Consider the following 110,607-nt stretch of genomic DNA (forward strand, 5'->3'; position numbering starts at 1 on the left):
AGGCCAGAACCCGGAACGACCATCGCCCGCATTCCGTCTTTGACCTTTTTGCCTTTCAGGATTTCAGCAGCGGCACGCAGGTCTTCGATACGACCATTGGTGCAGGACCCGATAAAGACCGTGTCGATTTCGATGTCTGTCAGCTTTTGACCAGCGGTCAGGCCCATGTATTCGATGGAACGTGCAGCCGCGTCGACTTTGCCGCCCTTAAAGGATGCTGGGTCAGGCACGGTCGCGGTGATCGGTAGAACGTCCTCTGGGGATGTGCCCCATGTGACGGACGGCGCGATGTCTTCGCCTTTGATCGTAAGCTCAAGGTCCCAATGCGCGCCTTCATCGGAATAGAGCGTTTCCCACCATGCCTGCGCTTCGCCCCATTCAGCACCCGTTGGCGCATTTGGGCGGCCTTTGCAGTAGGCATAGGTTTTTTCGTCTGGCGCGATAAGGCCCGCACGTGCGCCGCCTTCGATCGCCATGTTGCAGACGGTCATGCGGCCTTCCATGGACAGATCGCGGATCGCTTCGCCACAATATTCGATGACGTAGCCAGTACCGCCAGCGGTGCCTGTTTCGCCGATGATGTGCATCGTGATGTCTTTGGCGGTGACGCCCGGATTCAGCTTGCCTGTGATCTCGACTTTGAAGTTCTTGGACTTCTTCTGGATCAGGGTTTGCGTGGCCAGAACGTGTTCAACTTCGGATGTGCCGATACCGTGGGCAAGTGCGCCGAATGCGCCGTGAGTTGCTGTGTGGCTGTCACCACAAACGACGGTCATACCCGGCAATGTCCAGCCCTGCTCGGGGCCAACGATGTGCACGATACCTTGGCGCACGTCGGACACCGGATAGTAGTGGATGCCGAATTCCTTGGCGTTCGTGTCGAGTGCTTCGACCTGAATGCGGGAATCCTCGGTCATGGTTTCGGCGTTCGCACGGTCCAGCGTTGTTGGAACGTTGTGGTCTGGTACGGCGATTGTCTTATCAGGCGCACGCACGGTACGGCCAGCCATACGCAGGCCTTCGAAGGCCTGCGGCGAAGTCACTTCGTGGACGAGGTGACGGTCAATATAAAGCAGGCAGGTGCCATCAGCGGATTCATCCGCTACGTGAGCATCCCAGATTTTATCATAAAGCGTTTTGGGGGACATGTGTCCTCTCCCGTTCTGTTTGTTGTGAGGAATGGTTCAGGCACGCCAACTTTCTATACCGCACCTTCGGTACGAGGCATGCGAATGATCATAGGTGAGCGAGTATAGTGCGTGTGGCACCATAAAAGCGCCAAGGCAGGCGCGCGCGGTCATCCATGTCAAAAACTTGGGTCATGGGGGTCAGATATACAGGCATAGTGTTTCTATCAAGGGTCATCCGCATCTGAACACCTTGTGAATGTCACCGCTTGAAGGTTCATAACACACCGTGGCACAGTCTCTATATGGCAGGACATGATACAGAAATACTCGACGACGCCGCTGAAAGCCCGAGCACCCAAGTTCCCGACGGAACGCTTGAACCTGCAACGGACCCTTCTGCTGCGCTGACTGAGATTAGCGAAGTCGGCCAGTCCTTGTTTTTACAGGCAGAAACCTTTGTTTCGTCACTATTTCGCACGTGGAACCTTTATCAAGTTCTGATCGCGCTTTGCTTATTGGTGCTGTCGCTTGTCCTTCGAAGGGTTTTGGCACCGCGCCTGCGTGAATGGATGCGTACGCGCGAAGGTTGGCCGAAGTGGCGGCTGCGCTGGCTACTTGTTATTCATAAACGGCTCGGCGGGATTATCTTCGTGGTGTTGATGTGGACTGTGGTCTTCCTGATGCGCGAATTTACTTGGTCCACGCCATATAGCTTTCATTGGCCATCACGATCTTATCTTTTGGGAATCATTGCGACGCTTGCGACCGCATGGCTTGTCGTGACCCTCGCAACGCGCCTGATCCATAACCCGTTAATGCGGCAAGTCGTGCGCTACGGGGCGTGGATATGGGTAACGATATCTATTCTTGGAATCACGGACGAAATCGAACGGTTGTTTGATTCAATGGCTGTTGAGCTGGGTGAAACGCGGCTGTCGGTTTGGCTGGTTCTACAGGCCGTATTCATTCTCGGGCTCTTTTTCTTCGTCGCGCGTTTCTTGTCACGGACGGCCTCTGCGCAAATTCGCAGGAATGATGACATTAGCCCGTCGATGCAGGTTCTTATGGTCAAGTTCCTGCAAGTCGTGCTGTTTGGTGCGGCGTTCTTTATGGGGCTTCGATCTGTCGGGTTTGACCTTACGGGTTTGGCGGTTCTGTCTGGTGCGATTGGTCTGGGCCTTGGTTTTGGTTTGCAAAAAGTCGTGTCCAACCTTGTGTCGGGCATTATCATTCTACTCGATAAGTCGATCAAACCGGGTGACGTTATTACCGTGGGTGAAACGTTCGGTTGGATCAACTCGCTGGGTGCGCGATACGTATCCATCACTACGCGCGATGGGCGTGAATACCTGATCCCGAACGAAGATTTGATCACGACCCAAGTGGTCAACTGGTCCCATTCAAACGATTTCGTGCGCTTGGACATCTATTTTGGTACCGCTTACGGTGACAACCCGCGTGAGGTGCGCAAGCTGGCGATTGAAGCGGCTGCAAGTGTGGACCGCGTGTTGGAATTCCGCCCCCCTGTTTGTCACATCGTGGGGTTTGGTGATTCATCGGTGGATTATATTCTGCGGTTCTGGATCAAAGACCCGACCGGCGGGCTGACCAACATCCGTGGCAACGTTTACTTGGCGTTGTGGGATGCATTTGCCGACAATGGCATCAGCATTCCGTTCCCGCAGCGCGAAGTGAAGATGATCGAAGGATCCGAGATCGCGCACAAGGCACTGGATTAAACTGCTTCGAGAATGTCAGCGGGCTGGCATTCAAGAACAGCGCAAAGCTTTGCCAGGGTTTCAAACCTGATTCCCTTCACCTTGCCCGACTTCAAAAGGCTAAGGTTTTGTTCGGTAATTCCAATTTTGGCCGCCAGATCGCGACCTTTTATCTTTCGCATGGCCATCATCACGTCGAGGCGCACAACTATTTCCATCATACGAACTCCCGATTTTCAGCTGCGATCTTTGAGGCCTCGTTCATGGACCAGCCGATCAGCATCATCAGCCCTGCAACCAAGATGAACCCTATATCACTCGATGAAATTTCCGCTGAAATCGATCGTTCCCCTGCTGGGTTCGACATCGACATCAGGCCCGTCTGGATCGGCGTTAGGACAACCCCGAGAACCGCTGCGACCAACAGGTTAAACCCAATCGCCTTGATTAAAGGCGCGGCCTTTGGGTCTAGTGGATCGCCTGAACGATAAAGCCCGAAGAGGCGCCTCATGGCGTTCAGCGCGAACATCGAAAAAACGAACGGAATGAGGCCGACAAAGAGCCCCAACCAAACGCTTACCGGCCACGCACCGTCTGAAAGGTCAGCATAACCGTTCACATTCACAGGCAGCGCAGTATTGGACCCTATACCGACAATTAGGAGGAGCGGGAGCATCACCAAAGACGCAACAGTTACACTGTGAAATATCCGCGCGATGCGAGGGAGACGTGTTTCCAACATTTCAAGATCCTTCTTGCTGTTTTGTATTTTTTATTGTTTTACATTGAATAATATATGTCAATGGAGAATCATCGTGCTTAACCCTTCTCGAACCGTCGCTCTGCTTTTTAGTGCCACAGCCGCTCTCGCACTTTCAGCCTGCTCCAACCTTGTCCCCTCCACATTGGCGCGGTTGAGCGTCCTCGACCCCCTTACGGCCGACCCTGCCGGTTTTGCGATCGGTGTTGAAACCACGCAAGGCGTCGACCTGAGAGAGAACACTGTGTTGCTTGTATTTACAGCGACCAAAGGCTCTAGCGGGCAGATACGGCGTGAGGCCTTTACACTTGCCGAAAATCGAACCGACAACATGCGAACCGTTTACACCATTTCGCCGGAGGGTGTGATCGAAATGCGCGCTTTGCAACGCGAGCTTTCAACATGGGACGATGGATCAGATGTCAGTAATTCGCTGGCCTTAGAGGTAACTGCAGACGGATGCCGCGTGGAAAGCACCACTCCACCGGACGACCCACGGGTGTCGATTTTCATGCAGCTCGCCGCGGATTCACCGATGCTACCATTATTGCGCAACGCCCCACTTAGCGAGATGTTCGATGTAAAGGATCTGGCAGAATTGCCGCAATGCAGCGGGTAACCTTTCTGCGCGTTGAAAAGCGGCTTGGTGGTTGTTACGTTGAGGTATGCCCCTGCGGGGTATTGACTGTGCACCCATTGACGGGCACTGCGCAGTTTCACACTTCCTAGGTAGGATCACCTGCCGCCGACGAGTTCAAAAAAGAATGACCATGCAAACGCCTACTTCAGACAGCACCTTGGCAGCAGTCCTGAAATCACTTGATGAAGATAAAGCCGAAGACGTGGTTCAGATTGATCTGCGCGGCAAGTCTGAGATGGGCGACCATATGGTCATCGCTTCGGGTCGCTCCTCGCGTCAGGTTGCATCAATTGCCGAAAAGCTGACCGAACGTTTGAAACAGAGCTTCGGCATCTTGTCCAAGGTCGAAGGCCGTGCCGCAGGCGATTGGGTTCTGATCGATACGGGTGATGTGATCGTTCATGTTTTCCGCCCTGAAGTGCGCGAGTTCTACCAGCTTGAAAAGATGTGGCAGACCCCCGGCGAGACCGTCGAGGCGCAATAATGCGTGTCACGATGTGCGTTGTTGGCCGTCTACGGGCTGGACCAGAACGCACATTGATTGACGACTACCTTCAAAGATTCGACCGAACTGGGCGTTCACTTGGCCTTGGGCCGATTGATGTGCGCGAGGTCGAGGACCGCAAGGGCGGTGGCATGACTGCGGAAGCTGTGTTGCTTGAAAAGGCGTTGCCTGCTGGCGCAGCTATTATAGCGCTAGATGAGCGCGGGAAGGTTAAGTCCTCGCCCGAATTCGCAAATGATCTGGCGCGGTTTCGCGACGATGGGCGAAGTGATCTCGCGTTCATCATTGGTGGTGCTGACGGGATCGACCCTAGCCTGCGTGCGAAATGCGATGCCTCGCTGAGCTTTGGAAAAATGGTTTGGCCGCATATGTTGGTGCGTGTGATGCTGGCCGAACAGCTCTATCGTGCTGCGTCAATTCTTGCTGGCGCACCGTATCATCGCGTTTAGGCGGTTTGCCCTGCCGCGCAGGTTCGCTAGAAGGTGGTGAGCCTTGGAGGGATTGAGAATGAGCGCACCGAAACCTGTTGTACTTTGCATTCTGGATGGTTGGGGTAATAGCGCCGCGACGGTTGGGAATGCACCTGCGCTGGCTGACACTCCAAACTATGATCGCATTATGTCAGGACCCACTGCGGAACTGATTACGCACGGGCCCGATGTTGGGCTTCCGCGCGGGCAAATGGGGAATTCCGAAGTTGGGCATACGAACATTGGCGCGGGCCGTGTTGTTGCGATGGACCTTGGGGCGATTGACCTCGCGATTGAGGATCAAACATTTGCGCAGGAACCTGCCCTGAAGGATTTTGTTACAACGGTAAAAGCAGCAGGTGGTCGGGCGCACATCGCAGGATTGATCTCGGATGGCGGCGTTCATTCCCATATCAACCACATGATCGCCGCGGCGCAGGCACTTTGTGATGCAGGCCTTGAGGTTGTGATCCATGCGATCACTGACGGGCGCGATGTAGCTCCGAAGTCCGCGCTTATCTATCTGAAAGAGCTGCGTGAACACCTTCCCGATCGCGCGTGGATCGGCAGTGTGATCGGGCGATATTATGCAATGGATCGCGATAACAGGTGGGAGCGCGTGCAAGACGCATTTTATGCGATGATGTATGGGGATGCGGGTGACCTTCGATTTGATACAGCCGAATCCGCGATTGAAGCCGCTTATGCCGATGATCTTACGGATGAGTTCATCAAACCGTCAGTGATTGGTGCGAACAGTGCGATCTATGATGACGACGGCTTGTTTTTCCTCAATTTCCGCGCGGATCGCGCTCGTGAAATCCTCAGCGCGTTGGCAGACCCTGACTTTGATGCATTCGACACGCATGGTGCGGATCATGACCGATCGGACCTCGCGGCGGTGTTGGGCATGGTTGATTATTCGGATCATCACACCACATTCATGACCACGGTTTTCCCGAAAAAGAAAATCAAAAATACGCTTGGCGCTTGGGTTGCGGCGAAAGGGCTGCGCCAGTTCCGTGTCGCTGAAACAGAAAAATACCCGCATGTGACGTTCTTTCTAAACGGCGGTATCGAGATGCCTGAGACAGGCGAAGACCGTTACATGGCCCCGTCCCCAAAGGTCGCGACCTATGACTTGCAACCGGAAATGTCGGCCGCTGAAGTGACGGATGCTTTTGTCGGTGCGATCAAGGATGGGTATGATCTGATCGTTTGCAACTACGCCAACCCTGACATGGTCGGGCATACCGGTGACATCAATGCCGCGGTGAAGGCGTGTGAAGCGGTTGATGCAGGTTTAGGCCGTGTTTTGGCCGCGTTAGAGACTGTAGGTGGCGCGATGATCGTCACGGCGGATCACGGCAATTGCGAGACGATGGTAGACCCTGAAACCGGTGGGCCGCACACGGCGCATACGACAAACCCTGTGCCTGTTGCGCTTGTTGGTGGACCTGAGGGTGCTGAATTGAACAATGGCCGTTTGGCAGATTTGGCGCCGACCCTATTGGATCTGATGGGGCTAGGTCTGCCGCCTGAAATGACGGGCGTGAGTTTGATTAAGTGAAAGCTCTCGCGTTCATAATTGCACTGGTTGCAGCCCCCGCTTTGGCACAGACGCCAAGTGAGGCAGCTCTCGCGGCATCTGAACGTTTGCAAGAGGCGCGTGGTATTTTGGAAGCGGCAGACGGGCGGTCTGATCGTGTTGCCGCATTGACCGAAACTGTGCGGGCCTATGAAGACGGGTTGGCGGCATTGCGTGACGGACTGCGCCGCGCGGCGATCCGACAGCGCACGCTAGAGACTGATCTTGCGGCGCGATCCGATGAGGTCGCGCGCCTGTTGGCTGTTTTGCAAACGATGGGCCGCGCACCCGCCCCGATCCTATTTCTGCACCCAAGTGGGCCGACCGGAACGGCGCGATCTGGCATGATGCTGGCCGAAGTGACCCCCGCATTGCAGGACGAAGTGACGGCATTGCGCAGCAAGTTGGAAGAAGTCGCGGTTCTGCGAAGCCTACAGACGGATGCATTGGCGGTTTTGGAGGACGGGTTGGACGGCGCACAAGAGGCGAGAGCGGCCCTAAGCGCGGCGATTTCGAACCGCACAGACTTGCCGCAACGGTTTTTGAATGATCCCGTTCAAACCGCGATTTTGCTCGCGAGTGCTGAGACACTGGATGCGTTTGCGACGGGTTTGACCGAGACACATGCGAACGCTGGGCCGGATGCCAGCACGGTTAAGGGGGCGATCCCATTGCCGGTCGCGGGTCAAGTCATTCGCCAGTTCAATGAGGCGGATGCCGCAGGGATCGAACGCCCTGGTATTCTGATTGCAACGCGGCCTAGGGCGTTGGTTGCGACGCCCGTTTCGGCGACCATTCGTTATGCGGGTCCATTGCTGGATTATGGAACGGTGGTGATTCTGGAACCTGCTGCCGACACGCTTTGGGTTATTGCGGGACTCGCTGAGGCATTTGGCGAAGTGGGGCAGATTGTCCCAGACGGCACCCCAATCGGTCTAATGGGAGGCGTTATCACGAATGCTCAAGCGATTTTGAACGAAAGCGCGCAGGGTTCCGCCGGTGAACGTACTGAAACGCTTTATCTTGAGGTCAGAGACGGGCAAAGTGCCGTAAATCCCGCAGAGTGGTTTGCGTTGCAGTAAACTTATGCCATGTCGGGCAAGAATGATTGGAATTGAGTAGATGAAAAAATTTGCAATGGCCGCTACGGGCGGGATCTTATTGGGCGCAGTCGCCACAACGCAGATCGCAGGCCCGCTTATCGCGCAGGAAGCGACCAACAACGCGTCCGTCTATGAGCAGCTCGACCTGTTTGGAGACATCTTTGAACGCATCCGTGCGCAATATGTCGAAGACGTGGACGATGCGGCGCTGATCGAGGCAGCGATTGACGGTATGCTGACGTCGCTTGATCCGCATTCCAGCTACCTGTCCCCAGAGGACGCCGCCGACATGCGCGAAGCGACGCGTGGCGAGTTCGGCGGACTTGGCATCGAGGTGACCCAAGAAGAAGGGTTCGTAAAGGTTGTTTCCCCGATTGATGGCACACCTGCGGCTGGGGCCGGAATCGAAGCTGGTGATTTCATTACCGGCGTTGATGGCGAAAACCTGTTTGGTCTGACGTTGGACGAAGCGGTCGAACTGATGCGCGGCCCTGTTGGATCCGAGATTATCATTACCGTGGCGCGTGAAGGCGTGGATCAGCCGTTTGACGTGTCCATTATCCGCGACACCATCAAACTGACAGCCGTTCGCAGCCGCGTTGAAGGTGAAACTGTTGTGCTTCGCGTCGTGACGTTTAGCGACCAGACGTACCCGAGCCTTGAAGAGCAATTGGCCGAACAAGTGTCTGAGGCTGGTGGCATTGAGAACGTCAATGGTTTCGTCATTGATCTGCGCAACAACCCAGGTGGTTTGTTGAACCAAGCGATTGCGGTGTCCGATGCGTTCTTGGATGCGGGTGAAATCACATCTACACGTGGGCGCAACCCGAACGATGGCCAACGCTGGAATGCCCGTGAAGGTGACTTGGCAGAAGGTCTGCCGATTGTTGTGTTGATCAACGGGGGCTCTGCGTCTGCATCCGAGATCGTTGCTGGTGCGTTGCAAGACCATCGCCGCGCGATTGTTATCGGGACCAACTCGTTTGGTAAGGGCTCTGTTCAGACAGTCATGCCACTGCGCGGTGACAGCGCGATGCGCCTGACAACAGCGCGGTACTACACCCCGTCTGGACGTTCGATCCAAGCGCTAGGCATTTCACCTGACATCATCGTCGAACAGCCACGCCGTGACCCTGAAGCGGAGGTCGAGGAGGAAGAAGATCGCGGTTTCCGTTCCGAGGCGGACCTGCGTGGCGCGTTGGATAATGACAGCCTGACCGAAGATGAGATCGAGCTGATCGAAGCGGATCGTCTGCGTGCGGAAGATGCAGCGGCCCTTCGCGAAGAGGATTACCAGCTGGCCTACGCCATCGACATTCTGAAAGGTTTGTCTGCGCTTGGGCCAAACGGCGAATAATTTTCCCAGTTGGGAAAGATGCGCCGCCGAGGTAAAACTCGGCGGCGTTTTCATGTGAAGGATACGACAATGGCCAAGACGATGACCCCTGACGAAATTGTAAAGCTTCCGTACCGTCCGTGCGTGGGACTGATGGTTGTAAACAAAGACGGCAATGTTTTCGTTGGCCAGCGTTTGGATCGTGATCAGGATGCTTGGCAAATGCCACAAGGGGGCATCGACAAGGGTGAGGGTGTGACAGAGGCCGCGCTGCGTGAGCTTGACGAGGAAACCGGCATCACCCCCGATTTGGTGACGATTGTCGCGGAAACCGAAGATTGGCTGCCCTACGATCTGCCCCACCATATTGTGCCAAAAATCTGGAAAGGCCGCTTTCGGGGGCAGGAACAGAAATGGGTGCTGATGCGGTTCAACGGCACCGATGATCAGGTAAACATCGTCCAACCACACCAAGAATTTTCCGAATGGATGTGGATTTCTCCCAAGGAACTGCTTGCGAATATCGTCCCATTTAAAAGGGACGTTTACGCGGCGGTGCTAGACGCTTTTGGAGGTGAAATATGAAACGATTTTTGTTGGCGGCCTTGATCGCTGTGACCGCAGGGCAAACGCAGGCATTGTCTTGCATGCCACCGGATATCGCCCGCACATTCAATTGGGCGAATGCCGCCGAAGAAAGCTATCTTGTTTTGAATGGCGCGTTTTCATTTGATGCGCCTGCCCGAACCAGAGGCGGGCAGCTTGACCCTGAAACAGTGTCTATGCGTGCGGGTTTTGAGGGAAGCTACCTTGGCGCGGCTGGATTCGTTCCAGCACCCACACTTGATGTGACGTTGACGTTTGTTTGCTTAGGGCCGTGGTGCGGTTCTATGGAAAGCGACGGCGAGGATGTTTTGGTGTTCGCACAGCAAACGCAGGACGGTTACGTTGTCGAAATTGATCCGTGTTTCAGCAAGCTTTTTGAACCCAGCCAAGACAACATTGATCGTGTTGAGTCCTGTATACGCGGCGAAAGCTGCGCAGAAATTCCTTTCTAGCGCAGTCGTTCTAACAACCGCACGGAGGCATAGCCATCCGGCGTTAGCCCATTGGCCAACTGATAGTTGCGGATCGCGTTGATCGTGAGCGGCCCGATGCGACCGTCGATTTTGGTTGTATCAAACCCTGCGGCGGTCAGGCGCTCCTGAAGTTCTCGGCGTTGTGGGCCGGATAATGCGCCATCGCTGCGAGGCCATGACGCCTGAATTGCGGGGCCGCCCGCGATGCGGTCAGACAAATGACCGACCCCGATCACATAGGCATCGGCTGTGTTGTAGCGTTCCAGAACTTCGAAATTCGGGAAGATCATAAAGGCCGCGCCCTCTGCGCCACCGGGGAGGAGGATGGACGCGCGTGCGTGATCAGGCACCGCGCGACCGTTTAGGTCGACAACACCCAAGGCCGCCCACGCGCTTGGCAGTTGCTCGTTTTCACGGCGGGCGGTTGCGTATTCAAATCCGTCGGGAAGCTGCACTTCGACACCCCAAGGCTGGCCAAGGGTCCAGCCGAAACTACGCAAGTAATTGGCCGTCGACGCCAGCGCATCTGTCGGATCATCCGACCAGATATCGCGCCGACCATCGCCATTTCCATCAACAGCATAATCAAGAAAGCTGGTCGGGATGAACTGTGTATGTCCCATCGCGCCCGCCCATGAACCTGTCATGTTTCGTGGCGCGGTGTCACCAGCTTCGAGAATTTGCAGCGCCGCCACAAGCTGTTCTTCAAAGAACTCACCGCGCCTTGCCTCATAGGCGAGGGTTGCCATCGCTTCGATCACATTGGTGCTGCCGCGCACGGCGCCATAGGCCGATTCAAGCCCCCAGATCGCGACGACCACTTCTTTATCGACACGGTAGGTCGCCTCGATCTGGTTCAGCAGCCTTGAGTTGTTTTCCAATGCGCGGCGTCCGTTGCGGATACGGGCGTCGGAAACGGCGGTATCAAGGTATTCCCAGAGCGCTTTGCTGAACTCGGATTGGTTGCGGTCGCGCTCAACAACGGTCGTGTTGTACTCGATGTTTGCGAAAGCCGTATCGAAGGTGGCGGCAGAAATACCTTGCCTTAAGGCGCGGCTGCGGAAGCCGGAGATCCAGCGGTTGAAACGCAAACTGGCCGTTTGCACCTGGATAAACGGGGATACGTTCTTGGGTGCCTCCTGTGGGACCGGTCCAGCCATTAAAGGGCCAGCACCAAGCACCCCAACCAATACCAAACCGCGCAAAAACATCATGCCATAACCCACCTGAAAGGACTCGTCCCTGACACGGTAGCGCGAATGTTTCCATTTCGGAACCAATCCATTGGGCGCTGGCAGTTTTTCGCCCGCTTATTTACGCGTACGCTTCACTTTACGCGCTGTTTTCGCGGCCTTTTTCTTGGCGCTACTCATTTTGCGACGCGGGGGTTTGCCGCGATGGGTTGAACGGCCCTTAGGCATCGCTTTGCCGTCAATTTCTAACAGATCAACAATGAGGCCGCCCGTCACAGGCGCGGCCTCAACCAGTTTAACCGTCACGCGCACGCCGAGCCCGATGACAACGCCCGTGTCAGCCCCCATTAAGGTCTGGCTGTCGGCATCATAGTGGAAATACTCCGCCCCCAAATTGCGGATCGGGATCATGCCGTCAGCGCCCGTTTCATCGAGCTTCACAAACACGCCAAACTTCGCAATTCCGCTGACACGGCCCCCCATCATAGCGCCAACACGGTCGTTCAGGAACGCTGCGAGGTAGCGGTCTGTGGTATCGCGCTCAGCCAGCATTGATCGGCGTTCCGTGTCGGAAATTGCGACTGCGGTCTCGGCCAGCATCGCTTCGTCTTCGGGTGTCAGCCCGTCCTTGCCCCAACCGTGCGCCGTGATCAGCGCGCGGTGAACAATCAGGTCAGAATAGCGGCGAATAGGCGATGTGAAATGCGCGTAAGCCAAGAGCGCGAGGCCAAAGTGCCCGAAGTTTTCAGGATTGTAATACGCTTGGGTCATCGAGCGCAGTGTTGAGATATTGATCAGTTCCGCGTCATCCGTTCCTGCCGCCTGAGACAGCAATCTGTTCAAGTGCCCCGTCTTAAGAACCTGCCCCTTCGCCAATTGCAGCCCAGCGGCTTGCGCTGTTTCACGCAACGCTTCGAGCTTTTCGGGCTTGGGTTCTTCGTGCACGCGGAACAACAGCGCAGTCTTTTTAGCAACCAAGGTTTCCGCCGCCGCGACGTTGGCAAGGACCATAAATTCTTCGATCAAGCGGTGCGCATCAAGGCGTTCCCTGAACGCTACATCTTCGACGACGCCATCATCATTCAGGACGATCTTTCGTTCGGGCAGATCAAGTTCAAGCGGCTGGCGCAAAGCCCGTGCCTTTTTTAGCGCGTCATAGCAGGCGTAAAGCGGGCGGATTACATCGTCGAGGAGCGGCGCGACCTTGTCGTTCACAACGCCGTCCATCGCGGCCTGTACTTCTTCGTAATTCAACGACGCGGGCGACTTCATAAGGCCACGCACAAAGCGATGAGATGTTTTGTTACCGTCGCGGTCGATCTGCATCTCAACGGCGATACAGGCCCGATCAACCCCTTCGTGCAACGAACAAAGATCACCAGACAACCGGTCCGGCAACATCGGAACAACGCGGTCGGGAAAGTAAGTGGAATTGCCACGCTTGCGCGCTTCGCGGTCCAGTTCAGACCCCGGAGTGACGTAATGCGCCACATCCGCAATCGCGACCCAAAGCGCGAAACCGTCGTCACCGTTTGGTATGGCACAACAGGCGTCATCGTGGTCGCGCGCATCCCACGGGTCGATTGTTATCAGCGGCAGATCGCGCAAGTCATCGCGTTTTCCGAGGCCTGCTGGTTTCGCGGAATCGGCTTCGGCGATGACACTGTCAGGGAAATGATCAGGGATGCCGTGTTGATGAATTGCAATCAGGCTGACGGCGCGTGGCTGTGTTGGGTCACCCAATCGCGCAACGATCCGCGCCTTAGGCAAACCCATTCGCCCTTTCGGGCCTGCTTGCTCGGCTTCAACAAGCTCGCCGTCTTTCGCATCACCCGTGGCCCCGGCCGCAACGACCCATTCCTTTTGGGACCCCTTGTCGACAGGAACGATCCGGCCGCCCTCAGATCCAGCGCGAAACACGCCTAAAATACGCAGCGGGTTGGTGCCAATGCGACGGATAAGACGTGCTGAATAGGAATAATCCTCGCCACGAACCTCTGTCAGACGGCCAAGAATCCGCTCGCCTGCGCCCAGCGCGGGCTCATCAGGTTTCATAACCATCAAGACTTGCGGCGCATCGCCCTCGCCTGCCCATTCTAAAGGCCGTGCAAACAGATCACCGTCACTGTCGGGGCCCACAATTTCCAACACGGAAACCGGCGGCAGCTTGTTGGCATCACGGTAGGACGACTTGCGCTTTTGAAGCTTCCCTTCGTCCTCCAACTCGCGCAGCACACGTTTGAGATCAATGCGCGCAGCGCCTTTGATACCGAACGCCTTCGCTATATCGCGCTTGGCAGCTTTGGTGGGATTTTCAGCGATCCATGTGAGGATCTCGGACTTCGAAGGGATACGTATCATAGCGCCTGCCTATCACGGGTTATGCGTAACGTCAGACCCTATCTTTCTTCTTCTTTTGTTCAAAAACCTCAGAGGGAGTCGCTTTTGCGACGGGGGACTGGTCCCCCTCCCCGCTCGCCGCAGGCGCAATCAGCTAAAGTAGTCGCGCAAGACACGCGTATAGATCGCCTTAAGCTGGGTGATTTGCTCGATAGGCACGCATTCATCAACCTGATGCATGGTTTTCCCGACAAGACCGACTTCCACGACAGGGCAATGGTTCTTCACAAAACGCGCATCCGACGTGCCGCCGGTTGTTGATAGCTCAGGCGTCACACCCGTTTCCATTTCCACCGCAGCACTTACGAGGTCGGACAATTCACCTGGAGGCGTCAGAAAGCTCTCGCCAGAAACCCGGGTATTCATATCTATTTGAACACCGAATTCCGCTGCAACAGCGTCCACTTCGCTTTGCATCCATGCGATGACATCTGCGCTGGTGTGCAGGTCGTTGAACCGTACGTTGGCGCTGGCTTTGCAGGCGGCTGGGATAACGTTTGTGGCAGGGTTTCCCGTGTCGATGGTGACGACTGCGAGGGTCGAGGCGTCAAAATGATCGGACCCCTGGTCCATCTCATGGCTCGCCAAACGGTCCACCAATCGCGCCATCGCTGGCAGCGGGTTATTGGCGCGGTGCGGGTAGGCGGAATGGCCTTGTTTGCCTGTCACCGTGAAGTGCGACGTTAGCGAGCCGCGGCGCCCGACCTTTATCATCTCGCCCATTTTGTTCGGGCAGGTGGGTTCTCCCACGATACAGGCGGTCATTGCTTCGTTGTTGGTTTGCATCCAGTCCAAAAGCGCGATGGTGCCGTCGGTTGATGGGCCTTCTTCGTCGCCTGTGATCGTCAGAATGATTGCGCCGTCTGGCGGCGTGTCTTTCACGAAATCAACCGCTGCAGCGGCGAACGCCGCGACGCCGGATTTCATGTCTGTGGCCCCGCGACCATACATAATACCGTCGCGGATTTTTGCGCCGAATGGGTCGACTGTCCATGCTGCTTCGTCGCCTACGGGGACAACGTCCGTATGACCGTTAAACCCGAACGATTTATTCGCTCCGCGCGCACCCCAACGGGCAAACAGGTTCGGCGTGCCGTTGCGGTCAACCCGCGTTGTTTCAAAACCGGCATCTGACAGCAGCTTATCCAGAAGCTGCAACGCGCCGCCCTCAACGGGGGTCACGCTAGGGCAGCGGATTAGATCGGCGGTTAAAGCAATCGGATCGACGGGCATGGAACTCTCCTTGTTGCCCCTGCGTTACCGAGGATTTGATGGTGATGCAAACCTTGGCCCCAAGTTTCAACGGGCGATGTGTCTGTGACCTTCGCGACACATATTTCGCGTTACGTGTGCGTAAGCGTCTAAAAAGCCACCAAAAAATCCACCCGTTAACATATGCTTAACACAATAATATTGACCCGAGGCAGGGCAGACATCGAGCGGACCCAACATGGTCCTTAGGTCGCAACGTCGACCACTAGATATAGGTATTTCACCGACAAGTTCGGGTGAATTCCGTCTGGCTTGTCTCACCTTGGAAAGAGGTGAGTAGAATGGTTGCAGGCGTAGAGTTAACTTATAACACCAATGCTACTGCGTTGCAGATGGCCAATTCTATCTTTGGCAGTGGCGTTACGGTCACTGGTGCCAGCTATTCCGGTTCCAGTTACTCATCCGGCATTTATTCAAACGGCGACGCTGTTGCGGGTAACGTAACGCCCGGCGACACCGGCGTAATCCTGTCCACCGGTCGTGCAAACCGTTTCACCAACGACAATCCGAGCCAATCGAACCAAAGCACGAATACGTCCACCAATACGGGCGGCGCCAACAACGACGCTGACTTCAACACAGTCGCGGGTACCAACACGTATGATGCGTCTTACATGGTTGTGGATTTCATCCCGACTGATGACGTGATGACGATGCAGTTTGTGTTCTCGTCTGAGGAGTACCCAGAATATACGAACTCTGTTTACAACGATGCTGTTGGAGTCTGGATCAACGGAACGCACGTTCCGCTTTCGATTGCGAGCAGCGGTACGACCATCAGCACGGTCAACCAGTCAAACAACATCAACTTGTACAACGACAACACGTCCGACCAGTTCAATACTGAGATGGATGGCTTTACCGTTACGATGACGCTGACGATCCCGGTGAATGTCGGCACAACAAACACAATTAAAATCGGCATCGCTGATGTCGCCGATAGCAGTTACGATTCCAATCTCTTGATCGCCGCAGATTCTGTGCAAACGGAGCTTGTCGCTTTGGACGACCAGGTGACAATGCAGGACAGTGTCACCAAGAACGTTGATGTTCTCGACAACGATGTCAACAACACCACCGGCTCGCTTACGATCACACATATTAACGGTAATCCTGTCGTCGCTGGGCAAACGATCACACTGCCGACGGGCCAAACGGTGAAGCTGCTTGCCGATGGGACCTTCGACATCACCACGGATAGTGATTTTGAGACGACCAACTTTACCTATGAGGTCGAAAGCACCGATGGCAGCGGGAACGTTTTGGAAACGGATGTTGGTTTCGTCACGGTTGAAACGATCCCCTGCTTTGTGGCTGGTACAATGATCGATACCGTTGATGGCCCCCGCGCGGTCGAAGGTCTGACAGCTGGTGACATGGTCATGACCCGTGATGATGGCCCGCAGCCGCTTCGCTGGATCGGACGTCGCGCTGTGCCTGCTATTGGAAAGATGGCCCCAATCCGTATTCGCGCGAATGCCTTGGGCGAGCATGGTGAGTTGATGGTTTCCCCACTGCACCGCGTCATGGTTAAGGACGCATTGGCAGAACTGATGTTCGGCAACACCGAAGTTCTTATTGCCGCCAAAGACTTGGTGAATGACCGCAGCATCCGCGCTGTCGAAGGTGGTGAAGTGGAATACGTCCATCTGATGTTCGACCAACATCAGGTTATCTATTCGGAAGGCCTCGCAACGGAAAGCTTTCTTCCGGGGCCACAAACAACCAAGTCTTTTGAGGCTGAAATCGTCGAAGAGATTTGCACGATTTTCCCGGAACTGGATTTGGCGACGGGTGAAGGCTACGGGCCTGCCGCGCGGCCAATGCTCAAACGCTATGAGGCGGAAGCCCTGAAACGACGCGTGGCTTAGCACCTTATGGCACTGAAATGGATCGGAACTCGGACGCAGGAACGTGGGGTCTTTAACCCCGCCGGACTAAGCCGTGAGCAGGGATCTGTTTCGGTTGGTTCTGACCTTCTGGCGCGTGGAAGTTTGATGCTGGAAGTCTCGGTGCGCCCGCAGATGCATCCTGTGAACTTGCTGCGTTTTGGTGCGCTTGACCCTTGGCCTTCTGGCCTGACCGTTTGTTTGGAACCTGATGGCACCGTTCGTTTGATGATGCGTCAAGGTACGCGGCATTTGGCGACGGCGCTAAAAACGACATTGGGCAGCGACGTCCAGACTGCGCACATAACGTACATCTGGGACGCACCTAAGCGACGTGGACGTCTTAGCGTGTATATCCCAGATCACGGCCGCCTTTGGCAAACAGAAGTGATATCCCCCTTCCCGCTATCCACGCGCGATGCTCAGAGAATCATCACCGACACTGACGGTTGTATGATCGATCCAAAGGTAGCATTCGTCGCAATTGCTGATGCGCCATGCCCGCTCGGCCCTATCCCCGGATTGTGTGGCTCTGCAGCGGTAGACACGCGAGATGGACCGAAAACACTGCGCGATATCGTCCCTGGCGACTTTGTGATTACCCAAGGCGGACGGTCCGTTCGCGTTCTTTGGTCCGGGAGTACAACCGTGCCAGCGCTGGGCCGTTTCGCACCGATGATACTACGCCGACCATATATGAGCCTATGGGATGACCTTGTGACGTCTCGTGACCAACGCGTCTGTTTGGCGGGTTCAGAAGTCGAGTATTTGTTTGGTGAAGAACGGGTTTCCACGGCGGTGCGCCACCTAGAAGTGCGAAATTGTGCCGGCCCTGCACGACCAACGCCACACGTTATGACCTATCACCAGATATTGCTCGAAACCCATGAGATCATGGTTGTGAACGGCGCGCTCGTCGAAAGTTTTGATGGGTCGGCGGTTTTAAACGCGCCAGCGATGACGAAATGGTCAGTTCTGGCTGACATCGCACCAGAGCTTCGCCCGCAGCGCGTTGGGTTGGCGGCACCCGTGTTGCAGGGGTACGAAGCCCTCACCCTTACAGGGGCGACAATCGGCTAGTGTTTGGTGGCATCGTCGCCTTCAAAGAACGGGGTCATCTGCGCGACGATAACGCTGTTTTCGTCCAACGCACGCTTCATCAATTCGCGTTCTTCATCGGGAATATCGTGGCCTTCGGCAAGGCGTTCATCAAGCGTGCCGTATCCCGACACATCAAGCGGCGCTGTATCAGCTTGCTTTAGGATCGCAACGGTTTCGCGTACGGCTTCTGCCTCATCAATTCCACTCGCGTAGATCATCAGCGCGGCACCGGTGCTGTCTTTGGGAAGCCCGTCACCGTCTTTACGGCCGATTTCGACTAGCAAGGTGTAGACCTGCTGGCGGGATGGTTTCTTTTGCTTTTTCTCGGTCATTCGGACGGTTCCTTATCGATCCAGCGGGATTTTGAGGCCCAGAGCGAAGAGAAGATTAAGACAGCTTGGATCGGGATAAACCCCAGCGCAAGCAGGGCCGTGACCGTGGCCCAAACGGGGAAATTCAACGTTTCCGTCAGCGACTGAAACGGGCGATACAAGATCACAAACGCGAGAACCAAACAGGCCGCGTCAAAGGCAACAGGCGCCCAAGCCGCGGCCCATGACGGACGCTCTCCGCGCGAAATGCGGGATTTGGCGAGCGTCCGAGACAGCAGCATTAGTCGCGCAACAGGTCGTTGATGCCTGTCTTAGAACGGGTCTTCTCATCAACCGTCTTCACGATGACCGCACAGTACAGGTTGATGTCGTTCTTGGACGGCATAGAGCCCGCAACGACAACTGAGTAAGGCGGCACTTCGCCGTAGAAGACTTCGCCAGTTTCGCGGTTCACGATCTTGGTGGACTGGCCAATGAAGACACCCATACCCAGCACGGATCCTTCGCGGATGATGCAGCCTTCAACAACTTCGGAGCGGGCTCCGATAAAGCAGTTGTCTTCGATAATTGTCGGGCCAGCCTGCATGGGTTCAAGAACGCCACCGATGCCGACGCCGCCGGACAGGTGCACGTTTTTGCCGATTTGCGCGCAGGACCCAACAGTCGCCCAGCCATCAACCATGGAACCTTCGTCGACGTATGCGCCGAGGTTCACAAAGGATGGCATCAACACAACGCCCGGTGCGATGTAGGCAGAACGGCGCACGATGGACCCCGGAACTGCGCGGAAACCTGCGGCTTTCCATTCGTTGTCGCCCCAGCCCTGCCATTTGGACGGCACTTTGTCCCACCAATGGCCGTCGCCGTTTGATCCTTCGATCATCGCCATGTCGTTCAGGCGGAATGACAAAAGAACGGCCTTCTTTGCCCATTGGTTCACGTGCCAATCGCCGTTTTCACGACGTTCGGCAACACGCAGCTTACCAGAATCGAGAGCGTTCATCGTGTCTTCGATGGCTTCGCGGGTCACGCCTTGGGTGTTTGTGTCGATGGTGTCGCGGGCGTCCCACGCGGCTTCGATTGCGGTTTCAAGTTGTGCGTTGGACATGGTGGCCCCCTATGTTTTCACTGCGCGTGTTTCGCGTTTGAACGCCACATACCGCGCAATGCGGGTTTGGGCAATCAAATCGGGATAGGCGCGGGGTTTGCGCCGCAAAGCAATATCGCGACCTTTTCGTTCTTGGACGGTTTGTAGGCACCGGATGTGATCGCGGCCAATGCTGCGGCACCTGCTGGTTCAACCAATTGACGCAGGTTTTGCCAAAGCAGTTTCTGCGCGTTGGCGATCGCATCATCAGGGAGCAGCAGCGTTTGCAGGTCGTTCTCTTTTGCTAGGTCATAGGCCATCCGCCCGATACGTTTCGCGCCCAGCGCGTTGGCGCAAATACCAGAAACCTCGATGTCCGTTTCAGGGCCATGCTGCAGGGCTGCATGCATTGAGTTGGTCGTGTCGGATTCGACGCCAATGATGTTACGATCCTTGAACCAGGTCATCGCTCCGCCGATTAGCCCGCCACCACCGATGGCGATGATGATCGTATCGGCGTCACACCCTTGGGCTTCCCACTCTTTGAAACAGGTTCCCTGCCCCGCAAGCGTCGCTGGCGCATCAAACGGGTGGATATCTATCGCACCTGTTTTTTCTTGGTGTGCTTTCGCGGCTGCGGCTGCATCTGCGTAGGCCCCTTCAACGATATGCAGGACGGCCCCAGTTTGCCGGATGACATCGATCTTGGCAGGGCCTGCGAATTTGGGCACGTAAATATGCGCTTTGTGGCCTAAAGTCGTCGCGGCATGGGCGACGGCGGCACCATGATTGCCACCAGAGGCCGCGACAATGCCAGCAGTGGGCACGTCAGCCGTCAGTATAGAATTGAACGCACCTCGAGCCTTGAACGAACCCGTCTTCTGCGTGTGTTCAAACTTAAACTGTAGCGGCACGCCGAACGTGTCAGAGCGCATGACGGGGGTGACGTGAACGTAATCAGCGATCCGCGCGGCAGCGGCATCAATATCGGCGTGTGTAACGGGCATTTACAGTTCCTGTCATTGGACAATCCACAGACAACCTGCCACTAAAATGCAAAGCCCAACAAGGAGCAGTTTGAGATGAAAGATCACACCCGCCGCCATCCGTTACGTGACAGCTCACAGGATCGCAAAGAAGCCGTCGAAGTCCCTGATACACCGCAGACGCGATCACCCGCCTATGCGCTGGCGTTTGCGGATCCGGATTTCTTGTGTCGTGATGAGTTGCGCCCCGTCCGGTTGCAGTTGGAGCTGCTGAAACCGGAACTCATGCTGGACGAACAAGGGATCGAGTCGACGATCGTTATGTTTGGCGGTGCGCGTATTCCGTCACCCGAAAACAAAGGCGCCGCCCGAACGAAGACCTTGGCGGACTTGTCGAAGTATTATGATGAAGCACGCAAGTTTGCGAAGCTCATGACCGAAACCGGTGAACCCCACGAGAACGTCATTGTGACGGGTGGTGGTCCGGGCGTTATGGAGGCCGGCAACCTCGGTGCGCTAGAGGCCGGCGGAAAGTCCATCGGGCTGAATATTGTATTGCCGCATGAGCAGGCGCCAAATGAGTATGTCACGCCTGAGCTGTGTTTCAACTTTCACTACTTCGCGATCCGCAAAATGCATTTCCTTATGCGCGCGAAAGCGATCACGGTGTTCCCAGGTGGTTTCGGTACGCTGGATGAAACGTTTGAGGCGCTGACGTTGATCCAGACTGGCCGTATGGAGCGCGTGCCGTTCTTGCTGTTTGGTCGTGCGTTCTGGGAAAGCATCATCAACTGGGACGCGCTTTCTGAGGCGGGTACGATTTCCGCTGATGACCTTGAGTTGTTCCGCTTTGTTGAAACGGCTGAAGAAGCTGTTGATGCATTAAACAACTGGGAAGGCGCAGGCGAAAAGCGCGGGGTTATTCCGGGGCGGTGAGGACGCGGTCGCGGAGTCTTCGGTGCGCATGGTTGGGAAATGGGGCGTTGAATCGTTTCATCAACTTTGAATAGCTGCAGCCAAGGTCGGAGCCCTTGCAGACTTTCGTGCCATCCAGACGGAACACCGCGATCCCGCCACCCGCTTCGTTGACTTTGTACCCTTTACGGTGAAGACGGGCAGCGAGATCTGCCCAGCCATTCGCGTAGGCAAAATCATCTGCAAGAAGCGCCCGTAAGGGGGCGACGAGGCGCTCATCCGGCATAAAGGCCGTCTTCGCTTTCTCGCGGCGGTAGAACTCTTTTTCAATGGAATTGCGGATCAATTGCCCGACACTGATGTCATCGCGTTGCGCAATTCGTGCCAGGGCCGCAATCATTTCAGGCGGGGCTTTCAGGGTTATCTCATCCATTTCGGAACCCTGCCGAATGATGGTTAAGAAACCTTAAAGCCCTGCGTCCGCTTCGATTTCCTTGCGGGATTTGCGTGCGCGTTCAGTTGCGGACTTTAGCTGTCCACAGGCGGCCATGATGTCTTCGCCGCGTGGTTTACGTACGGGCGACGCATAGCCAGCATTGTGAACGATATCTGCAAACGCCTTGATCCGAGCTTGCGTGGAGCGCTGGTAGGGTGCGCCGGGCCATTCGTTGAACGGAATTAGGTTGATCTTGGCAGGGATGCCGTCGATTAGCTTCATCAGGCGGTGGGCGTCTTCGTCGCTGTCGTTCACGTCTTTTAGCATCACATATTCAAACGTAATACGTTCCGAATTGGACACCTTGGGGTAGGCCGCAAGCGCCTTGAGCAGTTCTTCGATGTTCCAACGCTTATTGATCGGGACGAGCTTATTGCGCACCTCATCCGTCGTCGCATGGAATGATACAGCAAGTTGGCACCCGATTTCATCGGCTGTCCGCGCAATTTCGGGGACGACGCCGGAGGTCGACAGAGTAATACGACGACGAGATAGTTGAATACCCTCAGGGTCCATCGCGATCTTCATCGCGTCGCGGACGTTTTCGAAATTATAGAGCGGCTCGCCCATGCCCATCAGCACGATGTTCGACAGCAAACGTGGGCCCATATCCGCGTGGGATTGCCCCTGTTCAGGCCATTCGTTCAGATCATCTCGCGCAAGCATAACTTGGCCGATGATCTCGCCCGCTGTGAGATTGCGTACCAGTTTCTGGGTGCCAGTATGACAGAAACTACAGGTGAGGGTGCAGCCAACTTGGGACGAAATACAAAGCGTGCCGCGGTCAGTTTCGGGGATGTAGACAACCTCAACCTCATGGCCGCCTGCGATCCGCACAAGGTATTTACGTGTGCCGTCATTGGAGACTTCTTTAGTAACAACTTCTGGCAGTTCGATTTTGAAATGCTCGGCCAGTGTCGCGCGGAAGTCTTTGGACAGGTTCGTCATGACGTCGAAATCACGCACACCCCAATGGTACAGCCACTGCCAGATTTGGTTCACCCGCATCTTGGCCTGCTTTTCCTTCACACCCAGCCCGATCAGCTCATCGCGTAGCTGATCGCGGGTCAGGCCGACGATGTTTACGGGGCCGCCTTCGGGCAGCACGCGTTTGATGGTCATGACGTCTTGGGTGATGGGCGCTTGCGGTTCCATGAGAATCGTCCTCGGTTGGTTTCAGGCCCTATATAAGACGAAAGGCCGGTTTCCAAAGAAAACCGGCCCCCGTAATTTCGCATAGGTCGCGTTTTTAGCTGGAACAGCGGTTCGCAGCCTCTTCGACGCCAGCCGTAAAGCCAAGCAATGAGAACGTGTCGCGGGTAACTGTGCCACGGCCGGAACGCGCGCTAACAGTCGCGGAAGCGCCGCGCTTCATCGCTGCAACGATGCGCGCATCGTCTTCTGGTGTTGCTGGCCACGCCCACTCGCCTTCGGTGAACAGGTCAAACTTTGTGCCACCGATATCAAGCTCAGCGGTGGAGCCGCTGGCGAATGGGTAGCCGCCAGTGAACGTCACTTGGCCGTTTACACCTGCGCCAGGACGATAAAATACGAACAACAGGATTTCACCACGGCGCACAGATACAACCTGTCCATCGCGGGAATTCACTGTTTCCTTGGGCGCGGAGACGGCCCAGCATTCTGTTGGGTTGTCTTCAACAAAGACAGACCAGTCTGTGTTTGCCGCAACGCGATTGGAGCTTGCTTCTTGCGAGAACGCAGAAGTACCCAATGTCATAAGTGCGGCCACGCCCATTGCGTGTGTAAACTTTGAAATCATAATTACAGCCTCCAAGCTGTCCGTGCCTCTGGTTGCTCTATATAGCGCAATACCTCTGATGGGTATCTTTTCGGCTAGATTGAGCGGTTTCAACTCGATACCCATAGCAATAGCAAGATTTTGCCCAATTGGGAAAGCCCTTTGTCCCCAAATATTTGCGCGGATCACCGCCCATCCGGAGAGATTTATGTCTAATCCAGTCGAATTCGTTGAACTTTGGCGTGGTGGAATACTGGAAAGCGTCCATCAAGGTCACGCAGTTGTGGTCGATGAGGGGGGCGAAATTGTCCATTCTTGGGGCGATCCGCATGCTGTGACCTATCCGCGAAGCTCTGCCAAGATGCTGCAAGCGCTGCCTTTGGTGGAAAGCGGTGTCGCGGATCGGTTTGGCCTCACGACTGAACAATTGGCCTTATCCTGTGCGTCCCATTCAGGGGCGGCGATCCATACGGACCGCGTTCAAAGCTGGCTTAAAGACCTCGAATTGGATGACGATGCGTTCAATTGCGGGCCACAATGGCCATCCGATTTGCCTGCCCGCAATGGGTTAATTAAAGGTGACGCAACGCCTTGCCGGTATCACAATAACTGTTCCGGCAAGCATTGCGGCTTCCTGACGATGACCAAAGCAAACGGGTGGGGTCCTGGCTACGTCGCGATCGACCATCCGTTGCAAGTTGGCATCAAACAGGTGGTTGAGGAGCTGACACAAGAAACGTCGCCACGTTGGGGTATTGATGGATGTTCTGCCCCGAACCATGCATCGAGCATCCTAGGTATTGGCCGCGCTATGGCGACGTTTGCCAGTGCGGACGACAGCAGTACACGCGGCGCGGCAATGGTGCGTTTGCGCAATGCGATGATGGCGCACCCTGAATTGGTTGCAAATGAAGACCGCGCTTGCACGCATCTGATGCGGGCTGCGAAAGGTAAGGCGGCTGTGAAGACAGGGGCCGAAGGTTTCTTCATCGCGATCTTGCCAGAGTTGAAGCTTGGCGTTGCCTTGAAGGTAATGGACGGCACAACGCGGGCCTCTGAATGCGCGATGGCGGCGATCCTGTGTAAACTAGGTGTGCTTGATGCGAACGACCCAGCCGTTAAGGCCTACCGCAATCCAGACCTCAAGAACTTCGCAGGGCTGGTGACGGGTGATATGCGGCCCAGTATCGCACTTGCCTGATCTACAGAAATCCGTCAGACAGAAATAGTTCTCAGGGCGGGGCGAAATTCCCCACCGGCGGTTATAGCCCGCGAGCGCAAAGGGTTTCCCTTCGGGATTCCCCTTGGTCAGCAGATACTGGTGAAATTCCAGAGCCGACGGTCATAGTCCGGATGTGAGAGAGCTTCGGTGTGCTTGTGAACCCCACAGGCGCAGCGAGTCTTTGCCCCGAGGTGATGTGTCACCCACGCAATCGCGTGGCAATCGGGAAAGGAGACCCTAATGACAATCGCCCCACGCTACGCCTTTATTAAGGCAAATTGGCACGCCGATATTGTGGATCGTGCCTATGAAGGATTTTGCGAAACCATCCCCGCATCCCAAGTGGATGTTTTCGACGTTCCAGGCGCATTTGAGATGCCTTTGGTTGCAAAAGATCTGGCCGAGTCCGGTCAATATGCAGCAATCGCTTGTGCCGCATTCGTCGTTGATGGCGGCATTTACCGCCACGATTTTGTTGCGTCTGCGGTTGTTGATGGATTGATGCGTGTCGGCTTGGATACAGGCGTGCCGGTCTTGTCTGTTTCGCTGACACCACATCAGTACCAAGAGACCGAACACCACGACGCAATCTATCGCAGCCACTTTGTTGAAAAGGGTCGCGAAGCCGCGCGAGCTGCGCTCATGATTGGCAAAACACGCAAAGCACTTGCGGCCTAACCGTGCATCAAAGAAGCCCGGTTAGATCAGGTCCCAAAGCAGCTTCGCGGCGAGGACACTTGCCGAGACGACCAGCAATGGCTTGATGAGCCTTGAGCCGATCCGCATGGCCATCCGCGCGCCCACATAGGCACCCGCCATTTGCGCAAACCCCATCAGCAGGCCCGTGATCCACCACGGGCTTGCAACCAACGCGTAGATAAGTAGCCCGCCGAAGTTGGATGAAAAATTCAACAGTTTGGTGTGGGCTGTGGCCTTCAAGACGCCATACCCCGCGAGGGCAACGAAGCCGATCATATAGAACGCGCCTGCGCCGGGGCCGATTAAGCCGTCGTAGAAGCCGACCAATGGTACAATCGTAAGCGAAAATACCAACGGACCCATCCGCGCGGTACGGTCGATATCGTTCAGGCCGGGTTTGAGTGCAAAGAACAGCGCGGTCGCAATCAGAAGAACTGGCAAAGCAATGCGGATCAATTGGGTCGGCAATGTCGACGTAAGCAGCGCACCAGCCCCACCCGCGACAAGCGCGAGCAATGCCACCCAGAACTGGCGACGCAGATCAACGTGCCCCGCGCGACCGTAGCTGTAGGCCGCCATGCCTGCACCGAACACCGCTTGTACTTTGTTGGTTGCGATGGCGGTCAATGGGGGTGCGCCTGCGATGATCAGGACAGGAACCGTGATGAGGCCGCCACCACCAGAAATGGCATCAACAAAGCCTGCAAAAAACGCAACTGCAAGCAGGAGCGCGAGGACATCAAGCGTGACCTCGATCACGAAACAAATTCGTCTTTGGCGTAACCTTGAAGGTAAAGAAGTGCGGTCAGATCGCCGTGATTGATCCGCACATCGCACTTCTCTTGCAGGGCGGGTTTGCCATGCAGCGCGACGCCCGTTCCGGCGTTTGACAGCATCAACAGGTCGTTCATCCCGTCCCCAACTGCGAGAACATCTTGCTGGGAAATGCCCAAACGCGCCGTAATCTCACCCAATGCATCAAGCTTTGCCTGCTGGCCTAGGATGGGGCGAACAACGCGCCCTGACAGTTTGTCTTCCGCGATTTCCAGCGTATTGGCGCGGTTTTCGTCGAAGCCGAGTTCCGCCGCCACTTTGGCAGTGAATGCTGTAAAGCCGCCGGACACCAAAGCGCCGTAGCCGCTATTTGCCTTCATGGTTTGCACCAACGCGCGGCCGCCCGGCATGTAAGTGATCCGTGTTTTCAGGACGTGATCGATGATTGCAGCGTCGAGCCCTTTAAGCAGACCGACACGTTCATCAATAGCCGCCTCGAAGTCCAACTCGCCATTCATTGCGCGCGCTGTGATATCGGCAACATGCGCGCCAACGCCCGCTTCATCGGCGAGCTCGTCAATGCATTCCTGCTGGATCATAGTGCTGTCCATATCGGCAAGCAGCATCTTCTTGCGGCGACCTTCAAGCGGCTGGCAGACCAGATCAACGCCCATGTCTTGAACGTCATCCCAGACAGTCCAGAGGTTTTCGGGTTTGCTTTCAACGGCAAATTCAGCCGCTTCATCTGCAGCCAACCACTGTGCGGACTGGCCACCCCACGCGTTGCGCAACGATTCTACTAGCGCCGGGTTCAAGCCGCCTGCTTTCGCGATCAAGGTGATTACAAACATAACTGTCCTTTCGTTAACCGCCAAAAACCAAGCGAACCGGAAAAGAGCAACCCCCCAGCCACAACTTGTTAGATAAAGTCGCCTTTAGTTTTGACTTGGCAAAATGCGCCGATCCAACTGGCGTACTGCTAGGCGCATGCACGGCGTAAACTGTATGAGCAGACCCACAACAATGCCGCCCCTATTGCCGAAGAGGGCCTAAAGCAGATCGCAGCCTTTACCGGATTGAAGCACAGGCGCGTGGCACGTCTGCACAAGAACGCCTGGTAGTCCGTCAGCAGAAATCCAAACCCAAAATCAAGGCGTTCAAAATCTGGCTGGATCACGCCCGCACACAAGTGTCAGCCAAATCCCCGACAGGTCAGGCGCTCAAATATATTGTAAAATACTGGGATGGCCTGATTTTGTTTCTGACCGATGGGCGCGTCGAAATGGACAGCAATGCCGTGAAACGCACCATCCGCCCCATCGCCCTGCAAAGAAAGAACGCGCTCTTTGCCGGTCACGACGCCGGTGCTCAGAACTGGGCCATGCTTGCGTCACTCATCGAAACCTGCAAACTAAACCAAAGTGAGCCGCACAGTTATCTAACCAGCGTCATCACAGCCATCATCAATGGGCATAAGCAGAAGGGCATCGACCAACTGCTACCATGGAAATTCAAAGGCTGAAGCAACGCTTACGACGAACCTTATCGGAAAATACCCCGGTCAGCCCATCAATAGCCTGCCGTTTCCACGTCGTCACCTGCGTCGAATGAACCTTGTGCTTCGCTGCAATCTCTGGCGCTGTGCGATCTCCACGAAGCGCCTCAAGCGCCACCGTAGCTTTGAACTTATCTGAAAAACTGCGTCTCTTCGTCATTTGTGTATTCTGTCTTCAAGGTTGAATACATCTTAGCACGCGGTCCAGTTTTGCAGTGCCACCTCTGCCAATGACCTGTAAATTCATTAACTGTTCTCCACGATGCGCAACTGTGAACGCTCGGTCTAGTCCGGTCTTGAAAACAATCGCCAAAACTATCAAAATCGAGCTACCACCGAGTTACTTGGGAAATGTCAGCTGCTAAGGTTTTCCAAGAAAAGTACGCAGCTAACAAAAATGGATATTTGATTCGATGAAACGAGTAACCCTTGCCGCTTTAGTCCTTCTCGCCGGTATTGGCGGATGGATTGGATATTCCAAGATGAACAAAGCGCCCGTCGATATGGCCCTGAAAGCTGAAATCGAGGCGATACGCGATGCGTTTATCAGCGATGTCAGGAGTTTGGATTTTCCTGCATCTTCCCCACCGGAGGTCATCATCGAGTCGACCCCTGCAATGATGACCTATGGTGACGAAGGCCTAACGGCGCCGGATTGGGATACTTTGCCCGCTGAAGTGGTCACTCAAATGAACAACTGGGCAAACTCCGCTGACGGTACGTTTACCGGCCGGCAGTATTTTGAGAAAACCTTCAATTGGTTCTTGGTCGTGCACGAGCTTGGTCACTACGTTCAAGATGTCAACGGCACGGGGGACCAACTTTCACACTATGAGAGAGAGTTTCAGGCCAACCAGATCGCCGTTGCGTATTGGAAACGAAATCACCGCAGCGAGTTGGATGATTACATCGCTTGGGTGCGCGCCGTGTTGCCTGTTATTTCTGCGCCTGAAAGTACGACACCCGAATATTACAACGCCAACTTGTACAGCGGGACCAACGACAATGACTTCAATGGGTATTTCCAGTTCTATTTCATCCTCACGGCCTATGATCAGATCGACGATCTGAACTTGGCAGATCTTCTATAAGCAAGCTTTAAAATTGACGGATGTTTCGGAGGGTAGGTCAAGATGAAAGTTCTAACAGATTAGATCGAGAGACAGTGGCGCGGAGTGAACCGCCCAAAGTTTTTGGAGCGGATGTGAAGCAAAATGTCTTTCCCGACTGATAAGTGCTGACGCTAAACCGCTCTGAAACCTCCCGAACGGATAACTGCCCTGCGTAGGCAGTAAGGATCTCGTTGTAGAGATTTGTATTGTTCTTCTCCGTTAGAGTTACAACTAAGGCATACGGAACGGAATCTGGGCGAGATGCGCTTTGTCCGTGAGCGCGAGATATGGCTGCGTTCATCGTGATTGCGAACGGCGTGCATAAATCTAAGTAGATCTAAGCTGCCAGTTTTCGCTTTTCTGATCATTCCCCCAAAACAGGCGGCGGGGTTCTTTGGCAAGTGCTTTGCCTTCGGTGGCAGGCAAAGGTTTCGATGGATCAAGATCACGCAGAGAGCAGCGTGTTCTGGCCCTAAGGCAGCCGGATTACATGCCGCAATCCAGCTCCGTTCATCAATTCCTATTGCTCTTGCGACCTCATATGCCGTGTTGACCAAATCCCGCCAAGTGTAGTCGCCATACATCTCCAGATATTCTCAGAATGGTTCAGCAGCGATGGTATTAGCCTGTTCGAGCGTCACATGATCTGAAACTGCATCTGGCTCATACAGAAATTTAGATTGTTTGGTTTGTACTATAGGTACGTCATATTCTTCTGTCTGGTCGGAAAATTCTTCCGAACGAGGTCCGGTTTTGAAGGCATTTTCTAAAGCCAGGAGCCCGTCGCGGATTTCCTTCAATGCGGGCAAATCCTTGACGACAGCGCTGCGACCGTCCGGCAAGATATCCTGCGCCTCATTGATGGCATCAGCGCAGTTCAGACGGCGAATGTTCCGATTGATTTGGCGGATTTCGTTGCGGCATGATTCCATAGCATCCTCGTGCAGGCGGATAGCCTCTGCCTCAGCCAAAGGTTCTGATGCCTGTTCAATGATCGGAACCAAGTTGATACCAAACAGTTTGCGAAGGACGTTCTCTCCGTCGTTCTCGCGTAGACCGTCGCGCCTGCGTTAGCCTTTGGGTGCCGTGAGACCATTGTGGCATCCACCAGATCACATTCAATCGAATGCACGGTACGAACCGTGCAAGTCATCATGTCAGCCAGTCCGCTTACCTGATGCCAGAAACCGCAGATGCGGCCCGGCTCGTAATCCTGATCCCGCGCCCACTTATCGAAGGTCTTGGCGAGGTATTCAATTGCCGAGGTTTTCAGCCCACGCGCCTTCAATGCGGGCTTTACGAGATCAATGAACTGGGTCCGCTTGATCCCGAAGGGTAGGCCGCTATGCGATAAAGTTGCACTCATGACGCCACCTGCCTTGCCAGAGATGGGCCGTTTGCATATTGTTGGTTGTAAGAAGACTTTTGAAATTGGCCGTTAAGGTGAGTGCCAGCTCTCTCAACGGTTGTTCATTGTCCGATATCCTAGCATCGCTGATTTCGAAGAAGTGGAAAGCCCGATTCTTGGGTCAGCCGCTCCAGAACAAAGCGCGATCCGCTTGTGTCAGATTTGTGCCAATAGGAAACATGCGTTCCTGCATCGTTCTGCAAAGGTCTACATTTACCTGCATAGCAAGCGCCTTTGCCTATTGCTGTTTTTACTGGGGATATGTATGTCCGGCGGTGGGACACCCTTCCCCAACGAAGGGCATTTATCTGTAAGGATAGCAGAAATGACTATACAACAACCGGCTACGCGGCCGGCGAATCCGCGTTTTTCATCTGGCCCATGCGCCAAACCCCCCACATGGACACTCGACGCACTGAAAGACGCACCGCTTGGTCGTTCGCATCGTGCTGCTGTGGGCAAAGACAAGTTGAAAGCAGCGATTGAAGGCACGCGTGACGTGCTTGGTATCCCTGCGAATTACAAAATCGGCATCGTTCCCGCGTCTGACACTGGCGCGATGGAAATGGCGATGTGGTCCCTTCTTGGCGAACGTCCTGTGCAGATGGTTGCATGGGAAAGCTTTGGCGCTGGCTGGGTTAGCGACGTTGTTAAGCAGCTGAAAATCGAAGCGAGCGAGCATGTTGCGGACTACGGTCACATCATCGACATGACGACCTTGGATTACGACCAAGACGTCGTGTTCACATGGAACGGCACGACGTCCGGCGTTCGCGTTTCGGGTGATCCGATCCCAGCGAACCGCGCTGGTCTGACGATCTGTGACGCGACTTCGGCTGCTTTTGCGCAGGACCTTCCATGGGAAAAACTCGACGTGACGACGTTCTCTTGGCAGAAAGTTATGGGCGGTGAAGCCGCGCACGGGATGATTGTTTTGTCCCCGCGTGCAGTCGAACGCCTTGAAAGCTACACACCTGCTTGGCCCCTGCCGAAAATTTTTCGCATGACCAAAGGCGGCAAGCTGATCGACGGAATCTTCACAGGTGCGACGATCAACACGCCATCCATGCTTTGTGTTGAGGACTACCTGTTCGCGCTGAACTGGGCGAAGTCCATTGGTGGTCTTGATACTTTGCGCATGCGTGCAGATGCAAATGCCAACGCGATCTGGAACTTCTGCGCCACGCGCGACTGGATCGACAATCTGGCGGTCGACATGGCGACGCGTTCGAACACATCAGTTTGCCTGAAGTTCACAGACCCGCGCATCACAGACGGTGCTGCGTTTGCCAAAGCAATCGCCAAACGGCTTGAGGCCGAAGGCATTGCGCTGGACATCGGTGCGTACCGCGATGCGCCAGCTGGGCTTCGTATTTGGTGCGGTGCAACAATTGAGACATCCGACATCGAAGCGATGTTGCCGTGGCTCGATTGGGCGTTCCAAGCCGAAATCAACGCGTAACCAAATTTTCAATAAAATTTGGGCTCAAAATCTTTGAAAGATTTTGCCGCCCCAACCTAAAGGACCAATATCATGGCTCCCAAAGTACTCGTGTCTGATAAACTTTCCGAAACTGCCGTTCAGATCTTCCGTGATCGAGGCATTGATGTCGACTTCCAGCCGGACCTCGGCAAGGACAAAGACAAACTGGCTGAGGTAATCGGCCAATATGATGGTCTGGCAATTCGCTCTGCCACCAAGGTCACCGAAAAGATCCTAAACAACGCAACCAACCTTAAGGTAATCGCGCGTGCCGGTATCGGCACCGACAACATCGACAAAGAGGCCGCGTCTAAGAAAGGTGTGATCGTGATGAACACGCCGTTCGGCAACATGATCACCACGGCGGAACACGCTATTGCGATGATGTTCGCTGTGGCGCGTCAAATTCCTGAGGCGTCCGAGTCCACGCATGCCGGTAAATGGGAAAAGTCCAAGTTCATGGGTGTTGAACTGACTGGCAAGACACTCGGCGTTATCGGCGCGGGTAACATCGGTGGTATCGTTTGCGACCGTGCGCGTGGCCTGAAAATGAAGGTTGTCGCGTATGACCCCTATTTGGGCGAAGAAAAGGCCGACAAAATGGGCGTTGAGAAGGTCGAGCTTGAAGAGCTGTTCGCGCGCGCTGACTTTATCACAATGCACGTTCCATTCACCGATCAGACGGCCAACATCCTTAGCCGCGAAAACATCGCCAAGCTGAAGAGGGGTGTGCGGATTGTGAACTGTGCGCGTGGTGGTTTGGTTGATGAAGAGGCCCTCGCAGAGGCGTTGAAATCCGGCCACGTTGCAGGTGCTGCGTTTGATGTGTTCGCGGTTGAGCCTGCGACCGAGAGCCCACTTTTCAATCTGCCAAACGTTGTTGTGACGCCGCACCTTGGTGCGGCGACAACCGAAGCCCAAGAGAACGTGGCGCTTCAAGTTGCCGAACAGATGTCCGACTATTTGCTGACCGGTGCTGTCACCAACGCGTTGAACATGCCGTCTGTGACTGCGGAAGAAGCCAAGGTTATGGGGCCGTGGATCGATCTTGCGGGCCACCTTGGTAACTTCACAGGTCAAATGACAGATGAACCGATCCAAGCGATCAATATCTTGTTTGACGGTTCCGTTTCCGACATGAACCTCAACGCGCTGACGGCGGCGACAGTTGCTGGCATCATGAAAAAGGCGAATCCAGACACCAACATGGTTTCCGCCCCCGTGATCGCCAAAGAACGCGGTGTTAAGATCAGCACGACGAAGCAAGACAAGTCCGGTGCGTTCGATGGCTACGTTAAGGTGACTGTGGTTACCGCCAAGCGTGAGCGTTCGGTTGCAGGTACGGTGTTTAGCGATGGCAAGCCGCGCTTCATTCAGATCAAAGGCATCAACGTCGATGCCGAGATCGGTGCGCACATGGTTTACACAACCAACGAAGATGTGCCGGGTATCATCGGTACACTCGGTCAATCCATGGGCAAGCACAACGTCAACATCGCGAACTTCACTTTGGGTCGTTCCGAGGCAAAGGGCGAAGCGATTGCTTTGCTTTATGTTGACGAACCGGTTCCTGCCGAAGCGCTAAAAGACCTCGAAGCAACAGATATGTTCACGCAAGTGAAGCCGCTGGCCTTCGACATTAAATAAATCCAATTGCCCCCGCTCTCGTAATTCCGGCGTGTTTGGAAACTACGGGTGGGGGCAATTTCATTTCGGGTTCTATTCCCCGCTCCAATCGCTACGGGCGAAAAGGATGATAGATGTTGTATTGTGTCGGCGATGTTCACGGATTTACCGGTCAGCTTGACCGCGCATTGCAGTTGATCGAAGCAGATGGCGGCGTCGATTCTCCCATCGTTTTCTTGGGCGACTATGTTGACCGTGGTCCTGACGCAAAAGACACAATCCAGACATTGATAGACGGGCAGACTGCTGGTCGTCCGTGGACCTGTTTGATCGGCAATCATGACCTTATGTTTTGGCGGTTTGTGACCCGTGGCATCACGCAGGATGCGCATATCGCGTCTGGAAAAGGGTGGCTGCACCATCGTTTGGGCGGCAATACGACATTGGCGTCCTACATTGGCGCGGAAGATTTGCGGGCTGCGACTGGGCTCGATGGCTTCGCGATCGATGGTTTGGATCCGACACCTGCCGGTGCGTTGAATGCCCTACAAGAGCTGGCGCAAAAGGCGGTTCCGCAGAAACATCTTGATTGGATTGCTGAACAGCCGCGTTATTTCGAAACGCATGAGCATCTCTTTGTTCATGCTGGTCTGCGCGTCGGGGTTCCATTGGCTGAACAAACCGAGGATGATCTGACGTGGATCCGTGGCGGTTGGATCGACAGTGATGCGGATCACGGGACCATGGTCGTGCACGGCCATACGGCGCTTGAATTTCCGCAACATCATGGCAATCGCATCAACCTTGATGCTGGGGCTGGATATGGGCGCACTTTGGTGCCTGCGGTTCTTGATGCGGGGAAATGGTTTACGCTGGATGAGAAAGGGCGAACGGCCCTCACACCCAACGGTTAGATCACACTCATTCCGACAAGCGCCTTTCGGCTAAGTAGCCGCTGGGATAGACAGCGCAGTATGCGAACAGCGTTCTCCACCCTTGGCGAAATTCTAAACCACGGATTTGACACCGTGATTGATGTTCGCTCGCCTGCGGAATTCGCAGAAGACCATATTCCTGGCGCGATAAACCTGCCGTCACTAAGCAACGATGAACGCGCACGGGTCGGGACGATTTACGTGCAGGAAACGCCCTTTAAGGCCCGCAAGATTGGCGCGGCTTTGGTGGCACGGAATGTTGCGTCTTATCTGGATGGCCCTTTGAAGGATATGGATGGAGGTTGGCGACCACTGGTTTATTGCTGGCGGGGCGGGCAGCGGTCCGGATCATTTGCGTCCATTCTGACGCAGATCGGTTGGCGTGCCAAGGTGGTTGAAGGTGGATATCAGAGCTACCGTAACCTCGTTTATGGCGCTCTATATGAAGATGCGCTGCCGCATCGTTTGATCCTGCTTGATGGTAATACCGGCACCGCAAAGACCGACATTCTGCATCGTTTGAAAACACTCGGTGTTCAAGTCCTAGACCTTGAAGGTTTGGCGAACCATCGGGGGTCTTTGCTTGGGGGAATGGACGGCGGGCAACCTGCGCAAAAGGGGTTTGAGACCGCGTTGGCCTGTGCGTTGGCCCAGCTTGACCCTGCGCGCCCCGTCATCGTGGAAGCGGAAAGCAGCAAGGTCGGCGCACGCATTGTTCCGCCATCGCTTTGGACAGCGATGAAGGATGCTCCGCGTATCGAAATTGAAGCTCCACTGGATGCGCGGGCACAGTACTTGGCGAATGCCTACGCCGATGTGAGCGCAAATTCTGAGGCACTCGCAGGTAAGCTTGAATATCTGCGCCGCCATCGTGGAAGGCTTGTTGATGACTGGAAAGCGCTACTAGAAACGGGTGCGTTCAAAGACCTTGCGCGGGCGTTGATCGAAGAGCATTACGACCCGACATATCGGTCTGGTCGATCGCGCAACGGCGCAGAAGTTTTGCAACGGTTCGAAACGGGTGCACTGGACGAGCAGGCGCGCGTCCAGCTCGCCGAGCAAATTGCTGCTTGGGTGAAAAGCGTTAGCTGAACGTAACGCCACCGCCATCGGTGATTTCGCCAATGATCGCAAAGCCCGATGCGGCGTGCTTTTTGGCAATCGCTTCGGCTTCTTTGCGGGGGAGCGCGGCCAACAAGCCACCGGCAGTTTGCGGGTCAAACATCAAGTCGCCTCGGGCTGTATCGGGCGCGGTGATGCGCGTATCGTTGCGGTTGTCGGGAAACAACGACGAGCGAACGCCGGATTCAGCCAGCGCCAATGCGCCGTCAAGCAGCGGAACGTCATCCAACCGCACCGTCGCACCAACACCAGATGTATCGCAAATCCCAGCCAGATGCCCCGCCAGCCCAAAGCCTGTTACATCAGTCATAGCGTGTGCGTTCACTAACTTTCGTGCGATACCTTCGCTGCTTTGCGTCATCGATTGGTAGCAATTCAGCACGTGCGCCCCATACGCGAGGCGGCGCATTTCGGCGGCCAGTATCGTGCCTGATCCGATAGGTTTGGTGAGGACCAGAACATCGCCGACTTTCGCGCCAGCCAGTGTCACGGGGTCGTTTGTGCACAGGCCGGTGATGGAAAGGCCGATGGTCAAACCATCTCCCAGCGTGGTGTGGCCGCCAACAAGTGCTGCACCGGACAAGTTTTCGGAGATAGTCTGCGTGATCTCGGTGACCGTGCGTTCCTGTAGATCAGCCGACATGCGCGGCAGGGTTAGGGACAAAACCGCAGCTTGCGGATCAGCACCCATCGCCCAGATATCGCCCATTGCATGGATTGCTGTGATCTTTGCCATCAGCACGGGGTCGTCTGTTACGGCGCTTAGATGGTCCGTCGTTAAGACCTGCAAGGCACCCCCTGTTTTCAGCAAGGCCGCGTCGTCACCGGCGAGCGGGACAATGTCCGCGCGGTCCGTCTCTGGCAAACGCGTAAGCGCGTTTTGTAGTGCATTCCGCCCTACCTTCGCGCCGCATCCACCACACAACGGTGCGTCACCGAGCGCATCTTTCACGCCCGACGCGACACGCAGCGGCAATTCTGTTTCCATCTGAGGCAGCTTATCAAACTGGTTCATAAACGTGCGGTCGATGTGGTTTTTCCATTTCCACAAAAGCTTGCTACGCCGCGCTGTGCCCAGCTTTTCCGCAAGTGCCTCTTTCCCGCCAAGCGAGATAAGTTTGAGGTAGTCTTTCTGTGGGTGGTAGTTGCGCATTTTTCCGCCAGATAGGCGGGCACGCAGGTTGTCGAAAAGATAGGGCGCCTCGCGGACCGCAAAGACACCCGCTTTGGGGCGCGGATCATGGGAAAGATGTGCGCAGTCGCCGACGGCAAAAACATCCGGATTGGAGGTTTGCAACGTCGGTCCAACGATCAAGGATCCCTCATGCAGATCAAGGCCAATGTCGGCGACCCAATCATGGGGCCGCGCACCTGCGGCACCCGTTGTGAAGTCTGATGGAACCAGTGTGCCGTCGGTAAGTCGCACCGCATCTGGCAGAACTTCGGCGACGTCGGCGTGTTCCACCAAGGCAACGTTGAGTTCTTCTAGCGCAGCCAAAAGGCGGTTGCGCGTTGGTTCGTTAAAGCCGTCCAGCACTTCGCCGCGGTCAATCAAAGACACTTCGGAGGCACGGTCGCGCAGGGCGTATGCCATAGCCATCGCGAGTTCCGCACCCGCAACGCCACCACCAATTACTGCGACTTTTGGGGCCACCGCGTTCGCATGATAATCATCCCAACGAGACGCAAAAACACCAAGCGGCTTGGCGGGAATACCGTGTTCGGCAAATCCTGCGAGGGTCGGCATTTCAGAGGTGATGCCAACGTCAATCGCAGCGACGTCATAGGCGATGTTAGGGCGGTCAGATACGCTGATCGTTTTGGCGACAGGGTCAATCGCGACAGCCTTACCAGCGATCAGGCGTGCCCCCGCGAAACGGGCGAGTTTCACGAGGTCGATATCCAACTCGTCGCGGGTGTAGTGGCCCGCAACAAAACCAGGCAACATTCCGGAATAGGGCGCCGTGGGGCCAGGGTTGATGACGGTCAGGCGAACACCCGGCAGCGGGTTCATACCCCAACTGCGCAGCACCAGCGCGTGGGTGTGACCGCCGCCAACAAGAACAAGATCACGGGTTAAGGGAATTGTTTGTTTCATAAGAGCGTTCTAGCGCCTGATGTCGCCTTGAGCGAGAGGTACGTCTTCACAGCTCCGTCACTCGTAACCCGTCATTTCAAGATACCCGACACCAGCGTGTGACCCTTCAACGATGATCGGCCCTTCCCAATAGGGAACTGACGTCGCCATCCACGATTTCGGGTTGAGGGCGTAAACATCTACATCAACGCCCCGTGCATCTAGCGTGACATTCCATTGCGTTGGAATTTGGCGGCCACCTACATCGGAAAACGAAACGGGATCGGCTTGGAATGCGCCGTCAGGATAGGCCGTTGTTTCGCCGTCAGGCGTGATCCATGTCGCGGATGTGTAGTGGCTTCCGTTCTCTTGGCGCAGGCGAAAGCCCATCAGTTTTCCGTCGTCTAGTGACAGTGAAAACCAGTCCCAGCCGGTTTGATTTTCCGACAACGGTTGGGAGGACCATTCGCGATCCAGCCATGCATTTCCGGTAACATCGACTTCGCCGTCAGGCAGGGTCAACGTCCCGTCGATTTCGTAAAAGGGCTGCGAATAATAATAGGACGCCTGACCGTCAGCGGACTTCACGGAATAGCCTGCGTCGCCGTGAAAGATCAATGGCCCTTGCGCGGTGAGGTCCATGTCATATGCGAAATCTGGGCCGCTTGCCGTCATATTGAGGGTGTCGAAATCGGAACCGGCAAGCTGCCAATCGTCTATCCAAGCCTCAAAGGGTTGCGCCGTTACGCCCGCCTGCCCGATCCCGCCGCGTGCAAGGCGTTCGGTGACGTAATGATGGGTTGGCGTGGTGACGGCGGCGTGTCCCATCCAGATTTGCGGGGATGACCAGCCCTCACCTTCGTCGGGTGCCAATGCCGTGCGAAACAGTGTCCATTGCAGGCCGTAATGCGTTCCGTCGCCGTCTTGCAGGTTGGCTGTCAGGTACCACCATTCGATGCGGTAATCGGGATGCGGCCCGTGATCGGTTTCGAAGTCAAAGATCGCTGGACGTTCGGGTGTGGCGAAACCTTCAGAGGCGGTGCCGAGGCCCGCGAAGCCTTGGGCCGATGCTGCGCAAGGCAAAAGGAGGGGCAGGAGAATTCTAACGTTCATTTGAAAACACCTTAAGGAGGTCCGAAGGACGCGTCCGTGCAAGCTTTCGCGCTGGCCACAAGGCTGCAAGTACCGCCGCGCCAACTGCGAAAACCGCAAGACGCGCGTAGTCCAGCGGGAACAAGAACATTGGCAAACGCCAGCCGAACGCCTCGACATTCACAACGGCCAATAGCGTCCAAGCCAAGGCTAGGCCCAGCGGGAGGGCAAGCCCTGCGGTGAGGAGCGCCAGCAAGACGGCGCGGATAATTTCAATGCGGCCCAACCGTGCCCGCGTAAGCCCCTGCGCCCATACTGGGGCGAGTTGCGGTAAGCGCATCGTTGCAAGGGTCAGAAGGCTCATCAGGATTGCAAATCCAGCCACCGCGAGGGTCAGCACATTCAGCGCGCCAGTAACGGTAAACGTGCGATCGAACACGCTGAGAGAGAACGCCTTGATCCCCGCTTGGTTAACCATTTGTGCGTCCGCGAGGCTGAAATCTTTTCGCAGGGCTTCTGTCAGCACAGGCACATCGGCGGCGTCCATCCGCAGGCCAAAACGGTTAGGCCTGATATCGGGGAATAAGCGTTTGAACGTGGTTTCAGTGACAATGATTTGCCCGATTGGGTTGCCGTAGTCACCGTAGATCCCAAGAACTGGAAAGGCCTCGCCAGCCAAAGTGATGTCGTCCCCAATCGCAATTTCGGCACGCCGTGCGAGTTGTTCGTTAATGGCGGCACCCTCACCCGCCTCAATCCGTGCCCATGCGTCATCGGCAGATTGGAGGAACAGCCAGTTCTCGCGATAGGTGCTGTGCGCTGTCGGACCGTAGATTTCAGACGGAAGGCCGCGCACGTCTTGATTGGCGGATTGGATGGGTAAAACTTTGCCCACGCGTGGGGTTAGGTAAGTTTGCAGTTCCGCGGCTTGGTCAGCGTCGTCGGCATAGACGTAAAATTCAGAGGCTAGGCGTTGGTCCAAGAATCCCGTGAACGTCAGGCGGAAACTGCTGACCATTGTTGAGACACCGACGTTTGCAGCCATCGCCAATAACAGGGCCATCAACGCCAAAGACAGCCCCGGTAGTTGCTGGCGCGTGTCCGCCCAGAACCATTCAGCGGTGACCGATTTAGCGCGTGACGCCCCAAACGCAAGTACGCGATCAAGAACAACGGGAAGCGCCAATGCTGCGCCAATCAACAGCGCGGCGAGCATGCCAAAGCCTGCTGCAAGGCCGCTTCCGAAAATCCCCAACAGACCCGCGAGGACCAGAAGTCCGACCGCTAGGCCAGCTTGATACATGCGCCCTTTACCCGCCTGCATCGCCCACGCACGGGGTCGCGCCGATGCGAGCAATGGCATACGCGCGAGTTGAAACAAGGATGCCGCGGCCGCCATGCAGGTACCGCCTACTGCGATCATAAGGCCGGATAGCCACCATTCAGGGCGCAATTGCAGCGTGCCGGATACGGATTCGCCGTACAGGCCCGAAATCGTTGCGGCGACGTCAGGCAGTAGCGCCGCGGCGACAAGGTAACCAAGCCCGACACCAATCGCGCCTGCGATGAGGGACAAAACAAGTAGCTCAACCGCGATCAAGGCGATCAGTCGGCGTAGCGGAAAGCCCAGCGCACGCAGCGTACGAATGACCGGACGGCGTTGTTCAAACGCTAACCCAATAGCCCCATGCACAATGAAAATACCAACAGCAAACGCCAACAACCCGAACGCGGTGAGGTTGAGGTGAAAACTGTCTGTTAGCCGACCAACATCTGATCCGTCTTGCGGCGCACGCAGTGTCAGGTGGGGTGCGACCTCGGCCAGTGGTGTCTGTACGATCGGCTGAGTTGGAGAAACGAGGAGACGGCTAAGCGTGTTTTCCAACCCCAAAAGGCGTTGCGCGGTTCCAACGTCGGTAATGATAACGCCCGGTGCTGCGTCCGGCGTAACAACGCGGGTGATGTCGTAGGCCCCCAGCCTCTCAAATGTATCTTGCGTTGCAAATAAAACGCCACCCGCAAGAGCATCGATTGTCAGGTTGCCATCGTCCGCTCCCATTGTGGCCAGTCCGCTTGGGGAAGTCAGCGGGTCCAGCCCGATCAGGCGAACGCCGTCGAGGCGCCCTTCGACAACGGGGCTGATCAACCACCCTGCGCGGCGCAGGCGAATGTAGTCGGCTTGAGGAATTGCACCGTCATCAGAGGTGATCTGCGCGAAGCGGCCTTCGCCCAGTGTTTGCGCCGCCGCATCATAGCTTGCCCGCGCTTCCGCGTTCACGGCCTGAACGCCAGACCAAAGCGCCGTGGCGAGAGACAAGCCAACGATCAAAGTGAAAAGCTGCATCGGGTTGCGCAGCCAATGGGATAACAGTGCCTGTAATCCCACCTTGGTCATGCTAAGCGCCCTGCCCTTAGGTGTAGGCGCCGGCCCATTCGCCCAGCGAGGCGTTCAGAGTGCGTCACCATCAGCAGCGCGGCCTGCGTTTCCGCGGCCAATTCAAGCATGAGGTCCATGACGGAATCTGCGGTGGCCTCATCCAGATTGCCAGTGGGTTCGTCCGCAAGGATCAAGGCGGGACGTGCGGCTAAGGTACGTGCAATCGCGACCCGTTGCTGTTGCCCCCCTGACAGCTGCTCGGGGTATTTCGACATCTGATCGGATAGGCCCATGCGTGTCGCGAGGTCTTTGATCCATGCCTTATCTTCGCGCCCGCCAAGACGGGCTTGGAATGCAATGTTGGACGCGACCGTCAGGGAAGGAATGAGGTTAAATTGCTGAAAAATAACGCCAGCTTTGTCGCGCCGGATGGCAGCGCGTGCAGCGTCGTCCATGGCGCCAATGTCGGTTCCGTCAATCTCAACCCGCCCTGAATCAGGCTGATCCAGCCCACCAACCAAATGCAAAAGCGTGCTTTTTCCGGAGCCGGATTCGCCAGTCAATGCAAGGGTCGCACCTGTTTCCATCTCCATGCTAATCCCATTTAGGATCGGCAGAGGGCCATCTGGACCGGGGTAGGTTTTGACGAGATCAGTTACACGTAACAACATTGGCCCTCTATCCCAGCATGCCGTGCTGACGGCAAGTTACTGTCGCGAGGTTATATCAAATGCCAGCAATGAACATGGCCTGCGTTAGGTTTTTGGAAACATCTGTGCGTTCAATTCTCAAGCGTGGGGGCAATCAACGCGATTGCCGAGAGGGATTACTAATGGTCAAAGAAAACAACGCAGTGCCTGTAATGAAACTGAGCGAAACACATGCGGATGCAATCAATCAGGAAAGCGACGGCATGGCTGTATTTCGTATCTGGACGCTTCTGACAGGCGGGGAAACCATGCGGGACTTAACTGTTGCGAACCGAAGGTTGGGATAGCTGATAGAACCGCGCCGTGACGTCAGTCTTGGCACAACGGCGCGGGTTGTTAGGGTGGCTCCAACATTAAAGGGAGCCTATCATGTCCGACATCGTCATTCTTTCCGGAGCACGCACCGCCATCGGCGGCTTTGGTGGTAGTCTTGCGGGAATTACGCCCATTGATCTTGGGACGATTGTTGCAAAGGCCGCTATGGAGCGCGGTGGGGTCGCCCCCGATCAATTAAACCACGTGGCCTTCGGGCATGTCATCAATACCGAGCCACGCGATATGTACCTTAGTCGCGTCGCAGCAATGGGCGCCGGCATTCCAGAGACAGTTCCTGCGATGAACGTGAACCGCCTTTGCGGATCTGGCCTGCAAGCGATTGTATCTGTCATTCAGTCTCTCATGCTGGGAGACGCCGAATTCGCCCTCGCTGGCGGCGCTGAAAGCATGAGCCGGGCGCCCCACATTCTTCCAGATGCGCGGTGGGGTGCAAAAATGGGTGACGTCACGGGGCGTGACATGATGTTGGGCGCGTTGAATTGTCCGTTCGGGACGGGGCACATGGGCGTCACGGCTGAGAACGTGGCGGCTGAACATGACATCACGCGCAATGATCAGGATGCGTTCGCGCTGGCATCGCAAGAACGTGCTGCGAAGGCGATCGACGCTGGGTATTTCGACGATCAGATCGTTCCGGTTGAGGTCAAACAACGCCGCGAAATGGTTGAATTCAAGCGCGACGAACATCCGAAGGCGACAACAATAGAAGCGCTGGGCAGCCTCCGGACTGTCTTTCAGAAGGATGGCACGGTTACGGCAGGCAACGCGTCTGGTATTAATGACGGCGCAGCGGCGATTGTCTTGGCAACGGTCGACGCGGCCAACGCAGCAGGATTGACGCCGAAGTTCCGGGTATTGGGATATGCGCACGCCGGTGTCCGACCCGAAGTTATGGGGATCGGACCCGTACCCGCAGTAGAAAACCTGCTTGTCAAAACCGGTCTTTCCGTCGCTGATTTCGATGTCATTGAAAGTAACGAGGCCTTCGCGTCACAAGCCTTGGCGGTGACTAAGGGTTTGGGTCTTGATCCTGCGAAAGTGAACCCGAATGGGGGTGCGATTGCATTGGGGCATCCGGTCGGGGCGACTGGGGCAATCATTACCGTGAAGGCGATGTATGAGTTGGAACGCACCGCTGGAAAGCGCGCATTGATCACGATGTGTATCGGCGGCGGTCAAGGTATCGCACTGGCGATTGAACGGATCTAGCTCGTCTTTGGATCGGGGTAGTCACGTAGGAATACGGGTTTGCCTTCGCTTGAAAGGTCGGGATCAAACGCGTAACCACCTGATGTGAAATCCGTGACACCCTCAAATGTGGTGATGCGGTTTTCAATGATATGGCGCGCCATCGCCCCACGGGCGCGTTTTGCGAAAAAGCTCACAATCCGAGGGCGATCGTCTTTGATTTCCATGAAGACCGGCGTGATGACGTTTAACTTCAGTGCTTTAGTGTCTGCCGCACCGAAGTATTCCTGGCTGGCGCAGTTTACCAAGGTATCCGTACCGCGTTCTTCGCCGAGCACATTCAATGCCTTGGACAGGGTCGTGCCCCAATAGTCATACAAGGACTTACCACGCCGCGTTTTCAGGCGACTACCCATTTCCAATCGGTATGGTTGGATCGCATCAAGTGGGCGCAGCAGCCCGTAAAGACCAGACAGAATGCGCAAGTTGTCCTGCGCATAGGCCATGTCTTCATCACTTAACGTTTTCGCTTCTAGCCCTTGGTAGGTATCGCCATTGAACGCGAGTGCTGCGGGCTTGACGCGATCTGGTGACGGCGCTTCCTCAAAGGCTTTGAAGCGGTCGCGGTTCAGACGGGCAAGGTCATCCGAGATCGACATCAAGTCCTTTAGCGCGCCGAGTGTTAGGTTGCGCGATGTCTTGGCCAAACGAACGGCGTCTTCCTGAAAATCGGGTTCTGTCGGTTCGAATTCTACGGGATCCCAATCGAGGGATTTAGCGGGTGAGATGACGGTTAACATTGCAAATCAGTTCCTTTGGTTAGGCATCGCGCAGTACGGACAGAAACGCTGTCCCAAAACGGTCAGCGTGGCGTTCTCCAAGAAGGCGGGTGATTGCCTGTTCGTCGCTTGGTTTTTGGCTGGCGACCTTAGCAAGTTGCGATGCAGAACACGACATCGGTTTATCAGTACCTTCCGGCCCGCGCGACAGGTCTGCTTGCACTTCAAGGAGGCGATCATAAATCGTGCCCTCTGTCCGGCCCGCAAGTTTCTGGCGTTTTGGGTGGAGGGACTCTGCCTCACCGTTGATGACTTCTATGAAAGCAATTCCATAGCTATCGAGTTTCTTGGTGCCAACGCCACCAATACGAGCCATGTCATCCAGTGTCGCGGGGCGTTTTTCCGCCATCTCGATGAGGGTTTTGTCATTGAAAACGATATAGGCCGGGCCTCCGAGCTGTTCCGCGAACGCGCGGCGCTTGGCCTTTAGTGCAGACAGCAATGGCGCGTCTTCTTCAGACACCATTTGCTTAACTTTCGGACCTGACTTGGCGGATTTGATCGTGTCGCGGCGCAGGTCGATTGTAGCTTCATCGCGTAGGATCGGGCGAGCCTTTTGGGTCATCCGCAAAGCACCGTGGCGTTCCGCATCCGGTCGCATAAGGTCATGGCCCATCATTTGCCGAAAGATCGCCTGCCATTGAACGCGGCTGTATTCTTTGCCAACGCCAAACGTCGGCAGTTGGTCGTGACTACGCTGCGCGACTTTTTCGGTCATGTTACCCAGCAGAATGTCGATGAGGTGACCCGAGCCAAAGCGTTCATCTGTCCGCAATGCGGCTGACAGCGCCATGCGGACGGGTGTTGTTCCGTCAAATACATCAGCGGGTTTGTCGCACAGGTCGCAGTGGCCACAGGGCGCTGGGTCTTCACCGAAATAGGACAACAGGTTTTGGCGGCGACAATGCAATGCTTCGGCGAGGCCGAGGAGCGCGTTTAATCGCCCGTGATCTGCTTCGCGGCGTTCCGGTGGGGCAAGACCTTCGTCGATTTGTTGACGGCGGTAGCGGATGTCGTCGGGGCCAAACAGCGTCAGGGTTTCGGCTGGCGCACCGTCCCGCCCAGCGCGGCCAATTTCTTGGTAGTAGGATTCAATGGACTTTGGCAGATCAGCATGGGCGACCCAGCGGATATCCGGTTTGTCGATGCCCATACCAAACGCGATCGTCGCGCAAACGATCAACCCATCTTCTTGTTGGAAACGTCGTTCGACGTGGCGGCGGTCATCGGCCTCCATCCCGCCGTGATAATGGCAGGCGGTGTGGCCTGCATCGCGCAGCGCCTTCGCAAGCGTTTCGGTTTTCGCGCGGGTGCCGCAATAGACGATGCCGGCCTGTTCGCGGCGCACGTTCGCAAAGTTTAGTATCTGGGCGCGCGGCCCGTCTTTGGCAGCAAACGCGAGGTGGATGTTGGGGCGATCAAATCCGTGCAGAAAAATCTCTGGCGGGTGATCACCGAAAAGTTTCGCGACAATTTCATCGCGGGTTTCGGCATCCGCAGTGGCGGTAAACGCAGCGAGCGGCACATCAAGGTCACGACGCAGATCACCGATGCGGAGATAGTCGGGGCGGAAATCGTGCCCCCATTGGGACACACAATGCGCTTCATCCACCGCAATCATCGAAACACCAGCCTGCCGCAACATCCGCTGCGCGCCGTTTGAAGCGAGGCGTTCGGGGGCAATGTAGAGAAGCTTTAGCGTGCCGTTTTCGAGGTTACGCCAAACTTCGTCGGTTTCTTCTTCGGTGTTTCCAGATGTCAGCGCGCCCGCAACGACACCTGCCTCCCTTAGCCCTCGCACTTGGTCACGCATGAGGGCGATGAGCGGCGAGATTACAACAGTGACACCATCACGCACCAAAGCAGGAAGTTGGAAACAGAGGGATTTCCCGCCGCCCGTCGGCATTATCGCGAGGGTATTTTTGCCGTCGGTCACAGCCTCAACGATCTCTTGCTGGCCCGGACGGAAACCGTCAAAGCCGAAGACGTCGCGAAGAAGCGTGGCAGCGCTCATGTTGGACCCTGTGATTTGAGTGGCATGGTTGCGCGCAAAGAATCACAGGGGGACGCTCGGGGCAAGTGTTAGCCTATCGCGATCAGCTGTCTTTCTAACACAATGCGGATCGCTTCAAGGCCAAGAAGGGCAACCAGTGGTGAAAGGTCGATACCGCTCATCTGTGGGAGAATACGGCGTATGGGGCCGTAAATCGGTTCAAGCAAACGGGACAAGCTGTACCAAAGCTGGGCAACGAATTGCTGGCGTAGATTGAGAACTTCGAACTGGATCAGCCATGACATGATGAAGTGCGCAAAAATGAACAGGCGAGCGACGCCGATGATCATCAGTAAGATTTCAAGCAAAGATGCCATAGCGAGTCCTAAAGTTTGTTTTCAGAGAGGTAAGCATGGAGGGGTTAAAGGGCAATGACTTTCGCCGTAAACTTTCCGTTGCGTCACCACTTGACGTTAACGTCACTTAATCGTCTGTAGGTTGCATGTATCCATTTCTCCGCCTTGGCTGGACATTGATGTCAGCCCGCAAAATGCCCCTGATGAACCCGCTGGACATGCACGTGTCCCAGCACCGCTGTCGGCTGGTTGATTGCGATATCTTCGGCGAGATGAACAACGGCCGAATTCTGACACTTTATGAGATGGGGCGCTTTCAGGCGGCGGTTCGCATGGGGCTTTGGGCGCTGTTAAAGAAACGGCGTTGGGGGCTGACGGTTGCGGGAACGTCTATCAGGTATCGCAAGCGGATCACCCCGTTTGAAAAGTACGAAACACGCACGCGCATTGCCACGTGGGACGAGCGGTTCGTCTATATTGAGCAGGGTATGTTCAAGAAGAATGGCGAATGTGCGAGCAATGTGTTGTTCCGCACGGCAGTCGTATCAAAGGGCCGCGCGGTTCCTACGGATGAGTTGATCAAGGCGTTGAACATCACCGACCCACGCCCTGAGCCCGCGCCATGGGTCACGAACTGGATAGAAGCCGAGGCGACACGCGTTTGGCCACCTGAGCTGTAGGTCTCAGATACGCATAGCCGGGACATCGGCGGGATCGAGGCGAAGTTCAATCAAGATCGGACCTTTACGGTTTTCCAGAGCCTGCAGCGCTGTTTCAAGTTCATCGTTTGAGCGCACCTCATACCCTTCCCCACCGAGAGCATTCGCGATTTCAGCAAAGGACGGCCATGAGAACTCCGTCAAGCTTGGGTCCATTTTACGGTCAACAAACTGAATGTGTTCGGCCCCGTAGGCGGAATCGTTTGCGATGATCACAATCAAATCAAGCCCAAGGCGCACGGCTGTGTTGAACTCATTGATACCCCCCATCATGAAACCGCCATCACCGCTAAACAGAACGACGGGTTGATCCGGTGCTGCAACGGCAGCGCCAACTGCGACCTGCAACCCTAACCCGATTGCACCGAAATTAACGGTACCGACGAAACTATGTGGATTAGGGACGGAAATGCGACACCAAACCTCGGTCATAAAACGTCCGCCATCGGTGACCAATACACGGTCCTTGGGCAGTGCGACTTCGAGACGTTCAAGCGTGTCCACGTAGTTTACGAAACCCTCTGAAACTTTGCCGGATCCTGGCGTGTGCGCGGTGAGCGTCGCGGTATCCAGTTCACGGGTGAACCCGCTTGCTGGAACTTCGGCTTCGTTCAACCAATACAAAATGGTTTCAGCAGTCAGACCCGTGTCTGCGACTAGGGCCGCGTCAGGGTGCAAGCCACCGCCAATCGCAGTTGGATCAACGTCAATTTGAATGATCCGTTTGTCTTTCATCAGCTTGCCACGGTCAGTCGTGAAATCATGCAGCGCAGTGCCAAAGCAGATGATGCAATCGGATTGTGCGATCAGATCATAGGCGGCAGGTGTGGAAAGCGTACCAAAGATGTCGATGTTATAGGGGTGGTCATTGAACAGACCTTTGGCGCGCAATGTGGTCGCAAGGGGGGCTTCCAGCCGATCAGCCAATTGCACGAGTTCATCACGAGCATGAATTGCGCCGCCACCTGCCAAAATTAACGGGCGTCGCGCCGAAGCAATCATGCCAATTGCATTGTCGAGGGTATCCCCTTCGGCGACTCCGCCAGGTGTTGTAAAGACATCGAGGATTTTGATGGCATAGCCCGAGTCCTGCCACATGAAGTCTGCAGGCATATTCAAAACGATTGGGCGACGTTCGACTTGCGCACGGTAAAACGCCCGCGCCACATCTTCTGTCACAGTTGCTGGTGAGCGAAGCTGAATGAAACCGGCACCTGTGACTTTCACAAGTTCGCGTTGATCGATGCTTTGCAGGTGGCGTGGGTTATCAACTGGCGTATCGCCTGCCAGAATAACCATCGGTGTTTGCCCTCTGGCGGCTTCGGTCATCGCGGTCATACAGTTGGTAAGGGCAGGCCCATGGGTGACGGTTGCGACGCCGACCTTTCCCGAAACATGGGCGTAGGCCTCCGCCATCAAAATCGCGCTTCCCTCGTGGGCTACGGGGATAAATTTTCCGCCGCATTCCCGCACAAAGCTATCAACCATAAACAGATTCGCGTCCCCCATCAGGCCGAACATGTTCGTCGTACCGTGATCTTTGGTGGCGCGCGCGATGGATTGGTAGACGTAGGATTGAGGGTTCATCGAAGTGACCTTTTCTTCATGTTCGGAAGGGGTTTTGAAGATGATACCGTCTGGAATGTAGGATTGTGCTTCTAAATTGACCTGAAATTGGTAGATCTAGGTAAATTTGTGCTGAAATCGTCCAAAGCTAGGTAAATATATGCTCGATAATTACGAAAAGCTGATCCTGAAGGAACTTCAACGTGAAGGACGTGCCAGTACGCAGGCACTTTCGGATGCCGTGGGTCTGTCGGCGTCCCCATGTTGGCGACGTGTTAAACGCCTTGAAGAAGAAGGTTACATCACCCGTTACGCGGCAATTGTTGACGGAAATAGACTGGGGCTGCGAGCCCTTGCGCACATTCAGATTTCTCTCGTAGATTACGACGCTGCCACGATTGCTAAATTTCAGACCTTCATCGATACCAATGAACAAGTACTTGAATGTTCGTCAATCACTGGCGACTTCGACTACATCCTAAAGGTTGCGGCCACCGATCCTGAAAGCCTTGAGCAATTTATTATGCAGAGCCTCTTTAGGCTGAAGGTCGTAAAAACGACGGCAACCACCTTTATTCTGCGGCAATTGAAGGTCTCTGGTGCGTTGCCTGTAGATATTTAGACCCTGAAATTACTTGGTTCAAATCGCCCAGTAGGACCCGCTGCACGGCACCCCGCGCCCGTTAACCCATTGCCAGACCGCTGCTTTGCCTGTCTTATCCGGTTAAGGGAATGAGGGAGCACGAATGTCTACAGTATCCAAGAAACGTATTTGGGGCTGGATGGCCTTTGATTGGGCATCGCAACCATTTTACACGCTAGGTTTGACGTTCATTTTCGGCCCCTACTTCGCCGTCGCCGCTGCCGAGTATTTCCTGAACAGCGGATCGGATGCTGAAGTCGCGAAAGCGAATGCGCAAAGTCTTTGGTCGAGCGGGCAAACCGTTGCAGGCCTTTTGATTGCATTTACCGCGCCTTTCCTAGGGGCGTTTGCGGACAATTCTGGACGCAAGATGCCGTGGATCGCGTTCTTTTCCATTATCTATGTGATTGCCACTGCGATGCTGTGGGGGCTTACGCCAGATGGCGCGAATGTCATTTGGATATTGGTTCTGTTTTACGTTGGCTTCATCGCCGCAGAAAGTGCGTTGAATTTCACCAACGCGATTTTGCCAAGCCTTGGGACCAAAGATGAAATCGGGCGGATCAGCGGGTCCGGGGCGGCTTTCGGGTACTGGGGCGGTGTGACTGCGTTGTTCATCATGCTGTTGCTGTTCGCTGAGAATGAGCAAGGCGTAACCCTATTAGGGAATGCGCCACTGTTTGGTTTGGATCCTGAAATGCGTGAAGGCACGCGTTCGGTTGGACCATTCATCGCGTTTTGGTTCGCGCTGTTTATGATCCCGTTCTGGCTCTGGGTGCGGGACGACCCGAAACTTGGTGGCAAGCCAACCGATATCCGCGCCGTCGCCGGTGAGCTTTGGGAAACGTTGAAGTCGGTCAAAGACCGCAAAAGCCTGTTGAACTTTCTAGTCGGCTCTATGTTTTATCGGGATGCGCTGAACGCATTGTACGCTTTTGGCGGCGTCTATGCGGCGCTGGTTCTTGATTGGCAGACGATTGATATCGGTATCTTCGGCATCATCGCGGCAATTGCTGCGGCCATCACCACATGGCTGGCTGGTCTTGCCGACCAACGGATGGGCCCTAAGCCGGTCATCAAGATGTCTGTATGGGCGTTGATCGTGGTGTCCATTATAATTGTAGGCATGTCACGAGAGGCCATATTTGGTATTCCATTGGCAGAAGGATCATCCCTGCCCGATATCATCTTCTTCGTTTGCGGCGCGATTATTGGCGGCGCGGGCGGTGCGGTTTATGCCTCAAGCCGGTCAATGATGGTGCGCCATACGCACCCCGAACGCCCTGCCGAAGCCTTTGGTCTTTTTGCATTGTCAGGCAAAGCGACCGCGTTTCTAGCGCCTGCGTTCATCACCCTGTTCACGTATTTGACCAGTAACAACCAGCTTGGATTCCTTCCCGTGATCTTTCTTTTCCTCGTGGGGTTGTTCTTGCTAAGGTGGGTTAATCCACAAGGAGATCGGGACGAATGGGAAACCTGACGAGGAAGAACACGTTCAAACATGCCCTGATGATTGCCGCGCTCGTATTAACGGCGAGTTGCCGGAATTCCGAAGTGACGCGCAGTGATGTGCAGGGCAACACACGCGCGCCGGCCGCGGTGATGTCTACGCAAAATGCCAATGACAACCGTGTGGCAAAGGAAGTGTTCGGGCATATTCCGGCAGCGTCAAATCAACGATCTGAATCCTTTGGCGGGTACGCACGTGGCTGTCAGGCTGGAGCGGTTCAACTACCCGAAACGGGCCCGACATGGCAGGCCATGCGTTTGTCACGCAACCGCAATTGGGGCCAGCCTGTTCTGATTGACTACGTTCAGGACCTTAGCCGTTTCGCGGCAACGCTTGATGGTTGGGAAGGCCTGTATGTTGGCGACCTAAGCCAGCCGCGCGGTGGCCCGATGTTGACCGGTCACGCGTCACACCAGATCGGGTTGGACGCGGATATCTGGATGTTGCCTCCTGATCGTTTGAACCTGTCCCGACAGGAGCGCGAGAACCTGTCGTCGATCTCTATGCGCCGCGAACGTGGTGCGTTCACCAATTCCAGCTGGACGACCGAGCATATGCAAGTTCTGCGCGCCGCCGCGAGCGACCCGCGCACCGCACGGATTTTTGTCTTTCCCGGCGCAAAAGTTGCCATGTGCAATTGGGCGACGGGTGACCGGTCTTGGTTAAACAAAATCAGACCATGGTACGGGCACCACTATCATTTCCACGTTCGACTGACCTGCCCTGCTGGGGCCCGTGACTGCGAAAACCAAGCGCCACCTCCGGCAGGAGATGGCTGTGCGGATGCGCAAAACTGGGTGAACGACATTCTTAACCCGCCCCCACCGCAACCTGCCGATCCTAACGCGACCCCAAGAACACCACGCGGGCCGCTCACCATGGCGCGCCTGCCCGGGCAGTGTTTGGCAGTTGCGCAAAGCGAGTAACCTAAAGACCGTTTGACAAAGTGAACGCCGCCCCGCATTAGGGCGGCGTCCTTCATTCTGGAGGGCCAAGTGTCCGACTACCTTGTCAAAACGGATTGATAAAATGACCAAGCTTCTACCTGGCGTAATCGCCATGGCCATCGTTGTGGTGGCTTCTAACATCCTCGTACAGTTTCTGATCCTTGATGGATTGCTCACTTGGGGTGCATTCACCTACCCGCTCGCATTCCTTGTGACCGACGTGATGAACCGTGTTTATGGCGCAGGCCCTGCGCGGCGCGTTGTGTTCATTGGTTTTGTGGTGGGTATCATTTGCTCGCTTATCGGTAGCCAGATTATGATCCAAGGCGACGGGTATGAATTCCCTGCCGTTGCACTGCGTGTCGCGATTGGCTCGGCAACGGGTTTCGTTGTTGCACAACTGATCGACGTTTCGATCTTCCAGCGCCTACGGGACGGCGCGTGGTGGAAGGCGCCTTTGGCGTCTACTTTTATCGGCTCAACGATCGACACGGTGCTGTTTTTCACCATTGCGTTCAGTGGCTTGCTGTCTTTTGGCGCGAATGCGGATGCTGAGGTCTCTTGGGCGCTCGATAGCGTTCCGTTCCTCCTTACCGGACCTGAGGCCCCGCTTTGGGTGACACTGGCTGTTGCGGACTGGGGTGTGAAGATCGCTGTGGCCCTTATCGCCCTAATCCCGTTCCGCCTGATTGTGGGCCGATTGCAACGGAATATCTAACCCTCGTCATTTTTTGTTTGGTGATCCCAAGATGTTGTGGTTTGCTATCACCATCAGAAACAGAAAAGGAGGTGTACCAGTGTCTAGAAAGATAGTGGAAGCGTGTGTCGGGACAACTGTGGGGGGCCGTGTCTAGGGCAGCCCTTGGGCACGATTTACCGCAGGTGAGACGCCGTTGAAGGTCGCGCAATTTACTCCGAAAACCGCACAACACTTTTCGGATTGCGCTTCTCTAACCGGTCACACCTCCTGAACTTTCGAAGGGCCGCCTTACCTTGGGCGGCCCTTTTTCGTATGCAGATCGCGTACACAACCCGTACACAACCTGTACACATCCCGTATGTACATTTTTCGCACCACAGAACGGACGGACCCGCATGGGACTGAGAATTAACGACAATATCGAGATTAGCGATTGGGAGCTGGTGGAAAGTTTCGTGCGCGCCTCTGGCCCCGGTGGTCAGAACGTCAATAAGGTGAGCACCGCCGTGGAGCTGCGGTTCGAGGCGGCGCGATCCCCTGCGCTGACGGGTCCGGTGAAGGCGCGGCTAAAACGGATCGCGGGGCGCAAGTGGACGGGCGACGGCGCGGTGGTGATTTTCGTGCAAGACACACGATCCCAAGCCCGCAATCGGGAATTGGCACGGGAACGACTGGCCGAGATGATCCGCGCCGCACTGGTGGCCCCGAAACGACGGGTAAAGACTCGCGTGTCGCAAAACCAAAAACGCAAACGCGTGGAAGCGAAGAAGAAGCGTGGAGAGGTTAAGGCGTTGCGGGGGAAGGTTTGAGGAGTGATGACTACCTTAACCTAGAAACCCTGATTTCATAGTTCGCAATCTCTAAAACGGACATCTCAGTTTTTGACGCGGAGAAAACTTCGTGAACGATTAACATTACTGATCGATACGCGCGCGACTCTCTCTCTATCCTCGTTTCGTAGAACCAACGGGCAACGACGCCGGACGCGAAAACGAATCCCATAGCCAAAGGTACCGTAGTCAGGTTGAAACCTTGAACAGCGGTTAGACCATAGAAGTCGTTGGGAGACCTACCTACTAAAAACGGCGCAAAGGCGGCGATAGTGAACGACATCGAAACCGCAAGTACGGTAGTTAAGAACCTAGTTCTCTTCATCGCTTCTAGGTCTTTTTGAACGCTTTCAGCAAGTTCCACCAATTGACCAAACGATTTCATGTCACGCTCGTCGTTCAGGCGTAATTCGGATAGTTCTCTGTCTTCGTTCATCTGCAAAGTTCTCCCATTTTTTGAAGCATCTGGGCAAGATAATGATCCCGCTGAGCTTCATTCAAATTCGGAGAAATCCTTTGCCCCCCCCATTCGAAATCATCTAGCTGAGAACATACGGGTACGGAATCCCACTCGAAGTTATCGCTACCGAGCTGTGCTAAAAGTTCATTCAAGCGGGTCGGGAATGGCCCGGATCCTGATGGGGAATAGTAGTCTTTAACGAGCTCGATATTATGATAATCTAAGTCAATTTTCGTTGCTGCCACTAGTAGCCACTTCGGCTTTCTTGCTTTCATTTTCAAGGTTCGCAACAGTGTGCAGATTTGGCTTAACTCTTCCAACTCGGTCTGACGGTTGAGATCTCGCCACTTTTCAGTTGTGTTAATGCCCTTTTCAATCATTAGTCTCATTGCGCGCTCATCTCGAAGAGACACCAAGCCAGATGCTGCTACGAAAACAATGCCATCAACTGCTGTTTTTTCACCGAAAATGTTCTCATAACTATCAAGTTTAGGTCCCCCCTGACCTGGTGCGACGATGACCCCTAAGCGGTTCCCATTACTTTTAGCTCCGCCGAATTCCTCTTTCTTGGACATCGCTGGCGCTTTGTAATTTGGTTTACTAGCTTTGCCATTTAAATGATCCAATAGAACCGACTTTCCTATTCCACCGGGTCCGACAAATGCAATCCTATGCTTTGTACCAAAAACCTTAGACATAAGGGTATCAAAGCCGGTAAACGCTTTCTCGCGATGCTTGTACGCTTCCTTTGCGACCGGCAAGACCCATTCAATAGCCATTCAGAAACACCTCAATTTATCAACTTCTTCGTTATAATCTATCATACCACAACCTCCACCCGTTCCTGTTCCCCGACCCCAAACACCCGTTTGTAGCGTTCGATCTCCGCTTCTGGTCCCATCGCTTTGTTGGGGTTGTCGGAGAGTTTGACGGTGGGGTTGCCGTTGGCCGTGACGGCTTTGCAGACCAGCGAGAACGGGGCGAGGGTGTCGCCCGTCGTCAGGCCTTTGAAGTCGTTGGTGAGCATGGTGCCCCAGCCGAACGAGACTTTGCAGCGGCCCTGAAATTGTTTGTGCAGGGCGATGATTTTTTCAGCGTCCAGACCGTCGCTAAAGATCACCAGTTTTTCGCGGGGGTCCTCATTGCGTGATGTCCACCAGTCAATCGCGCGTTCGGCGCCTGTGGCGGGGTCGCCGGAATCCACGCGGATGCCTGTCCAGCCGGCCAGCCAATCGGGCGCATTATCAAGGAAGCCTTGGGTGCCGTAGGTGTCGGGCAGGATGATGCGCAGGTTGCCTTCGTGTTCGTCGTGCCAATCGCGCAGAACGTCATAGGGCGCTTGGAACAGGGCGTCGTCATCTTTGGCCAGCGCGGAGTAGACCATGGGGAGTTCGTGGGCGTTGGTGCCGATGGCCTCGACCTCGCGGTTTTTGGCGATCAGGCAGTTGGAGGTGCCGATGAAGCTGTCGCCCAAGCCTTCTTGCATGGCGCGCACGCACCAGTCTTGCCACAGGAAGGAATGGCGGCGGCGGGTGCCGAAGTCCGCGACTTTGAGGCCGTCGAGCGGGCGGAGTTTTTCGACCTTTTCCCAGAGTTTGGTCATGGCGCGGGCGTAGAGGACTTGCAGTTCAAAGCGGCCCATCGTGCCGAGGACCGCGCGGCCGCGCAGTTCCATCAGGATGGACAGGGCGGGGATTTCCCAGAGCATGACTTCGGGCCATGAGCCTTCGAATGTGAGTTCGTATTGGCCGTCTTTTTTCTCAAGGTGGTAGGGCGGTAGGCGGAGGTTTTCGAACCAGTCCATGAATTCCGAGCTGAACATCTGGCGTTTGCCGTAAAACGTATTGCCGCGCATCCATGTGGACTCGCCACGGGTGAGCGAGAGGGAGCGGACATGGTCAAGCTGTTCGCGCAATTCGCCTTCGTCCACGAGGTCCGCGAGGCGCACGTTTTTGGAGCGGTTGATCAGCGAGAACGTGACCTGCGTATCGGGCTTATTGCGGAACACCGATTGGCACATCAGCAGTTTATAAAAGTCGGTATCGATCAGGGAACGGACGATCGGGTCGATCTTCCATTTGTGGTTCCAGACGCGGGTTGCGATGTCGACCATGATGTTCTCCCTTAGACTTAGGGAGTTTTGCGGGTTTTAGGCGCAAGGGGCAAGCATTAAGGGCGCTGCATCAATGTGGTTAAGATATCGCGCAAAGCGTCTGTCTGGGCTTCACTGAGGAGAGAGATCAGATCTGCGTTCACTTCCGCGATGATGCTAAAGAGCGTTGGGGCGAGTTCTGTGGCGGCGGGCATGGCAATGGCGCAGATGGCTGTGCTTCCGGCGATTGTTTTTGGTGGATCAGGCGAAGCACTGCCTGAGAACTTCGACGACCTTGGGCCACGGGCGGCGCATGGTTTGATCGCGCTTCTATTGGGACTTCTTATCGTTGCGCATGTGGTTTGGCGACCGCAGCTAACGTCGGCCTGCGTAGGTATAAGACTGTCTAGCTTTCGGCGCGTGGGTTCAGTTCTTGTTGCCACGCGTCGATGGCCTCAATCGGGGCGACCAGCTGGATCGTTGAAAGCGTCAGATTATCGCGACCAAAGATGCCCGCGACAAGTTCGAGGCCAAGGACACCGAAAAGAACCGCGGGAATGCGCAGTGAATAAGCGGCGAAGAAACCGCCCATCATGAAGACGTAGTCAGCCACCGCGTTCAACACGCTGTCCCCGTGATAGCCGGCGTTGATCGTTGTCGCGCGGAAGGCATCCAGCACCCAGTTCGTGTGTTCGATCACTTCCCAACCGATGCCTGTCACGATGGCGGCGAGAAACGCGCCGTTGAACCCGAAACGCGGGAAGGCCAAGCGACCCAGCAGCGCAATCAGGACGCCGTGCAGAATGTGCGAAAGCGTGTACCAATCCGCGATATGTTGCGAGTTGCCGCTGTCAAAGATTGTCGGCACCCAGAGTTTGATGTCGCCACAGGTACAGATCAACGGCTGGCCCCATGCCCAAAGGGTTAGGCCAATGATAAAGAGGCCGCTGAAGGCGAAGATATTTAGGTTCGTGCGGGCCATTTTTGGCTCCTGTTAACTGCTCTTAGAGCAGGGTTAACGGAGGATTGGGGCAGGAATTTGGCGATGGAGTGAAAGTCCGCTTTGCGGGACAAAGTTGCCTTTGGTTTCTGGACATAGGTTTGAGTTTTTTTGGCCCTATAGAACTCATAGATCATGCCTATAGTTTTCAAAAATATGGGAGAGAAGCGGATGACACGTTGGGTAGTTATTTTTCGAGATACGCCACAAATGTTGGATATTAGAAAGAAAAAGGAACTGCGCGACGCACATGTTGCCTATGCGAAGGATCATCCAGAATTGTTGATTGGTGGTGGTTTGAAGCCCGAGACGGATGAAGAATTTTGTGGTGCGCTTTGGGTAGTTGAGGCAGAAAACAAACCGCAAGTTGAACATCTGGTTGCCAATGATCCATTCTATTTTCCAGAGTATCGAACCTTCGAGATTTTCACGTGGGGAAAACTACTCGAAGACCAAACCGCAGTGCTCTGACGAGCCAAGAGCTATGGTAACTCTGGGCTCAATGCGGTCATTCGCGGATATCAACACCCACAGCCTTCATCCCCTCAATCGCTGCCGCCAAACTGCCGTCAAAATCAATCGCGCGGCAGAGGTCTGTGCGGACGGTGACGGTGAGGCCGAGGTTTGCGGCGTCTACGGCGGAGTAATTCACACAGAAATCTGTGGCGAGGCCCACCATCGTGAGCGTGTCGATGCCCCGGGTTTGTAGGTAGCCGAACAGGCCTGTGGGCGTTGTGTGATCGTTTTCAAAGAACGCCGAGTAGCTGTCGATCAAAGGGTTGTAGCCCTTGCGGATGATCATGTCGGCGGCGTCGGTGTTCAGATCCATGTGAAACGCCGCGCCGTTTGTGCCGATGATGCAGTGATCGGGCCAGAGGACTTGGGGGCCGTAGGGCATTTCGGTCATGCTCATCGGGTCGGCGTTGTGGCTGCTGGCAAAGGACGAATGGCCCGCTGGGTGCCAATCTTGCGTCAGGATCACGGCATCGAAATCGGGCATAATCGCGTTGATGCCTGTCACGATTTCATCACCACCGGTTACGGCGAGCGCGCCGCCTGGGCAAAAGTCGTTTTGGACGTCGATGACGAGGAGCGCGTGGGTCATGAAATCACCTTTCTTACGTGTTGCCCTTTCTTACGGTCCTTGATGCATGGGGCCAAGGGGTGGGTTCATTGATCCGCATCAAGGCGCAAGAACGGAAGCCTTTGTACACTGCGCCGGTCTTATTCTTGTCGGTATCGCTTGGCGCTGGGGGACATGATGCCGAAGACTGGAGAGCGCTAGACGGGATTGCGGTGGATCTTCAGGACGCGACCGGTTGGACACCATCCACTGTTGAACACGTGGCGGGTGCTTATCTGCCGTCGAAGTATGACCTGTTAACGCGAGTCATCATGCGGCGGATCATTGCAGCGAAGGACCCGGAAGCGGATCTCGGCAAGGATAAGGAATACACGGATTGGGATGCGTTAGGATCGAAACTGGATACGTGGTTAGCACCCTAACGGTGCTTGCGCTTAAACAAAGCTGATCGTATTTGGAGGCCCATGTATACAGTCGCAGCATTATATCATTTCACCCCGTTCAGTGACCCCGCCGCCTTGAAAGGGCCGTTGGCTGCCGTTTGTGCCGCAGGCGATGTTATGGGAACGTTGCTTTTGGCGCCCGAAGGTATCAACGGGACGATCGCGGGACCGCGCACGGGTATTGATGCCGTGTTGGCGCATATCCGCGCCCTACCCGGTTGTGCAGATTTCGAGTGGAAAGAGAGCGAGGCCAGCGTGCCGCCGTTCAACCGCATGAAGGTGCGCATCAAGCGTGAAATCGTGACGATGGGACAGCCGGATGTGGACCCAACGGTAAACGTTGGCAACTACGTTTCGCCGCAAGATTGGAACGAATTGATCAAGTCGCCGGACGTGGCGGTGATTGACACACGCAATGACTATGAGGTCGCGATTGGGACGTTTGATGGTGCAATAGACCCTGAAACTAAAAGTTTCGGTGAGTTTCCTGCATGGTGGGACGCCAACAAAGGGCGCTTCCATAATAAGCGGATCGCGATGTTTTGCACCGGCGGTATTCGCTGTGAAAAGTCGACGAATTATTTGCTCGGGCAAGGAGTTGAGGACGTGTACCACCTGAAGGGTGGGATCCTGAAATACCTTGAAGAGGTGCCACAGGAAGAAAGCACGTGGGACGGGTCATGTTTCGTATTTGATGCCCGTGTGTCTGTTGGTCATGGGTTGGAAGAAGGGCCGCATGTTTTGTGTTTTGCCTGCCGTCGTCCGTTGATGCCTGAGGACAAGAACCGCACTGAGTACGAACACGGCGTTTCCTGTCACCAGTGCGCGGGTGAAACGAGCGAGGCAGATAAAGAGCGGTTCCGCGAACGCCAAAAGCAGATCGCGCTTGCCAAGGAACGTGGTGAAATCCATGTGGGGCCGGCTGCGGGCTAGTTCCGTCGGATTTGTGCGACTCACCCAGTTGGGTGTTTAATGGTGTCCTTCATGTTTGGGAGGACTTGAAATGCCTAAATTCTTATTCGTTTATCATGGCGGCGGAATGCCGGAGACACCCGAAGAGGGTGCGAAGGCAATGGCTGCGTGGGCCGCTTGGTATGAAACCATGGGGGCGGCAACGGTTGATGGCGGCGCACCTGTCGGGCAATCCCACACCGTAAGCGCGAACGGCCATGTCGAGAACGGCGGCGCCAATCCGGTTTCCGGTTACACAGTGATTGAGGCCGCTGATTACGAAGCGGCCTGTGCCCACGCCAAGAACAACCCGATGGTTGTCGATGGCAGCGGGACAGTCGAAGTGGCGCAGATGATTGATCTTTAGTCGCGATTTTGCTGGTTTTCGGTGGGTCGATACGTTGAATTCATTGCAGGGAGACTTGTGATGATAGATGACGAATTGCTGACTGAGATCCGTGGGAAATTTGCCCATGTCGACACCTGCCCGTTTCAGGGTCCGCGTGTGTTTTTCGAGAACGCGGGCGGGGCGCTGACGTTGAAGTCTGTCGTTGAAACCTCAGCGAAATTCACCGGAATTCCAGATAATCAGGGGCGGGACAATCCTGCGTCACGTGCGTTGGTCGACGTTATCGCCAAGAGCAAAGAGGCGGCGCTGGACTGGTTTGGTGCGTCTGATGGAACGGTGTTTGTTGGCGAAAGCGGGACCGAGCTGTTGTTTCGGCTTATTCGTACGGCCGTTGTCGGGACAAGCGGCGGGGTGTTGATCGGGTCGACGGTTGAACATCCCGCGTCGCAATCGGCAATGGCCCATTGGGCGCAAAAGATGGGGCGTGATTATCGATTGGTCAGCCACGACGACACATTGGGTCTGGTCACCGCAGAGGCCTACGCTGATGCGGTGACGCCGGATACCAAGGTCGCGACGATCTTGCATACCTCGCCGGTCACGGGGATGGGCATGGATGTGGTGGCGATATCCAAGGCCATTCGCGCGGTCGCGCCTGAGATCTTCATCATCGTTGACGGCATTCAGCACGCGTCCCATGGGCTGGTAGATTTGGTAGCTGCGGACGTGGATGGTTACGTTGTGTCGCCCTACAAGGTGTTTTCGCGGCACGGGTATGGCGTTGCTTGGGTGAGTGAACGTCTTACGGACTTGGGGCCAGAGAACCTTGATGGCGGACCAGAGCGAAACTGGGAGATGGGAACGCGGGATACGGGTGCCTATGCGACGTTTCATGATGTCGTTGATTACTTTGATTGGCTCGGGTCGCAAGTCGGTGGTGGTGACACGCGCCGCGAACGCATTGAGGCCGCTGGTGCAGCAGTCAAAGCGCATGAAAAAACGCTGACAGATGCGATGTTGCATGGCACTGGCAACCTGAAAGGGTTGGCCGAGATGGAGGGCGTTACGATCATCGGCGGGGTCGATAACCCCGCGCGTGAGGGGTTGGTGTGCTTCTGGGCAGACAGCGTTTCCGCGCCGGATATTGTTGCTGCCTTAAACGCCGAAGGTGTGCGAACCCATGTGCGTAAAGCGGATCACTACAGCGGGAACATCCTGACGCCTTTGGGCCAAGACGCCGCCGTTCGCGTGTCTATGTGTCACTATAATTCAATCGACGAAGTTGCGCGGTTCCTGAGCGTGATGGCGCAGGTGCTTGACGCATAATCGTTTGCTTTTGTTTCGCAAATATCCCCGCCGGAAGCTCCGACGGGGTCGATTTTTCTAGAAGTCGAGGTGTTCGACGTTCAGGGCGTTATCCTGAATGAATTCGCGGCGCGGCTCAACAACGTCGCCCATCAGCTTGGTGAACAGATCGTCGGCTTCGGCTACGTCTTCGACGCGAACCTGCAACAGTGTGCGTGCGTCGGGATCAAGCGTGGTTTCCCAAAGCTGGTCGGGGTTCATTTCGCCCAGACCCTTATAGCGCTGCAGCGACAACCCGCGCTCGCCCTCTTCCAGGATCGCCTTTAGAAGGTCGAGCGGCCCGTAGATATTTTGCACGCGGTCCTTGCGGATCAGGGTCGCGGGAGTGTTGTAGACCTCTTGCAGGTGCTGGGTGAAGGACCCTGTTTTGCGGGCTTCGCCGCCGCGCAACATTGGGCCGTCAAGCGTGCGGACTTCTTCAACGCCGCGCAGGATGCGGGTTAGGCGCACGCCTTTGTCTTGCGTGATGCGACCTTGCCAGCCGCGTTCCCATTCGTTTGCAATCAGGTCGAGACGGGCGGCGACGCGATCCGCAACGCCCTGTAGATCAGATTCAACCGCACCAGAAACGAACGCGCCCGCGATGGCGGCCTGTTCAAGGATGTGGCGTGGATAATGCGTCGGGAAGGCGTCAAGCACGCGCTTTAAGCGGCCCGCCTCATCGACAACACGACGCAGGTCGGCGCCGACGATTTCTTCGCCATTGCCCTGCCGCAGCATTGCACCTTCGACGCCCTGTTCAGTGAGGTAATCATCCATCGCAGCTTGGTCTTTAAGGTACACTTCGGACTTACCACGGCTGACTTTGTAAAGCGGCGGCTGTGCGATGTAGAGATTGCCGCGCTCGATCAATTCCGGCATTTGACGGAAGAAGAACGTGAGCAGCAGCGTACGAATGTGCGCCCCGTCAACGTCAGCATCGGTCATGATGACGACTTTGTGGTAGCGTAGTTTTTCGATATTGAATTCGTCACGCCCGATACCGGTGCCCAGCGCCATGACGAGGTTGCCGATTTCCTGGGAGCCCAGCATCCGGTCAAACCGTGCCCGCTCGACGTTCAGGATTTTACCTTTCAGCGGCAGGATGGCCTGCGTTTGACGGTCACGTCCCGTTTGAGCGGAACCACCAGCGGAGTCACCCTCCACCAAGAAGACTTCGGTTTTGGACGGGTCTTTTTCGGAGCAATCTTTGAGCTTCCCTGCGAGAAAGTTCACATCCATCGCGGTCTTGCGGCGCGTCAGGTCGCGGGCCTTTCGGGCGGCTTCACGGGCGTGGGCCGCTTCAAGGATTTTGCTGACGACGGTTTTGGCGATCGCGGGATTTTCCTCGAACCACTCGGCCAGCTTCTCGTTCATTAGGGATTCCACCGCGGGGCGAACCTCAGACGACACGAGCTTGTCTTTTGTTTGGGACGAGAATTTCGGGTCCGGTACTTTTACCGACAACACGCAGGTCAGGCCTTCGCGGGCATCATCACCAGTGAAGTTGATCTTTTCCTTTTTGGCGATGCCGCTGGAGGCCGCGTAGTTGTTGATGGTGCGGGTCAGCGCAGCGCGGAAACCGGCCATGTGCGTACCGCCATCGCGCTGTGGAATGTTGTTGGTAAACGGCAGCACCATTTCGTTGTAGCTGTCGTTCCACCACATCGCGACTTCGACGCCGATGTCGTCCTTTTCGCCGATCACATAGATTGGTTCTGGGAGGATCGAGGTTTTGGAGCGATCGATGTATTTGACGAATTCTTTGACGCCGCCTTCGTAGAAAAGTTCCGTGCGCAGGTGTTCGGCAGGACGCTCGTCTTCGACGATGATGCGCGCGCCAGAGTTCAGGAACGCCAGTTCGCGCAGGCGCTTTTCTAGCGTTTCAAACGAGTATTCGCGGCTGGAGAATGTTTCGAGAGACGCCATGAAGCGCACTTCGGTACCCGTGCGGTCACCGCATTCGCCGACGACTTCAAGAGACTTGGTGGTGAAGCCGCCTTCAAAGCGGGCTACGTGTTCTTTGCCGTCGCGCCAGATGCGCAACTCAAGCCAGTCAGACAGCGCATTCACAACGGACACGCCAACGCCGTGCAGGCCGCCGGAAACCTTGTACGAGTTGCTGTCGAATTTACCGCCAGCGTGGAGCTGGGTCATGATGACTTCGGCGGCAGAAACGCCTTCTTCTTCGTGGATGCCAACGGGAATACCGCGCCCGTTATCGGACACAGAAACAGAGCCGTCGTCGTGAATTTTGACGTTCACAGCGTCTGCGTGACCAGCCAAAGCTTCATCAATGCCGTTGTCGACGACTTCATAGACCATATGATGCAAACCAGAGCCATCATCGGTGTCACCGATGTACATGCCAGGGCGCTTGCGTACCGCCTCTAAGCCTTTGAGAACTTTGATGGAATCAGCGCCATATTCTTCCGGTGTATTCTGCTCGTCGGTCATTACGGACCCTTTTTGTTAAGTTCCCAAATATATAGCGATTTGGCGTGGCAATGTCACGCATTTGGGCCATATTTTGTGGGTGAAAGCGGGGCTTTGGTGCGGGTTAGAAATTCCACCCAAGAAGGTCAAGCGGGGCGGCCTCATCCCACGGCTGATCGGTAAGGGGTAGAACCATTAGCGCCTGTGTTTCGCGAGTGATAACTTGACCTGTTTTGGCATAGTCTAGCGATGTGTAGGTGATGACATTTCCAACGGTTATAAACCCATGGCCAGCGTAGATCGGGCGGTCCCCGAACAGCACGAAGAACTTCGCTTGTGTGGATTCTGCGAAGGTAATTGCCGCCTTCAGAAGCTGGGTAGCGACCCCCTTACCGCGCGTTTCAGGGGCGGTGACGACCTCGGCCAAGCCACAGATCGTTGTGAGGTTCTCCCCAAGGCAAACATCCCGATAGCAGATCGCCATGTGGCCGATCATGGCGCCGCCGTTGCGGGCAATGATGCGCATGTGGTGGCGTTGCTGGTGATAGCTGCGTCCGCCGAAATCCTCAGCAAAGCCGCGCAGCAATAGATCGGCGATGCTTTGGTCATCAGCCGCGGTTAAGGCGTATTCGGGGATGCATTCGATCTGCATGAGTTACTCCACCAATTGAGAATGTGAGACACCATCAGACTCGTTGACTTCGACGTATTGAGCCCTTGGGCCCAGGTCTTCGAACAGATTTCGTTCGGTTCCTGTCATGAAGGCCTGCGCGCCCAATGTCGTGATTTCTGAATAAAGGGCGGCGCGGCGGTCAGCATCGAGGTGTGCGGCGACCTCGTCTAGCAGCAGGATGGGGGGCGCTCCGAAATCATCCGCCAAAGCGCGAGCGTTGGCGAGAATAAGGGAAATGAGAAGCGCCTTCTGTTCGCCAGTCGAGCAATCCTTTGCGGGAACGTCTTTGGCGGCAAAAACTGCGCCGAGATCCGAGCGGTGCGGACCGATGAGGGTGCGGCCTGCGGCCATGTCGCGGGAACGGCTGCCAGCAAAGGTCGCAAGCAATGCTTCGGGGTCTTCAAGTGCGTCGCACGCGGGGTCAGAATGCGTGAGGGATAGTGTAGCTGTTGGGAAGGCCGTTTCAGCGGCGGCCTGCGCGGTGGACAGCAATTCAAGCGCATGCGTTCGGTTACGGTGGATCTGTGCGCCGGACTCAGCCATCTGACGTTCCAGTGCTGCGTACCAATGGGCGTCGCGCACCATGTCCTTGAGGAGGCGGTTACGTTCGCGCATGGCCTTTTCGTAGGTCAGGACCGCTTCGGCGTGGAGCGGATCAAAGGACAGCGTGGCGCGGTCTAGGAAACGGCGGCGGCCTTCGGCACCTTCAATCCAAAGGCGGTCCATCGCGGGAATGAGCCAAAGGACGCGCCCGATGCGGCCTAGTGCGACCTGCGCGGCGGCTTTACCATCGATCTTGGTTTGACGGGACGCGCCATTTTCGGACCACGCTTCGATTTCATGCTGTTGGCTTAATGACGTGAGGTCGGCGGTAACTTTCCAGCCGAGCGCCTCTGGGCGGCGGGTCATGTCATCGGAACTTGCACGCCGCAGGCCACGGCCTGGTGACAGGATTGAAACCGCTTCGAGGATGTTGGTTTTGCCTGCCCCGTTCGGCCCATAGATGGCGACCGGACGCCCGTCGAGGTCCAGACTGGCCCGCTTATGCGAGCGGAAATGCGAGAAAGTGAGCCGAGACAGAAAAAGGGCCGACATTATGCGCGGCCCCTTTTCAAATTCTCAATCGTGAAGCGCACCGTGCGCTTATACCCGCATTGGCATAACGACGTAGATCGCGCTGGTGTCATTGCCTTCGCGCATCAGGGTCGGGTCGCCGGATGAGTTGAACATGAACACGGCATTCTCGCGGTCAACTTGGGATGCGATTTCGAGGAGGTACTTGGCGTTGAAGCCGATCTCGAGGCGTTCGTCGCCGTAAGCCACGGCGAGTTCTTCTTCCGCAGCGCCCGAGTCCGGTGCGTTGACTGACAGGATCAGACGGTCTTCGTCCAGCTGTAGTTTCACAGCACGGGACCGTTCGGAAGAAACGGTTGCAACACGATCAACGGCCTTGGCGAATTCGGCAGCGTCGACTTCCATTTTGCGGGTGTTCCCTTGCGGGATCACGCGGGTGTAATCGGGGAAGGTGCCGTCGATAACTTTGGACGTCAGGGTGATGTCAGGTGTGGCGAAACGGATTTTTGTCTCAGACACGGACACGGCGATTTCCATGTCGTCGTCATCCAGAAGCTTGCGCAACTCACCCACAGTTTTGCGCGGCACGATAACGCCTGCCATACCGTCAGCGCCCTCGGGCAGGTCAGCGTCGATGCGGGCCAAGCGGTGACCGTCAGTCGCGACGCAGCGCAATACCTTGCCGCCATCGGATTCGGAGACGTGCATGTAAACACCGTTGAGGTAGTACCGGGTTTCCTCAGTCGAAATCGCGAATTTGGATTTGTCGAACAGACGACGCAGGACTGGCGCGGGGCACGCGAAGTTTGCGGCGTAGTCGGATGTTGCCATCACAGGGAAGTCTTCCTTAGGCAAAGTCGCGAGAGAGAAGTTGGAGCGGCCTGCTTCGATGGTCAAACGGCCGGATGCGCTGTCTTCGGTCAGCGTCACAAGCGCGCCGTCTGGAAGTTTGCGGACAATTTCGTTCAGTGTCACTGCGGAGACCGTCGTAGCCCCTGCCCGTTCAACAACGGCTGCGGCTTTGTCGACGACTTCGATGTCGAGGTCTGTCGCGCGGAATGTGGCTTCGGCACCTTCGGCTTCGATCAATACATTTGCGAGGATCGGGATCGTGTTGCGGCGTTCCACAACGGATTGAGCTTGTGCCACGGCTTTAAGCAGTGTTGCGCGTTCGATGCTGAGTTTCATGGCTTGTCTCCGCTAGTGATGCCCGCAAGGTGTCGGGACGCCAAAACTAGCGGATTTTAGCCCATCCACAAGGGTTTAATGCTAGTCTTCGAGCGCGCGACGCAGCATTTCCAGATCATCGGCAATTTGGCTGTCAGATTGGCGTAGTTCATCAATTTTACGCACACCGTGCATGATCGTCGTGTGGTCGCGCTTACCGAACTTGCGGCCGATTTCGGGCAGGCTGCGGCTGGTGAGCTGTTTGCACAACCACATTGCGACCTGACGCGGGCGGGCCAGCGTGCGCGTGCGCTTTGGGCCGAGCATATCTGACAGGCGAATGTCGTAGTGTTCAGACACCTTGCGCTGAATTTCTTCGATGGTGAGTTTGCGATCAGAAGCACGCAGAATGTCGGAGAGGCAATCCTGTGCCATCTCAACAGAAACGGTGCGACCCACGAGGGACGCCAGCGCGTAAAGGCGGTTCAAGGCGCCTTCAAGAACGCGGACGTTGCTGGAAATGCGGTGCGCGAGGAATTCAAGAACGCCCGTGGCGATTTCGACGCCGGGGTAGACGTTGACGAACATTTCTTGCTTGGCATGCAGGATGCCGAGGCGGAGTTCGTAGTCTGTCGGGTGCAGGTCGACGACGAGGCCACACTGGAGACGGGATTTGATACGCTCGGACAGGTCGCGGATTTCACCAGGTGCGCGGTCAGCGGAAATGATGATCTGTTTGCCTTGGTCCACCAGCGCGTTGAACGTATGGAAGAATTCCTCTTGTGTGGATTCTTTGCCTTCAAGGAACTGGATGTCATCGACCATCAGTACGTCGACGGAACGGAAGTGCTGTTTGAAGTCCATCATCTTGCGATCCCGTAGCGCGGAGATGAAGCGGTAGATGAACTGATCGGCGGAGACGTAAAGCACGTTAAGGTCAGGGCGTTTTTCGCCGAGCTCGTGTGCGATGGCGTGCATCAGGTGCGTTTTACCAAGACCAACGCCGCCATAAAGGAACAGTGGATTGAAGGTGGTTGGACCCCCTTCAGCAACGCGTTTGGCAGCAGCGTGAGCGAGCTCGTTCGGTTTACCGACGACGAAGCTGTCGAAGGTGAAACGCTGATCGGGCTGCGCATCGGACTGAGCGTTCGCGGGTTTGCTTTCAACGGGTTTGGCCACGGGCTTGGCCGGAGTGTTAGCAGCACCTTCAACGTCAAACGCGAGGCGCTGAACGGCCATGCCATGACGGTTGAGGTGGTAGATGATTTGGTCGCCGTAAGTCTTGCCGACATAGTCGCCGACGAAAGGGCTTGGGGCGCCAAGACGTGCAACGCCTTCGGAAGCTGTCACGAGTGTCAGCGGTTCAATCCAACTTTTGTAATTGCCTGCGCCGATAGCCGCACGCATGTCCGATTTCACCTTGTCCCACTGCACGTTCGTCATACTGTCCCCGTTGTCCTGTTCTTAGTTGCTCGCGTGGCTGCCACCACCGTTAGCGCCCCATCTGTTCCCCGCAGCCCGCAAGATAGACGCACCGCAAATACCCTTGCGGAGGCTTGTCTTGCTTCTATGCGTTGAGCCCGCTGCACCAAGAGAAAACGTCTCGGAGACAGCAGGCGCTGGAGAATGAGCGGTCGACAGACTGCGCTAAAAGGCTCCCACACCTTCGCGCATCAAATTGTCAAAACATGGTTCGGTTCACGACCGTTTTGCACCAACCTACTGTTGTGTAGATCTCGGCGCTTTCCACGTTTTAAAGTACCACGCTCCCCCAGGAACAAAATGAATCACTCAGCAAAACTAGCCGTGTGTCGTGCTTCATTTCAACAGCGTTGATGGTCTTGACAGAGCTAGGGATGAAACGAATCTGATCAACCTTTGAATCTCAACGAAAAGTCGTAACCCATGGTGACAAAAATGAGACCGCAAAAACAAAAGGCGGCCCAGTGGACCGCCTAAAGTTGAAAAAATTTAAGAATCGGTAGGGCCCGAAATTAAGCGATCGCTTTAACGCGTGCGCTCAGGCGGGACATTTTGCGTGCCGCTGTGTTCTTGTGGAAAACGCCCTTGGAAACGCCGCGCATCAATTCAGGCTGGAGAGCGCGAACAGCTGCTGCTGCTGCTTCTTTGTCGCCGGACTCAATCGCTTCTTCAGCTTTGCGCAGGAATGTGCGGATACGGGAGCGGCGTGCTTTGTTTACTTGAAAACGTGCTTCGTTCTGACGTGCACGCTTTTTAGCCTGTGGAGTATTTGCCATGTGTTCAGTCTCTTTCGGTTCGTGTGTTCAAATTTCTATAACGCACGTCAGCCGCCGGGTTCACTGAACCGGTTGATTCGAGCCATAGCGGGCTACACGCGCATTTCAGCGCTGCGTATAGGCCGTAGCCTCGCGTATTGCAAACTTCTATTTCGCGTTAGGGAATGAAGGTCGATAGAAGTGACCGCAGCGTGGTTTCGAATGGGCCGTCTGCAACACCCGCAATGAGCGCGATCTGAGATTTGACGGTTTTCTTGAACGGCATCACGAGGGAACCATCGGCAACTGCATTTTCCAGAAGTGCTGTGTGACCGATCAGAACGCCGACGCCCGCCTTGGCCTCGTCAACAGCCATAGAATAGAGAGAGAAGCGTGGGCCGTCTTCGGGGCGAGCCAAAGGTGCGCGACGCTCGGGAGGGCGGGGATTGTAACAGTCCGGTCTTTTGAAATGTCGCGAAGGCTGCGAACGGCCAGCCCGAGTGCATCTGCCGCTGCGGCGAACCCACCCAATCGCGCCGCTGCTTCGAACGCGCGCAAGGCATTGAGGGGTGGCCCTTTTGGGCGTGGCGGTACTACTGGCATTTTCTAGCCTTAGTTTTTCTAATCGCATTCACGTGGTAATCTGCTTTGCGCCACAAAGAAAGACGTTCCATGATCGACACAGCATCATAGGGAGATTGAGATGGGACTGGCCAAACGTACATGGGTGCCTGCGGGTTGCGAAACACGCGTGCAGTCAATCGCGGATAATGTCGGCAGTTCAGCGAGCGTGTTGGCGCGGCTGGATGCGCTTGTGACTGAAAACCGCGACATACATGAAAAGGCCTGTTTCAATCTCAACCCTGCGACCAACGTTATGAACCCGCGTGCCGAGGCGATGTTGGCATCCGGTATCGGGTCGCGGCCGTCGTTGGGGTATCCTGGAGATAAATACGAAATGGGCTTGGAGGCGATCGAGGAAATCGAGGTCATTACCGCTGCGCTTTGTGCTGAAGTGTTTGATGCAGAGTTTGCGGAAATCCGTGTACCGTCTGGCGCGATTGCAAACCTGTATGGATTCATGGCGACGTGTAAGGCAGGCGATACAATCATCGCGCCGCCCGCATCTGTTGGCGGACATGTGACGCATCATTTGGCGGGATGCGCTGGGTTGTTCGGGCTGCGTACAATTGAGGCCCCTGTTTTAGCGGACGGGTACACCATTGATGCAGGCGCGTTGATGGGTGTCGCGCAAAAGGAAAAGCCCAAGCTGATCACAGTGGGATCGAGTTTGAACCTTGATGAGCATCCGGTGCGGAAAATTCGTGCTGTTGCGGATGCCGTTGGCGCCAAGGTGATGTTTGATGCAGCCCATCAATGCGGGATTATTGCGGGCAAAGCGTGGCGTGATCCGTTGGCAGAGGGTGCGCATTTCATGACGATGTCGACCTATAAATCCCTTGGCGGGCCTGCGGGTGGTTTGATCGTTACGAATGATGCGCAGATGGCTGAGGCGTTTGACGCGATTGCGTTTCCGGGAATGACAGCGAACTTTGATGCGGCGAAATCAGCGGCAATGGCGGTGACGATGCTGGATTGGCGCGATCATGGGCAAGCCTATGCGGCCAAAATGATCGAGGTCGCGCAAGGGTTGGCGGCTGCGTTGATGACGCGCGGTGTTCCCGTGTTTGAAACGGCAAATGGCGCGACGTCTAGCCACCAGTTCGCAGTTCGCGCCGCGGGTTATGGCGGTGGGCAAGCTGCATCAAAGCAGTTGCGCAAGGCGGGCTTTTTGGCTTGCGGGATTGGATTGCCGATTGAAGACGTTGCGGGCGACATGAACGGATTGCGGATTGGCACGCCGGAACTGGTCCGCTGGGGTGTGGATATGGAACACGTTGACCAGATGGCAGATTTGATTGCCGAAGCGCTGGGCAGCAATGACCCGTCAGCGATGGCCCCGCGCGTACGTGACTGGCGCGAGACGTTCGATAAGCTACACTATATTACGTAGGTTATATTACGTAGGTTATTTGTCGCGGAACTGTGGTTCGCGTTTTTCAATGTAAGACCCCATGCCCTCGGCCTGATCTTCGGTAGAGAACAGGGCTTGGAACATGCGGCGTTCATAATTGACGCCTTCGGCGAGGGTCGTTTCATAAGCGCGGTTAACGGTGTCTTTAACGGCCATCGTTGCGAGTAGAGACTTTTCTGCGATCTTTTGTGCTGCGGCCATGGCTTCGTCTTTGAGCTTTTTGGGGGAAACAACGCGGCTCACAAGACCGGATGCTTCCGCTTCTTCGGCGTTCATGAAGCGGCCCGTTAGATGCATATCCATTGATTTCGACTTGCCCACGTAGCGCGTGAGGCGCTGAGTGCCGCCGATTCCTGCGATAACACCGAGGTTGATTTCCGGCTGGCCGAATTTTGCGTTGTCTGCGGCGATAATGAAATCGCACATCATCGCCAGTTCACATCCGCCGCCCAGCGCGTAGCCGGAAACGGCTGCAATGATAGGCTTGCGAACGCGCAGAAAGCGGTCTGATTCATCACCAAAGAAGTTGGCGCGGTACATGTCGACGAAGGATTTGTCGGCCATTTCTTTGATATCAGCGCCCGCAGCGAAGGCTTTTTCTGAACCTGTAAGAACAATGCAGCGCACTTTGTCGGATGCGTCAGCGTCTTCAACCGCACTCGCCAGTTCACCCAAAAGCTTTGAATTCAATGCGTTGAGGGCATCCGGACGGTTGAGAGTGATAAGCGCGACGTCGTCCGCGATTTCGACAATGATGGTTTCATAGGCCATTTGAAACAGCTCCGCTTGTTCATGAGCGTTCAGGCTTACCAAAGCCACGGGCGCAATCAAGCTATCTTTGACATTTAGGGCAGTAGAATGTTGAGCGGCCAGATTGGGTTATGCGGGCAATTGTACCGCCACAGTCAGGTGTTTGGCAGGGGTCGTTTTCACGGTCATAGGCTTGAAAACCATGTTGAAAATAGCCCAATTCCCCATCCGCTTGGCGATAATCCTTGAGCGATGAGCCCCCTGCGGCGATTGCTTCGGACAGAACATCACGGATAATGGGGACGAGGGACGCGATGCGCTTTTTTGACAAGTCTTTTGCTTTGCGGGTCGGGTTGATGTGGGCGCGAAACAGGACTTCGCAGACGTAAATATTCCCGAGGCCCGCAACGACATGCTGATCCAATAGTGCGGTTTTGATCGGCATGTTTCGCTTGGAAAGTGCGACGCAAAGGTAGGATTCGTTAAAGTCGTTGCCTAGCGGTTCAGGGCCGATTGATTCGATCAACCAGTGTTCATCCAGCATCGCAGTGTTTGCGAGGTCCATTGCACCGAAACGCCGTGCATCGTTGAACGTAACACGCGCGCCGTTGTCCATGTGAAAGACAACGTGATCGTGTTTTGCGGGTGCTGGGTGGTCATGATGGAACTGACCGAGCGGATCACCGGACACGGTCATTCTACCTGACATACCAAGATGAATAATGAGGGTTTCGCCAGTGCTAAGGTCCGCGAGGATGTATTTGGACCGGCGACGTAACGCAGTAACTTTGGCACCCGTTAGCCGGTCGGCCATGTTTTCAGGAAAAGGCCAACGAAGGTCGGCGCGGTTCACATCAGCGCGGGCGATGACCTGCCCCTCCATTGAAGGGGCAAGACCACGTCGGACGGTTTCGACTTCGGGTAGTTCAGGCATCTGCACACCCCGCGCTGATTTGGCCGTTTGTATCTGAGTGTTGGACGCTATATCTGCAAAGTAAGCTACGCAAGGTACCCTACAATGACGGACAATCAGACAACGCATTTCGGTTTTGAAACCGTGCCGGAAGGCGACAAAGCGGGCCTAGTGCAGGGCGTGTTTTCAAGTGTTGCCAGCAAATATGACGTGATGAATGACGCCATGAGCCTTGGTATCCATCGCATCTGGAAGGATGCGATGATGGATTGGCTTGCGCCGCGCGAGGGGCAAAAGCTGCTGGATGTTGCTGGCGGCACGGGGGATATTTCGTTCCGTTTTCTAAAACGCGCGAAGGTTGGGCATGCCACGGTGTTGGACCTGACCGAACCTATGTTGATCGAAGGGCGCAAACGCGCTGAAGCGGCGCAATTGGACACGTCGCTCGATTGGGTTGTGGGGGACGCGATGGCGCTGCCGTTTGAGGACAACACGTTTGACGTTTACACGATCAGCTTTGGCATTCGAAACGTCACGCGCCCGCAAGAGGCGCTGAACGAGGCCTACCGTGTTTTGAAACCGGGCGGTCGTTTGATGGTTTTGGAGTTCAACCGGATTCCAAACGACATGCTGCAAAAGATGTATGACGTCTATTCGTTCAACGCGATTCCGGTGATGGGTAAGGTCATCACGGGGGACCGCGACAGTTATCAGTATCTGGTCGAATCGATCCGCAAGTTCCCAGATCAGGATACGTTCCTTGGGATGGTGAAGGAGGCGGGGTTTGATAATGCAAAGTACCGCAACCTGAGCCTCGGGATTGCGTGTCTGCATTCCGGTTGGAAGTTGTAGCATGCGCGGCCCGCACAATATCTGGCGGCTGATCCGAACCGGCGCAACGCTGGAACGGACTGGCGCGATGAAGATCATTCTGGACGCCGCAGAAGCCCCGCGCATGATGCGCATTGCGGTGCGTGGGATGGCATGGCCGTTTCAATGGCTTGGATTGAAGGGCGATGTGAACCAGCCGCCGGTTACGCGGGCGTTGCAAGCGCTGGGCCCCGCCTACATCAAATTCGGGCAAGTTTTGTCGACACGGCCTGATGTTGTCGGGTCTGAGCTGGCGATCCAGTTGCGGGTGCTGCAAGACAAGTTGCCACCGTTCCCCGTGGAGGTTGCCAAGGCCGAGGTCGAGAAAGAACTCGGTGTGTCAGTGGATTCTGTTTTTAGCGAGTTTTCAGAACCTGTCGCCGCCGCGTCGATTGCGCAGGTTCATAAGGCACGGTTGGCGTCTGACGGTGAATATGTCGCTGTAAAGGTTTTACGGCCGGGAATTGAAAAGGCGTTCCAGAAAGATCTGGACGCATTTTATCTGGCGGCTTCGGCATTCAATGCGCTGTCGCCCTCTGCCCGCCGGTTGAAACCGCTGGAAGTGATCGAACACTTCGAGGGCGTTGTCGTGAGCGAGCTGGATTTGCGGATGGAAAGTGCATCCGCTTCTGAGTTTGCGGACAATACCGAGAAAGACGAAGGCTTTGCATTGCCGCGTGTTCGCTGGGCTTTATCCGCGCGCCGCGTCATGACGCTGGATTGGGCGGAAGGGATTAATGCGGCCGATGTCGATGCGATTGCTGCGGCGGGCCATGACCTGACGGATTTGTCACGGCGTGTTTTGCAGCTGTTTTTGAACCACGCGTTGCGCGACGGGTTTTTCCACGCAGACATGCACCACGGCAATCTAAAGATCGCGCCTAACGGCGATATCATAGCCTATGATTTCGGGATCATGGGGCATTTGGACGAGTATACCCGCCGCGTTTATGCGGAGATTTTGTTTGGGTTTATCCGGCGCGATTACAATCGCGTGGCCGAAGTGCATTTTGAAGCGGGCTATGTGCCGGCGGACCGTGACGTTAATGAATTTGCGCGGGCGCTGCGGGCGGTTGGAGAACCTATTTTTGGCATGAACGCCGAGCAAATCTCGATGGCGAAGCTGTTGTCGTATTTGTTTGAGGTGACGGAGCGCTTCGGGATGGAAACCCGCACTGAGCTGATCTTGCTGCAACGAACGATGGTTGTTGTTGAAGGTGTCGCGCGCACGTTTGATCACCGGATGAATATTTGGGACGCCGCCAAGCCGATTGTTGAGAACTACATCAAGGACAGCATAGGCCCGCGGGCTATGACTAAGGACTTGGTGAAAACTGCACGCGTTTTGGCGCGGTTTGGCCCGAGATTGCCCGCCCTTGCCGAGGCCGCATTGGTACGCTTGGGCGAGGAGCCACCTGCCCCACCAAAGCAGAGCAAGTGGACAGTATTCGGATGGGCGCTGCTAGGTGCCGGTTTCACCACGGTTGCGGCTGTTGTGATTGCTGCGCTTAGTTGAATTAGCCTTCGCGCAGCGCGCTAACGTCTGATGCCGGCACTGAAATCCCGCCTTCGAGTAAGAGAACTGAATTGCCGTTCTCGCTCTGGACTTCTTGAACGCGGGTATAGACGTCTGCGGTTTCTGTTAGAACGACCTCTCCGTTAGACGAACTGACGACTTGGAACCGGTAGAGGCCTGCCGGGAATGGTGTTCCGTCTGTATCGGTGCCAGCCCATTCAATAGGGTCGGTTGATTTTGGAATCTCGCTGCGCTGAACCTCATTACCGTCAGTGTCATATACAACAAGTTCCACTTTATCAGCGACGGACGCTGGGTTCGGTGCGATTGTGATTGGGCTGCCGTCAAATTGAGCGGGGACTGCTGCGCGGGCTTCTTTGCCGACCCAATCTGCCATTTGCGCCATACCGGTCGTCGTCATCTGCACCATCAAAGAAGAAAGAAGTTTATTGGTCAAAACAGCCTGTTCGACACCGGAGAACGTTGCGAGCTGTTGGGCGTATTCGGACGAATCTGTTGGTTTAAGCGGATCCTGATTTTCCATCTGAACCGTCAACATTTTCAAGAACGTCTCAAAGTCCGAACTTAGAACTGCTTCTGATGTTTTGGCCTGAGGTGTGGAGGACGACGCGGTCGTGGTGGTTTGGGTGATTTCCATAGGTTTCGCTTTCGTTACAATTTGAGGTCGAGGCCGCCGTTCAGTGTGACGCGCAAGTTGGGTGTTGGTGGCTCTGTTGTGTTGCTTGGATTGTTTGGCTCTGGCTCCGGATATTCATCGTTCCACTCTTCGTTTGACCCATCCGGGCGCTCGCCGAAGGTGAAACTTGGGTTCTCAAAACCCATGTCTCGCAAATCCCGTTCGAGGATTTCGATATTGCGACGCATCAAATCAGCCGTTTCCGACCGTTCCGTGAGAATATTCACTATTATTCCCGCATCCCCATTCGACAGAGAGATTCGAACGCGACCAAGTTCATCGGGGTTAAGGAGAATTTCAGTCGTTGAGCGGGAAGACTGTGTAACCGCAGCAACAATTTGTGCGGCAACTTGTGGTGCGTGTGTTGGCGGTGTCGCAGCGACAGTTGTCGCGGTGCTCGCCGTACCTGCGTGCTGCAACATGGTCACAGTTGCTTCAGCGTCTGGCACGGCAGACAGCATCTGCGTTGTTGTTTCGTCCATTGACATTGAGGACAGCGGTAGCGGAGGTATCTTCGCAGGATCTACCGGGTTAGAATTCGCCATAGGTTTTGAGGCCCAATTGTATTCCTGGGACCGGTGCGCAGGCGGCGGGCCATTCTGTTGCAGATTGTCTGTGAACCGGGTCGGTATCGGCGCGGTTACCGAAGGGGGGCTTTGATCTGTTCGGCTTGTGAGCACAGGAGCGATACGCGTCGACTGAGCAACAGCACCTTCATCCAACTTTGGTGTATTTCCGTTTTGAATGCGCTCAATCATTTTCATCGGAGCGCGCTCAATACCCAACGGAACTCGTAACTGCGCGTCTGTTTCATTCGCAATTGGCAAGATCGGATTGGATAGGGGAACACCCATGGCCTTCTGGGGTGGAGCGGCTGCCTCGTCTTGAACTGTTAGAGTCTCTGCCACTTGCTGGGCCTTGAAAGGCCGAATGACAGGGTCGCCTGCAACCGTGATTAATTGGGTTGGATTTACTGTTTCAGCCTCAGCAATTGGCATGGCTGATCGCGTCTCACTATAGGGCGTTTGCGCGATCTCAGGATCGGCAACTTCTAACATGTGGCTTCGATCCAGCACCCTAGCCATAATTGGTGTCTGGCGCCTTTCGGGACTCGTTTCGCCATTTTCCGAAACCATCACACGGGCTTCACTTGGCGGCGGGGCCTTGGTCCTAACCTGTTCGATCAGGTCAGACTCTTCGGTATGAAATTCTGGCTGAACCTCGGTCGCCTCTGTATCAAGTGAAACCCGATCTAAAGTCGTATCACTATGTAGAGCGACTGATGATCGTGCATGGGGTAGCGCAGGAACTGTCGGTGTATCATGCTCCATAACCTCCGACCAAATTTCAGAAAACTCGATCGAGTCTTCAGCGGTTTTCTCGGGAAGGGTATTGCGCAGACCATGTTGTGCAGTCTGCCCAGTTTCAGGCGCGTTCGTGTCAAAAAGGATCATCGGTTTCTCCGAAGGCGAGCGGTTTAACCGTTTCTACTGCACAAAAACTTACTCAATCTTTACCGCTGGGACCTAATGATCAGGAAAATTGTCAGCATCGGAGTTTCAAAGTGGAAATACAGCAATCAGTCGCGGCTTCTCCGCCCCAAACGTCACCTTCCGCATCACATGAAGCACAGTTGATGGCGGTCGCGCAGTCATTGGAGGCAGCATTTCTCTCGGAAATGTTGAAATCTGCGGGAATCGGGGAGACTCCTTCGGAGTTCGGTGGCGGCGCTGGCGAGGACCAGTTCGCCTCTTTCATGCGAGACGAACAGGCAAAGCAAATGACCGCCGCCGGAGGAATCGGGCTAGCACAGTCTATGTTTGACGCGATGATGGCGCGATCCCAATGACGAATGCAGTAGATCGATTAGCGCGCCTATTAGAGGTTGAGCGCCTAGCCCTTCTGAACGGCGACTTTGACGCCGTGAACGGATTGGTCGCAGAGAAAGAAAAGTTGTCGTCCCAGTTCAATGACGCAAACGCTAGGGAGTTACGCCTTCTTTCAGTCGCGTTGGCCCACAATAGCAGTCTGTTTGCGGCCGCGCGTGAAGGTGTCACGACTGTTGTAACGACTTTGCGCCAACAGCATGCTGCCCGGACGACTCTTTCCAGTTATGATTCTTCGGGCAAAGCTACACAAATTTCCCAGCCTGAACGCAGTACAGAAAGGCGTTACTAAAATTGTCTTCAAAGGCCGCGAATTTCAATTGCGGGCGTTAAGGCATCGTTAGTTGGTTCTGGTCATGTTGTCCCTGCACCTCAGAAAGGTGGCACTGGTCCGAATTGGATCAGATATCCGTCAGAATGGCGTCCCTTCCAACTTCAATAAGTTGGTTCATGAAAACTTGGCGCAAAACGCGCCCTAAAATGTAGGACCCAAATTATGTCCAGTATTCTGACAAACAACAGCGCAATGGTTGCGCTTCAAACTCTCAAATCCATCAATGGTGATCTCTCCAAAACTCAGTCGATGATCTCGACCGGTAAGGATGTAGCGTCTGCAAAAGACAACGCCGCTGTTTGGTCCATTTCCAAAACGATGGAAAGCGACGTTAAGGGCTTCAAGGCCATCTCTGACAGTCTGAGCCTTGGTGAATCGACTGTTGCCGTTGCACGGAATGCAGCCGAAACAGTGACCAATCTTTTGACGGACATCAAAGGCAAGATTGTCGCCGCACAAGAAGAAAACGTTGATCGTTCCGTTATCCAAGACGATATCAACGCCCTGACAGATCAGATCAAATCTGTCATTGGTGCTGCGCAGTTCAATGGGCAAAACCTTGTTGACGGCTCCAACACCGGCACCAATACGAACGGCAATACCGGTATCAACGTTCTGTCGTCGCTTGATCGCGATAGCTCGGGTGGCGTTGCTGCAAGCTCCATTGGCGTCGATACGCAAAACCTGTCGACATCTGCCGGTTTGGATATCACAGCTGGTACGGGAACAGGTAGCGCCAGCGTTGCAACGCTTGCCGCTAACGGCGGCGCGGATGAAGTTGATATCACTGGCTTTACGTTCTTGGATACATCCGGGGCAGCCGGTGGAACAAGCGCGCTGAAAACTTCTACAGCTGGTGTTGATGATACCGTCGTAAACGGTCTTGCTGTCGGTGATGTGGTTGAGCTGAAGATCGGCGATATTCAGGGCAACTACCGTGTTAGCGAGGGTGATACGGATGCATCTGTCGCGAGCGGTCTAAAGGATGCCCTCCAGAATGCAGGTCTATCAACTGATGATTTCGCTTTCGACCTGACTACAGCAGGTACTCTGACAGTTGAGAACCTGACAAGTGAAGCAGGTATCGATATCGAATATGGTGTGTCACGTGGGTCAGGTGCGTTAGCTGGCTTGGAAAACATCGATGTCGTCAATGATGCAGCCGGAGCCCTTTCGGAAATCGAAGGAATGCTCAGTGGTGCAATCGATGCTGCCGCTTCTTTCGGTTCCGTTGAAGGACGCCTCGAAACCCAAACTTCGTTCATCAGCAGCCTCTCTAATAGCCTGACCTCTGGTATTGGCTCGATGGTAGATGCGGACATGGAAGAAACATCAGCTCGCTTGCAGGCGCTTCAGGTCCAGCAACAACTTGGTGTACAGTCCCTGTCCATCGCGAACTCTTCCCCAAAGTCAATCCTATCACTGTTCAAATAGGTTAGTCGCCAGAGGCGCTCAAGTAGAGCGCCTCTGGCCCTTTTTCACCACATAGCAAAGCTGTGTGATCTTGACTTCCGTCTCGAAAGGACCAGCCGTGAATATCGCAGAACAAGCCCAACACGCATACGCCCCCAAAACATCCGTTTTACGTACTGGGCGCTCCGCCGAACACCATTTGTTCAGCGAAATCACGAGCCGCCTCAGAAACACCGCCAAGCACCAAACTTCAAATTTTCCCGCGTTCGCCGAAGCCGTCCACGCCAACCGCGCCGTCTGGACGCACCTCGCCTCGCAAGTCGCAGACGATGACAATGCACTTTCTGAAGATCTACGCGCACGGATTTTCTACCTTGCAGAATTCACGTCCTTTCATTCTCGCAAAGTTCTCAAGGGTGACGCCGATGCCGGTCCACTTGTTGAAATCAATACCGCCATGATGCGCGGCTTGGCCGCCAAAGGGGGGCAATGATGTCTGGTCTTGTTCTCAAACTCGGGCCGAAAGAACGTGTTCTCGTGAATGGAGCTGTAATCGAAAACGGTGACCGTCGTTCCCGGCTTTCCATTCTAACACCCAATGCAAATATTCTTCGGCTGCGCGATGCCATTCGACCAGGTGAAGTCAACACACCCGTCCGTCGAGTCTGTTATATCGCGCAACTTATTCTGTCAGGCGACGCCGATATCGAAGAAGGCAGAATTCAATTGATGCGCGGTGTCGAGCAGCTGAGCCAAGCGCTTTCAGATGATGACAGTCGGCAGCAATTGTCCGACGCCACTGAAGCTTTTCTAGAAGGTGAGTTTTATCGCGGACTGAAACGGTTGCGTAGTCTGTTACCAAGGGAAGAACGCCTAATGGCATCGCGCCCGAGACCGTCATGACTTTTCAGCCTGTTCTTCCCTTGTCCGGTTATGCTGGTTGGCTGTTCTTAGAACGGACAGTCGATCAGCAACGCGCAACTTTCAATGATAGTTCTTCAATGACTCGCCTCACGGACACGTTTCGTGAGCGCATTGGCGGCGTCAGGACGGCAGAAGATCTTGTTCAAGATCGCGAGCTTCTTGAGGTTGCATTGGGCGCATTCGGTTTAGACGATGACATCAACAACACTTTCTTCATCAAGAAAGTTCTTGAGGAAGGGTCTATTGAAACTGGTGCCCTTGCGAACCGGTTGTCTGATAGTCGCTATGCTGACTTTAGCAAAGCGTTTGGGTTCGGTGATTTTGACATCCCGCGCACGGCGTTATCCTTTTTCGCCGACGAAATTGTTGACCGCTACGAGGCGGAACAATTTGGGCAGGCCGTTGGCGAAAAAGACAATGATATGCGCCTGGCGCTTAACCTTGGGCGTGCGTTGGATGACGTGGTGGACGGGAACAGCTCGAACAATGGTCGTTGGTACGCGATGATGGGAAACGCGCCGTTGCGCGGCATGTTTGAAACTGCGCTAGGGTTCCCGTCTAGCTTCGCTACGCTTGATATCGACAAACAGCTAGAACAGTTTCAGGCGCGTGCTAAGGCGACGTTTGGCTCTGATGAGATGAGCGATCTTGCCAGCTCTAAAAACCAAGAAAAGATGATCAGGCTCTTTATGTTACGATCTGAGATATCAGCGTCGTCTGCAACATCCGGCGCGTCAATTGCTCTTAGTCTATTACAACAAATCTAACCTGTTTCATACTTACACGCCCGACGACTGAATAGCGCGTTGGAGCAACAGGAAAGCGCCTGCGGGACCGTGGGAGCCCTCAGTTGAAATAAACGCTTCCAATGCGTCGCGTGTGGCAATAGCTGCATCTATTTTTGCGTCTGTTCCCGCGGTGTAAAGGCCCGCTTGAATCATGAGTTCGGCTTGCGCATATGTGCCCATGTGCAGGCGTGCGGCGCGAATAAGTTTATTCTCAGCTGCATTGGCCGCGTCAGGCAAAGAGCGCGAAACCGAGCGTGTTACGTCAATCGCGGGAAAACGACCACGTTCCGCAATGGCGCGATCAAGAACCACGTGCCCATCCAGCACACCGCGCAGCATATCGGCGATTGGTTCCTCCATGTCAGAGCCTGCTACGAGAACTGTGTAAAGTGCAGTGATGTCACCGGCATGTCCCGTGCCCGGCCCAGCGCGTTCACATAATCCAGCGATCGCATTTGGTGTTGATGCTGGATGACCGCGTAAGTTCGCCGGTTCGCCGGCGGCTACAGCGACTTCACGGTGCGCCTCAGCAAAACGTGTGACACTGTCCACAAGCAAGAGAACCTGCAAACCTTGTTCGCGGAAGAACTCGGCAACGGCCGTCGCGGCGAGGGGGCATCGGCGCCGAACTTGCGCAGCACGATCTGAGGTTGCGGCAACAATTACGCTTCTCTTCATTCCTTCCGGACCGAGAGATTTTTCGACGAACTCACGTAATTCGCGACCCCGTTCCCCGACCAGACCAATAACAATCACGTCTGCTTCTACTGTTTTTGCCAGAGACGATAGCAACGTAGATTTCCCAACGCCTGATCCGGCAAAGAGCCCGATGCGCTGCCCACGAACGATTGGAAGAATCGTGTCAAAAACTGCAAAGCCTGTTGAAAGACGGGGGCCCATTTCCCGCCGTGCACTGGCCGGCGGTGGGGGTGCTTGAACGGGTTGCCGCTGAAGTCCGGGCAATAAGGGGCGGCCATCTAGCGGTTTGCCGTCTGGATCAACCACACGGCCGATCCAACCGGAATGCGGCGCGAATTCTGGCCGCGGAAGCAGAACAACTTTCGCACCAAGCCCGAGGCCTTCAGTGGAGCCATCCATGATGGCATCGAGCCCTTCCTGCGCTGTGCGCACGACCTCGCCATACGTATTGCCACCGATGACTTTGACGCGGTCACCAACGCGGGCAAATTGAGAAATCCCCCCGATCTGCAGTCGATTCCCAGCAATCTGCAACACGACACCGACAGGGCGTGTCAGCGTCGTTTTTCCGACGGCGGCGCCCATCTGGGCAAAAATATCTTCAGTCATTTGGCCTCACGCATTCTTGCGACAACCAATTCTTAGGGAATCATCCTTAAGGCTTAGTTGAAGTCACTCGAGGGAGAAGCCCCGATGTTTAAAAATTTGGAAATTTTCCAGGCATCATATGCCATGGCACGCCATTCTGGCGCGCGGCAGGCCGTTACCGCGGCGAATATGGCAAACGCCGACACACCTGGATATCGCGCGCGTACGCTCGCGCCATTCGCTGAGAGTTATTCAACTGGAACGGACTCAAGTCTGCGTACGACACGGGCTCAGCACCTTTCTTCGAGCGCTATCGCAGGGTCTTCGACGGTTCAGTTTTCAGACGCAGAAGCGGCCCCGAATGGGAACTCCGTTTCGCTTGAACAAGAGATGGTTAACTCGGTCGAAATCCAACGCGAACACAACCGCGCGTTGGCGATCTACAAGCATTCACTAGATGTTTTGCGCATTTCGATTGGGAGGGGCTGAGTATGGCTGATTTCTCGGATGCTATGCGGATCACATCGAGCGGAATGCGGGCACAAGCAGCGCGATTGCGCCATGTCTCAGAAAACATCGCGAACGCTGATACGCCCGGTTACCATCGGAAAACGATCAGCTTTGCTGCTGAAGTCGAGTCCGGCCAAGAAACTGGTGCTGTACAAACAGGGCGAATGCGCTTGGACCGATCGGCGCTTGATCAAATCTATGACCCCTCGCACCCGTTGGCAAATGCGGACGGGAACTATGACGGTTCAAACGTCAATCTCCTCATTGAAATTGCGGACGCGCGTGAAGCGCAGCGCAGTTATGAGGCCAACCTAAAATTGTTCGATCAGGTGAGGCAAATGTCGACATCCCTGATGGATTTGCTCCGCAGATAGAAAGGTAGAATTATGGAAATCAGATCAAACCCAGTCGCGCAGGCCTATGCCGCCAACAAACCAGCAACGGCGCCGGACCCAACGTCGAATGCCGGAAACGCGTTCGGAAAAGCCGCCACCGATTTCATTGACACGCTTAGACAAAGCGAACAAACGGCGATGTCGGCAATGTCAGGTGGGGCGGATCCACATGCGTTGGTTCAAGCACTCGCTCAGACCGAACTTGCCGTTGAAACGGCCGTAACGGTGCGTGACAAAGTCGTAGAGGCCTATCAGGAAATTCTTCGGATGCCTGTCTAAATGGACGATGCGCTTTTCTATGACACGCTACGTCAGGGCCTTTGGATCGCGACGCTTGTCTCGCTTCCGATCTTGTCAGTCGCACTATTGGTTGGTCTTGTGATTGGCCTCTTTCAGGCGCTGACTTCCATTCAGGAAATGACGTTAACCTTCGTTCCAAAACTCGCCGCAATTGTGAGCGTGTTCTGGGTCACGATGGGGTTCATGACCGAGACGTTGGTTTCGTATTTCAAGACGACACTCGTTCCAATTATCGCTGGGGGCTGATCAATGGAAAATGCAACATACACGGCCCTTACGCGGCAATCAGGTTTGATGAACGAAATGCGGATTGTTGCGAATAATATCGCGAATCTGTCCACGACCGGTTTCCGTTCAGAAGGCGTCATTTTCGCGGAACACGTCAAGGCGCTCGGTCCGAATGATCCGTCGTTGTCGATGGCGACTGCATCCGCACGCGAGACGCTTTCGTCCCAAGGCACGCTAACCCAAACCGGTGGTTCTTTCGATCTTGCGATTGAAGGTGACGGGTTCTTTTTGGTCGCGACCCCGCAGGGCGAGCGGTTGACCCGCGCAGGTGCATTCACGCCGAATGAGAACGGCGATTTGGTAACACCAGAGGGATACAATGTGTTGGATGCGGGCGGCGCGCCTGTGTTTGTCCCACAGGGTGCAGGTCCCGTCGGGATTGCGCCAGACGGAACAATAAGTGCGGGCGGCCAACCTGTTGGCCAGATCGGACTCGTAAACCCGATTAATCTGGCGGGAATGGTGCGCGAGGATGGCGTAAGGTTTCGCGCTGATGATGGACATGAACCCGCTCTCGAAGGGCGGATGCTGCAGGGTTTTGTCGAGGAATCAAACGTCGACCCAGTTCTGGAAATCTCACGCATGATTGAAGTTCAACGCGCCTATGAGCTTGGCCAAAGCTTTCTCGACAAAGAAGACGAACGTATTCGAAGCGCGATCCGTGCGCTCGGTAAGTAACCCCATTCAGGAGGCATAAAGATGCGAGCCCTTAGAATAGCTGCCGCTGGTATGGCGGCCCAACAAACCCGCGTTGAAGTGATTTCAAACAACCTCGCGAACATGAGCACGACTGGATACAATACGCGCCGCGCCGAGTTCGCAGACTTGCATTATCAACAAATGCAACGACCAGGGACGATAAACGCCTCTGATGGCACGGTTCTGCCAACTGGCGTTCAGCTGGGCCTCGGGGTTCGCCCCACGTCGGTTACCGTCATGCTTTCGCAAGGGTCTCTCGCGGCAACGGGTGGTGACCTTGATATCGGTATTGAAGGCAACGGATACCTTGAAGTTACGCTTCCTGATGGCCGTGCCGCATACACGCGAGACGGTGGTTTAAAGCGTACTGGAGATGGGTTGATTGTTACATCGGATGGCTACCCAGTCGTCCCAAACATCACAATTCCATCCGACGCTCGGTCGATATCAATTAACTCCGTAGGAGAGGTTTACGCCTACTTTGTTGATCAGGTTGAACCGCAATTATTAGGGCAGTTCACGTTGTCCGGCTTCACGAATCCGAAAGGATTGGAGGCTATCGGGTCGAACCTGTTTCTAGAAACACCTGCTTCGGGGCCGTCGGCAGTGACCACTCCCGGGCAAGACGGATTAGGAGTATTGCGGCAAGGATATCTTGAAGACAGCTCCGTTGACCCAGTTCGCGAGATCACGGACCTTATCAAAGCCCAACGAGGCTACGAACTGAACTCAAAAGTCATCTCCGCGGCAGATCAAATGCTGGGTGCGATGGTGCAAATCCGATGATCCGCTTATTCGCGTTCTTTATTGCGCTGGCTGCGCCAGTTTCTGCGGATACCATTGTCGCGGCGCGTACGATACCAGCCCGCAGCTTGATTGGAGCCGATGACGTATTGATACGAGACGTCGATATTGCTGGGGCGCTAACCACTCCTGATTTGGCTATCGGGAAAGAAACACGCGTGGCGCTATATGCAGGGCGTCCGATCCGCGCGGGTGATATCGGACCACCCGCAGTTATCGAACGCAATCAAATCATTACCCTCGTGTATCAGCGAGGCGGTGTCGTGATTTCCACCGAAGGTCGCGCACTTGATCGCGCTGGTCCTGGTGACGTGATTCGCGTGATGAATTTGGCTTCCCGATCAACAGTGAGCGCGCAAATTGATGCGACGGGCACTGCATTAGTTAACCGTTAGGAGTTTTGCATGCGAACCACCACAGTAGTTATGCTGGCGACACTGATGTTGATAACCGCCTGCGCACGCATGCGTGAGGTAGGCAGCCCCCCTGAATTTACACCGCCCCAGGCATCGCCCGAGGCGACAGCGATGCTGACCTATGGAATCACAAGCGACCTTGTGGTTTCCGAGCCCCGAGACGGAACGCCGTCGCTTTGGACGGGCGAGCGTGGATCGCTTCTTGGTGACCGCCGAGCTGTGCAACGCGGTGACATTCTCACGGTGGTTATCAAAATTGATGACAGCGCGTCTATCTCAAATTCAACTGACCGCTCACGTAGCGGATCTGAAAGCCTTTCCATTCCAAACCTGTTTGGTGTGCCTCAGCGCATCGATGAAACGATGCCTGACGGTGCGAGTTTGAGCTCTGCGGTAAATCTAAACTCGAGCTCTTCGTTTGGTGGCGCTGGTTCCGTTCGGCGCAATGAGAAGCTTGAGCTACGGATCGCTGCAACGGTCGTTGATGTGATGCCCAACGGAGTGCTTTCTATCCAAGGTACCCAAGAAGTCCGCGTTAACTATGAAATGCGCGAGCTATTGGTATCCGGCTTTGTTCGCCCGGCGGACATCAGTCGGCAGAACGAGATCACGTATGACAAACTCGCCTCTGCACGGATTTCATATGGCGGTCGCGGCCAGATTTCAGACGTTCAACAACCCCGAATTGGTCAGCAAGTCGCTGACATTATCTTGCCCTTTTAGGAGCGCACTATGAAGAAACTGATCCTCCCAATAATTCTAATGCTTGTTGGTGTTGGCGGGGGCGTTGGGGCTGGTTTAGCTTTGATGCCTGCGCCAGAAGAAGAGGTGGCCGTCGCCATTTGTGTGGACGGTGAGGTCATGGACCCCTTACCCGAGCAAAGCGAACCGGTTGCTGAACCGGTCTCACTGGATTCACGGGAATATGCGCGCATGAACAACCAGTTTGTCGTTCCTGTCGTGGTGAACGATCGCGTAGCTTCGCTGATGGTCATGTCGTTGAGTATTGAGGTCGAGGCGGGGGGCCAAGAAGCTGTGTTCTCTCATGAGCCCAGATTGCGGGACGCGTTTTTACAGGTGATGTTTGATCACGCAAATATTGGCGGCTTCAACGGCGCGTTTACGGCTTCATCAAACATGCGGATTCTGCGTGAAGCTTTGCAAGATGCCGCCGATCAGGTGATGCGCGGGCACATTACAGACGTCCTAATCGTGGATATCGTTCGTCAAGACGTCACCAACTAGCACGCCGTGCTTTGGTTTGGCGCGCTTGCGCGACCGCATTCGCGTGCATCTTCTTGGCGGCTTCAAGTTTTGAAAGTGCCGCGATCATATCACCTCGAATTTGCTCACGATCACGCATTGCCAGTGCCAATTCCTGATTAATGACTGTCTTGCGATCTTGAGCCCATGTGTCCCAACGCAAGTCCGCCCCCGCTCTGGTCGCGGCGCTAAGTGGTTCGGCGCGGACAGGGCGATCGATCTCTTGCAACTTTTCGTTCAGTTGATTGATGCGCTGTACGATCTTCGACATCTTCACTTGTTCGGTTTGGAAGGCCATCTCTAACAGCGGCAACAACCGTTTTGTGGCGTTCAATGCGCTAACCATCAGCGGGCCGCCTTTCTGATGCGATCTGCAAACCGGATCGCCGCTGCAACCGGCTTAAACTGCTCGTTAGGTATTTGCTCACCAATCACAACAGTCGCATAAAGTGCACGTGCTGTTGGCGGGTCAGAATGGATTGGAACGCCGTTTTCATTTGCAATCTCACGGATTTGCGCTGCGACAACGTCGACACCCTTAGCCACACATTCTGGCGCACCACCCCCTGTTCGGTTCCACTTTAATGCAACAGCGTAATGCGTGGGGTTAACGATTATAACGTCCGCTTCGGGTACGTCGCTCATCATTTGGTTCATCGCAATCGCGATGCCTTTCTGCCGGCGCTGTTGCTTCATCGCCGGGTCACCATCCGAATTTTTTGCCTCGTCTGTCAGTTCTTTTCGGGACATCCGGTTCTTCCGAAGATGTTCAGCCCGCTGCCATGTGAAATCAATAATCCCAAGGGTGAGTGCGATGATCAAAACAATCGACATTAACGACGCACATAGGTCCAGTAGGGTTGCTATTACCTGGCGTGATGACAAAGCAATTGCGCCCATTATGTCCGGCAGACGGCCGAGCAAAAAAATGAACAGCACCGTCGAATACAAGATCAGCTTCGAAAAGCTTTTGCCAAATTCAAATAATCCGCTGCGGCCAAATTTGTTTTTCGCTTGTGAAATTGGCGATATGCGCGAAGCCTTAAAAGCCAGTTTCGAGGGCGCAATAACGAAGCCGCGCTGCGCAATAATTGCGAGAATAACCAAAACTGCGGGAATGCTGAACCAAGGGCTAACCGCCGTTCCAACACCGAACATCAAACCACCCATCATTGGGGAACCATTCGCCGCAAACACCGCTGTGGAAATTGTGTCTGAATGCCCTAATAAACCCGAAAGGATTTCCCCTAGTTTCACAAGGGAGAATGCGCCAACAGAAAGACCGGCAATAAGAATGCCCGCGTATGCGGCGGCCGTGTTCAGATCGGCCGAGCGAGCAAAATCCCCTTTCTTGCGCGCCTCGTCCAGTTTGTGTTGGGACGCTTCATATTGCTTATCATCGTCGCCGCTATCGTCGCTCATCGCGTGCCCCGAAATGGATCGAGTATAAACGTGCCCATGGCGTCCACCCAGATTGACAACATAAGCGGCGCGGCAAGCATTAGTAGTACTAGCCCGCCAGCGGTTATCGCAGGCGCACCCACAAATGCGACCATGAGTTGCGGCATCGCTTTGTTAATGACGCCCAGAGTTACGTTGTAAATCAGCGACGAGATGACAAACGGTGCAGCAAGTGTGAAACCCAGTGTAAAGGCGCGTGAAATTTCTGTGACGCCAGCGCGCGTCAGTACATCTGACGGGATGACGTTGCCCATCGGAACTAGGTTGTAACTGTTGATCATAAATTCCGCGATCTGAACATGCAGGCCCATAATGCTTGCGAGCGCGAGGCCACCAATTACCAAAACGTGCCCCATCGCTGGTAGCGGGTCACCGCCAGCGCCACCGAATAGCTGGGACAACGATGTCGATTGAGCAGCGATAGAACCCGCGATCTGAAGTGCAAAGATGAATAAGCGCAACATGAGTCCTAAGAACAATCCGGTAAGTGTTTCGGCCAAGATGAGCCCAATGGTTTGCGATGCCGTAAGCACGGTTTCCAGGCCCGGGATCGCTGGTGCAACGATTGCCGTGAACGCCAATGCGAGCCCTAATTTCACTCGGGTCGGGACGGATTGTTCACCGAAGGCTGGTAGCAAGGCCATCATTGCGCCGACCCGCATGAAGACGAGAAACCCCGCCCAAAGAACGTCTTGGCTGATCGATGAAATTTCCGCCAACACTTCGATCATGCGGGAACCAATCCGACGAGCGATGGTTTAGCGTCTACGCCGATTTCCTCAAAACTTAGCACTGGATTAGGGATACCTTTTGCCGTCAGGACCGTACGCAGAAAGCGGCGGCGTTTCATCGACGTCACGATCGCCGGGTACGAGCCAGCTTCGCCCGCAGTTGTGACTTTTTCGGAGATCGCCGAAGCGAGGCGGTTAAATTCGTCTGGTGGCAGGGCGACATCGCCAAGCCCACGTTCGGAAGTGATTTGGTAGGTCGCAAACGTGTCCTCCCATTCAGGTGCAAGCTGAACGAGTGGGATGGTTCCATCAGGGCGGCGCATTTCGGCAACCAATTGAAAGCCCAGTCGTTGACGTACATGTTCCGCCACACCTTCTACACTAGGATAAAGTTGCCGACCTTCCGCTGTGGCCTCGATGATGAGGGACAGATTTCGAATAGAAACACGTTCTTCCAAAAGCAGTCGAAGTACGGAAAGCAGCATATCGACAGGCACTTTTTCGGGGACAAGTTCATCTAACATTTTACGATTCGCATCTGACCTTGCGGTGTCACCGAGATTGCACATTTCATCCATCAACCGACGAAGTGCTTTTAGGGTCATGAGACGTGAGAAGTTCTTTTTGATGACCTCAAGGAGATGCGTTGCAAGCACTTCTGTCGGGTGGACCGTGGTCAAGCCATTAAGCGAGGCGGCGTCTTGATCGTCAGGGCTGATCCATCGCGCGGGCGCACCATAAACAGGCTCCTTTACGTCTTGACCGTTCGGCGCAGGAGTTTCCGGGCCCGACAACAGAGTCAGCACGCGACCCGGCTGCAGTGTGTCGCGTACTTGTTCGACCCCCTGAACGAGAATTCTGTAGTTGCCGCTTGCGAGCGAAACATTATCCGTGAGGCGAATTTCGGGGAGCAACACCCCAAATTCGGTGGCGACATGATTGCGCATATTGCCGATCCGAACATCCAATCCGACGCCGGGGTCCAGCACCATATCTACAAGATCCGGCGCAAATTCGACATGGATGTCGTCTAGATCGAGAAGGTCGCCAAGACTTTCACGAACAACTGGCGCGTCTGGCTTCGCCTTGGCGATCTCAGCTTCTTTGTCTCTACGTTCGGCGGCCTTCATCCCGTACCAAGCCGCGATACCAAGCGTTGCAGCGCCCGCGACGAATGGCAAAAAGGGTAAGCCCGGAACCAGCGCGAACATAAACATTAGCACACCAACAGTCGCGAGTGCCGCCGGGTGGCCGCCGAGTTGAGCAACAATTGTTAAATCAGTTGCACCGGTTGCGCCGCCACGGGCGAGTAGCAACGCCGCCGCTATTGAGATGATTACGGAAGGGATTTGGTTTACTAGACCGTCACCAACCGTAAGAATCGCATAGGTTTCGAACGCGACGCCAATTGGCATCCCGTGAACGAACGCGCCCATGATCAACCCCATCACGAGGTTCAAAGCCGTTATCAATAGGCCCGCAACAGCATCCCCTTTCACAAACTTTGAGGCGCCATCCAAGGACCCAAAGAACGTCGTTTCGGCCTGTTCGGTTTCACGTCTGCGCTTTGCCTCTGTGTGGTCAATCGCGCCAGCACTCATATCACTGTCAATCGCGAGTTGTTTCCCCGGCATACCATCAAGGGCAAATCGAGCGCCTACTTCCGCCATTCGAGTTGCGCCCTTGTTGATAACAACAAAGTTAACAATCAGCAGAACACCAAAGACGACGAGGCCTAGGAAAACGCTACCTCCCATAACGAAGTCGGCGAACCCTTCAATAACATTCCCAGCTGCGCCGGTTCCGGTATGGCCTTCTCCGATAATGAGTTTGGTTGAGGAAACATTCAATGAAAGTCGTAGCATAAGCGACGCGAGTAAGATCGTCGGGAAGGCAGAGAAATCTAACGGGCGTTCAATAAACAAAGTGACCGTAAAGATAAGGATTGCGAGGGCAAAAGAAGCGGCGAGCCCTATATCAAGCACCCATGATGGCATCGGCAGAATCATCATCACAATGATAGCCATGAGGGCCAACGCGAGCAGAATTGTCGGTTGGAATATTGTTCGAAGCGTCAGATCAGGCATAGACTACCCGATTTGCGATTTCTGATTTCAACGAATGCGAATGTAGCGAGCCTTCTGGCATCATAAATAACCCTGCACTTTTTCTAGCTGGTGATGCATGGGTAAGGCGTGATCCTTTCAAATTGGTAAGGATGGCCAGTTAATTTTCGGGACTCTCCAAACTGAACCGCTGCAATAGATCTTCAACGGATTGGCGGCTGTTTCGCGATTGCGTCAGAATCTCTCGTCTCTCCGCGAGGGTTGCAACCGGCGTTTCGTTTGGAGGCTGCAGCACGGAATTGGCGAACGTCGATAGAATCTCATCCTCCTCGACTGTTAGCCGTTCCCATGCACCCGCGCGAAATTGCAACGCTGGGGAGGATGCGGGCTGATCAACGGACAGGGCCGCCAATGCGGCACGATGTTGACCCAGTCCTTCAAATGCCCGCGCGCGCAGCGTGCGTGCGCGCTCATCTGTCATCCCAAGTAGCGCGTCTATCGCTACGTCAAATTCGCCGGTGCCAAGCGCAGTTTCTGCTAACAGGTATCTGCGTTCAGAGGCTTCTTCGCCGTTTGCATTACCAATAAGGAATGTCGACGCGCGCTCAAAGAAACCAAGATCAATCAAACGACGAGAAACCGCATTCTCAGTTTCTGATGATAGTTCCTCTGGCGTTTCACTAAATGTAAACTCCAGAAACGTTCCAGTCTCAGCATGAGCGACAATATGTGCAAACGTTTGATCAACGATATTATATGCTTCAGCATCGTCGCGGCTCTGTACCAAGTCTAGTGCGACTTGATACTGGCCGGAGGCAATTCGACCTAATGCTTCTGCATTCGCAAGGTCATTTTCGATCGGTGTATCCCGATGTTCTTGTCGCAAAGCCCCTGCCAAAAGCAGATTCGCTTCAGACGGAATCAATCCTTGTTCAAGCTCCAACTCGATTAACCGAATCAATGATTGCGGCGTTGTTCGAGCATTGTCATCTGCCTCGTTTGACAAGACGGTCACCGCAGCCTCTGGGTCATTTGCGCTTTCAGAAATCAACGCCCGTGCGGATTGTACCTCGTGTGTTGTATTGGCGTCCTGACTGTCAGCCGCATTCAACAGTTGGTTCGCTGCATCTAAATCGCCAACGTCCAGAAACCTGCGCGCTAAACGAGGGGATATCTGGCTCCTGAGAGGTTGCGGAAGTGCCAAAAAGTCATGGATGAGTTTGTTTCTATCATTCGCTTCCAGCTTTGTTGGGTGAAGTAGAAAGGCCCACAATGCGCCCGGAGAATTGCAGCCTTCCTGCGCCCGTATTGCGGGATATTCGCCATCGTAGTCGTCGATGATTCCCGCCAATTCCGTAAGAATAATGCGTGACTGACTGGACGCAGGATCGGCGGCGAGAACCAACTTCGCCTCCGCCCCAAATCCAAAATGTAAGTAGAGCCGTGCGAGGCTTTCTTGAGCCTCACGTGGTTCAACACCGAACTCGCCGGCCAAGGCTTCAGTAAGCGAAGAGGCTTGCTCATGAAACCCTCGGAAATCACCCCAAGCGTCAATTTGAAACAAATCCGCGGGGAGGCATTGTTGGTCAAGCGACCTTCCCAACTCAATCCCTAACTGCGCTAGATCTCTGTCCATTGCCGTCGAAATTCCGACCCCAGGACGACCCGGTGCTACAATCGTATCGGTTTCTTCTTGTGTGTGAATCTGCTCCAGTTCAGGCACTTCATTCGAAATTTCGGGCTCTTCATTTACGACTGTAGCGGGCTCCAGAAACCCTTGTGACGCTGCGCGCGCGATTCCTATTGCGAGCGCTTCTTCGGTTGCAGACAGGTCCGTGGGGGCCTGTTCATTTTTGCTAGGCGCTTCGTCATTTGTTTCAGTCGGGAGAGGCGAAAAAGTCAAAAAATTCGGAAATATTTGCGGATAATCTTCCAAGCTTTCAGGAGGCGGGTTCGCAACAATGTTCAAAGGTCCAAATCCAACACTTGATCGTATGGGATTGGGTTCGGGCCCTTCCTTGATGTCGACGACCAAATAGCCCGGTTTCCACAAAAACGCCTCTACTTCGCTATCGACGCCAACAAGTAAATTCAGCGCGTTCGGTGCTGATTGCCGAAGGTCATTGAGGCGGGCCCGTTGTATGCGTTCAAAAACTTGCGACGTGTCAAAGCCGTCTGATCGCCCTTCTAGTTCCAAAACGAAACCGCCCTCGTTTGGCTCAACGGACCACCCCGTATTTGGGCCGATAGAGATCACCAACCTTGAGAACGTATCGTGTTCGCCGCTTCGAATTGTGACTGGGTCAGCGAACGCAAAGAATGGAAGAACGGACAGTATAACAGCAATTCGGATCATGCTGCATCCTGCTTGGCTGCTTTCAATGCCTCTTCGAGATCAGAGAAGCTTGGGCGGCATTGGCCAGGTGTGTTTTGGCGACCGACTTCGATGCAAATGTTCGGGGCGTGCTGGTGCAAGTTGGCGACAAGGACCTCGCGGATAAGTTGATAGAAATGCGCGTCTTCTTCGACCACAGTTTTTACCCGCCCTGCGAATGGCCCAACGAGACCATATGCGAGGAACACGCCCAAGAACGTCCCAACGAGCGCACCGCCGATCATCTTTCCGAGAACCTCAGGCGGTTGATCAATTGACCCCATCGTTTTGATGACGCCAAGAACCGCGGCAACGATACCAAGCGCGGGTAGGCCGTCTGCGATGGTTTGAAGAGCGTGGGTGCCATGCATGCTGTGGTGCATGTTCGCCTCGATTCGCTTTTCGAGCACTTCTTCAACCTGGTGTGGATCGTCGTAGTTCATCGAAGCTGACCGCAGTGTGTCACAGATCAGGGCGACGGCTTCTTTGTCAGCTAAAACCTTGGGATACTTTCCGAAGATGCTGCTTTCTTGTGGTTCTTCGATGTGTGCCTCAAGTCCCACGGGATTGGCGCGCGCGAGTCTGATCAATTCAAACAGAAGGCAAAGAAGATCTCGGTAGTCGTCGGGTTTCCACTTCGTTCCTTTGAAGACTTTCCCCATATCTTTTAGCGTGTGCTTAATCCCAGACATGTCGTTCGAAATTACAAATGCACCGACTGCGGCCCCGCCAATCATGATCATTTCAAACGGCAATGCTTTTAGGATCATTCCCATTTTGCCGCCGGCGAGCGTATAGCCCCCGAAGACCATTACAAAGATGATAACTATGCCGATCAGACCGATCATGATTCTTGCCCCAATTGTTGTCCCATTGGTATTCGCACGGAACTGGTTAAAGATTAGTCTTCAAGACTAATCAGTCGGCGCATTTGCATTGCGACCCGCGATAATAACGCTGATGGAATAGGCCGTTTGAGGTTCTAATCCGGCTAAAATCGCCGCCGCAGCCTCAGGGCGCATTCGAACGAGGAAGCCTGACGCAAAGTCGGGGTCCATTTCCTGAAAAAGGCTTGCAGCGTCAGCGGGCTTCATATTCTCGTACACAGCCGTCAAACGCGTGATATCGCTATCGTTCGCAGTTTCTGAAAGCGTAAGGGCTGCAATAAGAGATTGCTCAGCCGCCTCTAATTCAGCCAATCGTTTGGTGACTTCCTCTTCCGCAGCGCTTAACGCATACAACCTATCCTCTAAGGCCACTTCCCTTTCTGAAACTCGACTTTCGCGCGCCTGCAAAGCCGCTAACAAAGGCTCAACCTCGGGTGCCTCTGGAATGCTGTCAGGCTGATGAGATTCAGTCGTTTCCATTTGCTCTTCCGCGAAGGCGATTGCTGGCCCCATACCCGTTCCGAGCCGGACACCACCCGAAGCGAACAAAAGAGCCGCAGCGAAAACGAGAACGTTCTTTGGCTTTTTAGACACAGACATCGGTGTCACGCGTCCCTTGAAACGAGTGGCTGGCGGACAAAGAATGGGTCGGTCGGCCGTTCGGATTGCGCAGGCTCAGGCAAGTCGTGCAAGGACGCAATCAACAGCTCTAACCGTTTGGCGGCATCTTGTGCGGACTGTGATTGTGTTGCGAGAGATGTGGCGGAGGTTGCTGACGCTGCCTCAGCCTTGGCGAGTGCTTTTGAAAGCTCATCGACTTGAACCGACAAAACCGCAATCGCTCCACCAACACCGTTTTCAAGGTCGGTGAATCGACGCAGTCGACGCGAAAGTACAAAGCAATAAAACCCAACGGCCAATGCGCCCGCTGCGAGAAGAATGTCTGCGATAAACGCCATAACTGACCCTTTCTAGTTCAGTACAAATTCCATGATGAGGATGTCTTTCACGCGCCCTTCACCGACAACGACCTGAACACGCCTTAGCATTTGGGCGCGGAGCCGAATCAATGCGGTGGGATCCTCGAGTTCTGCGACGCGCACAGCACGTAGATAGCCATTTAGGACATCAACAATACGCGGCATCAGGTCTGTCACTTCCTGAGAAAAAGCCGGTTCAACTTCGAGCTGGGCAGTGAACAGCAAATGTTTGGCTTGCGCGTGATCCGGCAAATTGATGACGAGCGTCTCCATAGGAACAAACGCCAACGCTGGAAGGTCTTCTGCGACAGGAACTTCCTCTTCGTGGGCTTCCTCGCTCGATCCTCCAATCATCCCGGACTGCACGGCAAAAAATCCACCACCGCCACCGAGAATCGCCAGAACAAGGCCGAGAATGAGGGGCATCTTAGACGCCTTCTTCGGCGATTCTTCACCTGTATCGTCAGTAGTTTCTTCGATTTCAGCCATGTGAACTGTCCTTATGTGTCTCCTCCTCATTACCGTGAAAGGCACTAACCGATTGTTAATCCTGTGCAGTCTATTGATGGGCATCGGCAGAAAGCCATTGGTAGGGAGAAACCCGCTTGGGAAGCGCAAACACAATCTGGGCGAACTTGGACGCTCGTCGTCGAATCACAGTGATCGGGGCATCGCTTGCGGTTTTCGCTGCGGTTCTATTCATGGCGCGTGCCACCACGTCGTCTAATCTTGCGCTGCTATATGCGGGTCTGGACAATGGTACGGCTGGTGACGTCATTGCCGCGTTGGATCAACGCGGTGTTGAATACGACGTTCAGGGTGGTTCGATCTTTGTCCCAGCGGCGGATCGGGATCGTCTTAGAATGACTCTGGCTGGCGAAGGACTTCCCGCGAACAGTTCTCAAGGGTATGAACTGCTGGATAAACTCTCGGGTTTTGGCACGACGTCGCAGATGTTTGATGCTGCGTACTGGCGAGCAAAAGAAGGTGAGTTGGCAAGGACAATCCTTGCGAGTCCTCATATTCGAGCAGCGCGCGTCCACATTTCAGCGACATCGGCACAGCCGTTTCGACGAGAACAAGCACCCACCGCTGCGGTGACCGTAACCACAGTAAACGGGACCTTAGACACTGGTCAGGCAGATGCATTGCGGTTCCTTGTGGCGTCCGCCGTTCCGGGTCTCGCACCAACTGATGTTGCCGTGATCGATGGTGTGAGCGGATTAGTTTCCAGCGCAGACAGTAGCTCGGTTTCAGTCGACACACACGAAAGAGCTGCCGAACTGAGAAGTCGGGTTGAACGTTTGCTGGCAGCGCGCGTCGGCCCCGGGAATGCGGTGGTCGAAGTCAGTGTCGACACAGTAAACGAAACCGAATCGATCATTGAGCGCAGTTTTGATCCTGAAACCCGCGTTGCGATCAGCACCGAGGTTCAAGAAAGCAGCGCCTCATCGCAAGATAGCCTGTCTGGTGACGTGACAATCGCGTCTAATTTACCGGATGGTGACGCGGCCGGGAACACTGGCGCAGCATCCAATGAGAACACCGAGAGCAGGTCGGTGACTAATTATGAAGTTTCCGAAACACAGCGCGAAGTTCTTCGCGGTCCAGGAGCGGTAAAGCGTATTAGCGTCGCCGTGTTGGTTAACAGTGTGACCTCAGTCGATGAGACCGGGGAAACCGTTACAACTGCCCGGCCAGCGGAAGAACTGGAAGACCTACGTCTTTTAGTGGCATCCGCTGTTGGTCTAGATGAAGGCCGAGGCGACGAAATTACTATTCGTTCAATGGCCTTTGAGTCCTTGCCAGCTATAGGCACAGAGGCTGGTTTGGGCGAGGTCCCGTCTCCACCACTCAATATCATGCAATTGGTCCAAACAGGGGTTCTGGCACTCGTCGCCTTAATCCTAGGACTATTTGTTGTGCGACCGATTCTGACGTCTAACCGCACGGTACCTACTTTACTTGACAACAGCGGTGCTGGTGTTCCCAGTCCAGCATTGGGGTCGGATCCAACCGTAATCGATGGAACCGCATCGCCGGTACAGTCGCCCGCAGCATCACCAAGCATCGCGGACAGCCAGACACAGACGGACGACCCGGTCGACCTACTCCGTGGATTAATTGAGGAACGCCGCGACGAGGCTGTTCAAGTTTTGCAGAGCTGGATTGATGAACCTAGTTCGGAGCTTTCGGAATGAATACCTCTCGCATTCAACTAGAGAAATTTGAGGGCGATGGCGCAAGTCTACAAATCGAAAGCCCAGACTATCGGCGAGGCAAAGCTGATGGGCTCCTCCACGCCGAAACATTAAACGCCACCAAGGTCGCGCAATCCATTAGTGAGATTTCGTCCACGCTGAACGATATGGCGTTTGGGTATGAGGAAGCGCGCCATCATCTTCTCGGGCAGTTGCAACCGCTCGTTCGCCAGATCGCAGACAAGGTTCTACCTGATATCGCTAGGGTCGGATTTGGTGCCCATCTGTCCGAATTGATTAACCTTGAACTGGAGGCTTCCGCGAGTTTGCCAATTCATATCGGGGTGGCACCCGAGGTGCTGGGCGCATTGGACAGTCTGGAAAAACAAGCGCATTGCGTGTTCGTTTCCGACCCAAACCTCATCGAAGGGCAGGCCGTGATTCAACAAAACGGCGTAGAAGTTTTCTTGGATATCCCGTCGTTAGTTCTCGACCTTCAAACCGCATTAAACGGGCTTGAAAGCCCCGAAAGGAGTACCGCCAATGGAACATGAGGCGCTCGCGACCCCGTCCAATCCGCTGCAAAATGTCCCCATCGAAGTAACGATCTCAGTCGGCCGTGCGCGCCCACTTGTTCGGGATCTTCTAGATTTAGGCGAGAACGCTGTTCTTTCGCTTGATAAGCGCATCGATGACCCTGTTGACTTGCTGGTCGGTGGCCGCTTGATCGCGCGCGGTCAACTTGAACAACTTGAAGGAAGCGATTCTGGGCAGCTCGCAGTTCGCCTCACGGAAGTTATTGCTCCAGGTCAGTATGAGACCTAAGCGTGCTATTCTCGCGATCGCATTGGTCGGCACATTACTCGTAGTAAGTCCGGCCTTCGCACAAGAGGTTTCGATCACACTGGACAACGACGGGTCGCTCGCGACGCGGTCGATTCAGCTGTTTGTCTTGATGACAATCCTAAGCATCGTTCCCGGAATCGCGATTATGATTACCTGCTTTCCTTTCATGGTAACTGTCCTCTCAATTCTGCGGCAGGGAATAGGACTTCAGCAATCTCCTCCAAACATGCTGATCATTAGTCTTGCGTTGTTTCTGACGTATTTCGTAATGGAGCCAGTATTCATCGCAGCTTGGACGTCGGGAATTGATCCGCTTCTGAATGATGGCATGCCCCTCGAAGATGCGTTTGTTCGAACCATGGAGCCATTTCGGTCATTCATGGCAAATCGTATCGCACCGGATACCTTTGAAGAACTCGCAAGCCTAAGACCAAACTCCGTCTCCAGTCAGCCGATAGAAACATCCCCTTTGTCGGTGCTCATCCCGTCGTTTTTATTGAGTGAAATTGAACGTGCTTTTCAGGTCGGGTTTATCGTCTTTCTTCCCTTTCTGATTATCGATCTTGTCGTCGCTGCCGTCCTGATGTCGATGGGCATGATGATGGTACCGCCTGCCATCGTATCGCTGCCATTCAAACTCGCCTTCTTTGTCGTCGCAGATGGTTGGAGCTTAATCGCAGCAAGCCTCGTTCGTAGTTATTTTTGATTACGACTTGAGCGTTTAATTTTTCCGGCTCAAGTGTGCTGCTGATCGAAATACCCAACCAGTCAAGTTGGATGAATCCGTACTTAATAAACCATGACGACGTTCTCGTGTGACACTTCCGAAAACTGAAGTCCTTGATAAGCACTCGCCTCATTCAGTCTGAAGTTGGGCTGCGCATCCATGATCTTTGATCCGCATAGCAATTTTTTACATTCGATTCAAAATCACCGTTTGGCAAACCCTGTGCGTAACCGATCTGTGGAGCTAACATCCTAACTTACTCTTGACCGCTTTGCGCTTCGAAGTTCAACTTGATCATGGAAACAAGATTATATCGCTTTCCGTATGCCATACTTGTTTTTCTTCGCATTGAAGACTGGAAGAATACAAATCAAGCGTTCCGTCTGTCTTCAAATCTCTGAAAATACCATTTTTTTAACTTTAACTATCGGACAACGAACTCTGCGTGAAGCGCACCGGCCGCCTTAATGCTTTTGAGGATATCGATCATATCACGTGGCGATACGCCTAGTGCATTCAGGCCCGCGACGACTTCGGATAGAGACGTTCCTTCTTGAATTTCAGCTAAGCCGATGCCTGGCTCTTCGTTTATTTGTGCGTTGGTGTTTGGGACTACCACTGTCTGCCCATCTGAGAATGGGTTGGGTTGAACGACCAAGGGCGCTTCTTCGATGCGTATTGTGAGATTTCCCTGGCTAACTGCGACCCTCGATATCCGTACATCGTCACCCATCACAATCGTTCCCGAACGCTGGTCAATAACAACGCGCGCGCGCCGCTCGGGCTCAACCAAAATGTTCTCAACTTGGACGAGTGCGTGTGCTGGGGACGCTGCTCTTGTCGCTCCGATATCGATTCGTACTGTTCCAGAATCCAACATGACCGCAACACTTCGACCATAGACTTGATTGATTGCAGTTTCAATTCGGGCGGCAGTTGTAAAATCTGGCGACCGCAATGCCAAACGGATGACTTCGAGATCCGCGAGTTCAAATGCGACTTCCCGCTCAACCGTGGCACCTGAGGGAATGACACCAGCGGTTGGGACGCCCTGCACCACGCCTCCACCGTCACCTTCAGCTGATACCCCGCCGGCGATTATTGTTCCTTGGGCTACAGCATAGATCTCACCATCAGCAGCATTCAGCGGGGTCATTATGAGTGTTCCGCCGAGCAAACTGTCTGCGTCACCAATTGCAGAAATCGTAACGTCGATCGGGCTTCCGGTGCGAGCAAACGGAGGCAGGCTTGCCGTCACCAAAACAGCAGCGACATTATTCGGTCGGAACTGTTCACCTGTTACGTTCACGCCCAATCGTTCTAATATGTTGCTCATGATTTCTTCGGTAAACGGTGAGTTACGCAAACCGTCGCCGGTGCCATTTAGCCCAACTACAAGACCGTAACCGACCAAGTCATTTGACCTAACACCGTCGAATTCGACCAAATCCTTAATGCGAATTGGAGAAGCACATGCAGTCGAATGGAAAAGTACGAGAGCAAGTGCGGCTAAAAGTCTGATCAACGCAAATACTCCGTCAGGGATAAGTTCGAAAGGCGTGCCGTTAATGTGTAATGGGTTTTGAGTTGAAGTTGGACGGATTGCAGTCGAGTTGCTGTCTCAAATGGATCAGCTGCTACGAGATCGTTTCGAGCAATGCTAAGGGACGATATTTGCGCTGTTGTCCGGACTGATGCTTGTTCGATCCGCTGCTCGGCATATCCGATACGGGCTTGTAGGCCAGTCAGTCCCGAGGCGCTCGAAAGTAGGTCGATACCTGCTCTTTCCTGTAGTTCTTGTTGGGTTTCAGTTCCAATCCCGAGCGACGGCTCGCCAGCAAGTGCGCCTTTGGCGAGTGCCTTAAGCGTGTCTCGGATCGCTTGGTCATCGGCACGAACTCCAATTTCGACTGTTTGTTCCGCCGCTGAAAGTCGAGAGATGTAACCACTCGCGTCACCAAGGTAGCCATCTGTTTCAAACCCCCCTGCTGGCGCGTCAAACCAGGCGTCTATTGCCGAGTTGATATCGCCGGCAGTCGTTAAACCGACCACCGCACTCTCTAGGTCAGCCATAATTACTTCCGGATCAGCGAGCGCGTTTGAGCCGAAATTGTTTCCGCCAAACATTGTATTGCCTGCAGAGCGTACATTCAGCGTTTTGACAACTGCATCAAAACTTCCTCGTGCAACTTCGGCGGCGTTCTCAATTTGTGACGGGGTGCTTGAGGTGTTAATCGAAAGCAACGCGGCGTTCGCTGTTTCACGATGGCTATCAACACCTGCTATCGTCGTTTGCATAAGTGAAAGAAACTGGCCCGTCTCGACGTTTGACTGAGAAAATTGTTGAAGCATTTGCAGTTGGCGGTCTAGGCCCGCAAGAATAGTCTGATCACCATTCAGATGTGATGTAAGGTCGCTTTTTTCGCCTGACGTGAGTTCTTGCACAAGCGTATTAAGATCATTTTTCAATGAGGTGTTGTGACGCGTTGTCACGAAGTGTTGGCGTAAGTCGCCGATCATCGAAATTGCCATGGTTCAGATCTCCATCAGTCTTTGCATGAGGGTTTGAACAGTTTGAATGACACGCGCGTTTGCCGCGTAGGCCTGTTCAACACGTAGTAGCATTTGCATTTCGTAATCAGTGTCCACGCCATCCGCGGATTCCGCTTCTTTCAAGCTCGACCATCGGGCGTTTGCGAAACTGACTTCAGATTCAAATTCAACACGCCTGCTCCCCATTTCACCTTCGAAGCTAGAGGCGCGGCTAGCAACACTTTGTTGCACAGGATCGGTTGCCGTTGTTCGAGGCTCTGCTATGGCGGTCGAAAGCGCCTGAAGCAAACTGGAGTTTCCGCTCGCCCCAGGTGTGGCCGCGTTAAGTCCGTCACGTAGCTTCGTTATATCGCCGCCATTGGAAGGGTCCACAAGCGCATTGAGCGAAATTCGTGACGATAAACCAAGGGTGTTTGCAACATCAAAGACGGCACCGGCATCGGTTAAGATGCCCGCTTGGCCAACAGCTAATGTGGGGTCGACGTTTGGATCTTGAAGTCGACCAATTAGGTCAGCTGCAATTGTGTCCAAACCTGCTTGTGCTGAGACAAGTTCCGAATCTCGTGCTTGAAACGCAGCCCCAAGCGTTCCTCCAGCGAGCTTACCGACGCCGTCGCTCCCGATCTGCTGCCCGTCCAGTGTAATGCCATTCAGGCCACCACTTTGAAGGGTCATATCAGGTGTGATAACAGGATTTTGAACAAACCCGAAAACCTTAGCTTCACCATCAATCAAGGTTTCGCCGCTTGGAGACATTAGTGCTATTTGACCGCCACTTCGGTTCATCTCTCGCACAGGGACAATTTTGGAGATCTCATCAATGGCCAGCTGTCTTTGGTCCATCAAACCCGACGCATCGTAACCCGAATTCTTTGCATTCGTGATGTCTTTATTGAGTTGTTCGACCTGTCCAAGCGCCGTGTTCAACCTCGTGACTTGATCAGAAATAGAAGCATCCGCGCGTTCTCTTTCGGTTTGGATTCCTTGTGATGCAGTGTTCAAAGTGGCGGCGACATCGCTAAGCTTTTCGGCCAAAACCGATAGATTGATGCTTGAAGACGGGTCAGACGCGGCGCCGATTAGCGCAGTCTCTACAGCGACAATTCGGTCTGAAATTGATCCGGTGCTACCGGCCTCTCCGACCACATCTTGGACGCGAGTCATAGTCGAAACCAAGGAGCTGTATTCCCCCAAACTCGCACCAGCCAAACGTCGGTCGCCAAGAATTCCACGATCAACGTGACGCGTCACTGACCCGATTTCGACGCCTGCACCGCGCCCACCAACAACTGCCGATGATAGGTTTAGAGACCGGCGTCCGTATCCGTCCGTCAGAGAGTTGGACACGTTTGAGGACACAACCTCGGCCATGCGTGACGCGGCAGTCATTCCTGATAGTGCGTTAGAAAGTGAGCTGGAAATACTCATGGCCATTTACCTCAGTTAATTATCTTTTGATGTTGGTGGTTTCTTGCAGCATTTCATCCACGGTCTGAATGACCTTAGCGTTGGAAGAATAGGCGCGTTGAGTTTGGATCAACTGTGTAAGTTCGCCAGCCACATCAGTGGCGGATTCTTCGCGCGCAAAACTTACGATGTCCCCTGTCGGGCCATCACCAGCATCCCAAAGGTAGAACGGCCCACTCTCTGGCGTCACGGTGTAGCTTTGGTGGTCTTGTGTGACCAGCCCGTTTTCATTTGGGACATCAACGATTGGGACTTGGTAAATCGTTCGAGAAACACCTGTGTCAAAGAATGCATGAACGAAACCATTTGCATCGACTTCAACAGAAGTCATGTTGCCAACAGGTGAGCCATCTTTCGTCACCGAAACGGGGGCGAACGCATCTGAAAGTTGCGACAACCCGCCTGCTTCACCTAACACGCCAATGCCGATGGAAACATCGCCTCCGTCAACCGCGACGGTGACGGACCCGTCAGCGGCATCGTAAGGGTCACCGACTGTGTCTGTGACCGACAGAAGACGACCACCTAGCCCGGGCGTATCATCAAACTGGAGCGTATAATTTCCAACCACTGCGCCTCCACTCGCGCTGTCTTCAATCAACATTGTCCAAGTATTCGACGATCCCGTAACTGGGACAGTAGGGACAAAACTAACCGAAAGGTTTTCAGCGATGCCAAGGTTGTCGAAGTACTCAATAGATAGCGATTCAGTATCACCAGTTGCGCCGGCCGACGTTTCAGTAGCAGGAAGGTTAACCGACAGCTGAATCGCAGTAGTAGGGTCGCTGACGAATTGGTTTGTGTCGACGCGAACCGGTTCCAGTCCTCCGGAACTGTCACGCGGGAGGGTTGGGATAGATCCGTCTGGATTGGCCGGCCATCCCAGTAAAACCAAACCCGACTCCGTGGTGAGATAACCGTCCGCATCCGCGCGAAACGATCCTGTTGTTGAAAGGAGCATGGGGAAGTCTGTTGCTGCACCAACGCCAAGGGCCGACCCTTCTGTAACGGGCAACATACCGCGGCCGCGCACGGCAAGATCTGTAGGGTTTGACGTAGATACGAGCGGTCCACGTTCATCAATCAGACGCTGTGTCGTGACGCGAACACCGCCTGCTGCATAAGTGCCTTTACCACTATCAATCACCATTGAGTGAAAGTCGGCGACTGCACGCTTGTAGCCGTAGGTTGAGGAGTTCGCGATATTGTCTGAAATTGTAGCAAGGCGGCTCGCATTGGATGCGAGCCCCGCTACGCTGGCATTTAGGGAAGATGAAATCGTCATGTGCTTGGCCTTTCTGTCGCAAGGTTGGACGTACTTGTGTCAGACCTACCCCCAAGCCACTTAACGTTCGGCTAATAGATAAAATGCAGCGGAAATTTTCTTCTTCGTTACTCCACAACCCGCAGCAATGTGATCTCGATCCGGTTGTTTCGGACTGACACAGAGCTTTCACGTGCAAGGTCCCGATCAGCGTGCCCGGTCATGCGAGCAATTCGCTGCGGATCAAGATCGCCCGCCTCCAATAAACGACGCACGGTCTCAGCACGGCCAGAGGAAATGTCCCAGACCGGACGTTCTGCAACAACGAGCGGCAGCGTGCGGGTATGGCCATCGACGGCGACAGGATTTGTGACCAAGTCGAACACCCGCGCAAACATCGTTGTCAGCTCTATCAAGACAAGGGTCGGTTCAGTGCCTTCGTCAACAAACAATGGTGCATTCTCACGGGCGAAAATCTCAATGATCAGGCCTTCGTCAGTCAGACGCGTAATAACGTGGCGCAAGGCCTCTTGTTGAATTAGGCTTTCACCGCCGATACCAAGAAGCATTGATTCAACTTCCTGCAGCGCCGCAATTTCGGCCGCCCGTTCTAGCGCACCAGCGTCTTCACCAATCGTAGGAACGCCACCGGATTGCCCTGTACCGTCTTGTACCAACGTATCGTCGGTGAAGATGTTGGTGCCACCAAACATCCCCTCGCCGCCGCCGGAAATCCGGTTCACCGGAATCGTTGGTGAAAAGTAATCGGCAATGCCTTTGCGCTGTTGTTCGGTTGTCGCGTTCAACAACCACATAAGTAAAAAGAACGCCATCATCGCGGTCACGAAATCCGCGTAGGCAACTTTCCAAGCGCCACCGTGGTGCCCACCACCGGCGACAACTTTCTTACGTTTGATGATGATCGGTCTATTTGATAGATCTGACATGGCCCACTCCAGTTCTGTGTTGAACAGGAGCCTATCAACGACGCCTAGCGCTCAGCGTGATCGAAATGTGTTGGCCTTATGACGAACGTTTAAAATAAATCTCATCTGGTCCGCAAAATTCGACTAAATCATACTCGTTTTCGTCCATGAGCTTTTTAATTTCAGACGTGCCAGTATTGTTCTCAATCGCCCATGCTTTGACATTATGATCTTTGAAGGGGAAGCTCTTTAGGCAAGCAATTTCGCCGCCTTCTATATCTAGAGAAAGAAAGTCTGGATCGGGTATTTTGGCAAATTCCAGAATGCTCGATAGGGTTCTGGTTTTGACCTTCGTTACGTTCTCTTGGTGGCGTTTGTCATTGCGCACTGTTTGCAACAGCTTTTTGTCGTAGGTAGCCGCCAATCCACTCATCTGGGTGAAGCCTTCGCTGATTTCGATGAACTCCGCCTCACCTTCGGTCGGTGCAATCGCGGCTTCAATGCAGGGGCACGTTCTATACGCAGCCGCCTTAACGAGCTGTGCCTTTACGGGTTCAACAAGTGCGCCCGTCCAGCCACGGTTTGTTTCAAGAAAAAACGTATTTGAGCCTGTTACACCGTCGTAACCACCAACGTCGATGAACGTACCCTCGCGTTTGTTTTTCATGATTTGGTCAATTACGTAATCCTGTCCGGCTTGCGACGTGTACGCATACCGGGGCGATAACATCTGCCGAACCTCGTGAAACCGGCGGACCAAAGGACCACGTTCGCGCGTTCGGTTGTTTTCGAGAGCGCTCTGAAGCTTTCTGGCTTCTTTGCGCAAAAGGCGGCGTGCTTCGGTTACGTTCTCGGTCATGTTTCGACTCCATGATCGCTGTAGGATTTCTCTTCGACCAAGGCCGAACCTAGCAACAGGTTGATTTTCTTTTTTATGTCGGCGCGCTTGTCGTTGGTGATATAAACGGCGCGAGCAAGGCGAATGAATTCATCGCCAAAGTCCTTGGCCTTTTCGCAATCGCGAATGTCATCTTCGATGACCCAAAGATCGGCATTGATCGCATATAGTTCATCCCAGAGAGCCGTGAGCGCGGCGCTGGGCGGAACATGAGCATTAGCTGTGTCCATGAGGGCCGCCTTTTCAACGCGAACATTGTGGGCCTTTGCTGGATCTGAAATGCGTTCTTCTTTCAAACGAAGGATCGTCAATTTGTCGATCAACTCGCCAGGGGCTGTCGGAACAAGAATATGATCAGCCATGTTTCGAAACCTCTTTAGCCAGCGCTTTGTTTACTGCATCAAATGCTGATGCCCAGTCTTGTGGTTTTGCCTGCCGGAATAGCCGCATCGACGGATACCACGGTGTCGTTTTGCCTTTGTGCCGGTAGACCCAGAAGGCGTCCCAATGAAGCATGACCCAAACGGGAATCCCAAGTGATCCAGCGATGTGTGCAGTGGCAGTGTCTGATGTGATGATCAGATCCATTTCTTGCATCGTTGCAGCGCAATCCGCGAAATCGCGGTCCGTGCTTGCGGTGTCGATGATTAGCGCCGAACTTCCGTCCTGATGAAAGGCCTCTAAGAACGGCCCCTTATAGAGGGAGAACAGTTGGATGTTTGGGATATTTGCCATTGGCAGAAATTCGCGATGTGTAAACGAGCGGAACGTGTTGCCTTTATAGGTCGCGGACCCTGACCAAACGACACCAACCTTAAACATGTCACGATGCTTTGCGGTTAGTCCTTTAGCGCGATCAATTGATTCTACAGGGATATTCAATTTGACGGGCGTAGGAACGGCGCCGCTTTCGTTTGGACCGTAAACAAGTTTTGGCATGTCCATCAGGCTAAGCCACATATCAACCGGATCGTCCTTGGATGCAGCCGGACCGACCCAGTCAACGCCCTCCATTCCTTCAAACATGCGCAACAACGGCTTCTTAGCAACGAGGCGGACCCTTGCACCCATGGCGACGATAAGGGGAATAAATCGCGCCATTAGGACCATGTCGCCGAACCCCTGTTCCGGCAGGATTAAAAGTGTTTTACCGTTGACTGAAAGGCCATCTTCCCACTTCGTAAACGGGAGTTCAGGGCGGTCTAATTCGTCACTATTCCAACGTGAGTCATAAGAACGGAATGCGGCGCCGTACTGCCCAGCGCCCAGCTGAGCAAACGCGAGTTGGAGCTTAATTTCTGTCTCGTTTGGATAAGCTTCAATCATCGGGACGAGATAATCGATCGCGTCCTGATACCGCCCCAAACCACGCAAGCACCGGCCAATCATTGCGTGGTGCATTAGGTGGCTCGGATCAATCTGTAAGGACTTATTGCGAAGTTCAATCGAATGCTCGTAGTCCCCAAGATCGGACAAGATGTTGGAATAGTTGTTGAGGACCCCTGCGTCGTTTGGCGCGAGGGCGTATGCCCGAATTTGTGCGGTTCGGCCCATTTCATGGCGGCCAATCGAGCGATAGAGCGCCCCGAGGTTGGTCCAAATTCCAGCATCCGAAGGGTGCTGCTGCAAGACACGTGAATACCCTTCAAGTGCCTCGTCATAACGGCCGGCTCTATGCGCTTTCACAGATTGGTGGCGCACGTCGGCCCAAGTCGCAATGGCCATGGATTAGGCCTTGCTTCGCTTACGTGTGATTGGCTTGAGCAGCGTGTCTGGCCGCCTCTCTTCAGCGGCCTCAAACAGCGAGAATGTCTGGTTTACGTAATTCACCGCGCCAGAGATCATTTCCATGTAGTCGTTCAGTTCCGGCGTGACCTCAGTCTCAGTCACAACGATGCTACGTTCGGGAGACTGCGTTTCAAACCCAGCGTAAAACAAAGGATCGCCGCGTTTGATTTTGATCGGTTTGTCTGGCTCGTGCCATTCAAACGCCCACATCAACGGACGCGGCCAGACATTGATCGGGAAACGGCCACCAAAGATCGTGCCGGGAAGCGGGTCTTTGGTGTAATGCATGAACGGGCTTACTTGACTCATGTAGACCGGCTCGTCTGAGATGAAGACATATGGCAGCGAAAGCTGAATCGTCGGGACGCCCTTTGTGCGCCATTCGACCTCGGACGTGATGTGTAGCTTATCGCCAAGTTTGCTTGCACGGATGTTGGACTGCGTTCCCGCTAGGTTTCGCAATACAGGCTTACCCTTATCGTCACGCGCAAAGCCGATGTGGATATCAAAAGGACACTTCACCATGAAGTATCTGCTTTCCATGTTGATAACGGCAGGGCAGCGAGATGCAGACTTTGCATGTTCGCGGTTCACCTCAACAGACCGGACACGCTCAGGTGCATCATAAATTATGCCACCTTTTTTATCGCTGAGGAACCAGCCCACTTGTACAGGACCACGTCCCTCAGGAGTGTCTTTTGTGTTCTCAAATGCCACTGACAACCGCATCGCCGTCTCCAATAATACTCTTTTTAGGGGATAGAATCGTAAAGCCCCCCACAAGTCAAAACCAATGCTGCAATAACTTGCCCGCGTGACAACAAAGCAGCGCGAGCTAGGAAAAACTGTGGCGACATATGATGTCCAGACGACACTAGACAGAAAATTGCTTCGCTGGTTCTGTTGAAAAAGTCGTTAACCTGAGGATCCGCCATGAAAGACTAGTACCGCGTCGTTGCAATTGGAGGCGGCGGCGTCGGCGCATCCGTTCTGTATCACCTCGCGAAATTCGGGTGGACTGACGTCGCATTAATCGAGCGCAATGCGCTGAATGCAGACCCTAACATGAACTCTTTGTAGGCATACACGATTGACTTGCTTTCAGAAGTTGAAGAAGAATCCGGTATCTAGCGTTTGAGCGCTATCCTTGTTTGAACGATGTTGGCATTTCTAACTGGGTCAACGGCGCATTCACCTTCTCACCAGATGGAAACCTTCTGGTTGGGCCAGTGCAATCGGTGCCAAATTACTGGCTCGCCTGTGGCGTTATGGCTGGTTTTCTTCAGGGTGGCGGAGTTGGCAAAACTCTCACGGAATGGTTGATTTATGGCGATACAGAGACTGATACCCGGTCTATGGACATCGCGCATCAGTCGAACAAAGAGTACATCAAGCAAACGGCTGGCCAATTCTATTCTCGTCGCTTTGTGATGTCGTACCCGAACGAACAGCTCCCTGCTGGGCGCTACTACTTGCGTGAATGGCATAAGCGTTGGTTCGAAGACCATATGGCCACACGTTAAAGCAGTCGATCGCGATGGTGATGGCCGACAAGGCTTATGCCGAACTGGGCACCGAATTCTCCGTTCATGTTGTCGGCATCGAACGAAACGCGAAGGTACTTGCGCCATCACCCTACGACCCGGACGGTTCAGCCATGCGAGGTTAAGCAACAGCGCTGTCGGTGGTTTCATTTCGGACCCTTGCGCTTTCTGATTTGAGGGGTGAAACCTATTGCCTCACATACGGAGGCAGCGCGATGACTTTCAAACCCGCCAAATGGCCACGCAAGTTGCGTTCACAAAAGTGGTTCGGTGGAACTGGCAAAGATGCGATTTATCACCGTGGCTGGATGAAGAACCAAGGGTATCCGGATGACTTGTTCGATGGCCGCCCTGTTATCGGAATTTGCAATACATGGTCGGACCTAACGCCGTGCAACGGGCACTTGCGTGAACTTGCCGAGAAGGTGAAGAACGGCGTCTGGGAGGCGGGCGGTTTCCCTGTCGAGTTCCCTGTCTTTAGCCCATCGGAATCCGCGCTTCGCCCAACGGCGATGATGTTTCGCAACCTATGTGCAATGGATGTCGAAGAGGCCTTACGAGGTAAACCGGTCGATGGCGTCGTACTCATGGCGGGCTGCGATAAAACCACCCCCGCCCTTTTGATGGGCGCGGCCTCTGTCGATTTGCCGGCGATCGTTGTTTCTGGTGGGCCGATGTTGAACGGTCATTTCCGTGGCGAGCGGGTTGGCTCTGGCACCCACATTCGACGATTCAACGAGGCGGTGAAAGCTGGCGAGATGTCTCCGGAGGAGTTCGTTGAAGCTGAGGCATCTATGTCTCGCAGCGCAGGCGGCTGTAATACTATGGGTACCGCGTCGACGATGGCAAGTATGGCCGAAGCGTTGGGGATGGCACTCTCTGGCAACGCCGCAATTCCAGCGGTGGATAGTCGCCGCC

General features: G+C 54.7%; 121 protein-coding genes, 1 pseudogene and 1 riboswitch (2 of these 123 cut by a window edge). Of the genes and pseudogenes, 60 read left to right on the top strand and 62 right to left on the bottom strand.

What is annotated here, in order from left to right; all coding sequences use genetic code 11:
- A protein-coding gene (gene leuC / locus OCA8868_RS11150) for a 3-isopropylmalate dehydratase large subunit (RefSeq protein WP_093996635.1) crosses the window boundary here: on the bottom strand, window positions 1-1,148 show its 5' portion. Its footprint begins 259 nt before the window's first position; 1,148 of the gene's 1,407 nt are visible here — the first part of the coding sequence; its start codon is at window positions 1,146-1,148; the stop codon falls past the left edge of the window.
- Between the two features lie 284 nt (window positions 1,149-1,432).
- Between leuC and OCA8868_RS11160 the strand changes: the two genes are divergently transcribed.
- Window positions 1,433-2,869, top strand: coding sequence for a mechanosensitive ion channel family protein (locus OCA8868_RS11160; RefSeq protein WP_093996636.1), 1,437 nt, complete (start codon window positions 1,433-1,435; stop codon window positions 2,867-2,869).
- Here the strand turns inward: OCA8868_RS11160 and OCA8868_RS11165 are convergent.
- Together OCA8868_RS11165 and OCA8868_RS11170 are read right to left on the bottom strand one after the other, a co-directional pair.
- Entirely contained in the window at window positions 2,866-3,069 is a 204-nt protein-coding gene (locus OCA8868_RS11165; protein ID WP_442417742.1) for a helix-turn-helix domain-containing protein, read from the bottom strand. The two genes, OCA8868_RS11160 and OCA8868_RS11165, sit on opposite strands and share 4 nt — an antisense overlap.
- Entirely contained in the window at window positions 3,066-3,590 is a 525-nt protein-coding gene (locus OCA8868_RS11170; protein ID WP_093996638.1) for a DUF2975 domain-containing protein, read from the bottom strand. Before OCA8868_RS11170 ends, OCA8868_RS11165 begins: the two co-directional genes overlap by 4 nt.
- 73 nt (window positions 3,591-3,663) lie before the next feature.
- Between OCA8868_RS11170 and OCA8868_RS11175 the strand changes: the two genes are divergently transcribed.
- The 8 genes from OCA8868_RS11175 (at window position 3,664) to OCA8868_RS11210 (ending at window position 10,308) form a co-directional block, all read left to right on the top strand.
- Window positions 3,664-4,227 (top strand): hypothetical protein, encoded by a 564-nt coding sequence (locus OCA8868_RS11175; RefSeq protein WP_143849617.1) that lies wholly within the window; start codon window positions 3,664-3,666, stop codon window positions 4,225-4,227.
- A gap of 145 nt (window positions 4,228-4,372) precedes the next feature.
- Window positions 4,373-4,732 (top strand): ribosome silencing factor, encoded by a 360-nt coding sequence (gene rsfS, locus OCA8868_RS11180; RefSeq protein WP_093996640.1) that lies wholly within the window; start codon window positions 4,373-4,375, stop codon window positions 4,730-4,732.
- Window positions 4,732-5,202 carry a 23S rRNA (pseudouridine(1915)-N(3))-methyltransferase RlmH gene (rlmH, locus tag OCA8868_RS11185; protein ID WP_093996641.1) on the top strand — a complete coding sequence of 157 codons (471 nt, stop codon included), beginning with the start codon at window positions 4,732-4,734 and terminating at the stop codon, window positions 5,200-5,202. Before rsfS ends, rlmH begins: the two co-directional genes overlap by 1 nt.
- Before the next feature lie 58 nt (window positions 5,203-5,260).
- Window positions 5,261-6,793, top strand: a complete 1,533-nt coding sequence (gene gpmI, locus OCA8868_RS11190; RefSeq protein WP_093996642.1) for a 2,3-bisphosphoglycerate-independent phosphoglycerate mutase — start codon at window positions 5,261-5,263, stop codon at window positions 6,791-6,793.
- Window positions 6,790-7,893, top strand: a complete 1,104-nt coding sequence (locus OCA8868_RS11195) for a murein hydrolase activator EnvC family protein (protein WP_093996643.1) — start codon at window positions 6,790-6,792, stop codon at window positions 7,891-7,893. Before gpmI ends, OCA8868_RS11195 begins: the two co-directional genes overlap by 4 nt.
- Before the next feature lie 40 nt (window positions 7,894-7,933).
- On the top strand, window positions 7,934-9,271 hold the full coding sequence (locus OCA8868_RS11200; protein WP_093996644.1) for a S41 family peptidase: 1,338 nt from the start codon (window positions 7,934-7,936) through the stop codon (window positions 9,269-9,271).
- 81 nt (window positions 9,272-9,352) lie between these two features.
- On the top strand, window positions 9,353-9,835 hold the full coding sequence (locus OCA8868_RS11205) for an RNA pyrophosphohydrolase (RefSeq protein ID WP_093996795.1): 483 nt from the start codon (window positions 9,353-9,355) through the stop codon (window positions 9,833-9,835).
- Window positions 9,832-10,308: a hypothetical protein gene (locus OCA8868_RS11210; RefSeq protein WP_093996645.1), complete on the top strand. Its 477-nt coding sequence runs from the start codon at window positions 9,832-9,834 to the stop codon at window positions 10,306-10,308. Before OCA8868_RS11205 ends, OCA8868_RS11210 begins: the two co-directional genes overlap by 4 nt.
- On the opposite strand, the gene OCA8868_RS11215 is transcribed toward OCA8868_RS11210, so the two are convergent.
- From OCA8868_RS11215 to dapE, 3 genes are all read right to left on the bottom strand, one after another.
- Window positions 10,305-11,543 carry a lytic murein transglycosylase gene (locus tag OCA8868_RS11215; RefSeq protein ID WP_093996646.1) on the bottom strand — a complete coding sequence of 413 codons (1,239 nt, stop codon included), beginning with the start codon at window positions 11,541-11,543 and terminating at the stop codon, window positions 10,305-10,307. The two genes, OCA8868_RS11210 and OCA8868_RS11215, sit on opposite strands and share 4 nt — an antisense overlap.
- A gap of 96 nt (window positions 11,544-11,639) precedes the next feature.
- Entirely contained in the window at window positions 11,640-13,883 is a 2,244-nt protein-coding gene (gene rnr, locus OCA8868_RS11220) for a ribonuclease R (protein ID WP_093996647.1), read from the bottom strand.
- Between the two features lie 129 nt (window positions 13,884-14,012).
- Window positions 14,013-15,155 (bottom strand): succinyl-diaminopimelate desuccinylase, encoded by a 1,143-nt coding sequence (gene dapE / locus OCA8868_RS11225; RefSeq protein WP_093996648.1) that lies wholly within the window; start codon window positions 15,153-15,155, stop codon window positions 14,013-14,015.
- A gap of 320 nt (window positions 15,156-15,475) precedes the next feature.
- Here dapE and OCA8868_RS11230 point away from each other — a divergent pair, with 320 nt between their 5' ends.
- Both OCA8868_RS11230 and OCA8868_RS11235 read left to right on the top strand, forming a co-directional pair.
- On the top strand, window positions 15,476-17,065 hold the full coding sequence (locus OCA8868_RS11230; protein WP_093996649.1) for a Hint domain-containing protein: 1,590 nt from the start codon (window positions 15,476-15,478) through the stop codon (window positions 17,063-17,065).
- 6 nt (window positions 17,066-17,071) lie between these two features.
- On the top strand, window positions 17,072-18,163 hold the full coding sequence (locus OCA8868_RS11235; RefSeq protein ID WP_093996650.1) for a Hint domain-containing protein: 1,092 nt from the start codon (window positions 17,072-17,074) through the stop codon (window positions 18,161-18,163).
- Here OCA8868_RS11235 and OCA8868_RS11240 read toward each other — a convergent pair.
- The 4 genes from OCA8868_RS11240 to OCA8868_RS11255 all read right to left on the bottom strand — a co-directional run bounded on the left by OCA8868_RS11240 (window position 18,160) and on the right by OCA8868_RS11255 (window position 20,610).
- Window positions 18,160-18,516 carry a DUF8846 family protein gene (locus tag OCA8868_RS11240; protein ID WP_093996651.1) on the bottom strand — a complete coding sequence of 119 codons (357 nt, stop codon included), beginning with the start codon at window positions 18,514-18,516 and terminating at the stop codon, window positions 18,160-18,162. The two genes, OCA8868_RS11235 and OCA8868_RS11240, sit on opposite strands and share 4 nt — an antisense overlap.
- Entirely contained in the window at window positions 18,513-18,797 is a 285-nt protein-coding gene (locus OCA8868_RS11245; protein ID WP_093996652.1) for a hypothetical protein, read from the bottom strand. Before OCA8868_RS11245 ends, OCA8868_RS11240 begins: the two co-directional genes overlap by 4 nt.
- On the bottom strand, window positions 18,797-19,624 hold the full coding sequence (gene dapD, locus OCA8868_RS11250) for a 2,3,4,5-tetrahydropyridine-2,6-dicarboxylate N-succinyltransferase (protein ID WP_093996653.1): 828 nt from the start codon (window positions 19,622-19,624) through the stop codon (window positions 18,797-18,799). The genes OCA8868_RS11245 and dapD overlap by 1 nt, the downstream gene beginning before the upstream one ends.
- Window positions 19,625-19,698: 74 nt before the next feature.
- Window positions 19,699-20,610 carry a serine/threonine dehydratase gene (locus tag OCA8868_RS11255; protein ID WP_093996654.1) on the bottom strand — a complete coding sequence of 304 codons (912 nt, stop codon included), beginning with the start codon at window positions 20,608-20,610 and terminating at the stop codon, window positions 19,699-19,701.
- 75 nt (window positions 20,611-20,685) lie between these two features.
- Here OCA8868_RS11255 and OCA8868_RS11260 point away from each other — a divergent pair, with 75 nt between their 5' ends.
- Window positions 20,686-21,525: an LOG family protein gene (locus OCA8868_RS11260; RefSeq protein ID WP_093996655.1), complete on the top strand. Its 840-nt coding sequence runs from the start codon at window positions 20,686-20,688 to the stop codon at window positions 21,523-21,525.
- Here OCA8868_RS11260 and OCA8868_RS11265 read toward each other — a convergent pair.
- From OCA8868_RS11265 to OCA8868_RS11275, 3 genes are all read right to left on the bottom strand, one after another.
- Window positions 21,509-21,937: a hypothetical protein gene (locus OCA8868_RS11265; RefSeq protein ID WP_093996656.1), complete on the bottom strand. Its 429-nt coding sequence runs from the start codon at window positions 21,935-21,937 to the stop codon at window positions 21,509-21,511. The genes OCA8868_RS11260 and OCA8868_RS11265 overlap by 17 nt on opposite strands.
- Before the next feature lie 33 nt (window positions 21,938-21,970).
- Window positions 21,971-23,155, bottom strand: coding sequence for a dual-specificity RNA methyltransferase RlmN (rlmN, locus tag OCA8868_RS11270; RefSeq protein ID WP_093996657.1), 1,185 nt, complete (start codon window positions 23,153-23,155; stop codon window positions 21,971-21,973).
- 94 nt (window positions 23,156-23,249) lie between these two features.
- Window positions 23,250-23,780 carry an invasion associated locus B family protein gene (locus OCA8868_RS11275; RefSeq protein WP_093996658.1) on the bottom strand — a complete coding sequence of 177 codons (531 nt, stop codon included), beginning with the start codon at window positions 23,778-23,780 and terminating at the stop codon, window positions 23,250-23,252.
- 187 nt (window positions 23,781-23,967) lie between these two features.
- Here OCA8868_RS11275 and OCA8868_RS11280 point away from each other — a divergent pair, with 187 nt between their 5' ends.
- Entirely contained in the window at window positions 23,968-24,960 is a 993-nt protein-coding gene (locus tag OCA8868_RS11280) for an asparaginase (RefSeq protein WP_093996659.1), read from the top strand.
- Window positions 24,961-24,983: 23 nt separating this feature from the next.
- Window positions 24,984-25,128, top strand: a riboswitch (FMN riboswitch).
- Window positions 25,129-25,221: 93 nt separating this feature from the next.
- Window positions 25,222-25,659, top strand: coding sequence for a 6,7-dimethyl-8-ribityllumazine synthase (locus OCA8868_RS11285; RefSeq protein ID WP_093996660.1), 438 nt, complete (start codon window positions 25,222-25,224; stop codon window positions 25,657-25,659).
- A 21-nt stretch (window positions 25,660-25,680) separates the two neighbouring features.
- On the opposite strand, the gene OCA8868_RS11290 is transcribed toward OCA8868_RS11285, so the two are convergent.
- Together OCA8868_RS11290 and serB are read right to left on the bottom strand one after the other, a co-directional pair.
- Window positions 25,681-26,439: a TSUP family transporter gene (locus tag OCA8868_RS11290; protein ID WP_093996661.1), complete on the bottom strand. Its 759-nt coding sequence runs from the start codon at window positions 26,437-26,439 to the stop codon at window positions 25,681-25,683.
- A complete protein-coding gene (gene serB, locus OCA8868_RS11295; protein WP_093996662.1) occupies window positions 26,436-27,305 on the bottom strand; it encodes a phosphoserine phosphatase SerB in 870 nt (289 codons plus the stop codon). The genes OCA8868_RS11290 and serB overlap by 4 nt, the downstream gene beginning before the upstream one ends.
- 111 nt (window positions 27,306-27,416) lie before the next feature.
- Here serB and tnpC point away from each other — a divergent pair.
- Window positions 27,417-27,976, top strand: a pseudogene (gene tnpC, locus OCA8868_RS11300) (IS66 family transposase); the annotation flags it as partial.
- On the opposite strand, the gene OCA8868_RS11305 reads toward tnpC, so the two are convergent.
- Window positions 27,966-28,169 carry a transposase gene (locus tag OCA8868_RS11305; protein WP_093996664.1) on the bottom strand — a complete coding sequence of 68 codons (204 nt, stop codon included), beginning with the start codon at window positions 28,167-28,169 and terminating at the stop codon, window positions 27,966-27,968. The pseudogene tnpC and the gene OCA8868_RS11305 overlap by 11 nt on opposite strands.
- Before the next feature lie 253 nt (window positions 28,170-28,422).
- Here OCA8868_RS11305 and OCA8868_RS11310 point away from each other — a divergent pair, with 253 nt between their 5' ends.
- On the top strand, window positions 28,423-29,100 hold the full coding sequence (locus OCA8868_RS11310; protein WP_093996665.1) for an ImmA/IrrE family metallo-endopeptidase: 678 nt from the start codon (window positions 28,423-28,425) through the stop codon (window positions 29,098-29,100).
- Window positions 29,101-29,252: 152 nt separating this feature from the next.
- Here OCA8868_RS11310 and repC read toward each other — a convergent pair whose 3' ends face one another.
- On the bottom strand, window positions 29,253-29,705 hold the full coding sequence (gene repC, locus OCA8868_RS17030; protein ID WP_093996666.1) for a replication initiation protein RepC: 453 nt from the start codon (window positions 29,703-29,705) through the stop codon (window positions 29,253-29,255).
- A 12-nt stretch (window positions 29,706-29,717) separates the two neighbouring features.
- Window positions 29,718-30,125, bottom strand: a complete 408-nt coding sequence (locus OCA8868_RS11320) for a hypothetical protein (protein ID WP_093996667.1) — start codon at window positions 30,123-30,125, stop codon at window positions 29,718-29,720.
- Between the two features lie 122 nt (window positions 30,126-30,247).
- Between OCA8868_RS11320 and OCA8868_RS11325 the strand changes: the two genes are divergently transcribed.
- The 5 genes from OCA8868_RS11325 to mnmH all read left to right on the top strand — a co-directional run bounded on the left by OCA8868_RS11325 (window position 30,248) and on the right by mnmH (window position 35,665).
- A complete protein-coding gene (locus OCA8868_RS11325) occupies window positions 30,248-30,460 on the top strand; it encodes a hypothetical protein (protein WP_093996668.1) in 213 nt (70 codons plus the stop codon).
- Window positions 30,461-30,854: 394 nt separating this feature from the next.
- The gene (locus tag OCA8868_RS11330) at window positions 30,855-31,991 is read left to right on the top strand and encodes a phosphoserine transaminase (protein WP_093996669.1); all 1,137 of its coding nucleotides are present in this window, start codon (window positions 30,855-30,857) and stop codon (window positions 31,989-31,991) included.
- A gap of 72 nt (window positions 31,992-32,063) precedes the next feature.
- Entirely contained in the window at window positions 32,064-33,659 is a 1,596-nt protein-coding gene (serA, locus tag OCA8868_RS11335) for a phosphoglycerate dehydrogenase (RefSeq protein ID WP_093996670.1), read from the top strand.
- Between the two features lie 113 nt (window positions 33,660-33,772).
- Window positions 33,773-34,552: a metallophosphoesterase gene (locus OCA8868_RS11340; protein ID WP_093996671.1), complete on the top strand. Its 780-nt coding sequence runs from the start codon at window positions 33,773-33,775 to the stop codon at window positions 34,550-34,552.
- A 60-nt stretch (window positions 34,553-34,612) separates the two neighbouring features.
- Window positions 34,613-35,665 (top strand): tRNA 2-selenouridine(34) synthase MnmH, encoded by a 1,053-nt coding sequence (gene mnmH / locus OCA8868_RS11345; protein WP_093996672.1) that lies wholly within the window; start codon window positions 34,613-34,615, stop codon window positions 35,663-35,665.
- Here the strand turns inward: mnmH and selD are convergent.
- Genes selD through OCA8868_RS11365 form a run of 4 tightly spaced genes read right to left on the bottom strand, consistent with a single transcriptional unit; the run spans window position 35,658 to window position 41,912 of the window.
- Window positions 35,658-37,793: a selenide, water dikinase SelD gene (selD, locus tag OCA8868_RS11350; protein WP_093996673.1), complete on the bottom strand. Its 2,136-nt coding sequence runs from the start codon at window positions 37,791-37,793 to the stop codon at window positions 35,658-35,660. The genes mnmH and selD overlap by 8 nt on opposite strands.
- A gap of 57 nt (window positions 37,794-37,850) precedes the next feature.
- Complete coding sequence (locus OCA8868_RS11355; RefSeq protein WP_093996674.1) at window positions 37,851-38,885, bottom strand: lipocalin-like domain-containing protein; 1,035 nt, start codon at window positions 38,883-38,885, stop codon at window positions 37,851-37,853.
- Window positions 38,875-41,259: an ABC transporter permease gene (locus tag OCA8868_RS11360; RefSeq protein WP_093996675.1), complete on the bottom strand. Its 2,385-nt coding sequence runs from the start codon at window positions 41,257-41,259 to the stop codon at window positions 38,875-38,877. The genes OCA8868_RS11355 and OCA8868_RS11360 overlap by 11 nt, the downstream gene beginning before the upstream one ends.
- Window positions 41,256-41,912 (bottom strand): ABC transporter ATP-binding protein, encoded by a 657-nt coding sequence (locus OCA8868_RS11365; protein WP_093996676.1) that lies wholly within the window; start codon window positions 41,910-41,912, stop codon window positions 41,256-41,258. Before OCA8868_RS11365 ends, OCA8868_RS11360 begins: the two co-directional genes overlap by 4 nt.
- A 161-nt stretch (window positions 41,913-42,073) precedes the next feature.
- On the opposite strand from OCA8868_RS11365, the gene OCA8868_RS16685 reads away from it, so the two are divergent.
- Window positions 42,074-42,238, top strand: coding sequence for a hypothetical protein (locus OCA8868_RS16685; RefSeq protein WP_179214845.1), 165 nt, complete (start codon window positions 42,074-42,076; stop codon window positions 42,236-42,238).
- An 82-nt stretch (window positions 42,239-42,320) separates the two neighbouring features.
- Window positions 42,321-43,496: an acetyl-CoA C-acyltransferase family protein gene (locus OCA8868_RS11370; RefSeq protein WP_093996677.1), complete on the top strand. Its 1,176-nt coding sequence runs from the start codon at window positions 42,321-42,323 to the stop codon at window positions 43,494-43,496.
- On the opposite strand, the gene yaaA is transcribed toward OCA8868_RS11370, so the two are convergent.
- The 3 genes from yaaA to OCA8868_RS11385 all read right to left on the bottom strand — a co-directional run bounded on the left by yaaA (window position 43,493) and on the right by OCA8868_RS11385 (window position 46,684).
- The gene (gene yaaA / locus OCA8868_RS11375) at window positions 43,493-44,275 is read right to left on the bottom strand and encodes a peroxide stress protein YaaA (protein WP_093996678.1); all 783 of its coding nucleotides are present in this window, start codon (window positions 44,273-44,275) and stop codon (window positions 43,493-43,495) included. The genes OCA8868_RS11370 and yaaA overlap by 4 nt on opposite strands.
- A gap of 19 nt (window positions 44,276-44,294) precedes the next feature.
- Entirely contained in the window at window positions 44,295-46,328 is a 2,034-nt protein-coding gene (gene recQ / locus OCA8868_RS11380; RefSeq protein WP_093996679.1) for a DNA helicase RecQ, read from the bottom strand.
- 68 nt (window positions 46,329-46,396) lie between these two features.
- Complete coding sequence (locus OCA8868_RS11385) at window positions 46,397-46,684, bottom strand: YggT family protein (RefSeq protein ID WP_093996680.1); 288 nt, start codon at window positions 46,682-46,684, stop codon at window positions 46,397-46,399.
- Window positions 46,685-46,809: 125 nt separating this feature from the next.
- On the opposite strand from OCA8868_RS11385, the gene OCA8868_RS11390 reads away from it, so the two are divergent.
- Window positions 46,810-47,343: an acyl-CoA thioesterase gene (locus OCA8868_RS11390; RefSeq protein ID WP_093996681.1), complete on the top strand. Its 534-nt coding sequence runs from the start codon at window positions 46,810-46,812 to the stop codon at window positions 47,341-47,343.
- Between the two features lie 3 nt (window positions 47,344-47,346).
- On the opposite strand, the gene OCA8868_RS11395 is transcribed toward OCA8868_RS11390, so the two are convergent.
- On the bottom strand, window positions 47,347-48,969 hold the full coding sequence (locus tag OCA8868_RS11395; protein WP_093996682.1) for a thiamine pyrophosphate-binding protein: 1,623 nt from the start codon (window positions 48,967-48,969) through the stop codon (window positions 47,347-47,349).
- A 139-nt stretch (window positions 48,970-49,108) separates the two neighbouring features.
- Between OCA8868_RS11395 and OCA8868_RS11400 the strand changes: the two genes are divergently transcribed.
- The 5 genes from OCA8868_RS11400 to arfB all read left to right on the top strand — a co-directional run bounded on the left by OCA8868_RS11400 (window position 49,109) and on the right by arfB (window position 53,557).
- On the top strand, window positions 49,109-49,570 hold the full coding sequence (locus tag OCA8868_RS11400) for an Lrp/AsnC family transcriptional regulator (RefSeq protein ID WP_093996683.1): 462 nt from the start codon (window positions 49,109-49,111) through the stop codon (window positions 49,568-49,570).
- Window positions 49,571-49,694: 124 nt separating this feature from the next.
- Complete coding sequence (locus tag OCA8868_RS11405) at window positions 49,695-51,071, top strand: MFS transporter (protein ID WP_093996684.1); 1,377 nt, start codon at window positions 49,695-49,697, stop codon at window positions 51,069-51,071.
- A complete protein-coding gene (gene mepA, locus OCA8868_RS11410; RefSeq protein WP_370737997.1) occupies window positions 51,059-52,027 on the top strand; it encodes a penicillin-insensitive murein endopeptidase in 969 nt (322 codons plus the stop codon). The genes OCA8868_RS11405 and mepA overlap by 13 nt, the downstream gene beginning before the upstream one ends.
- Before the next feature lie 103 nt (window positions 52,028-52,130).
- Complete coding sequence (locus OCA8868_RS11415; RefSeq protein WP_093996685.1) at window positions 52,131-52,766, top strand: queuosine precursor transporter; 636 nt, start codon at window positions 52,131-52,133, stop codon at window positions 52,764-52,766.
- 377 nt (window positions 52,767-53,143) lie between these two features.
- Window positions 53,144-53,557 carry an alternative ribosome rescue aminoacyl-tRNA hydrolase ArfB gene (arfB, locus tag OCA8868_RS11420; RefSeq protein ID WP_093996686.1) on the top strand — a complete coding sequence of 138 codons (414 nt, stop codon included), beginning with the start codon at window positions 53,144-53,146 and terminating at the stop codon, window positions 53,555-53,557.
- A 10-nt stretch (window positions 53,558-53,567) separates the two neighbouring features.
- Here arfB and OCA8868_RS11425 read toward each other — a convergent pair whose 3' ends face one another.
- From OCA8868_RS11425 to OCA8868_RS11440, 5 genes are all read right to left on the bottom strand, one after another.
- Window positions 53,568-54,014 carry a hypothetical protein gene (locus OCA8868_RS11425; protein WP_093996687.1) on the bottom strand — a complete coding sequence of 149 codons (447 nt, stop codon included), beginning with the start codon at window positions 54,012-54,014 and terminating at the stop codon, window positions 53,568-53,570.
- Entirely contained in the window at window positions 54,011-54,817 is an 807-nt protein-coding gene (locus tag OCA8868_RS11430) for a hypothetical protein (RefSeq protein WP_093996688.1), read from the bottom strand. Before OCA8868_RS11430 ends, OCA8868_RS11425 begins: the two co-directional genes overlap by 4 nt.
- Before the next feature lie 41 nt (window positions 54,818-54,858).
- Window positions 54,859-56,151 (bottom strand): nicotinate phosphoribosyltransferase, encoded by a 1,293-nt coding sequence (pncB, locus tag OCA8868_RS11435; protein ID WP_093996689.1) that lies wholly within the window; start codon window positions 56,149-56,151, stop codon window positions 54,859-54,861.
- Between the two features lie 56 nt (window positions 56,152-56,207).
- Complete coding sequence (locus tag OCA8868_RS16690) at window positions 56,208-56,345, bottom strand: hypothetical protein (protein WP_179214846.1); 138 nt, start codon at window positions 56,343-56,345, stop codon at window positions 56,208-56,210.
- Between the two features lie 191 nt (window positions 56,346-56,536).
- On the bottom strand, window positions 56,537-57,112 hold the full coding sequence (locus OCA8868_RS11440; protein WP_093996690.1) for a DUF2585 family protein: 576 nt from the start codon (window positions 57,110-57,112) through the stop codon (window positions 56,537-56,539).
- Window positions 57,113-57,301: 189 nt separating this feature from the next.
- Between OCA8868_RS11440 and OCA8868_RS11445 the strand changes: the two genes are divergently transcribed.
- Window positions 57,302-57,601, top strand: coding sequence for a YciI family protein (locus tag OCA8868_RS11445; protein ID WP_093996691.1), 300 nt, complete (start codon window positions 57,302-57,304; stop codon window positions 57,599-57,601).
- A gap of 37 nt (window positions 57,602-57,638) precedes the next feature.
- Here the strand turns inward: OCA8868_RS11445 and pncA are convergent, their stop codons facing one another.
- Complete coding sequence (pncA, locus tag OCA8868_RS11450) at window positions 57,639-58,235, bottom strand: bifunctional nicotinamidase/pyrazinamidase (RefSeq protein WP_093996692.1); 597 nt, start codon at window positions 58,233-58,235, stop codon at window positions 57,639-57,641.
- Between the two features lie 68 nt (window positions 58,236-58,303).
- Here pncA and OCA8868_RS11455 point away from each other — a divergent pair, with 68 nt between their 5' ends.
- The 4 genes from OCA8868_RS11455 (at window position 58,304) to OCA8868_RS11470 (ending at window position 61,283) form a co-directional block, all read left to right on the top strand.
- Window positions 58,304-58,636, top strand: a complete 333-nt coding sequence (locus OCA8868_RS11455) for a hypothetical protein (RefSeq protein ID WP_245848196.1) — start codon at window positions 58,304-58,306, stop codon at window positions 58,634-58,636.
- Window positions 58,637-58,678: 42 nt separating this feature from the next.
- The gene (trhO, locus tag OCA8868_RS11460) at window positions 58,679-59,590 is read left to right on the top strand and encodes an oxygen-dependent tRNA uridine(34) hydroxylase TrhO (RefSeq protein WP_093996694.1); all 912 of its coding nucleotides are present in this window, start codon (window positions 58,679-58,681) and stop codon (window positions 59,588-59,590) included.
- A 70-nt stretch (window positions 59,591-59,660) separates the two neighbouring features.
- Window positions 59,661-59,975 (top strand): YciI family protein, encoded by a 315-nt coding sequence (locus tag OCA8868_RS11465; protein WP_093996695.1) that lies wholly within the window; start codon window positions 59,661-59,663, stop codon window positions 59,973-59,975.
- Window positions 59,976-60,035: 60 nt separating this feature from the next.
- The gene (locus OCA8868_RS11470) at window positions 60,036-61,283 is read left to right on the top strand and encodes an aminotransferase class V-fold PLP-dependent enzyme (RefSeq protein WP_093996696.1); all 1,248 of its coding nucleotides are present in this window, start codon (window positions 60,036-60,038) and stop codon (window positions 61,281-61,283) included.
- Window positions 61,284-61,340: 57 nt separating this feature from the next.
- Here the strand turns inward: OCA8868_RS11470 and gyrB are convergent, their stop codons facing one another.
- The 7 genes from gyrB to OCA8868_RS16740 form a co-directional block, all read right to left on the bottom strand.
- The gene (gene gyrB / locus OCA8868_RS11475; RefSeq protein ID WP_093996697.1) at window positions 61,341-63,758 is read right to left on the bottom strand and encodes a DNA topoisomerase (ATP-hydrolyzing) subunit B; all 2,418 of its coding nucleotides are present in this window, start codon (window positions 63,756-63,758) and stop codon (window positions 61,341-61,343) included.
- A 103-nt stretch (window positions 63,759-63,861) separates the two neighbouring features.
- Window positions 63,862-64,389: a GNAT family N-acetyltransferase gene (locus tag OCA8868_RS11480; protein ID WP_093996698.1), complete on the bottom strand. Its 528-nt coding sequence runs from the start codon at window positions 64,387-64,389 to the stop codon at window positions 63,862-63,864.
- A 3-nt stretch (window positions 64,390-64,392) separates the two neighbouring features.
- Window positions 64,393-65,505 carry a DNA replication/repair protein RecF gene (gene recF / locus OCA8868_RS11485; protein WP_093996699.1) on the bottom strand — a complete coding sequence of 371 codons (1,113 nt, stop codon included), beginning with the start codon at window positions 65,503-65,505 and terminating at the stop codon, window positions 64,393-64,395.
- Window positions 65,506-65,553: 48 nt separating this feature from the next.
- Window positions 65,554-66,672 carry a DNA polymerase III subunit beta gene (gene dnaN, locus OCA8868_RS11490; protein ID WP_093996700.1) on the bottom strand — a complete coding sequence of 373 codons (1,119 nt, stop codon included), beginning with the start codon at window positions 66,670-66,672 and terminating at the stop codon, window positions 65,554-65,556.
- 81 nt (window positions 66,673-66,753) lie between these two features.
- The gene (gene dnaA, locus OCA8868_RS11495; RefSeq protein ID WP_093996701.1) at window positions 66,754-68,094 is read right to left on the bottom strand and encodes a chromosomal replication initiator protein DnaA; all 1,341 of its coding nucleotides are present in this window, start codon (window positions 68,092-68,094) and stop codon (window positions 66,754-66,756) included.
- Window positions 68,095-68,645: 551 nt separating this feature from the next.
- Window positions 68,646-68,909: a 30S ribosomal protein S20 gene (gene rpsT / locus OCA8868_RS11500; protein WP_093996702.1), complete on the bottom strand. Its 264-nt coding sequence runs from the start codon at window positions 68,907-68,909 to the stop codon at window positions 68,646-68,648.
- Window positions 68,910-69,066: 157 nt separating this feature from the next.
- Window positions 69,067-69,306 (bottom strand): hypothetical protein, encoded by a 240-nt coding sequence (locus tag OCA8868_RS16740; RefSeq protein WP_218822683.1) that lies wholly within the window; start codon window positions 69,304-69,306, stop codon window positions 69,067-69,069.
- Window positions 69,307-69,591: 285 nt separating this feature from the next.
- Between OCA8868_RS16740 and glyA the strand changes: the two genes are divergently transcribed.
- Window positions 69,592-70,902, top strand: a complete 1,311-nt coding sequence (gene glyA, locus OCA8868_RS11510; protein ID WP_093996703.1) for a serine hydroxymethyltransferase — start codon at window positions 69,592-69,594, stop codon at window positions 70,900-70,902.
- A 15-nt stretch (window positions 70,903-70,917) separates the two neighbouring features.
- On the opposite strand, the gene OCA8868_RS11515 is transcribed toward glyA, so the two are convergent.
- Both OCA8868_RS11515 and mutM read right to left on the bottom strand, forming a co-directional pair.
- On the bottom strand, window positions 70,918-71,694 hold the full coding sequence (locus OCA8868_RS11515; RefSeq protein ID WP_093996797.1) for an enoyl-CoA hydratase: 777 nt from the start codon (window positions 71,692-71,694) through the stop codon (window positions 70,918-70,920).
- Between the two features lie 61 nt (window positions 71,695-71,755).
- Entirely contained in the window at window positions 71,756-72,607 is an 852-nt protein-coding gene (gene mutM / locus OCA8868_RS11520; RefSeq protein ID WP_093996704.1) for a bifunctional DNA-formamidopyrimidine glycosylase/DNA-(apurinic or apyrimidinic site) lyase, read from the bottom strand.
- A gap of 84 nt (window positions 72,608-72,691) precedes the next feature.
- Between mutM and ubiE the strand changes: the two genes are divergently transcribed.
- Together ubiE and ubiB are read left to right on the top strand one after the other, a co-directional pair.
- On the top strand, window positions 72,692-73,438 hold the full coding sequence (gene ubiE, locus OCA8868_RS11525) for a bifunctional demethylmenaquinone methyltransferase/2-methoxy-6-polyprenyl-1,4-benzoquinol methylase UbiE (protein WP_093996705.1): 747 nt from the start codon (window positions 72,692-72,694) through the stop codon (window positions 73,436-73,438).
- 1 nt (window position 73,439) lies between these two features.
- Window positions 73,440-74,972, top strand: a complete 1,533-nt coding sequence (gene ubiB / locus OCA8868_RS11530; RefSeq protein ID WP_093996706.1) for a 2-polyprenylphenol 6-hydroxylase — start codon at window positions 73,440-73,442, stop codon at window positions 74,970-74,972.
- A 1-nt stretch (window position 74,973) separates the two neighbouring features.
- Here ubiB and OCA8868_RS11535 read toward each other — a convergent pair whose 3' ends face one another.
- Window positions 74,974-75,630, bottom strand: coding sequence for a flagellar hook capping FlgD N-terminal domain-containing protein (locus tag OCA8868_RS11535; protein WP_093996707.1), 657 nt, complete (start codon window positions 75,628-75,630; stop codon window positions 74,974-74,976).
- A gap of 14 nt (window positions 75,631-75,644) precedes the next feature.
- Window positions 75,645-77,123 (bottom strand): flagellar hook-length control protein FliK, encoded by a 1,479-nt coding sequence (locus OCA8868_RS11540; protein ID WP_093996708.1) that lies wholly within the window; start codon window positions 77,121-77,123, stop codon window positions 75,645-75,647.
- 182 nt (window positions 77,124-77,305) lie between these two features.
- On the opposite strand from OCA8868_RS11540, the gene OCA8868_RS11545 reads away from it, so the two are divergent.
- From OCA8868_RS11545 to OCA8868_RS11570, 6 genes are all read left to right on the top strand, one after another.
- A complete protein-coding gene (locus tag OCA8868_RS11545; RefSeq protein ID WP_370737998.1) occupies window positions 77,306-77,518 on the top strand; it encodes a rod-binding protein in 213 nt (70 codons plus the stop codon).
- Entirely contained in the window at window positions 77,515-77,847 is a 333-nt protein-coding gene (locus OCA8868_RS11550) for a hypothetical protein (RefSeq protein WP_093996710.1), read from the top strand. The genes OCA8868_RS11545 and OCA8868_RS11550 overlap by 4 nt, the downstream gene beginning before the upstream one ends.
- 204 nt (window positions 77,848-78,051) lie before the next feature.
- The gene (locus tag OCA8868_RS11555; RefSeq protein WP_093996711.1) at window positions 78,052-79,323 is read left to right on the top strand and encodes a flagellin N-terminal helical domain-containing protein; all 1,272 of its coding nucleotides are present in this window, start codon (window positions 78,052-78,054) and stop codon (window positions 79,321-79,323) included.
- Between the two features lie 97 nt (window positions 79,324-79,420).
- Window positions 79,421-79,795, top strand: coding sequence for a flagellar biosynthesis regulator FlaF (flaF, locus tag OCA8868_RS11560; protein ID WP_093996798.1), 375 nt, complete (start codon window positions 79,421-79,423; stop codon window positions 79,793-79,795).
- Entirely contained in the window at window positions 79,795-80,205 is a 411-nt protein-coding gene (gene flbT / locus OCA8868_RS11565; protein ID WP_093996799.1) for a flagellar biosynthesis repressor FlbT, read from the top strand. Before flaF ends, flbT begins: the two co-directional genes overlap by 1 nt.
- Window positions 80,206-80,303: 98 nt before the next feature.
- Window positions 80,304-80,993 carry a DUF1217 domain-containing protein gene (locus OCA8868_RS11570; protein ID WP_306456135.1) on the top strand — a complete coding sequence of 230 codons (690 nt, stop codon included), beginning with the start codon at window positions 80,304-80,306 and terminating at the stop codon, window positions 80,991-80,993.
- 12 nt (window positions 80,994-81,005) lie between these two features.
- On the opposite strand, the gene OCA8868_RS11575 is transcribed toward OCA8868_RS11570, so the two are convergent.
- Window positions 81,006-82,322, bottom strand: coding sequence for a FliI/YscN family ATPase (locus tag OCA8868_RS11575; RefSeq protein WP_093996713.1), 1,317 nt, complete (start codon window positions 82,320-82,322; stop codon window positions 81,006-81,008).
- Window positions 82,323-82,406: 84 nt separating this feature from the next.
- Here OCA8868_RS11575 and OCA8868_RS11580 point away from each other — a divergent pair, with 84 nt between their 5' ends.
- The 9 genes from OCA8868_RS11580 to OCA8868_RS11620 are packed head-to-tail and all read left to right on the top strand — an operon-like array spanning window position 82,407 to window position 86,958.
- A complete protein-coding gene (locus OCA8868_RS11580; RefSeq protein ID WP_093996714.1) occupies window positions 82,407-82,790 on the top strand; it encodes a FlgB family protein in 384 nt (127 codons plus the stop codon).
- 2 nt (window positions 82,791-82,792) lie between these two features.
- Entirely contained in the window at window positions 82,793-83,185 is a 393-nt protein-coding gene (gene flgC / locus OCA8868_RS11585; protein ID WP_093996715.1) for a flagellar basal body rod protein FlgC, read from the top strand.
- 12 nt (window positions 83,186-83,197) lie between these two features.
- Window positions 83,198-83,485 (top strand): flagellar hook-basal body complex protein FliE, encoded by a 288-nt coding sequence (fliE, locus tag OCA8868_RS11590; protein ID WP_093996716.1) that lies wholly within the window; start codon window positions 83,198-83,200, stop codon window positions 83,483-83,485.
- On the top strand, window positions 83,486-83,752 hold the full coding sequence (locus OCA8868_RS11595; RefSeq protein ID WP_093996717.1) for a flagellar biosynthetic protein FliQ: 267 nt from the start codon (window positions 83,486-83,488) through the stop codon (window positions 83,750-83,752).
- A gap of 3 nt (window positions 83,753-83,755) precedes the next feature.
- The gene (locus OCA8868_RS11600; protein WP_093996718.1) at window positions 83,756-84,472 is read left to right on the top strand and encodes a flagellar hook-basal body complex protein; all 717 of its coding nucleotides are present in this window, start codon (window positions 83,756-83,758) and stop codon (window positions 84,470-84,472) included.
- Window positions 84,473-84,493: 21 nt separating this feature from the next.
- The gene (gene flgG, locus OCA8868_RS11605) at window positions 84,494-85,279 is read left to right on the top strand and encodes a flagellar basal-body rod protein FlgG (protein WP_093996719.1); all 786 of its coding nucleotides are present in this window, start codon (window positions 84,494-84,496) and stop codon (window positions 85,277-85,279) included.
- Window positions 85,276-85,692 carry a flagellar basal body P-ring formation chaperone FlgA gene (flgA, locus tag OCA8868_RS11610; protein ID WP_093996720.1) on the top strand — a complete coding sequence of 139 codons (417 nt, stop codon included), beginning with the start codon at window positions 85,276-85,278 and terminating at the stop codon, window positions 85,690-85,692. Before flgG ends, flgA begins: the two co-directional genes overlap by 4 nt.
- A gap of 9 nt (window positions 85,693-85,701) precedes the next feature.
- Entirely contained in the window at window positions 85,702-86,436 is a 735-nt protein-coding gene (gene flgH, locus OCA8868_RS11615; protein ID WP_093996721.1) for a flagellar basal body L-ring protein FlgH, read from the top strand.
- 9 nt (window positions 86,437-86,445) lie between these two features.
- Complete coding sequence (locus OCA8868_RS11620) at window positions 86,446-86,958, top strand: flagellar basal body-associated FliL family protein (RefSeq protein WP_093996722.1); 513 nt, start codon at window positions 86,446-86,448, stop codon at window positions 86,956-86,958.
- Here OCA8868_RS11620 and OCA8868_RS11625 read toward each other — a convergent pair.
- The 9 genes from OCA8868_RS11625 to OCA8868_RS11665 form a co-directional block, all read right to left on the bottom strand.
- Window positions 86,948-87,322, bottom strand: a complete 375-nt coding sequence (locus OCA8868_RS11625; protein ID WP_093996723.1) for a hypothetical protein — start codon at window positions 87,320-87,322, stop codon at window positions 86,948-86,950. The two genes, OCA8868_RS11620 and OCA8868_RS11625, sit on opposite strands and share 11 nt — an antisense overlap.
- Entirely contained in the window at window positions 87,322-88,398 is a 1,077-nt protein-coding gene (locus OCA8868_RS11630; RefSeq protein WP_093996724.1) for an EscU/YscU/HrcU family type III secretion system export apparatus switch protein, read from the bottom strand. The genes OCA8868_RS11625 and OCA8868_RS11630 overlap by 1 nt, the downstream gene beginning before the upstream one ends.
- On the bottom strand, window positions 88,395-89,168 hold the full coding sequence (locus OCA8868_RS11635; protein WP_093996725.1) for a flagellar biosynthetic protein FliR: 774 nt from the start codon (window positions 89,166-89,168) through the stop codon (window positions 88,395-88,397). The genes OCA8868_RS11630 and OCA8868_RS11635 overlap by 4 nt, the downstream gene beginning before the upstream one ends.
- A complete protein-coding gene (flhA, locus tag OCA8868_RS11640) occupies window positions 89,165-91,255 on the bottom strand; it encodes a flagellar biosynthesis protein FlhA (protein ID WP_093996726.1) in 2,091 nt (696 codons plus the stop codon). The genes OCA8868_RS11635 and flhA overlap by 4 nt, the downstream gene beginning before the upstream one ends.
- Window positions 91,256-91,394: 139 nt before the next feature.
- On the bottom strand, window positions 91,395-93,590 hold the full coding sequence (locus tag OCA8868_RS11645; protein ID WP_093996727.1) for a hypothetical protein: 2,196 nt from the start codon (window positions 93,588-93,590) through the stop codon (window positions 91,395-91,397).
- Window positions 93,587-94,456 carry a flagellar motor stator protein MotA gene (gene motA / locus OCA8868_RS11650; RefSeq protein WP_093996728.1) on the bottom strand — a complete coding sequence of 290 codons (870 nt, stop codon included), beginning with the start codon at window positions 94,454-94,456 and terminating at the stop codon, window positions 93,587-93,589. The genes OCA8868_RS11645 and motA overlap by 4 nt, the downstream gene beginning before the upstream one ends.
- Window positions 94,457-94,522: 66 nt before the next feature.
- On the bottom strand, window positions 94,523-95,095 hold the full coding sequence (locus tag OCA8868_RS11655) for a MotE family protein (protein ID WP_093996729.1): 573 nt from the start codon (window positions 95,093-95,095) through the stop codon (window positions 94,523-94,525).
- Between the two features lie 5 nt (window positions 95,096-95,100).
- On the bottom strand, window positions 95,101-95,454 hold the full coding sequence (locus tag OCA8868_RS11660) for a hypothetical protein (protein ID WP_093996730.1): 354 nt from the start codon (window positions 95,452-95,454) through the stop codon (window positions 95,101-95,103).
- Between the two features lie 12 nt (window positions 95,455-95,466).
- Complete coding sequence (locus OCA8868_RS11665; protein WP_093996731.1) at window positions 95,467-95,964, bottom strand: flagellar basal body-associated FliL family protein; 498 nt, start codon at window positions 95,962-95,964, stop codon at window positions 95,467-95,469.
- Between the two features lie 116 nt (window positions 95,965-96,080).
- On the opposite strand from OCA8868_RS11665, the gene fliF reads away from it, so the two are divergent.
- Genes fliF through fliP form a run of 4 tightly spaced genes read left to right on the top strand, consistent with a single transcriptional unit; the run spans window position 96,081 to window position 99,228 of the window.
- Window positions 96,081-97,676, top strand: a complete 1,596-nt coding sequence (fliF, locus tag OCA8868_RS11670; RefSeq protein ID WP_093996732.1) for a flagellar basal-body MS-ring/collar protein FliF — start codon at window positions 96,081-96,083, stop codon at window positions 97,674-97,676.
- Entirely contained in the window at window positions 97,673-98,230 is a 558-nt protein-coding gene (locus OCA8868_RS11675; protein ID WP_093996733.1) for a FliH/SctL family protein, read from the top strand. Before fliF ends, OCA8868_RS11675 begins: the two co-directional genes overlap by 4 nt.
- Window positions 98,220-98,501, top strand: coding sequence for a FliM/FliN family flagellar motor switch protein (locus OCA8868_RS11680; protein ID WP_093996734.1), 282 nt, complete (start codon window positions 98,220-98,222; stop codon window positions 98,499-98,501). The genes OCA8868_RS11675 and OCA8868_RS11680 overlap by 11 nt, the downstream gene beginning before the upstream one ends.
- On the top strand, window positions 98,491-99,228 hold the full coding sequence (gene fliP / locus OCA8868_RS11685; protein WP_093996735.1) for a flagellar type III secretion system pore protein FliP: 738 nt from the start codon (window positions 98,491-98,493) through the stop codon (window positions 99,226-99,228). The genes OCA8868_RS11680 and fliP overlap by 11 nt, the downstream gene beginning before the upstream one ends.
- A gap of 445 nt (window positions 99,229-99,673) precedes the next feature.
- Here the strand turns inward: fliP and OCA8868_RS11690 are convergent, their stop codons facing one another.
- The 9 genes from OCA8868_RS11690 to OCA8868_RS11730 form a co-directional block, all read right to left on the bottom strand.
- Window positions 99,674-100,771 (bottom strand): flagellar basal body P-ring protein FlgI, encoded by a 1,098-nt coding sequence (locus OCA8868_RS11690; RefSeq protein ID WP_179214851.1) that lies wholly within the window; start codon window positions 100,769-100,771, stop codon window positions 99,674-99,676.
- Window positions 100,771-101,781: a flagellin gene (locus tag OCA8868_RS11695; protein ID WP_093996737.1), complete on the bottom strand. Its 1,011-nt coding sequence runs from the start codon at window positions 101,779-101,781 to the stop codon at window positions 100,771-100,773. Before OCA8868_RS11695 ends, OCA8868_RS11690 begins: the two co-directional genes overlap by 1 nt.
- Window positions 101,782-101,784: 3 nt before the next feature.
- Window positions 101,785-103,230 carry a flagellar hook-associated protein FlgK gene (gene flgK / locus OCA8868_RS11700; protein WP_093996800.1) on the bottom strand — a complete coding sequence of 482 codons (1,446 nt, stop codon included), beginning with the start codon at window positions 103,228-103,230 and terminating at the stop codon, window positions 101,785-101,787.
- A 19-nt stretch (window positions 103,231-103,249) separates the two neighbouring features.
- Window positions 103,250-104,554 (bottom strand): flagellar hook protein FlgE, encoded by a 1,305-nt coding sequence (locus tag OCA8868_RS11705; protein WP_093996738.1) that lies wholly within the window; start codon window positions 104,552-104,554, stop codon window positions 103,250-103,252.
- A gap of 107 nt (window positions 104,555-104,661) precedes the next feature.
- Complete coding sequence (locus OCA8868_RS11710; protein ID WP_093996739.1) at window positions 104,662-105,480, bottom strand: flagellar motor protein MotB; 819 nt, start codon at window positions 105,478-105,480, stop codon at window positions 104,662-104,664.
- 76 nt (window positions 105,481-105,556) lie between these two features.
- Entirely contained in the window at window positions 105,557-106,318 is a 762-nt protein-coding gene (locus OCA8868_RS11715; RefSeq protein ID WP_093996740.1) for an FkbM family methyltransferase, read from the bottom strand.
- On the bottom strand, window positions 106,315-106,719 hold the full coding sequence (locus OCA8868_RS11720; protein ID WP_093996741.1) for a hypothetical protein: 405 nt from the start codon (window positions 106,717-106,719) through the stop codon (window positions 106,315-106,317). The genes OCA8868_RS11715 and OCA8868_RS11720 overlap by 4 nt, the downstream gene beginning before the upstream one ends.
- Window positions 106,712-108,082 (bottom strand): tetratricopeptide repeat protein, encoded by a 1,371-nt coding sequence (locus OCA8868_RS11725; RefSeq protein ID WP_093996742.1) that lies wholly within the window; start codon window positions 108,080-108,082, stop codon window positions 106,712-106,714. Before OCA8868_RS11725 ends, OCA8868_RS11720 begins: the two co-directional genes overlap by 8 nt.
- Before the next feature lie 3 nt (window positions 108,083-108,085).
- Complete coding sequence (locus tag OCA8868_RS11730; RefSeq protein WP_093996743.1) at window positions 108,086-108,874, bottom strand: hypothetical protein; 789 nt, start codon at window positions 108,872-108,874, stop codon at window positions 108,086-108,088.
- A 231-nt stretch (window positions 108,875-109,105) separates the two neighbouring features.
- Here OCA8868_RS11730 and OCA8868_RS16810 point away from each other — a divergent pair, with 231 nt between their 5' ends.
- The 4 genes from OCA8868_RS16810 to araD form a co-directional block, all read left to right on the top strand.
- Complete coding sequence (locus OCA8868_RS16810; protein WP_370737999.1) at window positions 109,106-109,225, top strand: hypothetical protein; 120 nt, start codon at window positions 109,106-109,108, stop codon at window positions 109,223-109,225.
- Between the two features lie 71 nt (window positions 109,226-109,296).
- Window positions 109,297-109,668: a hypothetical protein gene (locus OCA8868_RS16815; RefSeq protein ID WP_245848198.1), complete on the top strand. Its 372-nt coding sequence runs from the start codon at window positions 109,297-109,299 to the stop codon at window positions 109,666-109,668.
- Between the two features lie 20 nt (window positions 109,669-109,688).
- The gene (locus OCA8868_RS17035) at window positions 109,689-109,814 is read left to right on the top strand and encodes a hypothetical protein (protein ID WP_370738000.1); all 126 of its coding nucleotides are present in this window, start codon (window positions 109,689-109,691) and stop codon (window positions 109,812-109,814) included.
- A 90-nt stretch (window positions 109,815-109,904) separates the two neighbouring features.
- A protein-coding gene (gene araD, locus OCA8868_RS11740) for an L-arabinonate dehydratase (RefSeq protein WP_093996744.1) crosses the window boundary here: on the top strand, window positions 109,905-110,607 show its 5' portion. 1,040 nt of this gene lie beyond the right edge of the window; the window shows 703 of its 1,743 coding nt (coding positions 1-703); it begins with the start codon at window positions 109,905-109,907; its stop codon lies off the right edge, out of view.

Source organism: Octadecabacter ascidiaceicola (genome assembly GCF_900185015.1).
Lineage (GTDB): Bacteria > Pseudomonadota > Alphaproteobacteria > Rhodobacterales > Rhodobacteraceae > Octadecabacter > Octadecabacter ascidiaceicola.

Excerpts from the sequence above, each read along its gene's own strand:
- OCA8868_RS11675 (WP_093996733.1), top strand. The coding sequence starts at position 97,673 with ATGAATACCTCTCGCATTCAACTAGAGAAATTTGAGGGCGATGGCGCA.
- OCA8868_RS11480 (WP_093996698.1), bottom strand. The coding sequence starts at position 64,389 with ATGCAGATCGAATGCATCCCCGAATACGCCTTAACCGCGGCTGATGAC.
- OCA8868_RS11415 (WP_093996685.1), top strand. The coding sequence starts at position 52,131 with ATGACCAAGCTTCTACCTGGCGTAATCGCCATGGCCATCGTTGTGGTG.
- OCA8868_RS11445 (WP_093996691.1), top strand. The coding sequence starts at position 57,302 with ATGACACGTTGGGTAGTTATTTTTCGAGATACGCCACAAATGTTGGAT.
- rsfS (WP_093996640.1), top strand. The coding sequence starts at position 4,373 with ATGACCATGCAAACGCCTACTTCAGACAGCACCTTGGCAGCAGTCCTG.
- OCA8868_RS11330 (WP_093996669.1), top strand. The coding sequence starts at position 30,855 with ATGACTATACAACAACCGGCTACGCGGCCGGCGAATCCGCGTTTTTCA.
- OCA8868_RS11210 (WP_093996645.1), top strand. The coding sequence starts at position 9,832 with ATGAAACGATTTTTGTTGGCGGCCTTGATCGCTGTGACCGCAGGGCAA.
- OCA8868_RS11160 (WP_093996636.1), top strand. The coding sequence starts at position 1,433 with ATGGCAGGACATGATACAGAAATACTCGACGACGCCGCTGAAAGCCCG.
- flgC (WP_093996715.1), top strand. The coding sequence starts at position 82,793 with ATGGCTGATTTCTCGGATGCTATGCGGATCACATCGAGCGGAATGCGG.
- OCA8868_RS11600 (WP_093996718.1), top strand. The coding sequence starts at position 83,756 with ATGGAAAATGCAACATACACGGCCCTTACGCGGCAATCAGGTTTGATG.
- OCA8868_RS11165 (WP_442417742.1), bottom strand. The coding sequence starts at position 3,069 with ATGATGGAAATAGTTGTGCGCCTCGACGTGATGATGGCCATGCGAAAG.
- OCA8868_RS11540 (WP_093996708.1), bottom strand. The coding sequence starts at position 77,123 with ATGATCCTTTTTGACACGAACGCGCCTGAAACTGGGCAGACTGCACAA.
- OCA8868_RS11625 (WP_093996723.1), bottom strand. The coding sequence starts at position 87,322 with ATGGTTAGCGCATTGAACGCCACAAAACGGTTGTTGCCGCTGTTAGAG.
- OCA8868_RS11545 (WP_370737998.1), top strand. The coding sequence starts at position 77,306 with ATGGCGGTCGCGCAGTCATTGGAGGCAGCATTTCTCTCGGAAATGTTG.
- repC (WP_093996666.1), bottom strand. The coding sequence starts at position 29,705 with ATGTATGGCGACTACACTTGGCGGGATTTGGTCAACACGGCATATGAG.
- OCA8868_RS11405 (WP_093996684.1), top strand. The coding sequence starts at position 49,695 with ATGTCTACAGTATCCAAGAAACGTATTTGGGGCTGGATGGCCTTTGAT.
- OCA8868_RS11440 (WP_093996690.1), bottom strand. The coding sequence starts at position 57,112 with ATGGCCCGCACGAACCTAAATATCTTCGCCTTCAGCGGCCTCTTTATC.
- OCA8868_RS11595 (WP_093996717.1), top strand. The coding sequence starts at position 83,486 with ATGGACGATGCGCTTTTCTATGACACGCTACGTCAGGGCCTTTGGATC.
- recQ (WP_093996679.1), bottom strand. The coding sequence starts at position 46,328 with ATGAGCGCTGCCACGCTTCTTCGCGACGTCTTCGGCTTTGACGGTTTC.
- OCA8868_RS11260 (WP_093996655.1), top strand. The coding sequence starts at position 20,686 with ATGAAAGATCACACCCGCCGCCATCCGTTACGTGACAGCTCACAGGAT.
- OCA8868_RS11430 (WP_093996688.1), bottom strand. The coding sequence starts at position 54,817 with ATGGCTATTGAATGGGTCTTGCCGGTCGCAAAGGAAGCGTACAAGCAT.
- OCA8868_RS11365 (WP_093996676.1), bottom strand. The coding sequence starts at position 41,912 with ATGTTGTTACGTGTAACTGATCTCGTCAAAACCTACCCCGGTCCAGAT.
- flgH (WP_093996721.1), top strand. The coding sequence starts at position 85,702 with ATGCGAACCACCACAGTAGTTATGCTGGCGACACTGATGTTGATAACC.
- dnaN (WP_093996700.1), bottom strand. The coding sequence starts at position 66,672 with ATGAAACTCAGCATCGAACGCGCAACACTGCTTAAAGCCGTGGCACAA.
- gpmI (WP_093996642.1), top strand. The coding sequence starts at position 5,261 with ATGAGCGCACCGAAACCTGTTGTACTTTGCATTCTGGATGGTTGGGGT.
- mutM (WP_093996704.1), bottom strand. The coding sequence starts at position 72,607 with ATGCCTGAACTACCCGAAGTCGAAACCGTCCGACGTGGTCTTGCCCCT.
- selD (WP_093996673.1), bottom strand. The coding sequence starts at position 37,793 with ATGAAACAAACAATTCCCTTAACCCGTGATCTTGTTCTTGTTGGCGGC.
- OCA8868_RS11720 (WP_093996741.1), bottom strand. The coding sequence starts at position 106,719 with ATGGCTGATCATATTCTTGTTCCGACAGCCCCTGGCGAGTTGATCGAC.
- OCA8868_RS11660 (WP_093996730.1), bottom strand. The coding sequence starts at position 95,454 with ATGGCGTTTATCGCAGACATTCTTCTCGCAGCGGGCGCATTGGCCGTT.
- arfB (WP_093996686.1), top strand. The coding sequence starts at position 53,144 with ATGGGACTGAGAATTAACGACAATATCGAGATTAGCGATTGGGAGCTG.
- OCA8868_RS11715 (WP_093996740.1), bottom strand. The coding sequence starts at position 106,318 with ATGACCGAGAACGTAACCGAAGCACGCCGCCTTTTGCGCAAAGAAGCC.
- OCA8868_RS11310 (WP_093996665.1), top strand. The coding sequence starts at position 28,423 with ATGAAACGAGTAACCCTTGCCGCTTTAGTCCTTCTCGCCGGTATTGGC.
- OCA8868_RS11230 (WP_093996649.1), top strand. The coding sequence starts at position 15,476 with ATGGTTGCAGGCGTAGAGTTAACTTATAACACCAATGCTACTGCGTTG.
- OCA8868_RS11655 (WP_093996729.1), bottom strand. The coding sequence starts at position 95,095 with ATGTCTGTGTCTAAAAAGCCAAAGAACGTTCTCGTTTTCGCTGCGGCT.
- OCA8868_RS11580 (WP_093996714.1), top strand. The coding sequence starts at position 82,407 with ATGTTTAAAAATTTGGAAATTTTCCAGGCATCATATGCCATGGCACGC.
- OCA8868_RS11575 (WP_093996713.1), bottom strand. The coding sequence starts at position 82,322 with ATGACTGAAGATATTTTTGCCCAGATGGGCGCCGCCGTCGGAAAAACG.
- dapE (WP_093996648.1), bottom strand. The coding sequence starts at position 15,155 with ATGCCCGTCGATCCGATTGCTTTAACCGCCGATCTAATCCGCTGCCCT.
- OCA8868_RS11325 (WP_093996668.1), top strand. The coding sequence starts at position 30,248 with ATGCACGGTACGAACCGTGCAAGTCATCATGTCAGCCAGTCCGCTTAC.
- OCA8868_RS11200 (WP_093996644.1), top strand. The coding sequence starts at position 7,934 with ATGAAAAAATTTGCAATGGCCGCTACGGGCGGGATCTTATTGGGCGCA.
- OCA8868_RS11340 (WP_093996671.1), top strand. The coding sequence starts at position 33,773 with ATGTTGTATTGTGTCGGCGATGTTCACGGATTTACCGGTCAGCTTGAC.
- OCA8868_RS11360 (WP_093996675.1), bottom strand. The coding sequence starts at position 41,259 with ATGACCAAGGTGGGATTACAGGCACTGTTATCCCATTGGCTGCGCAAC.
- rpsT (WP_093996702.1), bottom strand. The coding sequence starts at position 68,909 with ATGGCAAATACTCCACAGGCTAAAAAGCGTGCACGTCAGAACGAAGCA.
- OCA8868_RS11705 (WP_093996738.1), bottom strand. The coding sequence starts at position 104,554 with ATGACGATTTCATCTTCCCTAAATGCCAGCGTAGCGGGGCTCGCATCC.
- OCA8868_RS11235 (WP_093996650.1), top strand. The coding sequence starts at position 17,072 with ATGGCACTGAAATGGATCGGAACTCGGACGCAGGAACGTGGGGTCTTT.
- OCA8868_RS16685 (WP_179214845.1), top strand. The coding sequence starts at position 42,074 with ATGGTCAAAGAAAACAACGCAGTGCCTGTAATGAAACTGAGCGAAACA.
- OCA8868_RS11550 (WP_093996710.1), top strand. The coding sequence starts at position 77,515 with ATGACGAATGCAGTAGATCGATTAGCGCGCCTATTAGAGGTTGAGCGC.
- pncA (WP_093996692.1), bottom strand. The coding sequence starts at position 58,235 with ATGACCCACGCGCTCCTCGTCATCGACGTCCAAAACGACTTTTGCCCA.
- ubiB (WP_093996706.1), top strand. The coding sequence starts at position 73,440 with ATGCGCGGCCCGCACAATATCTGGCGGCTGATCCGAACCGGCGCAACG.
- OCA8868_RS11665 (WP_093996731.1), bottom strand. The coding sequence starts at position 95,964 with ATGGCTGAAATCGAAGAAACTACTGACGATACAGGTGAAGAATCGCCG.
- OCA8868_RS11635 (WP_093996725.1), bottom strand. The coding sequence starts at position 89,168 with ATGATCGAAGTGTTGGCGGAAATTTCATCGATCAGCCAAGACGTTCTT.
- OCA8868_RS11725 (WP_093996742.1), bottom strand. The coding sequence starts at position 108,082 with ATGGCCATTGCGACTTGGGCCGACGTGCGCCACCAATCTGTGAAAGCG.
- OCA8868_RS11695 (WP_093996737.1), bottom strand. The coding sequence starts at position 101,781 with ATGGCAATTTCGATGATCGGCGACTTACGCCAACACTTCGTGACAACG.
- yaaA (WP_093996678.1), bottom strand. The coding sequence starts at position 44,275 with ATGTTAACCGTCATCTCACCCGCTAAATCCCTCGATTGGGATCCCGTA.
- OCA8868_RS11645 (WP_093996727.1), bottom strand. The coding sequence starts at position 93,590 with ATGATCCGAATTGCTGTTATACTGTCCGTTCTTCCATTCTTTGCGTTC.
- OCA8868_RS11215 (WP_093996646.1), bottom strand. The coding sequence starts at position 11,543 with ATGATGTTTTTGCGCGGTTTGGTATTGGTTGGGGTGCTTGGTGCTGGC.
- OCA8868_RS11255 (WP_093996654.1), bottom strand. The coding sequence starts at position 20,610 with ATGCCCGTTACACACGCCGATATTGATGCCGCTGCCGCGCGGATCGCT.
- OCA8868_RS11515 (WP_093996797.1), bottom strand. The coding sequence starts at position 71,694 with ATGGCCTATGAAACCATCATTGTCGAAATCGCGGACGACGTCGCGCTT.
- OCA8868_RS11305 (WP_093996664.1), bottom strand. The coding sequence starts at position 28,169 with ATGACGAAGAGACGCAGTTTTTCAGATAAGTTCAAAGCTACGGTGGCG.
- fliP (WP_093996735.1), top strand. The coding sequence starts at position 98,491 with ATGAGACCTAAGCGTGCTATTCTCGCGATCGCATTGGTCGGCACATTA.
- gyrB (WP_093996697.1), bottom strand. The coding sequence starts at position 63,758 with ATGACCGACGAGCAGAATACACCGGAAGAATATGGCGCTGATTCCATC.
- OCA8868_RS11170 (WP_093996638.1), bottom strand. The coding sequence starts at position 3,590 with ATGTTGGAAACACGTCTCCCTCGCATCGCGCGGATATTTCACAGTGTA.
- pncB (WP_093996689.1), bottom strand. The coding sequence starts at position 56,151 with ATGGTCGACATCGCAACCCGCGTCTGGAACCACAAATGGAAGATCGAC.
- OCA8868_RS11385 (WP_093996680.1), bottom strand. The coding sequence starts at position 46,684 with ATGGCATCTTTGCTTGAAATCTTACTGATGATCATCGGCGTCGCTCGC.
- OCA8868_RS11390 (WP_093996681.1), top strand. The coding sequence starts at position 46,810 with ATGTATCCATTTCTCCGCCTTGGCTGGACATTGATGTCAGCCCGCAAA.
- mepA (WP_370737997.1), top strand. The coding sequence starts at position 51,059 with ATGGGAAACCTGACGAGGAAGAACACGTTCAAACATGCCCTGATGATT.
- motA (WP_093996728.1), bottom strand. The coding sequence starts at position 94,456 with ATGATCGGTCTGATCGGCATAGTTATCATCTTTGTAATGGTCTTCGGG.
- OCA8868_RS11370 (WP_093996677.1), top strand. The coding sequence starts at position 42,321 with ATGTCCGACATCGTCATTCTTTCCGGAGCACGCACCGCCATCGGCGGC.
- OCA8868_RS11630 (WP_093996724.1), bottom strand. The coding sequence starts at position 88,398 with ATGAGCGACGATAGCGGCGACGATGATAAGCAATATGAAGCGTCCCAA.
- flgK (WP_093996800.1), bottom strand. The coding sequence starts at position 103,230 with ATGAGTATTTCCAGCTCACTTTCTAACGCACTATCAGGAATGACTGCC.
- rlmN (WP_093996657.1), bottom strand. The coding sequence starts at position 23,155 with ATGGAACCGCAAGCGCCCATCACCCAAGACGTCATGACCATCAAACGC.
- flgG (WP_093996719.1), top strand. The coding sequence starts at position 84,494 with ATGCGAGCCCTTAGAATAGCTGCCGCTGGTATGGCGGCCCAACAAACC.
- OCA8868_RS11240 (WP_093996651.1), bottom strand. The coding sequence starts at position 18,516 with ATGACCGAGAAAAAGCAAAAGAAACCATCCCGCCAGCAGGTCTACACC.
- mnmH (WP_093996672.1), top strand. The coding sequence starts at position 34,613 with ATGCGAACAGCGTTCTCCACCCTTGGCGAAATTCTAAACCACGGATTT.
- trhO (WP_093996694.1), top strand. The coding sequence starts at position 58,679 with ATGTATACAGTCGCAGCATTATATCATTTCACCCCGTTCAGTGACCCC.
- OCA8868_RS11285 (WP_093996660.1), top strand. The coding sequence starts at position 25,222 with ATGACAATCGCCCCACGCTACGCCTTTATTAAGGCAAATTGGCACGCC.
- rlmH (WP_093996641.1), top strand. The coding sequence starts at position 4,732 with ATGCGTGTCACGATGTGCGTTGTTGGCCGTCTACGGGCTGGACCAGAA.
- OCA8868_RS11265 (WP_093996656.1), bottom strand. The coding sequence starts at position 21,937 with ATGGATGAGATAACCCTGAAAGCCCCGCCTGAAATGATTGCGGCCCTG.
- OCA8868_RS11680 (WP_093996734.1), top strand. The coding sequence starts at position 98,220 with ATGGAACATGAGGCGCTCGCGACCCCGTCCAATCCGCTGCAAAATGTC.
- OCA8868_RS11245 (WP_093996652.1), bottom strand. The coding sequence starts at position 18,797 with ATGCTGCTGTCTCGGACGCTCGCCAAATCCCGCATTTCGCGCGGAGAG.
- OCA8868_RS11730 (WP_093996743.1), bottom strand. The coding sequence starts at position 108,874 with ATGCGGTTGTCAGTGGCATTTGAGAACACAAAAGACACTCCTGAGGGA.
- ubiE (WP_093996705.1), top strand. The coding sequence starts at position 72,692 with ATGACGGACAATCAGACAACGCATTTCGGTTTTGAAACCGTGCCGGAA.
- OCA8868_RS11395 (WP_093996682.1), bottom strand. The coding sequence starts at position 48,969 with ATGAACCCTCAATCCTACGTCTACCAATCCATCGCGCGCGCCACCAAA.
- serB (WP_093996662.1), bottom strand. The coding sequence starts at position 27,305 with ATGTTTGTAATCACCTTGATCGCGAAAGCAGGCGGCTTGAACCCGGCG.
- dapD (WP_093996653.1), bottom strand. The coding sequence starts at position 19,624 with ATGTCCAACGCACAACTTGAAACCGCAATCGAAGCCGCGTGGGACGCC.
- OCA8868_RS11205 (WP_093996795.1), top strand. The coding sequence starts at position 9,353 with ATGACCCCTGACGAAATTGTAAAGCTTCCGTACCGTCCGTGCGTGGGA.
- OCA8868_RS11400 (WP_093996683.1), top strand. The coding sequence starts at position 49,109 with ATGCTCGATAATTACGAAAAGCTGATCCTGAAGGAACTTCAACGTGAA.
- rnr (WP_093996647.1), bottom strand. The coding sequence starts at position 13,883 with ATGATACGTATCCCTTCGAAGTCCGAGATCCTCACATGGATCGCTGAA.
- flhA (WP_093996726.1), bottom strand. The coding sequence starts at position 91,255 with ATGCCTGATCTGACGCTTCGAACAATATTCCAACCGACAATTCTGCTC.
- flbT (WP_093996799.1), top strand. The coding sequence starts at position 79,795 with ATGTCTGGTCTTGTTCTCAAACTCGGGCCGAAAGAACGTGTTCTCGTG.
- OCA8868_RS11535 (WP_093996707.1), bottom strand. The coding sequence starts at position 75,630 with ATGGAAATCACCCAAACCACCACGACCGCGTCGTCCTCCACACCTCAG.
- OCA8868_RS11555 (WP_093996711.1), top strand. The coding sequence starts at position 78,052 with ATGTCCAGTATTCTGACAAACAACAGCGCAATGGTTGCGCTTCAAACT.
- OCA8868_RS11470 (WP_093996696.1), top strand. The coding sequence starts at position 60,036 with ATGATAGATGACGAATTGCTGACTGAGATCCGTGGGAAATTTGCCCAT.
- serA (WP_093996670.1), top strand. The coding sequence starts at position 32,064 with ATGGCTCCCAAAGTACTCGTGTCTGATAAACTTTCCGAAACTGCCGTT.
- recF (WP_093996699.1), bottom strand. The coding sequence starts at position 65,505 with ATGTCGGCCCTTTTTCTGTCTCGGCTCACTTTCTCGCATTTCCGCTCG.
- fliE (WP_093996716.1), top strand. The coding sequence starts at position 83,198 with ATGGAAATCAGATCAAACCCAGTCGCGCAGGCCTATGCCGCCAACAAA.
- OCA8868_RS11425 (WP_093996687.1), bottom strand. The coding sequence starts at position 54,014 with ATGAACGAAGACAGAGAACTATCCGAATTACGCCTGAACGACGAGCGT.
- OCA8868_RS16690 (WP_179214846.1), bottom strand. The coding sequence starts at position 56,345 with ATGCCCGCCGCCACAGAACTCGCCCCAACGCTCTTTAGCATCATCGCG.
- dnaA (WP_093996701.1), bottom strand. The coding sequence starts at position 68,094 with ATGACGAACGTGCAGTGGGACAAGGTGAAATCGGACATGCGTGCGGCT.
- OCA8868_RS17035 (WP_370738000.1), top strand. The coding sequence starts at position 109,689 with ATGGCCGACAAGGCTTATGCCGAACTGGGCACCGAATTCTCCGTTCAT.
- glyA (WP_093996703.1), top strand. The coding sequence starts at position 69,592 with ATGGGACTGGCCAAACGTACATGGGTGCCTGCGGGTTGCGAAACACGC.
- OCA8868_RS11355 (WP_093996674.1), bottom strand. The coding sequence starts at position 38,885 with ATGAACGTTAGAATTCTCCTGCCCCTCCTTTTGCCTTGCGCAGCATCG.
- OCA8868_RS11570 (WP_306456135.1), top strand. The coding sequence starts at position 80,304 with ATGACTCGCCTCACGGACACGTTTCGTGAGCGCATTGGCGGCGTCAGG.
- OCA8868_RS11620 (WP_093996722.1), top strand. The coding sequence starts at position 86,446 with ATGAAGAAACTGATCCTCCCAATAATTCTAATGCTTGTTGGTGTTGGC.
- OCA8868_RS11275 (WP_093996658.1), bottom strand. The coding sequence starts at position 23,780 with ATGATTTCAAAGTTTACACACGCAATGGGCGTGGCCGCACTTATGACA.
- OCA8868_RS11710 (WP_093996739.1), bottom strand. The coding sequence starts at position 105,480 with ATGTCAGATCTATCAAATAGACCGATCATCATCAAACGTAAGAAAGTT.
- flgA (WP_093996720.1), top strand. The coding sequence starts at position 85,276 with ATGATCCGCTTATTCGCGTTCTTTATTGCGCTGGCTGCGCCAGTTTCT.
- OCA8868_RS11465 (WP_093996695.1), top strand. The coding sequence starts at position 59,661 with ATGCCTAAATTCTTATTCGTTTATCATGGCGGCGGAATGCCGGAGACA.
- OCA8868_RS11280 (WP_093996659.1), top strand. The coding sequence starts at position 23,968 with ATGTCTAATCCAGTCGAATTCGTTGAACTTTGGCGTGGTGGAATACTG.